Raw genomic sequence first — 114,494 nt, 5'->3', positions numbered from 1 at the left:
GCCGGCTCTCAGCGTCTCCCTCCCCAGAAGGGCTCAGCCGCCGAGGCCGGCCTCGATGCGTTCCCTGCGCTCACGGATGCGCCGCCGAGTCTCCTCGGTGTTGCGCTCAGCCTGGGGCGCGGGCTGACGCTGAGCGAGCGGAATGCAGTGCCCGAGCGTGGCGCCGTCCCGGTGGATGACGATCGGCTCCGTGCCGGCGAGATAATGGTCCATCCTCTGACGAAACTCTTCGAGCTCAACGCTCTTCACCATGGCAGGCTCTCCTTGGGGCCGAAGTGGACGGCGTGTGAGGACTGCCCTTCCCGGTGCAGTCCTCACACGCCGTGTCCTGATAGTTCCAGCTGTTCGGTATCTGATTCTTCACAGAGGCGGAGGCCGCCGGCAGATGCGCATCGGGCCCTTCCCCGGATCCTGACCGCTCAGCCGACGACCTCCTGTTCCCGTTCCCTCTGTTATGAGACCTCAGTGCGGCGGCGTGGGGATTTCGCCGCCCACCAGGTCCCTGCACCGGAGAGAAGCAGGGCAAGTGCACCCAGTGCTATTCCTCCGGTGCTCACTCCGGTCTGCGCCAGCTCATCCTCTTCGTCATCCGAGTGAGGCGGCTCGGATGGGGACTCGCTGGGCTGACCAGAAGTGGTCTCTTCGCCCCCGGCCGGTGACGGCTCGGGGGAATCCTCGTCAACGGGCGTGGGCTCGCCGGCAGCCGCAGGGGAGTCAGCCGCGTCCTCACGCTCCTCTTCCTCGAGCTCATCCTCAGGCTCGATGGGCTCCGGCTCCTCAGGAGGTTCCGAGCTCTCCGACTCCCTGGGCTCAGTGGGCTCCGGCTCCTCGGCAGGCTCCGGGCTCTCCGACTCCCCGGGCTCAGTGGGCTCGGGCTCCTCGGGCTCGGGAGCCCAAGGATTGTTGGCATCCCGAATCTGAACCTCCACGGAGTCCTGGTCGGAGGCGCAGGTCTCGCCATCCTCATCGCACCAGGTCAGCTCAGCGCTGTTGGTGAGATACCGGCCAGCCAGCTCAGGGTTGATGGTCACGTCCAGCTCCACCTCATCCAACTCGTCCTCCGAGCCGAAGGTTCCTGCCAGCTCGCAGGCAAGCAGGCCGCCGAATCCGTCCTCGTCCTGGCCAGTGACCTCGCAGACCTGCCACACGTCCTCCTCGCCGACGGTGACCTCGTCGACCCGGACCTGATGATGAATCTCATCCGTGAGCCGCACCTGGGAGGCAGCCCCGCCATCAAGGTGCGCCACCTGCAGGCCATAGGTGAAGGAGTCCCCGCGCCGAACCTCCTCCGCCGAAGCAGCTTTGCTGAGGGCCAGCGCTGCCGGCTCCACCGGCTCAGGGCTCTCTGTCTCCTCCGGCTCCTCCGGTTTCTCAGGCTTCTCAGGCTTCTCCGGCTCCTCCGGTTTCTCCGGCTTCTCAGGCTTCTCAGGCTTCTCCGGCTCCTCCGGTTTCTCAGGCTTCTCCGGCTTCTCCGGCTTCTCCGGCTTCTCCGGCTTCCCAGGATTTTCAGGCTTCTCGGGCTTTTCTGGCCTCTCAGGCTTCTCGGGCTTGTCCACGGGGACATTCTTGACGTGACAGATCACGTCGGCACCCTTCTTGACCTTGAAGCTGAAGGCGCCGTCCCCGTTCGGCCGGATCATGTCAGCCTTGCGGTTCTTCCTGTCGGTGCAGTGACCGTCGCGGAACTGCCATCCCGCCTGGGCCTCTTCGGTGATGGTCACCGTGCTGTAGCCCTTACGTCCGACTTCAATCTCGAAGTGTGCGCTGCCGTCCTCCCCGGTGGTCTCAGTCTTCTTCTCCAAGCCCTTGCCCTCGAGGCGGAAGGTCCAGCCCTCGGCGCGATTGGCATCCCAGTGCTGGCGAGGAAGAATCTTGTTCTTCACCACCTCGATGCTGGCCTCGGTGCTGATTCCCTTGCTCGGAAAGCTCGGCCACTTAGGCCCGTGCGCCATTGCCGGCGCGGCTGCTCCCGCGCTCACTGCGGTGATGGTCACCGCAGCTGCTGAGCTCAGCACTGCGCGACGCAGCCCGTTCCTGCGCCGCGCAGCCCCGTCCAGCTGACCCCCCTGCTTTACAACCATTCCAAGTTCCCCCAAATCAGAGTGCTTATGACGTTCCGGCGTGTGAAGTCCCGTTCATCCGCCAGGAACAACGCTAGACCCCGGACCGGCGCTCTGGAGCCGAAAATGGCAGTCTCAGGTGCTGATCACGGGGGGATGCACGTGCTTTACGGGGAGCATCCGAGGCGCCTCCACGGGGAATCCCCCGTGGACCACGGGGGACGGATCGTCCATCATCAGGGGTGACCCAGGGTTGGAGCGTCCATGGGGCGCCCCTGATGATGAACGCGGCGCGAAACGGCGGGCTGACGCCTCAGGTGGTCAGGCCGCGCGGCTGGAGCATGCGGCGCAGCTCGTGCCGGGAGCGCAGGTTCAGCTTCCCCAGGACGTTTGTCACGTGGAACTCCACGGTGCGCACCGACAGCACCAGGTTCCGCGCGATATCCTTATTCGTGAGCCCCTGACCCACCAGCAGCGCAACCTCACGCTCCCGGGCCGTGAGCGCAGACATCATCCGGACCGCCTCATCCGGCACTGAAGTGGGCAGATCATAGATCACCCTCTGCATGGGGCCGGTGAGCTGGGTGTCCGCCGCCGGCACGATCGGCATCGGCGCGGTGGGCACGTCGGCGCCGCTGTAGACGTGGATCGCCGGCCGATCGGCCTCGGCAGCCGCAGCATCCTCCGCAGCGCAGTCGGACAGGCGCGAGAGCAGCAGCTGAGCCTGGCTGATGAGCCCTGGTGCCGAGCAGCCCTGCCAGACTTGGACGGCCCAGGTGAGCAGCTCTGCCGCCCTGTCCCGCCGGTCCTCCAGGTGCGCGCGGTTCTCGACGACGGCGTGGCCCACATCCATGGCCAGCAGGGCCCGGAAGATGCGGAAGCCTCCGCCGTCTCCCTCCGGCATCGCCCGGCGAAGGGGCGGCTCGGCGCTGATCTCATCCACCGCGGCGAGCAGCGAGGTCAGGCCCTCCTCAGCGCGTCCCTCCGCCAGATTCTTCAGCCCCTGGAGGTACAGGGAGGCGAACCCCCGGATCCGGCCCATCGCTCCATAGTTCGCCTTGAGGTCCTTCAGCAGGATGCCGACCGCGCTGGCCTGGCCCGAGTAGTAGTACTCCCGGCCCAGCAGCACCCCGGAGGCGATGCCGCCCCTCCACCAGCGACCAGCGCCGTGCATCTTCAGCAGGCACCCCACAGCGCGCTCGTGGTCTCCCCCAGCGATGGCTTCCCACGCCAAGGAGTAGAACCGGGCCGCCTGAGCCATCGGCCCGGCGCTGTCGCCCATCGCCGCCACCACGTTCAGGGTGCGGTCCCAGCCGGCGAGCGCCGAGCGGCAGGCAGGCACCAGCGCGGCGACAGCGTAGGCGATGCTCGCAGCAGGATCCTCGGCGTCCAGGAGAACGGCGCTGGCGGCCTCAAGCGCGAGCCCGGAGGCCTCCTCCCACAGCCCGGCGTCGAACAGCACGTAGACCAGCTGAATTCTGGCGTAGGTGACCGCGCCGCCCTCGAGGTGCTGCCGATGCCGGCTGACCCATTCCAGGTCCTCCAGCGCTTCAGCGCGCCCGCCCATCTGGCGCAGTCCCGCGCCGCGGACGGTGCGCAGCTCCGCCTGAGCATATTCGGTGCCGGGCTGCAGCTCCAGGTCCATCAGCATCCGACCCACCGTGGAATAGGAGGCGCCCACGCTTGAGCTCTCGGCTGCGGCCAGGGCGGCCCACATCTTCAGGACAGCCCGAAAGTTGGTCGCATCCATACGTAGTCGGGCGTCCGAGCATGCATGCTCCGTCCCTTCGGACACGCGCCGGTCCGCAGCGTCCAGCTGCGTCAGGGTGCGTTGGAAGAGCCCATGGAGCGTGCTGAAGTCGCCGCGGGCGGCCTGGGCTCGGGCCAGCATGCAGACAGCCCCCGCGTAAAGCAGAAGCGTGTGCGGGGACGCGCGAGAGAAGTCTGTGACGCGGTTGAGCTCGAACTGAGCCTCGTCGAACTGTCCCCGGTCAAGGTGCAGCCGTGCCCGCAGCGCCGAGCGCAGCACACCGGGCGGCAGGCCGTGGACGGCGGGCTCCGCAGCCCGCAGGCTCCTGCTGCGCTTGGCCCGCAGGGCCGCCCGGGCGAAGCTCTCCAGGCTTTCGGGGGTCTGGGCGATGTCGCAGGTCGCCGCCGCCAGCTCCAGCGCCCCGCGGCGCTCCCCGGAGGCCGCGCTGTCCGCGGTGGCCTCCAGCATCTGCGGGACGAGACCCTCGGTGTCCTCGCCCTCCAGCTGGGCGGCACGAGCTTGGTGCATGATCTTGGCGGGGAAGCCCTCGACCTCCATGAGAGCGGCGTGGTGGGCAGCCAGCCGCTGCGGCGGCACCAGTTCGCGCATCGCACGACGCACGACCCCATACTGGATCTCGAAGCGGCCCCTGCTGTAGGTCACCAGCGACGAGCCCTGAAGCCGCTCTGTCTCCGGCGGGGCCCCGAGAGCCGAACGCATCTCTGAGATGCTCAGGCCCCGATCCGCCACCGCAAGCAGCTCCAGCAGAATCCGAGTCTGCCGGTCCATACGGATGAGATGGTGGGCGACGTCATCCTGCAGCTCCGCCGCGGGTCCGCCATCATGGCCGAAGGTCTCGAAGGCATCATCGATATGCCGGCTGCTGCCCGGCTCTGAGGCCATCAGCCATCCCGCCACATGGTCCACGAAAGCCGGGAAGCCGTCTGTGACCTGCCGAACCCGCTCAGCGACCGAGTGGCTGATCGGCAGGCCGCTGGCCGTCACGAGCCGCCGGCGGATCTCCGCCGCGCTGAAGGGGCCCAGCACGATGTGGAGGGCGGTGGACTGCGCCGCGGCCAGCCGCGAGAACCTCGCCATCGTCTCCCGGCTCTCAGGCTGAGCTGTGCCGATGACCAGGAGCTGAGTCTTCTTCGCCTCCCGGGCCACCTGGTAGAGAACGTCCCGGGTGCCGTCATCGGCCCAGTGCAGGTTCTCCACCACCGTGACGGAGGGCCCAGGCAGGCTGTCAGCCTGGTCCGCCAGCATCTTCACCAGGCCCCGCACATCCCGGGGCGCATCCGCGCGGGCCTCGCGGCGCAGGAACTGCACGACGGCGTCGAGCTCGCGGTCGGCGTCGGCGGGGTCGAAGTGCACCTCATCGCAGAACCAGTCGGGTGCGGCTGTCCGCAGCGCCTCGTGCACCAGCGCCGACTTGCCGATGCCCGGCGGGCCCTCGATGAGCAGGAACCGCGGGGTCTTCGTCTGGGCGCACTCGCGCGCCAGGTCGACGATGGCCGCCAGCTCGGCCTCGCGTCCGGTGAACGTGCGCAGAGAACTCACAGTCCGCTCCCCCTCAAGAATGCGTGGTGCTCACCATAGCCGTCCGTCACGTCGTCGGAGGCATCCCCTCAGCCTGTCTGCCCCGCCGAGACTGCCCGCAGCAGCTGGCGCAGCTCCTTCCGGGAGCCCAGGCTCAGCTTCTGGAGAATATTTCCGACGTGGTACTCCACCGTCCGGACTGAGATCACCAGCTCCTCGGCAACCTCCCGGTTGGTGTTGCCCTCTGCCACGGCGAAGGCGATCTCCTGCTCCCGAAAGGAAAGCTGGTCCATCACCTCCGTCAGCGGCGGGGCATCGCCGCGGATCTCGGGCGCAGGGGCTCCGAAGGGGGTGTCAGGCTTGGGCTTAGGCACCCGCTCCACCCGCTCCTCCACCGGGGAGGAAGTCTCCTCAAAAACTTTGGGCCGCACCTCGTTCATCAGGGCAGCAGCACGCGCGAAGAGCACCTCGCTGCCGCAGGATTGGAAGACGCTGGCCGCCCACACCACCATCTCCAGCACTACGGCCCGGTGACGGCGCAGCAGCTGCGGATGCTCCGCGAACAGGCACGCCATGTCCACCCCCAGCAGGGCGCGGAAGAGCCGGAACCCTCCGCCCTCGCCTGCAGCTTGGGAAGGGCGCAGCGGCGGCTGCCGGTCGAAGAAGCGCAGGGCCCGGATGAAGCAGTCCATAGCCTGCTCCGGCTCCTCCTGCGCCCAGGACTCGAAGCCGCGCAGATAGTCGATGACGCTCAGGTGAGAGCCGACCAGGCTCGGCACATCCTGGGCGGCCGAGCGCACGATCCCTGGCAGCATCTCTGACCAGTTCGAATAGTGCAGCTCCCGGGCCAGCAGCAGCAGAGGCTCAAGCCCCACCAGCCACCATCCGCTGGAGGCGTTGCGGGCGGCCAGCAGATGCTGCGCAGCCGCACCGTGATCCTCCTCAGCGACTGCGGCCCACGCTCTGACCGCATAGAGGGCGCTCTTCACCAGCGGCCCGGTCAGCGGGGCCTCCTCAAGCTGCTCGACCACCGGCTGAATCTTGCGGAACTCACCGCGGGCAGCCGGCACCAGGCAGGAGACTGCGTAGGCGAAGAGGGACGCGCCGTTCTCGTCCTCCAGCAGAGCCTCGCCGGCCGCCGCCTCAGCAACCTCCTGGGCGGCGTGCCACTTGCCGGCATTGAACAGGAGGATGGCTGTCTGCGAGCGCGCGTGGAGCGAGTAGGGGTCCGTCAGGCCGAGGCTGGTCAGGGGTGCCAGCTCCCCCAGAGCCTCATGGTGCTCCGAGCGCTGAGCCAGGCGGATGCCGCGCATACTGCGCAGCTGCGCCCTCTGCTGCTCGGTCCCCGGGTACTTCTCCAAATTTTCGATCAGCCCGGAAAAGTCCTGAAGGCCGCCCCCGGCCCCCTTGAGGTTCAGCCCCTCAGCAGCGCGCCACACCGTCAGCAGCGCATGGAGGCTGGTCGTATAGCCGAGGGTCCAGGCAGGCTGGATCTCCTCACCGGAGGAGAGCTGCTTGGCCCGCTGGCTGCGCAGACGCTCCCGGTGCTCCTCGATCGCCTCAATGGTGCGGTCCAGCATTCCGGAGACGTGGGCCTCCCCGCCGAGCCGGAGCAGGTCGGCACACACATCGGAGAGCGTCTGGGCATACAGGAGAAGCCCGTGCTCGTCCTCCCCCAGATCAGTCCGCTTCTCCAGCTCCTGGGCCGCCGCCTGGGGGTTGGCCTGGTGGACACGAATGATCGCCAGCAGCGCGGAGCGCGCCGCGCAGACAGGCAGATTCCGGACTGCTTCCTCGAACTCCGCCAGGTCCCTGCTCCGGCCGGCGGGGACTGCCATCAGCCCCAGCTTGGCCAGCGTGCTCCGGTCCGGGCGAAGCCGGGCCGCCAGCCGCACCAGATCGAATCCTTCCCCGATATCACCGGCACGGGCTGCCTCGTAGCCGGCGGCCATCAGCTTCTCGTGCAGCACCTCGACGTCTGCCGAGTCAGGGTCGAGCTGGGCGGCCGCGATCCGATGACCCAGTTCGTCGCGCTCCTCCAGCTCATCAGCGAGGGCCAGGTGGATGTCCCGCCGATGCTCGTAGCTGAGGCGGCTGAGCAGTCCGCGGCCCGCGGCCCGGTGCTCCAAGGCGTACCCGAAGGCCGCGTCGTCCCACCGCACCAGCCCTGTGCCGATGAGCTCGCCCGGACTGATCTCCTCACCGAGCACGCATTCCAGCTGGCGCTTGGTCACCGGCTTCTCCGCGACGGCGAGAGCCTCGAGCACCTTGCGCGTCTGTGCGCCGACCCCTTCGAGGCTGACCTCCAGCTGCGCCTGCACATGGATCAGGTCGTCCTTCGCCAGGGCGTAGCGAACCGCCTGGTCGATGCCGCGGCGTCCCACCGGGGTGCTCTGCAGCCAGGCCCCCACCGCCTGGACCAGGCGCGGGTAGCCGTCAGTGGCACAGTGAACCCTCTCTGCCACGTCCCTGCTGACGAAGAAGCCCGTGCAGGCCGTCAGGTACTCCTCGACGTCGTCGCGGGTCAGCGGGGGCAGCTGCAAGTAGGTGCCCTGCGGGCTGATCTGCGCCAGCTGGCTGATCCGCCGGATCTCAGGCCTGGGGCCGGGCGCCACGGACATGACGACCATGACAGGGGCCCGGAGCATCATGCTCAGGGACTGCCAGAGAGTCTCCGCAGAGAGCTCATCAGCGTGCTGCAGCTCACCGATCGTGATGACCATCGGCTGGTCGAGGTTTTTGGACCAGCGGAGAAACGCAGCCGCGATCTCGTCTGCGCTGTCCGTGCGGGCGGTCTCGTCCTTGATGCTCATCAGGCCCTTGTACAGGGCGCCCGGAATCTCACGATGATGGGGGCTGAGCACCATGCCGGCCTCCCCCCACCCCTGAAAGCTGTCCAGGGCCCGGGCGATGAGGCCGGTCTTGCCGACGCCGGAAAGACCCTCCACGACGACGAACTGGGCCTGGCCCCGCTGCGCACGTTCGGCCGCGGCCCGGATCCTGAGCATCTCATCGCGGCGGCCTACAAAAGGATAGTCACCAATGACCATCACTTATTCCGTCCTTGTCTGTGCGGTGTTTACCCTCAGATCATCCTGTTCAGAAGGTGGCCGCCGTCCCGTGAGATCAATCTGCGGCCGAAGATACCCTAGCCTCAGGGAGGAATCTCTGAGGGAAAATGACGGAATGTCCGCCGAATATGACATTCAGGGACGCAAAGGGCCTGCTGCCCGGCGATCTCACCCCTGGGATCGTCTTCGGACGGCATAGAAAAACCGGCGGCCGGGTCCAACCTTCCCCTGAAGAACCCAGCCGCCGGCTGTGACCATAAGTCTACCTGAAACCGAAGCGGGGCTGGACCACCGTTGCTGCCTGCCCCGCCGGCTCCTGCTCCTCGCGGCGCAGCTCATCGATCGCCTTCTCGAAGTCGTCGAGGTTCTCGAAGCCCCGGTAGACGCTCGCAAACCGCATGTAGGCGACCACGTCGAGCGTGCGGAGGGGCCCGAGGATGGCCAGGCCGACGTCGTTGGCGTCCACCTCGGCGTTGCCGGAGGCCCGGATGACCTCCTCCACCTCCTGAGCCAGGACGGCGAGGTCATCCGCCGAGACGGGCCGGCCCTGGCATGCTTTGCGGACGCCGTTGATGACCTTTGAGCGGTCGAACGGCTCAGCCGCCCCGGACCTCTTCACCACGGTCAGGCTGGTGGTCTCCACGGTGGTGAACCGTTTGGAGCACACGGGGCACTGGCGGCGGCGGCGAATGCCGGAGCCGTCCTCCAGTGTCCGCGAGTCCACCACGCGCGATGAATCGTGGCGGCAGAACGGGCAGTACATGTCCAGGGCCTCCTCTCCCTTATGCAGGAGAGCCTACGCGCCACATATTGTGTCGGCCACCGCAAGGTTCAACTACATCTTGTGCCCCAGCAGGAGCTCGACTCAGACCTCAAGGCAGGCAGGCCCCAGAAGGACCTTCAGGTCGCCGTAGAGCGCGGGCGAGGGGTTGACCTTGTAGTCCTCCCCCAGCCGCATGATCTCGATCCGGTCCCCGGTGAGCAGCCGAATGTGCACATCCGAGGTGCCCCGGTGGGCCTTCAGCACATCGCCCAGCTCTGTGACGGTCTTCTCAGTAGCCTTCTGCACCGGCAGGGCGAGGATCACCGGGCCGCTGCCGCCCTCCTCAGTGATCTCCGGGACGGTGACATCCTGCGCCTTGATCACCACTGCCCCGTCCTCGCGACGGTCCACCTGCCCCCTGACCGCGACGATGAGGTCCTCGGCCAGCACCATGGAGACCGCCTGGTAGGTCTTGCCGAAGAACATCACCTCAATGGAGGCGCCCATGTCCTCGATCTCCGCACGGGCATACGGGTTGCCCGACTTCGCGACCTTCCGCTGCAGACCCGTGATCATCCCGCAGATGGTCACCCCGGCGCCGTCGGGCGGGCCGTCCTCACTCACCACCGACGCCACCGTGCGGTCCGCATACTGAGAGAGGGTGCGCTGCAGGCCCTGCAGCGGGTGATCGGAGACGTACAGCCCGAGCATCTCCCGCTCGAACCCCAGCTTGTCCTTCTTGTCCCACTCGGGAAGATCTGGCACCGGCACGGCGTCGAACCCGCTCAGACCGTCCTCCTCAGAGGCCATGGCGCCGAAGATGTCTGTCTCGTACTGCTGGGAGTCCTTCTTCTGCTTCACCGCCTGGTCGATGGCCTGCTCGTGCACCGTGACCAGCGCCCGGCGGGTATGGCCGAGCTCGTCGAAGGCGCCGGCCTTGATCATCGACTCCACGGTGCGCTTATTGCAGACCTGCATCGGCACCTTCTTGAAGAAGTCGCCCAGGCTCTCGAAGGCGCCCTCCTCCTGGCGTGCGCTGACCATGCCGGTCACCACGTTGGAGCCGACGTTGCGCACAGCTCCCATGCCGAAACGGATGGTCTCGTCCCCCACCGGGGTGAAGGTCAGCGCAGACTCGTTGATGCTCGGCGGAGTCACCGTGATGCCCATGCGGCGGCACTCAGCCAGATAGATCGCCAGCTTGTCACGGTTCTCACCCACGCTGGTCAGCAGGGCCGCCATGTACTCGGCCGGATAGTTGGCCTTCATGTACGCGGTCCAATATGCGATCAGGCCGTAGGCGGCCGAGTGAGCCTTGTTGAACGCATAGTCGGAGAAGGGCAGCAGAATGTCCCACAGCGTCTGGGCGGCCTTCTCCGAATACCCGTTGGCCGCCATGCCCTCGAAGAAGCCGACCCGCTGCTTGTCCAGCTCCGCCTTCTTCTTCTTGCCCATCGCACGGCGCAGAATGTCTGCCTGGCCCAGGCTGTACCCGGCCACCCGTTGAGCAATCGCCATCACCTGCTCCTGATAGATGATCAGGCCATAGGTGGTGTCCAGGATCTCCGAGAGCGGCTCCTCCAGCTCCGGGTGGATCGGGGTGACCTCCTGCACGCCGTTCTTACGCTTGGCGTAGTTGGTGTGCGAGTCCGCGCCCATCGGGCCCGGACGGTAGAGGGCGATGGTCGCGGAGATGTCCTCGAAGTTGTCGGGCTTCATCGCCTTCAGCAGCGCCTGCAGGCCAGAGCCGTCCAGCTGGAAGACGCCGAGGGTCTTGCCGCTGGCCAGCAGCTCATAGGAGGCAGGGTCGTCCACGCCCAGGGTCTCCAGGTCGAGATCGATGCCCCGGTTGTTCTTCACGTTCTCCAGGGCGTCGGAGAGGATCGTGAGGTTGCGCAGCCCCAGGAAGTCCATCTTGATCAGGCCGAGGGTCTCGCAGGTGGGGTAGTCGAACTGGGTGATGATCGCACCGTCCTGCTCGCGCTTCATCAGCGGGATGATGTCGATCAGCGGGTCCGAGGACATGATCACGCCAGCGGCGTGCACACCCCACTGACGCTTCAGCCCCTCCAGGCCCGAGGCGAGGTCGAAGATCTCCCGGTAGCGGGGGTCACCGCTGATGGTGTCCCGCATCTCCTGGGCCTCCTTGTACCGGGGAGACTTCTCATCCTCAATGTCCCCCAGCGGCACCGGCTTGCCCTGAGCATCCGGAGGCATCGCCTTTGTGAGCGTCTCACCGGTCTGGAAGGGCTCGCCCATCACACGGGCGGCGTCCTTCAGCGCCTGCTTCGACTTGATGGTGCCGTAGGTGACGATCATCGCCACCCGCTCATCCCCGTACTTGCGGATCACATAGTCGATGACCTCGGAACGACGCCGGTCATCGAAGTCGACGTCGAAGTCGGGCATGGAGACACGCTCAGGGTTGAGGAAGCGCTCAAAGATCAGCCCGTGCTGCAGCGGGTCCAGGTCAGTGATCCGCATGGCGTAGGCAACCATGGAGCCCGCGCCGGAGCCGCGGCCGGGCCCCACCCGGATGCCGTTCTCCTTGGCCCATCTGATGAAGTCCGCCACCACCAGAAAGTAGCCGGGGAAGCCCATCTGGGTGATGACGCCGATCTCATACTCGGCCTGCTTGCGCACCTCGTCCGGGACGCCGGCAGGGTACCGGTAGGCCAGACCGCGCTCCACCTCCCGGACGAACCAGGACTCCTCCGACTCCCCCTCCGGCACGGGGAAGCGCGGCATGTACTCGCCGTTGGACTCATGGAACTCCACCTGGCACCGCTCAGCGATCGCCAGGGTGTTGTCGCACGCCTCCGGGAAGTCCTTGAAGAGCTCCCGCATCTGGGCCGGGGACTTCAGGTAGAACTCGTCCGAGTCGAACTTGAAGCGCTTGGGGTCATCCAGGGTGTTGTTCGACTGCACGCACAGCAGCGCCCCGTGCGCCTTGGAGTCCTGCGCGTGGGTGTAGTGGAGGTCATTCGTGGCGACCAGCGGAAGGTTCATCTCCTTGGCCAGCTGGATGAGCTCCTTCTGCACCCGGCGCTCGATCTCGATGCCGTGATCCATGATCTCGCAGAAGAAGTTCTCCTTCCCCAAGATGTCCTGGAACTCTCCGGCAGCCTTCTTCGCCTGCTCGTACTGGCCCTGGCGCAGCCACGTCTGGATCTCCCCAGAGGCGCAGCCGGTGGTGGCGATCAGCCCCTTGCCGTAGGTCTGCAGGATCTCCCGGTCCATGCGCGGCTTGTAGAAGTACCCCTCGATGGAGGCCAGCGAGCTCGCGCGGAAGAGGTTGTGCATCCCGGCGGTGCTCTCCGCCCACATGGTCATGTGCGTGTAGGCGCCCGCGCCGGAGACATCGTCCACGCCGTCGCCGAACCGGACCCTGGAGCGGTCGGTGCGGTGCGTGCCCGGGGTCAGGTACGCCTCCAGCCCGATGATCGGCTTCACGTCATGCTGCTGGGCGGTCTTCCAGAACTCGTAGGCTCCGAAGATGAACCCGTGGTCGGTGGTCGCCACCGCGTTCATCCCCAGGCTCTTGGTCTGCTCGAACAGCTCGCCGATCTTGGCGGCGCCGTCGAGCATCGAGTACTCGGTGTGGTTGTGCAGGTGGACGAAGTCTTTGCTCACGGCCTTTACCTCCTAGCCCTCAAGAAGAGAGAGCGCCTCTGACAGGTCGTTCGGATACTCGCTGCGGAACGTGACGTGCTCGCCTCCGGCAGGGTGGGCGAAGCCGAGCTCAACGGCGTGCAGCCACTGGCGGGTCAGGCCGAGCTCCGAGGCCAGCGCCGGGTCAGCGCCGTAGGTGAGGTCCCCGGCACAGGGCCTGCCCATCGCGGAGAAGTGCACCCGTATCTGATGGGTCCGGCCCGTCTCCAGGCGGATGTCCAGCAGCGAGGCGCGGCCGTAGGCCTCGATGAGCTCATAGTGGGTCCGCGCCGGGCGTCCGTCCTCGACGACTGCGAAGCGCCACTCGTGCCCCGGGTGCCTGCCGATCGGCGCGTCGATGGTTCCCTCGGTCGGATCCGGCAGGCCCTGGACCAGCGCGTGGTACCGCTTAGTGGGAGTGCGTTCGCGGAACGCGTCCTTGAGCACGCTGTAGGCCCGCTCCGTCTTGGCGACCACCATCACCCCTGAGGTGCCGACATCGAGCCGGTGGACGATCCCGCGGCGCTCCGCCGCCCCCGAGGTGGCGATCTCGACCCCCTGGGCCAGCAGTCCGCCGATCACCGTGGTGCCCCGCCACCCGGGCGAGGGATGCGCGGCCACCCCCACCGGCTTGTCGACGACGACGATGTCGGCATCCTCGTGCAGCAGCTTGAGATCCTCCACGGCCTCCACCTTCAGCAGATCTTCGGGCTCCGGCTCGTCCACGCTGATCAGCGCGCCGGCGGGCAGCCTCTCCGACTTCTTCACCGCGGCCCCCGCAGCCCGGGAGTCCTGCGCCTTCGCCTGGGTGCGGTCCTGGGCCCAGATCACCCGGCCCCGGGCAATCCACTCCGCTGCCTCAGTGCGGGAGACCTCGTACAGGGCCGCTACGACGGCGTCAGCCCGCTTCCCGCCCAGCTGCGGCTTCACTTCATGCTCAGTCATGCTTCGTTCGCCTCCGACCCCTGGGGCTTGCTCTCGCGGGTGCCGTCGATGCCGACGCCGAAGATCATCAGGGCGCAGAGGCCGATGATCGAGCAGACGATGAAGCTGTCCGCCACGTTGAACACCGCAAAGTTCGGCACTCCGATGAAATCCACGACAGCGCCCAGGCCGATCACATGATCCCCGCCGTCAGCCGGGCTCATCGGCCGGGCCAGGCGGTCGGTCAGGTTGCCGGCCACTCCCCCGGCGAGGCCGCCGAGGCCCAGCGCCCACAGCCAGGAGCCGCCGAGACGCCTGAACCACCAGAGGGCCAGCACCAGGACAACCGCCTGAATGAGGGTGAAGATCCAGGTGTAGTCGGTGCCCATGGAGAAGGCCGCACCCGGATTGAGATGGTGCCGGAAGTACAGCACGGGCGGGAGCACCTCGATGTGCTCGCCGAGGGCGAGGGTCTGCTCCACCCAGTACTTGGTGGCCTGGTCAAGGGCAAAAGCGAGGGCCGCGATGCCTCCGGCAAGGAGGATCGCGGCCCGTCTGCTCGGTCTGCGCTGCTGCGGCGCGGCGGGGGTCTCGGACATCCCCGCCATTCTACGCGGCTGTCAGCTGGAGGCTTCCTTCTCGATGGAGCCCTTGGAGTTCAGCTCGTTGAGCTGGCCCTCGATGTAGTCCTTCAGGCGTGCCCGGTAGTCGCGCTCAAAGCCGGTGAGCTCGGTGACACGGCTCTCCAGGTCCGTCTTCTTCCGCTCAAGGGCATTGAGGGTCCGGGTGGAGGTCAGCTCTGCCTCTTCGATCATGTTCTCGGCGCGAGTCTCCGCATCAGTGAGGATCTCGGTGCGCCTGCTCTCACCCTCGGCGATCAGCTCGTCCCGCTTGGTGGTGCCTTCGCTGAGGAGCTGCTCCTTGGTGCTCTCACCCTCGCTGATCAGCTCCGCACGCTTGCTCTCGCCCTCGGCGATGAAGGACTCCCGCGTCTGCTCGCCCTCGGCGATGTAGGCGGCGCGGGTCTCCTCGCCCTCGGAGACGTACTGATCGTGAAGCTTCTGCGCCATGGCAAGCACCCCGGCGGCAGAGCTCGCCTGCTCCTCGGCAGGCGCCTGAGCCGCAGGACGCTCCTGGGCGGGACGGGTGCCCAGCTCGTACTCGGGGTAGGCGGTGACGTTCGGGTCCGCCCTGTGCTCCGGCTCCGGGGAAGGCTCATCCCCCTGTGCGGGGAGAGACCCGGTGAGCTCTGCTTCGGTGCCGGCGTAGCCGGAGAGCCCGGCGTCGTTGAGGCTGTCGGGCTCCACGTGACGGGGGTCGTTGTCGAGCTGCTCCTGCAGAGACTCATTCCGGGCCGCCAGGTCCTCGTTCTCCTGGATCAGGCGGCGCCACTCGACCACGATCTCGTCGAGGAAGTCATCCACCTCGTCCTTGTCGTAGCCGGGACGGAATTTCGTCTCCGGGAACTCCTTGTTCAGGAGATCTTCGGGAGTGAGAGCCATTCTCAAGTCACCTCATCATCAGTGGCCGGCAGAGCTTCAAAACGGGACTTCAAAGCACGTCAGACCAAAGAATACCCAGACCCGTCTGGGGCCTTCGACCCGAACCTTCAAGTCCGGGTTTCAAAGGGTGGAGCCCCGCGAAGCGAAAAACTCCCGGTCAGAGCCTGACCGGGAGCCTCTCTCAAGCGAACGACAGAAGGATTCCCTGCAGCACAATCACCGCGAAGAAAACGATGATGAACGCCATGTCCAGCGCGATTCCGCCGAGCTGCAGCGGCGGAATCTTGGAGCGGAGCCAGCGGATCGGCGGGTCAGTGACCGCGTAGGTGCCCACGGCCAGCAGCAGCCAGGGGCCCTTGGGCCGCCAGTAACGAGCGAACTGCTGGGTCATGTCGAAGATGATCCGGACAATCAGCGCCAACTGGTAGACGCCCAGCAGCAGCCACAGCGAAGCAAGAATGAGATCCATCGCTGGGAAGCCTACCGTCTCCGGCGCACTTCAGGCGTAAAGGCCGACGCATCCCACGAGGCAGGCACGGTGCGCATACTCCGCAGGGACCAGCTCAGCTCTGGTTGAAGAACTGGGCGTCCGGCTCTGCGAGGGCGGCCTGCTCCTCAGCGAGGATCTCCACGTTCTTGGGAGTGAGCAGGAAGACCTTGTTGGTGACGCGCTCAATGGAGCCCCCGAGGCCGAACACCAGGCCCGCTGCGAAGTCCACCAGACGCTTGGCCTCTGCCTCGCCCATCTCCGTGACGTTCATGATCACGGGGATGTCCTCGCGGAAGGACTCGCCGATGACCTTGGCGTCGTTGTAGGAGCGGGGGTGGACTGTCGTGATCTTTCGCATAGGTTCGCTCTCGTCCCGGGAGGAGGGGGCACGCTTGATGGGGGTCACCGGGGCGCGGTAGTCCGGGTCCACCGCCAGGTTGGTCGGATTGTAGGAGCCGGTGTGGTGCTCCATCTGGCCGACGGGCTGACGGTCGGAGAGGGAGACCACGTTGTCATGGGAGCCTTCGCCCGGGTTGGAGGCGCGCTCAGCCGCGGCGGGGGCCGGTGCTGGGGCGGCAGAGGACTGCCGAGATTCTGCGGGACGCTCCGCGGCTGAGGCCTGCCCGGAACGAGGTGCACGGTCCTCGCTGCCGAAGCTGTCCTCAGCGTAGTCGTCACCATCGGCTAGGCCGAGGTAGATCATGGTCTTCTTGAAAGCACCAGCCATGGGGTTCTCCTGGGGGAAGGTTGAGAGTGGCATCGGTCTTCAGGCGAAGTGTGTATTCACTTGTTGGTGGACAAGACCTTACCGGGGCGCCGGACGCTCGCCCAACACATCGCGGCCGACTCTCAGGTGTGTCGCACCGCACGCCACGGCGGCCTCAAGGTCCCGGCTCATCCCCGCGGAGACGGCGACGGCGGCCGGGTGGTCAGCACGCAGGCGTTCGGCGAGCGCAGCGAGGCGCTCGAAGGCCGGACGCGGGTCCTCGTCCAGGGGAGCTACGGCCATCAGCCCGCCGAGAGTGAGGCCGTCGGCCTCGGCGATCGCGTCGGCGAGGCCCGGCACGGCATCAGGGGAGGCGCCTCCCCTGCCATCATCAGGCACGGGGTCACGGAGGTCTGCCTGGATGAGGCACTCGAGGTGTGCGGCACGCTCACCGCTCTCCAAGGCGCTGAGGGCCCCGCGGCTGAGCGCGCCGACAAGTTTGGCCCGGTCCACGGAGTGAACCGCGTGGGCGTAGCGGACCACGGATTTGGCCTTGTTGGACTGCAGCTGGCCGATGAAATGCCATCGCGGCGCGCCCTCCCCCAGCTGCGCGGCGACCTCGGCGGCTTTCGGACCGGCCTCCTGGTCCTTGTTCTCCCCCAGCTCGACCGCACCGAGCTGCGCCAGCCGGACGGCGTCGGCTGCGGGGAAGTACTTGGTGACGACGATCAGCTCCGGGCGGTCGGCCCGCCCGGCTGCGGCGACGGCGCCGTCGATGCGCCGGCTCACCGTGTCAAGGTTTTCCTTCAGCTCCTGGGTTCGCGTATCCACGCGTCCACCCTATAGAGGACAGACAGGCCGCAGCCGCAGACCCTCATCGCAAGTTCCAGCGGCGGCTCCTGCCGCGTTCGGCAGCATCAGGCACGCCAGACCAGACCGGCGATGCGGCCGGCTGGGGCGCCCTGCTGCTGGGTGCGGCGGTGGGAGAAGAGCTGCGGATCCTCCATCGTGCAGCCGCCGACGTCGTGCACCTCCGCCCCGTGCGTCCTCAGGACAGCGGCGGCCTCGGCACGCAGGTTCAGCGCAGGAGTGCCCCAGCTGGTGGTGGACACGAGCGCAGGCCGCGCAGCAGCGACCTCGTCCACCATCGCCTGCGGCACCTCATAGCAGGCACCGCAGGCGGCCGGACCGATCCAGGCGTGGATCTCCTCTGCACCTCGAGCCTGCAGCGCCTCAACGGTCCTCTCCAGGACGCCGGAGAGCAGCCCCTCCCGGCCGGCATGGGCGGCCGCGGTGACCGGTCCCGCTGCGCCGGTGCCGACGAAGAGAACCGGAAGGCAGTCTGCGACGAGGACGCCGAGCGGCGCAGCACCTCCTGCTGACACCCACGCGTCTGCCGTGGGCACCTCATCGCGCACCTCACCGGCGTCGAGCACCTCCGTGGAGTGCACCTGATGGAGGAAGCGGAACCCACTGCTCTCACACTGTCCCTGCACTGCTGACTTATCCCATGCGCTGTCGGGAGCAGACTTCTCAGCAGGGCTGGGATTTGCGGGAGAGAGGAGCTGGGACGCGAGGCGGGCCCTGTTCTGCTCCGCCTCCGCAGCGTCGCCGACATGGGCGCCGAGATTCCCGGCCGCAGCGGAGGTGAATCCCAGCCGCACGCCGTCATGGTCACCCTTCCACCAGAGCACCTCAGTCATACCTGCACCCTACGGCTCAGAGCACATGTGCAGAGGGACCCCCCCAGACGATGGCGAGGGTCCCTCTGCACGCGCGGGGAGGCGTAGGCGGCTCTTACTTCAGGAAGTCGGGGACGTCGAGATCGTCGTCATTCTTGCCGGTGTAGTCCGACTCAAGGACCTCAGGCAGCTGCTCCTCCTCGTTCCCCTGCTTCTCCTGCTGGGGAGAGGCCTCAGGGCGCGGCGTGGGAGCAGTGTCCTGGGAGGCCGCGGAGGAGGCGTAGCCGGCAGAGGTCGCACCGGCCACGGGCGCCACCGGGGAGCCGAACTGAGGCGTCTGGCGCTGCGTCGTCTGCTGGGCGGGCTGGGGCGCTGCGGGCTTGGAGGTGACGTCGGCCTGGTCGAACCCTGCGGCGATGACGGTCACTCGGGCCTCATCGCCCAGGGCGTCGTCGATGACGGCGCCGAAGATGATGTTGGCCTCCGGGTGAGCGACCTCCTGGACGAGGCGGGCTGCCTCGTTGATCTCGAAGAGGCCCAGGTCGGAGCCGCCCTGAATGGACAGCAGGACGCCGTGGGCACCGTCGATGCTGGCTTCCAGCAGAGGGGAGGCGATGGCGAGCTCGGCGGCCTTCACGGCACGGTCCTCGCCGTTGGCGGAGCCGATGCCCATCAGCGCGGAGCCCGCCCCCTGCATCACGGACTTCACGTCCGCGAAGTCGAGGTTGATCAGGCCCGGGGTGGTGATCAGGTCGGTGATCCCCTGCACGCCGGAGAGCAGCACCTGGTCCGCGGAGCGGAAGGCGTCCAGGACCGAGACGTTCTTGTCGCTGATGGACAGGAGACGGTCGTTGGGGATGACGATGAGGGTGTCGACCTCGTCGCGCAGCCCCTCGATGCCGGACTCGGCGGAGGTGGCGCGACGGCGGCCCTCGAAGGTGAAGGGCCGGGTGACGACACCGATGGTCAGGGCGCCCAGGGAGCGGGCGATGCGGGCGACGACGGGTGCGCCGCCGGTGCCGGTTCCGCCGCCCTCCCCGGCGGTGACGAAGACCATGTCGGCGCCGCGCAGGACCTCTTCGATCTCTTCGGAGTGGTCCTCGGCGGCCTGCCGGCCGACCTCAGGGTTGGCGCCTGCTCCGAGCCCGCGGGTGAGCTCACGGCCGACGTCGAGCTTCACATCCGCGTCGGACATCAGCAGCGCCTGGGCGTCCGTGTTGATGGCGATGAACTCCACGCCGCGCAGGCCCACCTCGATCATGCGGTTGACGGCGTTGACTCCGCCGCCGCCGATGCCGACGACCTTGATCACGGCCAGGTAGTTGTTCGGTGCTGCCACGTTGTACGTCCTTAAATCTATCGGAGCCCAGACTGACTGACATTTTTCTTTGCCGCCAGGCTACGGGCAACCGTCACTTTGCACCGCAACATGAACGTTCGCGTGTCCTGGAACGGGGCCGCCCGGCGAGGAGGATGCTTCAGCGGGTCACCGGGGTGCTCGGCGTGGATATGTCGACGGTGTCGGCCTCGGTGATGGCCTCATCCTCACTGGCGAGGATGGCCTCGAGCACCTCAGCCTTGGCGGGGCCCTGGTCCTCGCCGCCCCAGAGGACGGTCCGCCCGTCGGCCAGCTCCAGGGTGACGGAGTCGATGGTGTCCGCGGAGGCGGATTCGAGCTGGGCGCGGGCGCCTTCGGGCAGCTCTCCGAGGACGGCGACGACGGCCGCGAAGACCTGCTCGTCGCCGAGCGCGGCCTCGGAGGATATCTCCGGGATCGCATAGTCCTCGGAGTCGAGGATCTCGGGGCCGTCGAAGCTGCGGATCACATCACCGTTCTCGCTGTAGAGCTCCACACCGTCCTCGCCGGTCACTTGGGCGACAGGCGGGTGCTCGGTGATCTCGACGTGGAGGGTGTCGGGCAGCTCGGCGCGAGTCTGGACCTGGTCCACCACGTTCTCCTGGCCGAGCCGTTGGGCGACGTCGCCGGTGCCGATCTGCGGCAGGGGCGTGCCGCGCAGATCGGAGAGCAGCTCATCGGCGCGAGCTTCGGGAAGCAGCTCGGCGCCCTGGAGCTCGACGCTGCGCAGGGCGAGCAGCGGAGAGAACCAGAGCACGGCGACGGCCGTCGCCAGCAGGCCCAGGGCAGCGGCGAGCGCGATGAGGCCCCGCCGGCGCTGCCGGCCGCGGGTGACGCTCTCCGGCTCGGGGAATGCGAGCGGGGAGTCGTCCTGGTCCCCCTCACGAACCATCGACCACGTTGCTTTCGTGCGGGCGGGCCCGCTGCAGCGCCTCCACGATGCGGTCCCCGAGCTCGGTGACGTCGCCGGCGCCCAGAGTGAGGATGATGTCGCCGGGCTCGGCGGCGTCGACGACAGCGTCCACCGCGCCCTGCCAGGTATGCACAGGGTGGCCGAGGAGCCCGGCGGTGACGCCTTCGATGGGCTCCTCGCGGGCAGGGTAGATCTCCAGCACTGCGGCGGTGTCGGCGGCGGAGAGCTCCTGGCCGAACTCCCGGGCGAAGGCCTGGGTGCGGCTGAACAGGTGCGGCTGGAAGACCGCGTGGACTGCGCCGCCGCCGACTGCGCTGCGGGCTGCCGAGAGCACCGCGGCCAGCTCGGTGGGGTGATGGGCGTAGTCATCGATCACGCGGATGCCGGCGACCTCTCCCCTGCGCTCGAAGCGGCGGGAGCTGCCGGCGAACTCGCCGACCGCCTCAGCGGCCTGTGCGAGGCTCAGGCCCGCCTGCAGGCCGGTCCCGACAGCCGCGGCGGCGTTGAGGGCGTTGTGCCGCCCCGGGGCGCGCAGCCGCACCTGGGCGGCGGCGTCTCCGCGGGTGAGGGTGAACTGCTGGCCGCTGAAGTCCTCGGTGTGCTCAGTGATCCGCAGGCCGGCGTCCTCGCTGAAGCCGTAGGTGGTCAGCGTGACCCGCCGGCGGGCGAGCTCTGCGGCCACCCTCTGCTCGAGCGCACGGGCGCCGTCGTCGTCGGCGCAGAGCACCAGCGCGCCCCCGGGCAGGATGTTGCCGCTGAAGGTGACGAAGACCTGCTCGAACTCCTCCGCGCTGGAGTAGTGGTCGAGGTGGTCCGGCTCCACGTTGGTGACGATGGCGATCTCAGGCGAGTAGTTGACCAGGGTGCCGTCGGACTCGTCCGCCTCGGCCACGAACCACTCCCCCGACCCGGGCTGGGCGTTGGTGCCGAACCCAGCGACGGTCGCGCCGATCGCGAAGCTGGGCTCCAGCCCGGCCGCGTGCAGCATGACCGCGGTCATCGAGGAGGTGGTGGTCTTGCCGTGGGTTCCGGCGACGGCGATGCCCCGCTTGGCGGACATGCAGGCGGCCAGCCCCTCAGAGCGGTGAAGCATGCGCTTTCCGGCGGCCGCGGCAGCGTCGTACTCGGCGTTCCTGCCGGCCTTGGCCACGGATGAAGCGACCACCGTGTCGACCGGCTCGCCGGCCTCAGCCTCCACAGAGGCGATGTTCTCCCCCGCGTAGCCGACCCTGACCGGCACGCCGGCGGCGCGGAACTCGTCGAGGACGGGAAGGTCCTTGCCGTCGGTGCCGGAGATCGGCACTCCCTCGGTGAGCATCAGCCGGGCGATTGCGGAGACGCCGACCCCAGCCATGCCGAGGAAGTGGACGCGGCCCAGCTCAGTCAGTGTGCTCATGCGGGCACCTCTGCCCCTGCGGCGGCGAGGGCCTCACGGGCCATCCGCTCGTCGGCGTCGGTGATGCCGCGGGCCGCGGACTGCCTGCGCATGGTCAGCAGCAGGCGCGGGTCAGCCAGCATCGGCTGAATGTTGCGGGCGATCCAGGGGCGTGTGAAGTGCTCATCCCTGACCAGCAGGGCGCCGCCTGCGTCCACCAGGCCGCGGGCGTTGAGCTCCTGCTCCCCGTTGCCGATCGGCAGGGGGACGAAGACGGCGGGGAGCCCGACGGCGGCGGCCTCGCACACGGTGGCGGCCCCGGCACGGGCGACGATGAGGTCTGCGGCGGCGTAGGCCTGGTGCATACCGTCGAGGTACTCCCGCTGGAAGTATCCCTCCGCCGTCAGCGGAGCCCCGACGCCGTTCATGACGGTTTTGTCCCTGCCGGTGAGGTGGAGGACTTGGGCGCCGGTCTCCAGCAGCTGCGGCAGCGCGGAGGCGATCGCCGTGTTCAGGCTCAGTGCCCCGGATGAGCCGCCGGTGACGATCAGGGTGGTCCTCTCCGGGTCCAGGCCGAGGCTCTCACGGGTCTGCGTGCGGGCCTTCGCGGCCTCATCGGAGGTGAGCCGGCCCAGCTGGGAGATCTCACGGCTCATCGGCATGCCGACCCACTGGCCGGACTTGATGGGAGTGTCCTCGAAGGCGGTTCCGACGAACCCGGCCTTCCGCGCCCCGAGCTTATTGGCCAGGCCGGGGCGGGCGTTCGCCTCATGGATGACCACCGGGATCCCCAGCCGCTGCGCGGCCACGTACACGGGGGTGCAGACGTACCCGCCCACTCCGACGACAGCCGTCGCCCTCTCCTCGGTGAGGATGCGCTTGGAGTCCTCCACGGCGCTGCGGAACCGGCCCGGGAATCGGAGGACGTCGCGGCCGGGGCGGCGGGGCATCGGCACCTTCTCTATGGTGCGCAGAGGGTAGCCGGCCTGCGGGACGAGGCGGGTCTCGAGCCCGTCCGGGGTCCCGATCATCGTCTGGCGGACTTCGGGGGCGAGGCGGCCGAGCGCTTCGGCGATGGCGAGCATGGGGCTGATGTGCCCAGCTGTGCCGCCGCCGGCGAGCACGATTGAGGGGTCACTCATGGTGTCTGCGGCTCCTGTGCGGTTCTTCAGCGGTCAGATTGGGCGGGTACGGGGATTCGAGGCCGCCTCAGGCCTTCGGCGATGACAGTGTAGTGCCCCGCAGCCTCTTCGCCTTCGCGCCGCGGGGCGCCTTGGGCCGCATCGCCTGGAGGCGCTGGCGGCGGGCGAAGTTGAGGATGACCCCGACGGCGAGCATCGCCATCGTCAGCGCCGAGCCTCCGTAGGAGATGAACGGCAGCGGCACGCCCACCACCGGGATGGCACCTGTGACCATGGCGATGTTGATGAAGGCCTGGCCCACCAGCCAGGCGGCGATGCCGATGCACACCAGCCGGACGAACTGGTCCTCGGAGGCCGAGGCGATCCGGAAGATCCCGATGACCAGCATCATGAACAGGCCCAGCACCAGCACGGTGCCCAGCAGACCCAGCTCCTCGCCGATGATGGTGAAGATGAAGTCGTTCTCCACCTCGGGGATGTAGGCCCACTTCTGCCGGGACTGGCCCAGGCCCACCCCCCAGAACCCGCCGGATGCCAGGGCGTAGAATCCCTGTTCGGTCTGGTGGCACGGCTCGCTGGGGTGGTCGCAGTTCATGCCCAGCCACGCGTAGACCCGCATCATCCGGTACGGGGTCATCCACATCAGCAGGCCGATCGCCGCGACCGCTCCCCCGGCTGCGATGAGGAAGTAGCGCATCTTCACCCCCGCTGCGAAGAGCAGGGTTCCCACAATCACCGTGATGACGATGCTGGTGCCGAGGTCGCCGCCGGCGAGCACCAGCACCAGCACGGTCAGGGCGCCGGGCGCCACGAACGGCATCATCCAGTGGGTGAACCGCTCCACGAGCCTGCCCTTGGTGGCCAGCACCGAGGATCCCCAGAGGATCAGGGCGAGCTTGGCGACCTCGGAGGGCTGACCGCGGACCGGGCCGATCTCCAGCCAGTTGGTGGAGCCGCCGGCGGTGGAGCCCAGCGGAGTGAACGCCACCAGGCACAGCATCACCGCGGAGATGAGCATCATCGCCCAGCCGATGCCGCCCAGCCAGCGGGTGGGCACCAGGGTCATCATGAACATGCCGACGACGCCGAGCCCCGCCCAGGAAGCCTGCCGGGTGAAGGTGGTGAAGACGTTGCCGGCGGCGTCCACCGAGGTGGAGGACAGCACCATCGTCAGGCCGATGGCGGCCAGGGCCACGGTGGCGCCGAGGACCAGCCAGTAGTTGGTGTAGGGGTTCCCGCCCTCGAAGAACTGCCAGAGGCTGCGGATCCGCTGGCGGCGGCGCTCGTGGCGCTCGGCCCGCCAGGCCCGGCCCGCGGAGCCGTCGGAGATCTCCGGCTCCTGGTCCTCGACGGCTGTCAGGCTGGGGCGGGCGGTGGTGGTCAACTCAGCCCCCTCCTGGGGTTACTCGTCGTCGTGATCGATCATAGCCGCGACGGCCCGGATGAAGGCCTCGCCGCGGGCGGCGTAGGAGGCGAACTGGTCCATGGACGCCGCCGCCGGGCTCAGCAGCACGGTCTGCCCGGGCTGTGCCTCCCTGTGCGCAGCGGCCACGGCCTCAGCCATCGCCTGCTCACCATCTTCGCCGTCGAACCCTGCGGTCACCGGCACCTGGGGGGCGTGTCGTGCGAGGCTGGCCGCCAGCTGGGAAGAGTCTGTGCCCAGCAGAATGACGTGGCGCAGCCGGCCTCCGACCGATTCCACCAGCGCGTCGTAGTCCATGCCTTTGGGCAGGCCTCCGGCGATCCAGACGACCTCGCCGAAGGCGGCCAGGGACGCCCGGGCTGCGTGGGGGTTGGTCGCCTTGGAGTCGTTGACCCACAGGATGCCGTCCTGCTTGGCGACCGGTTGGATCCGGTGGTCGCCGGCCTCGTAGGCGCGGATGCCGGCGCGGACGCTCTCGGGGGCGACTCCGGCGGCGCGGGCAAGGGCTGCGGCGGCCAGCGCGTTCTCCACCAGGTGCTTCGGCGCCAGACCGTTGAAGTCCGCGAGGGTCGCAAGCTCAATCGCCTCGTGGCGCCGGTTGTCCAGGTAGGCCCGGTCGACGAGGATCCCCCCGCCGTCCTCGCCGGCGGCACCGTCCTCAGAGAGGACCAGGCCCAGCTGGGACATCTCGGGGGTGTCAGCGGCGAAGCTGATGGCCCTGCATCCTTCGACGACGTCGGCCCCGGCCACCATGTGGCCGGTGGCGGCATCGGCGGCGTTGTAGACGCAGGCGACCCGGGTGCGCTCATAGATCTTGGCCTTGTCGGCGGCGTAGCTCTGGCGGGTGCCGTGCCAGTCGACGTGATCCTCGGCGATGTTCAGCACCGCCGATGCCGTGGCGTCCAGCGGCTCGGTGTAGTGGAGCTGGAAGCTGGAGAGCTCCACGGCCAGAGCGTCGAAGCCTTCTGGGTCCCGGACAGCGTCCAGGATGGGCATGCCGATGTTGCCGCAGGCCGCCGCCCGGCGACCGTCGGCGATGAGCATCTGCTCCAGCAGGCTGACAGTGGTGGTCTTGCCGTTGGTGCCGGTCACGGTCAGCCAGACCGGCGCGCCGCGGGCCGCGAGCGCCTCAGGGCGGGGGCCCAGCCGGTGGGCCAGCTGAATGTCCGACCATACGGGGACGCCGGCCTCGGCTGCGGCAGAGATCAGGGCGGAGTCCGGCCGCCAGCCCGGAGAGGTGATCACAAGATCCGGCGCCGCGCCGTCGGCGAAGTGGCGGATCGAGGAGGTCGCCTCCTCGCCGAAGCGGATGCCCTTCACCCCGACAATGCGCAGCGTCTCGGCGTCGTTCTGCTTCTTCTCACTGGACTTCGCGTCGACGACGATCACCTCGGCGCCCAGCTCGGCCAGGGTGTCCGCGGCGGAGAACCCGGTGACGCCCAGGCCTGTCACCAGAGCCCGCAGGCCGTTCCAGCCCGGAGCCTTCCAGCCCCGAAGCTCGTCGAGAGCGTTCACTGGGTGAACACCCACTCTCCGTAGAAGATGGCCATGCCGAGGCCGACGAAGAGGGCGGCGATGATCCAGAAGCGGACCACGACGGTCTCCTCGGCCCAGCCCTTGAGCTCAAAGTGGTGCTGCAGCGGCGCCATCTTGAAGATGCGCTTGCCGCCGGAGAGCTTGAAGTAGCCGACCTGAAGGATCACCGAGCAGGTGATGATGACGAACAGCCCGCCCAGGATGACGAACAGCAGCTGGGTGTGAGTGAGGATCGCGAAGCCGGCGAGGGCGCCGCCGAGGGCGAGCGAGCCGGTGTCGCCCATGAAGATCTTGGCCGGCTTGGTGTTCCACCAGAGGAACCCGATCAGCGCGCCGGTGATCGTGGCGGCGAGCATCGCCAGGTCCATGGGGTCGCGGACTTCGTAGCAGACGGCCTCCACCGAGCCGCCCCGGCCGCAGGACTGGTTGTACTGCCAGATCGACATGATCGTATACGCGGCGGCGAGCATCCCGGCAGCGCCGGCGGCCAGGCCGTCCAGCCCGTCGGTGAGATTCACCGCGTTCGTGGCGGCAGTGTTGATGAGGTTCGCCCAGATGACGAACAGGATCGCGCCGATGATCGTCCCGAAGACGGCGAAGTCCAGCCAGGGGATCTCCCGGGCGAAGGACACCATCGTGGAGCCCGGGGTCCGGCCCTGCGAGTCGGGGAACAGCAGCGCCATCACGCCGAAGGCGGAGCCCACGCTCAGCTGGCCGATGATCTTCGACCACGGGCCGAGCCCCAGGGACTGCTTCTTGGTGATCTTGGCGGCGTCGTCGAAGAACCCGACCATCCCCATGCCGACCATCAGCAGCAGCAGGAGCAGACCGGAGACGGTGGGCCCGGCGTTGGGCTCGCCGAAGAGAAGCATGATGCCGTGGGAGATCCCGTAGGCCAGCAGCACCGCCAGGATGATCACCGCACCGCCCATCGTGGGGGTGCCCCGCTTGACGTGGTGGCTGGTGGGCCCGTCGTCACGGATGAATTGGCCGTACCCCCGGCCCTCCAGGAACCGGATGAAGAGGGGCGTGCCGAACAGGGTCAGCAGCAGCCCCAGGATGGCACCGATGACGACGGCGATCACTCGGCATCCTTCCTTCCGGCCACACGGTCGCCCAGCAGTCTAAGGCCTGCGCCGTTGGAGGACTTGAACAGCACGATGTCCCCGGGGCGCAGGTTCTCCCGCAGCCAGGCCTCCGCCTCCTCGGCGGTGGGCACCCAGTGGGCCTCCTCGTTCCAGGAGCCCTCCGCCACGGCGCCGCGGTAGAGCGGGTAGGCGTCGTCGCCGACCACCAGGGTCTGGTCGATGTTCAGCCGGACCACGGTCTCCCCGGTGCGGATGTGGGCGATGTTGTGCTCCGCGCCGAGCTCCAGCATGGCACCGAGGACTGCGACGGCTCGCCGGTCCTGACCCTCCTCGGGCCGGGCCAGGCGCGCGAGCGTCTTCAGGGCCTCGCGCATGGACTCCGGGTTGGCGTTGTAGGCGTCGTTGATGATGGTGACGCCGTCGGCCCGCTCGGTGCGCTCCATGCGCCAGCGGCTTGCAGGGCCGAGCCCGTCGAGGGCGGCGGCGATGCTCTGCAGGTCCGCGCCGGCCCGGTGGGCGGCGGCAGCGGCGGCGAGCAGATTGGTGACGTGGTGGGCGCCGGTCAGCCCGCTGGTGATCCGCCATCCCTCGGAGGAGGCGGAGTCGGAGTCGTGGTGGGCCAGCGTGAAGATCGGATGGCCGGCCGCGTCGGTGATGACGTCCTGCGCCTGGATCTCCGCATCGGGCGACTCCCCGAACCATGTGACGGGGGCCGCGGCGCGCTCAGCCATCGCGGCGACCTGCGTGTCGTCGGCGTTGAGGATGACGTGCGCGGAGGCGCATTCGGCGAGCTCACCCTTGGTCCGGGCGATCCTGTCCGCGCCTCCGAACTTGCCGGCATGGGCGGAGCCGACCATCAGCACCACGCCGATGTCTGGGCGGACCATCTCGCACAGCTGAGCAATATTGCCGGGCGCGTCCGCTCCCATCTCCACCACGAGGTACCGGGTGCCCAGCTCCGCGGTGAAGATCGTCAGCGGCACGCCGACCTCGCCGTTGTAGGAGCCCTGGGGCGCCGCAGTGGGCCCTTCGGCTTCGAGGAGCGTCTTCAGCAGGTCCTTGGCGGTGGTCTTCCCGGCCGAGCCGGTGATTCCGATGACGGTGGTCTCGGAGTGTGCGCGGATGCGGCGGACGATCTCCGAGGCCAGCGAGCCCATCGCGGTGACGACGTCATCGACGATGACAGCCGGGTGAGGGTCTCCGGCGCCGCTTTGGGTGTCACGCTCGGCGAGCACGAGGACGGCTCCGGCCTCGAGCGCCGAGTCGATGAACAGGTGGCCGTCGGTGGTCTCGCCGGGCTTGGCGATGAACAGGGAGTCTGCCCGCATGCTGCGGGAATCCGTGTCCGCGTGGGTGACGGTCAGCGACTCAGGGGCGGGGACGCCGCGGAGGCGGCCGCCGACTGCTGAGGCGATCTCTGCTGCGGTGAGCGCGATCATGAGCCGACACCCTGCCCTGAATCCGACCCCGGGGCAAACCCGCTGCATGGGAAGCCGCGCTCTGTCAGGGCACGCGCCAGCTCGACCCGGTCGTCGACGTCGACCCGCTCCCCGGCCACATCCTGGTGGTCCTCGTGGCCGCGGCCGGCCAGCAGGATCGTGTCCTCGGGCCCTGCGGCGTCCACGGCGGCCTGCACCGCGGCCGCGCGCGGAACGACCTCCTCCAGGTGAGTGCTGAGGTCACCGCCGCTGATGGCATCCCGGGCGCCGTCGAGCAGCCCGGCGCGGATCTCGGCGGGGTCCTCACCGTGGGGGTCATCGTCGCTGATGATCACATGGTCGGCCATGCGGGCGGCGATCGCACCCATGGTGGGGCGCTTGCTGACGTCCCGCTCCCCCGCGGCGCCGATCACCAGGATCAGCCTGCCGGTGCGCTCCGGACCGCGGACGGCCTGCAGTGCTCGGATCATCGCGTCCGGGTTGTGCGCGAAGTCCACGATGGCCGCCGGCTGCCGACAGACCACCTGCATCCGGCCGGGAACGGCGACGTCGAAGGGCCGCTGCTCCTGGAGCGCGCGGACCACCTCGCCCCGTGCGAACACCTGCGGCCGCTCAGGGTCCGCAGCCGCCTCCAGCACCATGACGGCGGCCAGGGCTGCGTTGGAGACATTGAAGTCTCCCGGCAGAGCGGTTGAGGTGCGGATGCGCTCCCCTGTGTGCGTGCTGCTCAGAGTGAACGCGCTGCCGAGGCCGGATGGCTCAACGTCAGTGACCGACCAGTGCGCGTCCGTCGGAGTGCCCGTGGTGGCCAGGGTGATGACCCGGCCGGTTGCTTCGGCTGCCATCCGATGGCCCCAGGAGTCATCCACGGTGATCACGCTGGTGCGGGTCCGGGACCGGGAGAACAGCTCTGCCTTGGCCGCGTAGTACTCCTCCATGCCGCCATGGAGGTCCAGGTGGTCCTGGGTGAGGTTGGTGAAGCCGGCCACGTCGAAGTGCAGCCCGGATATCCGCTTGTAGCTGATCGCGTGGCTGGAGACCTCCATCGCCGCGGCGGCCACGTTCTCCGCACGGAACCGGTGCATCAGGCCGTGCAGAGCCGGCGCCTCGGGGGTGGTCATATCGGAGGCGATCCGCTCCGAGGTCTCCGGGGCGGCGCCCGCGGCGATCTCGATGGTGCCGATCAGCCCGGTGCTGCGGCCTTGGGGGGCGAGCACCGCGGAGAGCAGGGAGCGCAGGAAGTAGGTGGTGGTGGTCTTCCCGTTGGTGCCGGTCACCCCGAACAGGGACGGATCCGAGGTGGCGGTGGTGCCGTAGATGACTGCGGCGGCCGGACCTGCGGCGTCGCGCACCCGGTCCACCTCGATCACCGGGATGCTGTAGCCCAGCGCGTCCCGGACTTTGGCCATCCCGGCGGCGTCGGTGAGGACGGCGGCCGCACCGGACCGGGCGGCGTCGTCGATGAAGTCGGCTCCGTGAGCGCGGGCGCCTCGGACGGCGATGAAGAGGTCGCCGGACTGGATCTGCTGCGGCCTCATCCCGGCGCCGGTCAGCCGGATCTGCTCCGCGGCCCCGGAGCTGGGGCTGAGGATGGGGTCGTGTCCCTCACTGGTGAGATGCTCCACCAGGTCGCTGACCGTGGCGGCCAGCGCGCCTTCTCTCACCACGGGTAGTCCTGTCGTTCGCCCACGAAACCATCATAGGCGCCGGACTCGTCGTCGGTGGGCGGGACCTCGTAGCTGGAGAGGGTGTGCTCCATGATCTCCTGGAAGGTGTCGGAGAGATCCCAGTCCCCGTACTGGCCGCTGGGACGGTGGATGGTGATGGAGGTGAGGAACTGCGGGTCCTCGACGGGGGCGACGCCGACGAAGCTGATGGTGTAGCCGTCGAACCCTCCGCCTTCTCCCGCGGCCTGGGCGGTGCCGGTCTTGCCGCCGACCCGGTACCCCTCGATCTGGGCGCCCTGCCCGGTGCCGTAGTCGACGACGCCCTCCATCAGCCGCAGCATGTCCTCGGAGGTCTCGGAGGAGAAGACCCGCTCAGCCTCGGTCTCCACGGGGTGCTCGGTGCCGTCCGGGTCCACGTAGGAGTCCACGATCCGCAGCGGGTGGTTCACCCCGTCCGTGGCGAGCATCGCGTGCATCTGCACGTTGTGCAGCACGGTGGTCTCATAGCCCTGGCCGAACTGGGTGGAGAGCGGCTGGCGGTTGTCCCACTCCTCCGGCGGCCGCAGGGTTCCCTGGCCCTCGATGCCGAGGCCGATGTCGATCGGCTGGCCGAGGCCCGCCTTCTGCATCCAGTCGTAGCGCTGCTGCTCGGAGAGCTCGTCGCCGATCATCACGGTGCCGGTGTTGTAGGACCGGGCGTAGATGCCGGCAGTGGTCATGTCGAACTGTTCGTGGCGGGTGGCGTTCTGGATGGTCTCGCCGTCGACGGTGTGGCGGTCCCCCACGCTGAAGCTGCTCTCAGGATCCACGACGCCCTCCTCCAGCGCGGCGGCGAAGGTGATGGTCTTGCCGACCGAGCCGGGCTCGAAGCTCTGGGCCAGGGCGAGCGGCGTCCGGAAGAGCTCGTCGGCCTCCCCCGGGGCGGAGGGGTCCACGAGGCCGGAGTCGGCCATGGCGAGGATCTCGCCCTCGCTGCCCTCTCGCAGGTCCACCACGGTGGCGTTGCCCCACTGGGCGTTGTACGTATTGGCCTTGGAGGCGATGGACTCCTGGGCGAACCACTGCAGGTCCTGGTCGATGGTCAGCCGGACGTCCTGACCGTCCTCGGCGGGGATGTCCTCGTAGGTGGCGGTGGGGATGCGGACGCCGTCGGCACCGACCTCGTAGATCCGCTCACCGTCCTCACCGGTGAGCTGCTCGTCGTGGACGGCCTCGACACCTTCCAGGGGCCCGTCGGAGCCGACGAACCCAACGATGGATCCTGCCACCGGCCCTGCCGGGTAGGTGCGGGCCGACTGCGGCTCGGCGGAGATGCCGGGCGCCTGAAGCTCCATCACCTGGGAACGCTGCTCGGGGGTGACCGAGCGGGCCAGCGGCACCCAGTGGTATTCCTCGGGGTCGCGGGTCATCCGCTCTTCGATGTCATCAGCGTCGGACTCGAGGATCCGGGCGAGCTCCTCAGCGGTCTCCCGCACGGTGATGGGCAGGCGCAGGCCGGAGTCCTCGTCGTAGACGGTGTAGTCCTCGGTCAGGCGGGGGTCGACGACGATGTCGTAGCGCTCCACCGAGGAGGCCATGACTCGCCCTTCGGTGTCGAGGATGTCGCCGCGCTCAGCGGGCAGCGGCACGGTGCGCAGCCGCTCGGAGACGGCTTCCTGGGCGTGCCCGTCCATGTCCAGGCCTTGAACCTGGAAGAGCCGTCCGCCCAGCAGCACCATCATCATCAGAGCCACGGCCAGGCCGATGCGCAGACGGAAGGAGAGCCGCTTGCTGCGGGCCTGCTGCTCGGTGCTTTTGGACTGCGCTGCCATGGGAGCGGGGGCGGCCTTTCAGTTCTGCTCGTCAGTCGGCGGTGGTGCGGCTGGCGTGAGGGTCAGTTGCTCAGCGAGGGGGCCGGGATGTGCCCCTCGTGGAGATCCTGCTCACCCTGATCATTGTCACTGGTGGGCCCGTGGCTGAGCGTGTTCAACGCGCCGGTGCCGAGGAGGCCGCTGGGGGCCTCTGCGGCGTACTCAGAGACATCTGTGCTGGCGGCGGGCTCTCCGCCGGGGGCGGCGGCGGCGTCCACGAAGCTGGTCGGCTGGTCGCCGCGCTCGGCGGCCTCGCCCTCGGAGACGACCTCGCCGGTGGCGGCGTCGATGGTGCCCGCGGCGGCGGGCATGACGAGCCCGAGGCCGACGGCGGAGTCCGCCAGGGTCTGCGGGGACTCGCGGTGCTGGACCTGCTGGGTGAGTGCCTGGTTCTGCTGGACCAGGGTGCGGTGCTCGTTCTGCATCTGGACCACCTGGTACTGACTGTTGGCCACGTGGATGTTCACCCCGAGGACGGCGGCAAGCGCTGCGGCGAGCAGGACGATCGCGCCTGCGATCATGCCGCGCTGGCGGCGTCTCACCTTCGGCAGCGCTTTGAGGCTGGGGCGCTTCCCTGCCCCGCTGTCCTGGGTGCTGTCGCTCTGGCGGAGGCCGCCGACCGGCTGGACGCTCATGCGGTGCTCCTTGCCGTGAGTCTGATCTTCTCTGCCGCCCGCAGCTTGGCGGAGGCGGCCCGGGGGTTGGTGGCGGTCTCCTCCGCCGCAGGGGTCTCGGCCCCGCGGGTGAGGCTGCGGAAGGTGGGCTTGTGCTCCTCGAGCTCCACGGGAAGCCCGAGGGGGGCGGATGAGGTGGTCCGCTGGGCGAAGGCCTGCTTGGTGAGTCGGTCCTCCAACGAGTGGTAGCTGAGCACCGCGACCCGGCCGCCGAGGGCGACGGCGTCGCAGGCCGCGGGCAGGGCTGCTTCAAGCACGTCAAGCTCCTGGTTCACGGCGATCCGGACGGCCTGGAAGGTCCGTTTGGCGGGGTGGCCGCCGGTTCGTTTGGCCGCGGCGGGCACGGCGGAGTCGACGACGTCGGCGAGCTGCTTGGTGGTAGTCAGCCCCTGGACGTTCCGCTGTTCGACGATGCGCCGGGCGATGCGCCCTGCGAATCTCTCCTCTCCGTAGGCTCTGAGGATGCGTCGCAGCTCGTCCTCGCTGATCTCGGCGAGGAGCTCAGCGGCGGTGGGGTCCTCGGAGTCTTCGGCGGCGTTCATCCGCATGTCGAGCGGAGCGTCGTAGGAGTAGGCGAAGCCGCGGTCTGCCTCGTCCAGCTGCAGCGAGGAGACTCCGAGGTCGAAGAGGATGCCCTTGATCTGCTGATTGGGGCTCAGCTCCTCGGCGATGCGCGGGAGGCTGTCGTAGACGGCACGGACCGGCTGGAACCGATCCCCGAAGCGGGCGAGGCGTCTGCCTGCGATGCGGTGTGCCTGGGGGTCGCGGTCGATGCCGATGACGGTGGCGGCGGGGTGGGCTTCGAGGAGCGCCTCAGTGTGGCCTCCCATGCCGAGGGTGGCATCGATGAGGACCGCATCAGCGTCATCGGAGGAGAGGTGCTCGGTGAGCAGCTCCATGCAGCGGCGGAGCATCACGGGGGTGTGACGGTCGCCGGCGGCGCGTGGTTCGGCGCTGACCATAGGACCTCCCGTGGCGTGAACTTTCTTGAGCCAGCTCCCCTTCCGCTCCGACTCCGCCTGACATCGGGGAAGAGAAGTCAGGTGGTGCCGGGCGGCAGGAGAGCTGGCCCAAAAACCGTGTGCTCTCATATTCATTCCTAGAAGAGTCCGGGGATCGCTTCCTCATCGGTGGATGAGAACTCGCTCTCCTTCTCCTCCAGGTAGGAGTTCCAGGCCGTGGTGTCCCAGATCTCAGCGCGGTCTCCCGCGCCGATGACTGTGACCTCGCGGTCCAGGCCGGCGTATTCCCGCAGACCGGGCGGGATGGTGATCCTGCCCTGCTTGTCCGGGGTCTCGTCTGAGGCCCCGGAGAGGAACACGCGGATGTAGTCGCGTGCCTGACGGGAGGTCAGAGGCGCCTTGCGCATCTGCTGATGCACGTTGGTGAACTCCTCCGTGCTGAACACGTAGATGCAGCGCTCCTGCCCCCGAGTCAGCACCAGCCCGTCCGCGAGCTGGTCCCGATACTTGGCGGGCAGGATGAGGCGCCCCTTCTCGTCGAGGCGAGGGCTGTGAGTGCCGAGGAACATGCACCCACCTCCACGCTTCGTCGATCAGGGGTCTCGTCTTCCCATCGCGCTCCACTTTACTCCACTTTCCCCCACCGTGCCACCATTCCCACCGGTTCCGCGTGATGCAGGGGCTCGCGGGAGCAGCTTCCGATCAGCGAAACATTGCGCCCTGCCCGTTTCTGACCAGCAGTTTTGCGCAGGAGCAGCCGGTTGGGGCGCGGCGGGGAGCAAAGTGGGGCAGCCGGTGGAGGGCGGAGGGGCGCACAGTGCCCTGCGGGCATGAAAAGAGCCCCTCCGCGCGGGAGGGGCTCTGAGGTGGTGGAGAGTGGAGGGGTCAGGACTGGTTGCGGCGCTGGTCCCACTTCTCCTCAAGCGAGGTCATGAAGCCCCCGGACGGAGTGGGGGTCGAGCTCCGAGGGCCGCCGCCTCCGCCGCCGCCCCCGTTTCCGCCATTGCCGCCCTGCTCGGGGGCCTCGCCCTGGGCAGAGCCGCCGGTGGTGGCGAAGTAGCCGCCCAGGCCCATCAGGATGAAGCCGAGGATGCCCACCGGGATCCACTGCTGGTAGATGCCCAGCAGCAGCACGCCGATGCCGCCCACTGCGAGCAGCAGGCCGAGCACCAGGTTGCGCACGTTGAACCGTCCGCCGGCCGGCTCCTGGAGCTGGCTGGCGAAGCTGGGGTCCTCGGTCTGGAGCTGCTCCTCCAGCTCCTGCAGCAAACGCTGCTCGCGCTCCGAGAGTGCCATCCTGTGCTCCTCAGTTCGACGGTCGTCAGGCTTAGGCCCATCAGTCTATAGGTTCAGGCCGTGCGTGACATAGCTGTAACGCATGACGACAGCAACTTGGGGGCAGACTCACAGCCGGCCCCCAGGATTCAGCCTGGCTGCCCGCGCGCATGGCGCCGCATCACTGAGGCAGGCTGGACCCTCGCTTTCGGGAACCGGTGGGCCACCGCATCGAGCGCCTGCTCGGCCTGCACCCACGCCCCGGCCTGCTCGGCAGAATGCTCGGCATCGGCGTCCAGGGCCAGGGCCAGCTGCAGCTCTGCGGCGTCGCGGCTGAGCCTCTCGGCGCGCAGCCCCACCAGGCGCACCGGCTGGGGCCGCTCCCCCAGCCCGGCCAGCAGGCGGCGGGCCTGATCATAGAGGACGGGGGCCGACTGAGTGGGGTGGTGGAGAGTGGATGAGCGGGTCAGGGTGGTGAAGTCCTTGTACCGCAGCTTCAGGGCGACCCCCTGGGCGGAAGCTTCTGCGGCGCGCAGCCGGGCGGCCACCCGGTGGGCCATGTCCAGCAGCTCCGCGTGGAGGTCGGCGTCCTCGCTGAGGTCTGCCTCGAAGGTCTCCTCCGCACCGATGCTCTTCTCCTCCCGGTGCGGGATGACCGGACGGGAGTCGTGCCCCCACGCGAGGTCATGCAGATGCTCGCCCGTGGCCCCGAACCGCTGCTTGAGGGCCTCGCGCGGAGTCTGGGCAACCTGCTCCACGGTGCGCAGGCCGATCTGCTCCAGGGCGGCGGCAGTCTTCGCCCCCACGCCCCACAGCGCGTTCACCGGAAGGGAATGCAGAAAACGCAGCCGTGCGGCGGGCGGGACCAGCAGCAGTCCGTCCGGCTTGGCCCGCTGGGAGGCGATCTTGGCGATGAACTTCCGGTCAGCGATCCCCACCGAGGCCGGCAGTCCGAACTGGGCGCGGATATCGGTGCGCAGCCGCTCCCCCATGCGCTGCGGAGAGCCCATCAGCCGCTGCGCGCCCGTGAGGTCCAGGAACGCCTCGTCCACGCTGAGCTGCTCCTTGGCGGCGGTGATCGTGTCGAAATAGGCCATGATTCCGGCCGAGAGCTCCCGGTAGAGCCCCATGTGCGGCTCCAGCACCAGCGACTGCGGACTGATCTGCTGGGCGCGGGACAGCGGCATCGCCGAGCGCACACCGTCCGCCCTCGCCTCGTAGGAGGCGGACAGCACCACGGAGCGGCCCGCCGCCGCGACGATCAGCTTGCGGCCGCGAAGCTCCGGCCTGCCCAGCAGCTCGGCCTCCACGTAGAAGGCATCCATGTCTACATGCGCGATGACCGGCGAGCGCACGCCGTCCCCGGCACGTCCGACGTCGGGACACCGCTCAGAAGCCATAGGATCAGGGTATGCCCACCTCCGGACATGCCGCCCGACCTGAAGCCGCCGCCCCTGCAGACCCTGCCGACACGTCCGCGCCCGAGCCGAGCCTGCCCCCGGAGACGGAGGCCGCCGAGAAGGCCAGCCCCGCCCAGGAGGAGTATGTGGCGGCGGTGAACGCCCGGCTGGAGCAGGTGCTGCACCAGAAGCGTTCCGAGATGGTGAAGATCTCCGCGGAGGCGGGGCCGCTGGCGGAGTCGCTGCTGGCGCTGACCTCCGGCGGCAAGAAGCTGCGTCCGGTGCTGGCCTGGATCGGCTGGCGGGCCGCCTCCGGTGATGCGGCGCACCCGCCTCAGCCGCTCATCGAGCTTGGTGTGGCGCTGGAGCTGTTCCAAGCGGCAGCGCTCGTCCACGACGATGTCATCGACCGGTCCTCCACCCGGAGGGGCCAGCCCAGCGCGCACGTCCGGTTCGCGCAGCTGCACACCAACCGCGGCTACGCGGGCTCGGCACCGCATTTCGGCACCAGCGGGGCGATCCTCACCGGCGACCTCTCACTGTCCTGGGCTTCGGAGGCATTCGACGGCGCACACGAGTCCGCCGGCTCCCCGACCGCCGCCGCGCGCGGCGCCTTTCGCCGGATGCACACTGAGGTGATCACCGGCCAGTACCTGGATGTCCTCTCCGAAGTGGCCTCCGCGCCGGAGAACGAGGAGCAGGCCGTCAAGCAGGCACGGAACGTGCTGCGGCACAAGGCCGCGAAGTACTCCACGGAATACCCGATCGCGCTGGGCTGCGCACTCGCCGGCGGCAGCGACGAGCTGCTGCGTACCCTCTCCGAGGCGGCTCTTCCCCTCGGGGAGGCGTTTCAGCTGCGGGATGACCTCCTGGGGGTCTTCGGGGACCCTAAGGTCACCGGCAAGCCGGTGGGGGACGACCTGCGGGAGGGCAAGCGGACCGAGCTGATTGCCTACGGGCTGCACCGCTCCTCCGCTGCTGAGGCTCAGCGGCTTGAGGCGATGCTGGGAGACCCGGAGCTGACCGAGCACGACGTCGCGGAGGCCCGTGACATCCTCGCCGCCTCGGGTGCGATGACGCTCGTGGAGGATGAGATCACCCGGCTCACCGACCAGTCTGCCGGGGTGGCGCGCCGCCTGCCGGACCTGGGGGTCTCCCCCACGGTGGCGGCGGACTTCGACCGGGTCGCGCGGCGGCTCACAGCCCGCACGTCGTAGGGTCTGACTGACTGCGTCCTGACGGCACGTTACTCTGAATCCCGTGAGTGAAGAGAGCAGCTGGATCGGTTCGACCATCGACGGCCGGTACCGGATCCAGGACCGGATCGCCCGTGGCGGAATGTCCACCGTGTACCGGGCGCGCGACGAGCGGCTGAACCGCGACGTCGCGGTCAAGGTGCTGTTCCCCCACATGGCGGAGGACCGCAAAGTGGTCACCCGCTTCGAGAACGAGGCCCGCAACTCGGCCCGGCTGGCCCACCCGAACGTGGTGCAGGTCCTCGACCAGGGCCAGACCCGCGAGACCGCGTACATGGTCATGGAGTACGTGCCGGGGGTGACCCTGCGGACGCTGCTGAAGAAGGGACCGATGACGCCGAGGCTGGCGCTGGCCTACACGGAGGCTGTCCTCGGCGGGCTGTCCGCTGCGCACCGAGCTGGGCTGGTGCACCGGGACATCAAGCCGGAGAACGTACTGGTCTCCACCGAGGGGCGCATCAAGCTCGCCGACTTCGGGCTGGCCCGCGCTGCCACGCACCACTCCGGCACCTCGACGCTGATGGGGACGGTTGCCTACATCGCTCCCGAGCTGCTCTCGGGCGAGGGGGCTGATGAGCGTGCGGACATCTACGCGTTGGGGATACTGCTCTACGAGATGCTGACCGGCGGGCAGCCGTACACCGGCGATTCCCCGGTGCGGGTGGCGTTCCAGCACGTGAACTCCACGGTTCCGGCCCCGTCCTCCTCTGTGCCGGGTCTGGCCGCGCAGCTGGATGAGCTGGTGCGGGCCGCCACCCAGGCGGACCCCGGCGAGCGGCCCAAGCATGCCGACGAGATGCTGGAGATGGTGGAGGCCGCGAAGGACTCGCTCTCCGAGGAGCAGCTGGACTTCCGGGGTGCGCAGCAGGGGCACGCACGCCGCCGTCCGGAGGCTGAGGAGGCCGCACCGGCGACGGCTACGATGCCCTCTATGGAGGAGCCTGGGGACGACGCGCCGGATGAGGACGACGACGCCGGCCCCCCGCCCCCCGGTGACGATGACCGCACTCAGCTGATGAGTTCGGTGGAGGACTTCCCCACCACCGTGGAGCCGAGCAGCTGGGATGAGGACGTGACGACGGCGCTGGGAACGGCGAAGTCCGCTCCCCCGCGCCCCAGGGCCTCCTCGACGTTGGGCGAGGAGGAGCGCCAGACGGTGGCCGAGGTTCCGCTGCCGGGGCGTCTGGGCATCAGTGATGACGACACGGGGGTGCACAGCGCGGCACGGTCCCGCCCAGGGAGCGGGACGCAGGGGCGGGTCCAGGTGGGCTCCACCAAGAAGGACCGTCAGCGGCCTGCGGCGCAGCTGGCGGCCCCCACCCCTGCCCGGCAGGGCATTGCGGTGGCGGTCCTGATGATTGTGCTCGCCGTGGTGATGCTGATCGCCTACCAGCTGGGCATCAGCCCCTCCATCATCCCCTCCCTCGGCGGAGGCGGGGAGTAGCCCCTCCCCCTACTTCACGCCTTTGAGGGACTCGGCGAGGAGGAAGGCCAGCTCGAGGGACTGCTTGTGGTTCAGGCGGGGGTCCACCAGGGACTCGTAGCGGTCGTCGAACGCGGACTCGTCGATCGGGTCCGAGCCGCCGATGCACTCAGCGACGTCGTCGCCGGTCATCTCCACGTGCACGCCGCCCGGGTAGGTGCCGGCGGCCTTGTGGACCTCGAAGAACCCGCGCACCTCGTCCATGATGTCGTCGAAGCGGCGGGTCTTGTACCCGTTGGCGGAGTTGATGTTGTTGCCGTGCATGGGGTCGGTCACCCACACCGGCTGATGGCCGGCGTCGCGCACCGCCTCAACCACCGGGGGCAGGCCGTCGCGGATCTTGGACGCCCCGAACCGGGTGATGAAGGTCAGCCGGCCGGGCTCCCGCTCCGGGTCGATCTTGTCGATCAGCTGCAGGGCGGTCTCCGGGGTGGTGGAGGGCCCCAGTTTGATGCCGATGGGGTTGCGGACCCGGCTCAGGTAGTCCACGTGGGCGCCGTCGAGCTCGCGGGTGCGCTCCCCGATCCAGATGAAGTGCCCGGAGGTCACGTAGGGCGCGCCGGTGCGTGAGTCGATGCGGGTCAGGGCGCGTTCGTAGTCCAGCAGCAGGCCCTCGTGTCCTACGTAGAACTCGGTGCGCTTCAGAGAGTCGGAGGAGACCCCGGCCGCATGCATGAACTTCACGGCCCGCTCCACCTCACCGGCGAGCTGCTGGTACTGGGCGTGGGCGGGGTTGTCCATGAAGCCCTTGTTCCACTGCTGGACCGCCCGCAGGTCGGCGAAGCCGCCCTCGGTGAAGGCGCGGATCAGGTTCAGGGTGGCCGCGGACTTGTTGTACGCGGTGAGCATCCGCTTGGGGTCCGGGATGCGGGCCTCTTCGGTGAACTCGTACTGGTTGACGATGTCGCCGCGGAAGGACGGCAGGGTCACACCGTCGCGGGTCTCCTCATCGGAGGAGCGGGGCTTGGCGTACTGACCGGCCATGCGGCCCATCTTCACCACGGGCACGGAGGCGCCGTAGGTGAGGACCACGGCCATCTGCAGGATGGTTTTGATCTTCCCGGAGATGCGGTCGGCGGTGATCTCATCGAAGACCTCAGCACAGTCTCCGCCCTGAAGCAGGAACGCTTCTCCCTGGGCGACTGCGGCCAGGCGGCGCTTGAGCCGGTCGACCTCACCGGCGAAGACCAGGGGCGGGTTGTCGGAGAGCTGCTGGTAGGCGGCGTCGAAGTCCTCGTGGGAGCGCCAGTCGGGCTGCTGGGCGAGCGTCAGGGACCGCCAGGTGTCCAGACCGGGATACTCAGCCGCACCGGTGTGGAGGATCTCTCCGGGTGCGGTCAGCGGCTCTGCGCTGTGGAAATCCTGGCGGGGGCTCTGGCGGGTCTCTGCTTCAGTCACCCGAATAGGGTATGTGACCGGCGCGGCGACGCCGAATCACCCTCACCGCGTCCCACATCACGGACTAGCATCGCGGGCGGGGGTGCCCCTGCCCGGCAGCCCCCGCCCGCTCGTGGCGGCCCTCAGTCGTGGTGGCGCCTCTCCTGGAGGTTCGCGACGAACTTGTCGCGGGCCTTGGCGGCGCGCTCCCGGGCGTGGTGGGCAGCCTCTCGGGCGGCGGCCGCGCGGGCATAGAGGGACTCGACAACACCGTCGAAGTCCCGCATCACCTCAGGCCTCCTGATCTTCAGCGAAGGGGTGAGGTGGCCGGCGGAGATCGTGAAGTCCTCCTGCAGGATCGTGAAGCTGCGGACCGACTCGGCCTGGGAGACGGACTCGTTGGCCTTGTCAACCACGGTCTGCACATGCTCGAGCACCCTGGGGTGCTCGGTGAGCTCGGCCATGGGGGTTTCGGGGTCGATGCCGCTGCGCTCGCACCAGCCGGGCGCCATCTCCTCGTCGAGAGTGATGAGCGCTCCGATGAAGGGCTTGTCGTCGCCGACGACGACGGCCTGGGAGATCAGCACGTCGGCGCGCATGGCGTCCTCGAGCTGAGCCGGCGAGACGTTCTTGCCGCCCTGAGTGACGAGGATGTCCTTCTTGCGTCCGGTGATGATGAGCCGGCCGGCGTCGTCGAGCTCCCCCAGGTCCCCGGTGCGGAACCAACGCGTTCCGTCCTCGTCGGTGACGAAGGACTCGGCGTTGGCGTCGTCGTTGTTGTAGTACCCGCGGAACAGGGTGGTGCCGGAGCCGAGCACCTCGCCGTCTTCAGCGATGCGGATCGCGTTGCCCGGCAGCGGGATGCCGACCGTGCCGATCCGGTACACCGAGGGGATGTTCCCGGTGATGGGGGCGGTGGTCTCAGTGAGCCCGTAGCCTTCGATGATCTGGATGCCGATGCCGTTGAAGAAGTGGCTGGTGTGGGAGCCCAGCGGGGAGCCCCCGGAGAACGCGTGGGTGACATTGCCCCCCATGCGGCTGCGCAGCTTGGAGTAGACGAGCTTGCTGAACAGGGCATGCTGGGCGCGCAGCTTCCACGAGGCCTTGCCGCTGGTGGTGGCTTGGGAGTAGGCGGCGGCCACCTCGACTGATTTGAAGAAGATCTTGGCCTTGCCGTCGGCCTCGGCTTTGGCGTGGGCGGAGTTGTAGACCTTCTCAAAGACCCGCGGCACGCCCAGGAGGAACGTGGGCTTCACGGCGCCGAGGTCGTCCACGAGGTGCTTGACGTTGGAGGTGTGGGCGACCCGTCCTCCCATGGCGACGAACAGGACGGAGACCCAGCGGGCAAAGACGTGCGCCAGGGGGAGGAACAGCACGGTGGAGGAGTCTTTGTTGAGGATCCCGTCCATGGCGGCGATGGTCTGGGCGCAGTGGACGGTGAAGTTTCCGTGGGTCAGCTCGCAGCCTTTGGGGTTTCCGGTGGTCCCGGAGGTATAGATCAGGGTGGCGAGATCCTCGGCGGCAGCGGCGGTGCGGCGCTCGCGCAGGGTGATGCCGTCCACGGCGACGCCGGCCTCGCGAAGGGTCTCGAGGTCTCCTCCTTCAAAGGTGAGGGTGCCGGTGAGGTTCAGGTTCTCCTGCTGCGCGGCAGCTTCCACGGCGCTCTTGAGCTCACTGTTCTCGACGAGGGCAAGCTTGGCTCCGGAATCTTTGAGTATCCAGGCGATCTGGGAGGCCGCGGAGGTCTCATAGACGGGCACGGAGACGGCCCCTGCGTACCAGACGGCGAAGTCGGCGAGCACCCATTCGTATCGCGTGGTGGACATGATGGCGATCCGATCGCCGGGCTCGACGCCGGAGGCGATGAGGCCTTTGGCGATGCGGACGACGTCAGTCCGGAACTCGGAGGCGGTGACGTCCCGCCAGGCGCCGGCCTCGTCGTTGACGGAGTAGAGGACGTTGTGCGGGTCACTCTCGGCCTGCTGCTCGAGGAGATCAGTGATGTTGAGGTCCGGGGCCACGTCTACGAGCACGGGGGTTGAGTTCTCCTGCAAGTCCTGCTCCTCCTCTGGTGGGTTCAATACGTTCTTGGGCGCTCTAGAGCTGGGCGCCGTCGCTGCCGCTTCTCCTCTTGGAGGGCATCTGCAGGAACAGGATGACGAGCCCCAGGATGACCACGGCGATCAGCCCGGGCACCACCGCGGGGGCGAGCAGGCTGGGCCAGTCGATGGGAAGGAAGGGCACAGAGACCAGCGCAATGATGCCGAGGATGACGAGGCTCCAGCCGATGACGATGCCGGGCCTGGCCCTGGCGATCGGGTTCTTGGGGTTCGGCGGGACGAAGTCGTCCTCGTCCTCGGCGGACGCGTAGTCGCGGGGGCCTTTGGGCCGGCCGCTGGCTCCAAGATTCTTGGGGACCGGGCGTCCGGCCATGGGCCGCCGCCCCGGACGGCTGGAGTCTGGTCGCTGAGTCATGCCCACCAGCCTAGCGCCACCGGCCTGGGAGCAGCGTCATGATTGCGTGAGGAGATGCTCCGCCTGGGCTGGAAGCTCTCTGGCTGGTCACCGGGGTATGAATCGGGTCGAGGGGCCTTCGGGCAGGAGCAGGGCGGAGGCTTCCGGGCGGAACTGGGTCATGGTCAGCATCCGCCGTGCGGTGAGCCGCCGGTGCTGGAGCACTCCCATGGTGACTCCCACCGTGGTGAGGAGAAGGATCAGGGTGCTCGCGGAGTAGATCGTGAAGGTCGGGACCATGCTGGCCAGCCATGTCTGGTCCGGGTCGAACTCATATTCGGGGTCGGGAACCTCGGCATGCGGGATCTCCTCAGCGGGGACCATGCTTTCCTCCTGGAAGGCGAGGGGCTGGCCCGGGGGAGGCTTGATGCCGGTGGGCCCGTCGGCCCCTGCCTGGGGCATTTGGTCAGAGCGGCAGTCCACCCCGAACCGGTGAGTGTGGTAAACCCGCACATAGTCGGTGCCGGAGGCCGTGGCGAACCGGTGCACCACGGTGCCGGAACCATGGAATCCGTAGTGGGGACGCAGCAGGTTCGCCCGGTGGCCCGGGGAGCCCATGTACCCGGCGAAGAGCTCCTGGGCGACCCGTTCCGCGTCCAGGACTTGGAAGGTGCTGCTTCCGGAGCGGGAGGTGTAGGAGACGTTCTCTCCGCCGGAGAGGCATCCGGCGTTCTGCATGCCGGCGCTGATGTGGGCGTCGTCGTGCCAAATATGTTGGACGTTCATGGTCATGTATGACCATTCGGCGGCACCTGACCTGGAGGAGGCGAGCGGGTCCCATGTCTGGAGGGGCTTCACTCCGCGCTGGGCGCGGGCCTGATTGACGAGCTCGAGGAACTCCCGGTCGACCTCGGACCAGTAGTGGGCAGGTTCGGCGTTGTCAGGCTCCGGTTCGGTGAGCCAGAGCCCCGCTGCGGTGAGGGTGGCCAGGACCAGGGCGATCAGGAGCACACGAATACCTCCCATGTGCAGTCCCCTCACGCCCTGCCCCTATCTTTCCTGGTGATGCGAGTGCGGGCGTCCAGCCTGCGCCCGGTGCTTCGAAGAATCATGCTGAGGGCCGGCCCATCCGTACCGTGGGCCGGACCTCAGCATGAGGTCTGGGAGAGGAGAGCTCAGCGCCGTCAGGGTGAGACGTCGAAGCTCTCTTCAGAGTCTTCTTCGGCTTCTGCTCCCTCGTCGGCGGGAGCGGTGCTGTCGAGCTGCTCCTCAGCCGGGGAGGCGCTGCTCTCGCCGTCGGTTTGGCGGAGGATCCAGATGTACCCCTCGATGCGGGCGGTGGTCTCCCCAAAGAGGACGTCTGGTCCGGAGTCGATGGTGGCGCCGGATTCGCTCCCGCCGCCGGTGTCCTCCTCATCCTCATCGTTGCCCTCGGGCTCCTCCTCGTCCTCCTGAGCCGGGGGGTCGTCGCCTTCGTCGGGCTGTGCCGGCTGGTCCTCGGGCTCGCTGGGCTCCTCGGGGGCGGGCTGGTCGGGCTGCTGGGTCATCGGGATAAGGCGGAGGGGCAGGGGGGTGACGCTGAAGCTTGCGGGCTCAGCGTTCCCGCCGTCTTCGTCGCCGATGGACGGGGCCTCCTCATCCTCCTCGCCGTAGGCCTCGAACTGCAGGGAAGTCAGGGTGGTGTATCGGTCTCCGGTCTGGACCAGACGGACGAAGTGGCGGATTCCGGTGGCGCCGCCGGCGACTTCGATTGTTATGGGGACTGCTACGAGCTCACGGCCGCTGAATGGGTCGCCGGGTCCGGGGCCTATGCCGTCCTCGGGCATGGCGGGGTCGCCCTCGCCCTCCGGCGCAGCGGGGACGTCAGCTCCGGTGCCGGGTTCGGCGTCGTCGGCGAGGTCCCCGAACTCTCCGCTGCCTTCGCCCTGCCAGGGAGACATCTCGAGGTCGAAGACGAGCTTCTCCCCGGTCTCCATGGCCCGGTAGTCGACGTTCTGCTCCTCGGCGATGGCGTCGAGGGCGTCGATGTAGCTGGCGTACTGGTTCTCCTCCGGGAAGGCCTGCAGCTGGCGGGCGAACTGCTCGCGCCGTTCGGTCAGGGCTTCGGAGTCTTCGGCGAGCTGCTCAAGCTGGGACTGCAGCAGCGCGTTCTGCGCCTCGGCGGCCTCTGTCTGGGCCTGCGCGGCGGCGGCGTTCTCCCGCTGCGGCATGACTCCGAAGAACAGGCCCATGCTGACGACCAGCACGGTGATCAGCGCGGTCACCAGGAGGGTGACTCGAATCCTGGGGCTCATTCTGCGACCTCCGGAACGGTGAAGAGGGACTCTTGGAGCTGGACCTGCATGAGGACCTCGTAGCCCTCATCGTCATCGCCTTCCATCTGCACCACCGTGGCTTCGGTGAAGCCGGGCACGTCATCGAGGCCGCGTGTCCAGACGGCGAGGTCCGGCAGGTCGGCGGTGAGGGCTGCGAATTCGATGTATCCGGCCCGAGAGCCTTCGTCGTAGGGGCCTTGCCGCTGAACGTAGGGCTCCAGGGGGCTGGCGGAGTCAATCTGGAGTCCTTCGATGCGCACCTCGGAGGGGATGCTGCGGCGAAGGTCGGCCATGATGTCGAACCAGCTGATGTGGGTGAAGGTCGCCGCGTCGGCGGCGGCACCGAGGGCTTCCACGGTGTCGGCGAGCTCGCGGGCTTCCTGGAACTGCGCCTGGGCGGCGGTCAGGTCAGTGGAGAGCTGCTCGGCGGCCTGCTGCTCGGCCTGCGCGGTGCGGGCGTCCTGCCAGGCGATCAGGGTCAGGCCGACCATGACCACGAAGACTATGAGCACGAAGAGGGCGGCGGCACTCTGGACGGCACGGGTGCGTTTGGCGTCCTGCAGCTCCAGGGGCAGCAGGTCGACCTCGGGCGGCCGGCCCATGGAGAGGCTTCTGCTGCGGCCGAAGGCTGTGGCCGCGCGTTTCGTGAGCACGGGCTTCTCCGCCCCGTTCTCCCGTCCGACGTCGGCTGCGGAGAGGCTGTTCATCTGCTCCGCTGTGGATTTGGGGCGGCCCTTAGACGCCTTGTGGGGGTTGGGGTCCGCCTGCGGCGGGTCCTGGACGGCGCTGAAGCTGGAGGTGGCCTGCCCGTCGCGGTTGAGCGGGGGCAGCTTCTCTGAGGCGCTGGACCGGCGCGCGCGGCCCTGTTCGGATGCTTGGGCGGCTTCTTGGGTTTTCGCCTTCTTGCGAGCCTTAGGCTTCTTCTCTTTCTTGGCGGCTTTGGCGGCGGCCTTCTTGGCCTGTTCGGCGGCTTTGGCGTCCTCCTTGGCCTTTTTGGCCTGTGCTTTGGCCCGCTTCTTGCGTTCTCTGGGGGTCAGCGGCTTCTCGTCCTCCTGGGGCGGCCGCAGCTTGTCGGCCATGCTTTTGCCGCGGAGGGACTGCGGCCTGGGGGCGGGGCGCTTGGGCGCATCTGCCTGGTCCTCTTCGCCGCCGTCGGTGGGCGGGGGCGGGAATCCGACCTGCTGGCGTTGGGCGGCGCGGGCGGCCCGCACTTCTTCCTGCTGCTGGCGAACGCGGGCGCGAGCCTGCTTGTGGTCGAAGGGCTCGAGCTCTTTGGCCGGGACGGTGTGGGCCGGCTCCGGCTCGGGCACGGTGTATTCCTGTTGGGGCTCTGGGGCAGGCTCGGGCACGCGGGGCGGGGTCGTGGGGCGTTCGCTGGCGCGCCGGGCTTCTTCATGGGACATGGCCATGGCTCGTTCCCAGAGGTCGGAGCCGATGCTGCCTTCTTCGGCGGCGAGCCGGAGGGCGTCGGTCAGGTCTTGCGTGTTGGTGGAGTTGTCGTAGTAGTAGTCCTGGGAGGGCGGGGCGAGCGGCTCGTAGTCAGCGCGCACTTCGCTGTGCCGCGCCTCTTCGCTGAGTGCTTGTGCGGCGGCCCAGAGGTCGCGGCCGCGCTCGTCGAGGGGCTCGCTGATCTCGAAGGTCTCTTCGGGCTGGTCGGTGCTGTGGCTCATAGCCAGCTGTCTCCTCCCGTGGCGAGGCCGATGGCGGCGGAGGGTGCGGCGATGCGCATCTCTTCTGCGTTGATGCTCTCGTGGAGGCTGAAGCCGCCGGTGGGGTGGGCGAGTTTGGTGTCGTTGTCGAACAGGGATGAGAACCGTTCGAACACGGCGGGCGAGTGCATGTTGCGCCCTGAGAGCAGGACGGTGTCGATGCTTTGGCCGGTGCTGTTGGCCCAGTAGGCCACGGTTCCGTGGGCGGCTTTGGCGATCTGTTCGCTGGCTTCGCCCATGGCTTGCTTGAAGTGGCCGGGGTCTTGGTTCCGGGTGCGGGAGGAGAACTCGGTGGAGAGTTCTTCGAGGTCCTTGCCGAGCACCTGCTGCATGTGGGTTGAGACGTCTTCGTCGCCTGCGGGGATGATGCGGACGAACCGGGGGACCCTGTTGGTGGCGATGAGCACGGTGGTGGAGGAGGGTGCCTGGTAGATGAGTGCGATGGTGCCGTTGGAGTATTCGCCCCAGAGGTGGACTCGGGAGAGGGCGAAGGGGATGAGGTCTACCCGGTGGGTGCGGAGTTTGGCGATGCGGATGGCGCGCACGGCTTCGTCGATGGCGTGTTTGGCGGCTGCGACGACGAGGCCGTTGACTCGGCCGATGTCGCTGGGGTGGGGCTCGATGGGGTAGAAGTCGATGAGGGCGTCTTCGGCTCGGAAGGGAAGGATTTCTTCGACGAGTGCGGGGAGTGCTTCGCGGACGCGTGCTGGGGGCTGGTCGTCGACGGTGAAGGGGCGGACGAGGACCCGCTGGTTTCCGACGCCGAGTGCTACTTTGTTGGTGCTGAATCTTCCTTTTTCCCAGAGGCGTTTGAGGGCGTCGCCGACGGTGTTGGGCTCCATCACTTCTCCGTCCTCCACTGCGCCGGTGGGCAGGGCGATGCGCGCGAATCGGCGTACTTGGGGCCCTTTTTTGGGGTGTGTGGTGACTTCGACGCCGCGCACCGAGCTGGTGCCGAAGTCGATGCCGACTACGCGTTCGGGTGCTTTGAGTGGGCTCATGGGGTAGCTCCCGGGATGGTGACGGGGATGGATGGTGCGAGTGCTGCGAGGTTGAACATGCTCAGGTACCAGGTGGTGATGGTGTCTCCGATGAGGATGCCGAGGGCTGCGCCGGTGAGCATGGAGGGCCCGAAGGGGATGCTGGTCTTGCGTCCTTTTCCGCTTGTGGCGGCCCGGATGGTGCCGATGATGCTTCCGATGGCGAATGCTGCAATGGCTCCGACGGCAAGGGCGCCCCAGCTGTGCCAGGCGAGGAAGAGTCCGAGGGCGGGGGCGAGTTTGACGTCGCCTGCACCCATTCCTTGGGGTGCGATGAGCCAGATGGTGAGGTATGCGGCGAAGAGGATGGCTGCCCCGAGCGCGGCCCGTCCGAGCGAGCCCCATCCTCCCAGCAGCAGGGCTGCGAGGGTGAAGCACCCGATGCCGGTGGCGAGCAGCCCGAGGGTGAGGGCGTTGGGGAGTTTGTTGGTGTCAAGGTCGATGAGGGCGAGCGCCATGCCGAGGCCGATGAGGGCCAGGTGGGCGAGGAGCACGATGGTGTGCCCGGCCGCGTTGGCTGCGTTGCCGCTGAGGTCTGCCTGGGCAAGAGGGATGGTGAGTTGCCAGGCGAAAAACCCAAACAGGAGGGCGGTGATGAGCTCGACGACGAAGTATCGGAAGGGGATGGGGTGGTAACAGTCATGGCACCGGCCCATGAGCAGCAGCCAGGAGAAGATGGGGATGTTGTGCCGTGCCCGAATCCTGTGCCCACATTGGGGGCAGGCCGAGCGGGGGGTCACAACGGATTCCCCGTTGGGCACACGGTGGGCGACCACGTTCACAAATGAACCGATCGCGGCGCCGAAGACTGAGGCTGCTCCTATAGCAAGCGACATCACATGTAGTCCTCAGCCGACTCGTTGGAATCACGGATGTCGAGAACCTCCCGCAGCCCATCAGCGGTGCCCCCGCCCCCAGAGCCGCCGCTGCCGCCGTCGTAGTCGGGAAGCCATTCGGGCAGGCTGGTTGAGGAGGCACGGACATATTCGTACGTCGCGCTGGCGTGGAATTGGATCGTTCCTGCCACCATCTGACCGCGCCAGTTGTCGTCGTTGCTCACCTGGAGCTGACAGGGGGTATAGATGAAGGCACTGGTTCCGGAACCGGCGTCAATGTCGACACCGTTGCTGAGGTGGGAGTTCCCTCCGCCGCAACTTGGACCTCCGCTGGACGAACCATCAGGGTGAATGAAGAGGATCTCATGGCTCCCGTTCACGGATTCCGCCCGCAGCCCTTCGAGGTTGAACCCGTTGGCCAGGAACACGACATTCGCCCCCAAGATGGCGCTGTGAGTGCCGGACCACGAAGTAGAAAAGTGCAGTCCAGAGCTGCCACAGGCTTCGAGGGCATCAAGGACCACAGGTTGACCGTCAGAACGGGTCTGCTCGAGCTGCTCCATCAGAAAACCGTGGTTGTCCGAGTTGTTGTCGATGTTGCATGACCCCTCCCATTGCTGCACCCGATGAGTGCTGGGGAAGTCGTCGGCGGCAACTTTGAGGCTCATCCAGCCGGACACCTGAGGGCCGGACACCGATTCGTCTTCGACGCGGTAGCCGCCAAGCAGCAGGCCATCTTCCTGCATCTGGCACGCATACTGCGCAGATGTCGGAGAGTTCCATCCGGCCTCACATCCGGGGTTTCCGTCGTAACGGATAGGACCGCGGGTTCTCAGGTCGCCGCCGATCTCGTTGGTAGCCCACGGGTGAATGAGAGTTGTTCCAGTGCCCTCGGAGATCACGTTGCCACCGACGTTGCCTGCAAGATCGATTACGCCGCCGGCAAAGAGGTCGCCGCCGATGTGGCATTGGGAGGTGGTGATGCTTCCTCCGGGTGCGTAGAGATTGCCTGCAATATCGGCATTCGAGCAGGTGACGTTTCCTTCGAGGATCTTGAAGTTTCCTTCGTCCTTGTGGTCGCCGGTGATCTCAACCCCGTTGAAAGTTCCGGCGTTTCCGAACAGACCCGCAGCTGGAGGCGCACCAGCTTCACCCGCCTCTTGCTCAGGGAGAGGATCGAGCTCGACCTCCACGTGGTGGGTCTTGCCGCTGCGATTCTCGTAGCCCTGCTGCGTGCCGTAGCCGGTGGAGACGACCAACGCGTGCTGGCTGTCGCTCGGACACCCTGGCTCGTAGCCGCTGTCAGGATCCCCGGCCATCACGACTGCGCGATAGAACGGGTCTTCTCCCGAGCTGAACTGGTTGTCGTCGCCCACGCAGGTTCCGTTGTCGACCGCGGCATGAGCCGCGGCGGCGCCAGCCTCGGCCGATGCGCTGGCACGCACTGACGACTGAGTGGTACCGGTCGCGGAGAAAGCAGACATGGTGGCACCGACCACCAGGAGGGTCAGTACGCTCACCATCATGACGATGCCGATAGTCGAGACAAGAGAGATGCCGGACTCCGCATTGAAGACTCGGGCAGCTCGGCGGCGTAATGTCAGCATGTTTCTTCCTCATCCTCATTCAGGTAGCGAGGAACAGCAGTGGTGTTGATGTCCGTGCGGTGGGTCGTAGCGGTTTCGATCTCCATACTGATCGAGACTCCGCTTGAGTCCCCGCCGAAGATGTCAGCTCCGCCGGGGTGGACGCCGCGGCCTATGAATATGCCCGTTCCGCCGGTGCTGACGGGCTGGTCATCGATGCGCCCGTAGACGATGTAGCCATCTCCGTCCGCCTCCGCCCAGAACCCGACGTACCGCTCGTCGCCCTCGTAGGAGCGCCGGGGAGCGTGATGCTTCATAGTCACAGAGTTGTGTCCCACGTTGACGCAGGACGCGTTGCGAATGTTGGAGGCAATGCTTCGGGCAATCACCTGGCCGTCAGTGGCCGCCTGGGCGCTCCCCTGGATCAGGGTGGTGCTGCGGGTGGAGTTGATCAGCATTGTGGTGCCTGCGACCATCACGAAACTGAGAACCAGCACGGCAACCACGAGTTCCACCAGAGACAGGCCCTGTTCGTCATGGAGTTTTCTCATAAGGGACCTGCTCGAACGACGGTGCTGGCTTCTGCGAGGGAACCGGTTCCGCTGCTGTTGAGGACCTGCACGGTCAGCTTGACCGGGATCACACCCTCACCGCAGGGCCCGTCCGGGTACTCGGCGCTCCAGCGCACGGTACGCTGCTGACCGCCTATTTCCTCGGACAGCTCACGACCACTTTCGGGCCAATCGTTCGCGATCGTGTCGCAGTCGTGAAGCTCACCGCCGGCAGTTGCAGTATCCATCTCCCGGTTCACTACCTGGGTAGCCACTGTGGCTTCTGTGTTGACCGTTGAGGCTCGGAGACCATGCAGCATCACGGGCAGCATGGCGACCGCGAGCAGAGCGATGAGCATCATAGAAATGATGACCTCGACCATGCCGAAGCCCTCATCATCCCGGTCCAGGCCGCGCAGTGCTGTCAGTCCCATCCTGCTCCTTGGCAGTCTCCGTGCCACGTCTGCCCTTCCACGGAGTCCACGGTCACCATGCAGAAGTGGCCCCACTGCTCGGCTTCAAACTGCGCCCCGGACCAACCAGCCCCGTCCTCACTTGAGAGACGGACGTCCACATCGTGACGGGCGCTGACTTCAAGGGCGATCTCATTGGCACGATTCACGTGCAGGTCCCACCCGTGGGCAGCAGCTTCCTCGAACATGAAGGCCACATAGGAGGACTGTGCGTCTTCTAAAGCTTGCTCGACAGTGGCGAGGCGCGACTGTGACACATGGCTGAGGTAGAAGGGAACGGCGACAGCGGCAAGCACTGCGATCATCAGCACCACCACTAGGATTTCCGTCAAGGAGAACCCGGAGTCGTCGTTCTTGCGCATCTCCGGCCGCCTCTCTGCTTCTCAGGGCCAACAGTCGAACAGGGTCAGTTTCGGGAGACGGAACTGTGCCGGTGTCCGGCGTCCGGCAAGGACGCGGACACCGGCACAAGTAAGCTCACGGAAGCGAGACTCAGATCAGAAGATCAGTTTTCGCTGCTGCTGCCGCCGGTGGTAACACCGGAGCAGGTAGCGAGCGTCTCGTCTCCGTCGAGAACGTCGAAGCCGGTGGAGTCATCCGAGCCCGTGGCCCTAACCTCCCAGTCGTCATCAAAGTCGGACTGTGCCTGAATAGCCTCAGCCACTGCGTCGGCAGAAGCACCTTCGTGACCACCATTCTCGAAGACCTCAGCGGTGTACATGGAAAGAGCGTTGGAGCAGGTCGCTTCAGCAGCCGCCTCCTCTGCGCTGTCCACGGAGGAGAGGTACAGCGGCACGGCGATCGCTGCGAGCACAGCGATAATGAGAACGACGACAAGGAGCTCGACAAGGGAGAAGCCCGCCTCGGACTCCTTCAGCTCTGCACGCTTCTTGTTCAGTGCGTTCAGAACGCGGTCAAGAGTAGACATAATTGTGCTTCCTTCTGATGATGATGGGAATCGGGATACACGGTGAGCGTAGAGATCCCCGCATACTGCGGGGATCCCCTCTCATGCCCTTCACGTGCGTCTCAGCCGCCCTACCACAGGTGCTGAGCTGTTTATAAAACTAGCACGAATATCCAGTTGAATTTCAGCTTCAGCAAGCATTCTGAACAAAACCCGTATTACACCCCGTATTTATTACGGGGAACACTGGTGTCACGAAGGAACATCTAGGAGACCATCGGGTCACCAGGTGATTCGGTCAATGCTGTCCAGCGCCTCGGTCCGCAGCTCCTCAGGCAGCGGGGAGGCACCAGCTGCGTTCGCGGCAGTTTCCTGGGCATCCTCAGACACCAGGTAGGTGGCGAAGGCCGCGGCCAGCTGCGCCTCCTTCTCAGAATCGTATTGGTTGCACCACACGGTGTAAGCGATCTGCACCAGCGGATACGTTCCGATCTCCTCCGTGTCACGGGAGAGAACAAAGCTCATGTCGTTCCCGGGGCCGCCCTCAAGACGGTCCGAGGCAGAGACTGCCTGGGAAGCAGCCTCTGCGGACAGCTCGGTGTACTCTCCGCCCACATACAGGGACGCCTTGACGAACTCCTCGGGAACCTGTCCCGCATCCGCGTAGGTGATACCGCCCTCCTGGTGCTCCAGCTCCTCCAGAACTCCTCTCGTGCCGGAGCCGAACTCAGCAGTGAGCTCCTCGGGCCAGTCACCCCCAGCGGAGTGCTCCCAGTTATAAGCCGCAGCCTCTAAGTACTCGGTCAGGTTTTCCGTAGTACCAGAGTTGTCCGAACGATGGATCACCGTGATGCCGGTGGAAGGCAGAGCCTCGTCATTGTGCTCGGCGATCCGCGGGTCGTCCCAATGGGTAATTTCGCCGGCAAGGATATCGGCCAGCGTCTCAGCGCTCAGATTCACCTCATCCACGCCATCCAGGTTCACCGCCACCGCAATGGGCGAGACATAGGTGGGCAGGTGGAAAGCGCCCTGCGGACCGCAGCGGTCCTGCGCCTCCTGCCTCTCCTCGGGATTCAGCACGGCATCGGAACCAGCAAAAGCGTACTCGCCTGTCACCAGACCGGCACGGCCGTCCCCAGATCCCACGGAGGTGTAGTTCACCGTGGCGCTCGAGATCTGCGCGAAGATCTCCACCCAGCGCTTCATTGCCGGCTCATGGGAAGAGGCTCCCCCGCCGTTCAGCGTGCCGGCAACCTCACCGAAGTCCAGGACGCCGCCTTCCCGCTCAAAGTTCCACCCCTCATGGGCGGAGGCCTCAGATGCCTGTGCGGACTGTGACTCGAGGGCCTCCCCCTCGTTTCCAGACGTCCCGCACGAGGTCAGCGCCAGCGCTGAGACAGTCAGGACGACGGCACAACGGTGGTGGGCAAACGACTTCATCGTGATTCCTTCGGTTTCATTATTGCGAGCCAATAACGCTGGGGCAGCTCTCTGTGCGGCCCTGATGCTAGAAATCCTCAGCACCGCTTCTTCAGCCATTGAGCAGCTTTCTGGTGAGCGGTGCGCTCATATTAGTCAACCCACACCCGGCGCCTTTCGAACGGCTCACATCATCTCTCCGAACACGGAGAACATCGGCAGGTACAGTGCCACAACCATGCCGCCGATAATCGCACCGACAAAGACGATCATCAGCGGCTCCACCATCGCGGTGAGCCGTTCGGCAGTCAGCTGAACTTCCCTGTCCATGAATATCGCCACCTGGTTGAGCATGCTGTCCAGGGCGCCGGTGTCCTCACCCACTGCGGCCAGCTGAGAGACCATAGGTGGGAACACCTCCTCCTTCTCCAACATCACAGCCATGGACCGGCCGTTGCCGACTCCCACCGCCACACGATCCACGGCAGCCTGCACCAGAGGCGAGCCCGCCGTCTGCTTCACAATGGTCAGTGACTGCATGATGGGAACGCCTGCCTTCAGCGTGGTAGCCAAGGTTTTGGTGAAACGAGCAATCGCCACTTGTCGGAAAAACTTCCCGAAGACCGGCAGCTTGTGCTTGAACTCGTCCACACGCAGCGCCACCCTTGGGTCCTGCCCGTACTTGCGCCAAAAGAACCAGCCAGCGCCTGCAATCAAAAGGACGATTGGCATGATCCACAACATGTTGTTCGAGATCGTCACCAACAACTGTGTGAAGGCGGGCAGCTCACCGCCCAATCCTTCAAACATCTCCTCGAAGATCGGGACGATAAAGATCAGCATGCCTATGACCGCCAGGACTGCAATACACATCACGATGACGGGGTAGGCCATCGCTGACTTCACGGTGTCCTTGATCTTCAACTCCGCATCAAAGGCGTCCGCAGCTGATTCCAGAGCCTCCGACAGGAACCCGCCGGTCTCACCGGACTCCACCAGGTGGACCAGCAGCGGCGGGAACATGCCTGTCTGCTTCTTCATCGCGACACTCAGGGAGCTGCCGCGCTCCAGGTCCCGCCGAACCGCGGTGAACACCTCGGAGAGTTTGGGGTTCTCCGTCTGCTCCTCGAGGATTCTCAGCGAACGCACCAGCGTCAGACCCGCATCCAACATCGTGGCGAGCTGACGAACTGCCATCGAGATGTCCCGCAGGCTTGGGGCCTGGAAGAACGAGAACTCAATGTCACGGGTCAGCAGTGAGCCGGAGGACTGCTTGACCTCCACCACGGTAAGTCCCTGATCCTGCAGACGACTGATCGCGTTGGAGCGCGAGCCCGCGTCCATCGTGCCACGGCGCTTCTTCCCCTGAGCGTCCCGGGCTGTGTAGGAAAAGGTCTGGATCTCGGCCATGGATCAGCCCTGCCCGTTCCAGCCCTTGTACTGGCCGTAGCCCTGCTCAACACCAGGCATACCCATCCCGGCGTCCTCTCGCCGGCCGCGGAAGACCGACTGGACCCGCTGACGGAACGACTCCTTGTCCGTCACCTTCTCCTCGGCGTCGCGCACCGTGATCTCCCCCGCCTCCACCAGTTTGATGAAGTGCTGGTCATAGGTGTGCATACCGTGGGCTGCGCCCGACTGGAGCACGCCCGGCAGCTGGTGCATCTGGCCCTCTCGGACCAGGTTCGCCACCGCGGTCGTCATCACCAGGATCTCCGTAGCGGCCACACGGCCGCCGCCTACGCGGGGCACCAGAGTCTGGCACACCACGCCCTTCAGCGTTGAGGCCAGCTGGGCACGGATCTGGTTCTGCTGGTGCGGCGGGAAGACGTCGATAATACGGTCGATGGTCTGGGGAGCCGACTGGGTGTGGAGCGTGCCGAACACCAGGTGGCCTGTCTCCGCAGCGGTCAGAGCAACCTGGATGGTCTCCAGGTCACGCATCTCTCCGATGAGTATCACGTCCGGGTCCTGACGCAGCACCTGACGCAGCGCCCGTTGGAAAGATTCCGTATCATCTCCCACCTGCCGCTGGTTCACGATCGACTTCTTGTGCGGGTGGAGATACTCAATCGGGTCCTCGACAGTCATGATGTGCTCCGCGCGCGTCCGGTTGATCTTGTCGATCAGTGCGGCCAGCGTGGTCGACTTGCCCGACCCGGTGGGCCCCGTGACCAGCACCAGGCCCTTGGAGAGCTTCGAGAACTCCCCCACTGCCGGCGGCATGTTGAGGTCATCCAGATTGCGAATGTTGGTGGTCACGTGGCGCATCACCGTGCCCACCGCGCCGCGCTGCCGGTACACGTTCATACGGAAACGGGCCTGCGGAGACAGCTCATAGGCGATGTCGAGCTCGCCCTCCTGCTTGAACTTCTCCAACTGTTCGTCCCGCAGCAGGCTGAGCACTTCACGCTCCACCATCTCCTGATCCCACACCGGGAAACCCGGGATCGGCTGCAGAGACCCATGCTGGCGCATCATCGGCGGCAGACCAGCAGTCACGTGGAGGTCAGAGCCCTCGGCGGCCACCATCATCGCCAACGCATCGCGCAGGGTGGTTGGTCCACGGCGGCTCGAAGCTGGCTGAGATGCCGCCTTCTGGGCCGCGAACTGGTCCGCCGTCGTCATCGGACGGGAAGGCTGAGCTCCCTGGGGGGCCTGGCCGGTACCCGCAGGAAGCTGGCGCGGAGGCTCTTTGCGTCCCGCCTGGCGTGCTGGGCGAGGCTGAGCAGCAGGAATGGCAGACTGTACTGCCGGATTCGGCTGGGCAGGAATCTGCTGGGTGGACTCCATGTGAGAGGGGCGCCCCTGCTGGGCCGGCAGATCCCGCTGCGTGTCCTCCAGATGCGAGGCGCGGGAGCCGGGCTGCGGCTGGGCCGGCACCGGATGGGAACGGCCCACCGGCTGAGTCTTTGTGAGTCGGGCAGCCTCCTCCAGCTCGCGCACCTCCCGACGGCTCAGCTGCTGGCCCGGACGGCCGTATGACGGACGACGCTCAGACGACAACGCGAAGCACCTCCTCCACAGTGGTCAGACCCTGCAGGACCTTGTCCATACCGTCCTGGCGCAGAGACCTCATCCCGTTCTTCCGGGCGACCTCCTCTATCTCCATGCTGGAGGCCTGCTGAACCGCCATACGAGAGATCTCCGGGGTCACATCCAGCACCTCGTGCACTGCTGCGCGGCCCCGGTAGCCGGTCTCCGCACAGGACGAGCAGCCCACCGCACGGAAGACCTGACCCTGCTCCGCCTGCTCACCGGGCAGTTCCAGTGACTCGAGCTCCTCGGCGGTCAGCTGGTGCGCCTCCTTGCACTGGCTGCACAGGCGGCGCACCAGACGCTGGGCCACCACCACATCCAGCGCAGTGCCCACCAGGAAGGGCTCCACCCCCATCTCGCCCAGACGAGTCACCGCCGAGGCGGAATCGTTGGTGTGCAGCGTGGAGAACACCATGTGGCCCGTGAGCGCGGCCTCGATGGCGATCATGGCGGTCTCAGCGTCACGGATCTCACCGATCAGGACGACGTCCGGGTCAGAACGCAGGATCGAGCGGAGCGCCTTCGCGAACGTCAGGCCCGCCTGGTTGTTCACCTGCACCTGGTTGATGCCCGCAAGCCTGTACTCGACCGGGTCCTCCACCGTAATGATGTTGACCCCAGGATCAGCCACATCCTGAATCGTGGAATACAGGGTGGTGGACTTGCCCGAACCGGTCGGCCCAGTGATCAGCGCCAGTCCGTACGGCTGGGTATACGCACGGTGGTATACCTCAAGGTTGCGCTCGGACATCCCCAGCGTCCTGATATCCAGTGCCGTGGAGGACTGGTCGAGAATACGCATCACGATCTTTTCGCCCCACACCGTGGGAAGCGTTGCCACGCGCAAGTCGATCTTGCGGCCCGATACGGACACCGCCATCCGGCCGTCCTGGGGGACGCGGCGCTCGGCGATATCGATGCTCGCCATGATCTTCAGACGGCTGATCAGGCCCGCCTGAATCTGCTTCGGCGCCGAGGGCATCTCCTGCAGGACACCATCGATGCGGTAGCGCACCCGCACCAGGTCCTCAGCGGGCTCGATGTGAATATCCGAGGCCCGGTCACGGATCGCCTGGCCCAGCACCAGGTTCACGAACCGGATGACCGGCGCGTCGTCAGACGCGTCGTCAGAGATCTTGATGGCCTCCTGCCCCCCGGCACCATCGCCGGAGTTCTCCGCGGCCATCGTGTCCGAGAGCGACGACAGCTCAGAGTCAGCGCGGTGGTGACGATCCACAAAGCTGTGCAGATCATCCGGGGAAGCCAGCACCGGGTAGACCGGCATGGAGAAGACCAGCGCGACGTCATCGAGCGCCACCACGTTCTCCGGGTCCACCATGGCGACCTTCACATGTGTGGTGCCGTAGTGGTCCACCAGCTCCAGCGCGGCGACCTCGTGCTCGTGCGACATGCGCACCGACAGCTTGTTGATCACCCGTGGGTCCGGGTCCTGCTCGCCCAGGCGGACGAATGGAACGCCGAGCTGCTGAGCACGGGCCTCGAAGACCGCATCCTCCGGCAGAGCCCCCTGCTTGGCCAGATCCTTAAGCCGAGCAAACTCGTCAGAAGAGCCGTTGAGCAGATGCTCTGCGTTCTCCTGGGTCCAGGCTCCCCGGTCGATAAGGATCTGGGAAAGCGTTTCCATAGCGCCTCTCTGATGCTGAGTGCAGAACTGCCGTACTGTCCGCCGAATGAGGAGAAGAAGCTCCGACGGACGTAAGTATTCACGGCTCAGCAGGCGTGGTAGGGCGCTGTGGCAAGAAGTCTAGCGCACAACAGCCGCAGTGCGCTCACCCATGAACAACCGCAGGAAAGCCCCGTGGCCAACCCCGTATAAACCCGTGGGGCGGCGCAGCTTCGGCAGGCCTAAAGTAAGGAAGAACCGTCCGATGCCTCTACTCGCACAAAGGTCCAGCACCACGATGACGACGACCGCCGAACCCAACATGGCCCTCGACAGCCCTCTTTCTTCGCACTACGACGCCGAGGCAGAAGCTGAAGCTGCCCGAGACGCTCGCTGGGCGCGCCGCGAGCAGGCGCGCTGCTCCTCGCGCAGCCAGCTGGCCGCCACCGGCCTCTACTGGCTCGGCGGAACCCCCGAACGGCTCCCCGGAGTCCCCGGGACCTGGTCCGTGGTCGGCACCGCTGCGCTCGTGCATCTCAGCCCCAGCGAGTACATCACCGTCAACGGCCAGCTCCTTCCTTCCCAGCACCTCTTCCCCGCCCTGGAGGAGGGCGAGAGCATCAGCATGGAGATTCCCCGCGGGCCCGGACAGCACCAGGTCATCACGTCGCTGGAGCTCATGCGCCGCGACGAGGAGTACATCCTCCGACCCCTCATGGCAGATCACCCCTTCCTGACCGAGTACGCCGGCACTGAGCTCTACCCGTACCACCCCGGCTGGAGGGTCTGGGCCGACTTCGAATGCTTCGCCGAGGACCGCCGCCGTCCCCTGACGTCCAAGGAAGCGGACCCTCAGCGCTACGGAGGCGTCGGCCTCGTCCGCTTCGAAGTCTTTGAGCACACGCAGAGTCTGCTCCTCTTCCCCACCGAGACCCCCGGCCTCCTGCGTGCCATCTTCACCGATCTTTCCAACGATCCCAACGACTGCCGGTCCGTGCGCGCCATGCACGTCGCAGAGCCCGGGCCCGAGGAGCCTGCGCTGCTCGACTTCAACGAGGCCCACAACCTCCCCTGCACCTACACCGAGCTCGCGAACTGCCCCCTGCCTCCTGAAGGCGGGCGTCTCACCGTGCCCATCGTGGCCGGGGAAACGCCCCCCGCTCAGCGAGTCCGGGCCCAGGTGGGACGTAACGGACTCACGTGGAATCCGAGGGCCAGCTACCATGTAGACGGCGTGTAGGGCCAGGAACGACCTTCACGCCTGCGGTCGCTGACCGCCTTCGCACTTTTTCAATTGGGGACGCTACATCGTGAACAACACTCTTTCTGCCTATCTGCCCAAGCGGACCCTCACGGCCGCCGGTGCAACTGTCGCAGCCCTCGCGCTGAGCTCCTGCGACCTCGTTCAGGCCACGCCTGCCGCTGAGGACGCCGCAGTCCCCGACACCGCCTCGGACGCTGAATACATCAGCCCGGACACCGCCGACGAGCTGCTGGCGACCATCCGCTCCGGCGGCCAGTCCGCCTCCCTCTCCTACGGCACTGCCTCCACCATGGGTGATCTGCGCCGCGCCAACCGTCTGCGCGTCGGCGTCAACTATGACCAGCCCCTCTTCGGCTACGTGGAGGATGGAGCCGAATCTCCCGAAGGCTTCGAGGTCGAACTGGCCAAGATCGTCGCCGAAGAGCTCGCCATCGAAGAGCAGCACATCGAATGGGTGGAGGTTACCGACCGCAACCGTCAGCAGATGCTGGAGAACGACGAGGTCGACATGGTCATGGCCGCCTACACCATCACGCACCAGCGCCGCGAGGCGCTCGGATTCGCCGGCCCCTACTTCACCGCCGGGCAGTCCATGCTCACCGGCTGGTACAACGAAAGCCTCATCCGCAACGAGTACGACCTCATCGACCAGCCCGTCTGCACCCTTGAGGGATCCGTCTCCGAGGAGGAGCTCATCTGGATGGGCGCCGATGTCACGTCCCAGAGCGAGATCGACGACTGCCTCGAGATGCTCGACGAGGATGAGGTCGTCGCATTCTCCGCCGACAACACACACCTCGCCGGCGTCGTGCAGGAGAACCCCGGCGAGTACAGGGTGATCGGCGAGCCCTTCACCTATGAGCCCTACGGCATCGCCATCGACATCGACGACGACAACTTCCGCATGTGGCTCAACGACCTCCTCGAGACCGCCTATGACGACGGCCGCTACGAGGAGGCTTGGATGAGCACCATCGGCGAGACCCTCGAGATGCCCGAAGACGGCCTTGAGATCGACCGCTACGTGCGCTGACGCATCACATCGCAGCAGACTCCAGATCCCTGCCGAAACCATCCGGCACCGGCCCTGTGCGTGCACTATGGTGATGCTGTGACATCGTCGTTCTACATCAACGCCAAGCGCTTCGCCGTCGAACCGCTGGTCAAAGCAGTGTGGCGACCCTGGGTCAAAGGTCTCGACAACATTCCAGAAGAGGGTGGGGCCATCCTCGCGGCCAACCATCTCAGCTTCTTCGACTCCGTACTGGTACCCGTGGTTGTGCCCCGCCCTGTGAGCTACCTGGCCAAGAAGGACTACTGGGAGATGGACGGCTCCGTGGGGAAGTTCAACAGGTGGTTCTTCACCGCCACCGGACAGATCCCCATGGACCGCTCCGGCGGTGCCGCCAGTGCCGACTCCCTCCGCTACGGCGAAGAAGCACTGAAGCAGGGCAGCCTGCTCGGCATCTACCCCGAAGGCACCCGCTCCCCTGACGGCAAGCTCTACCGGGGCAAGCTCGGCGTGGCCAAGCTCGCCCTGCGCGCCCAAGTGCCCGTCATTCCCATCGCCCTGATCGGCACCGACAAGGTTCAGCCCATTGAGGACAGCATCCCCAAAGTGCGACGGGTGGGGATGATCATCGGCGAACCCATGAGCTTCGAGTCCTACTACCCCATGGCCCTGGACCGGTTCGCGCAGCGTTCAGTGACCGACAAGATCATGTACCAGATCATGCGGCTCTCCGGGCAGGAGTACGTCGACGTCTACGGCTCCGAGGTCAAAGCTCGCCTCGAAGCCCAGGAGAAGAAGTGATCATCCGGCCAGCTGGCTGACGTCATTCTGGTTCTGATCCGCTGCCAGCGGATCGTGCCTCAAATCCGAAAGATGACGCGGATCTGAGGCACGATCACGATGGAGTTCACGACACTGACGAAGATCAGACGTCGTAGTCCTCCAGAAGGCCGCGGCACTCATCGAAGGTGCCCTCGCCCTCCCAGAACTCCTCACCCTCGGCCTCGACCACCAGGGTTCGCTGCAGGACGCAGTACTGAGGCTTGCGCTCCCACTCCCCGTCCTCCCCGAGGCGGTAGAGGGCGGCGTCGCCCTCACCCTCGAAGGTGCCAGGGATCCAGCTGTGCTCATCCAGGGTGCCCCAGATAGTGAAGGAGCTGCAGGATTCCAGATCCAGGCAGGCCTGCAGCACATGCTCGTACCGCTGCAGGGCGCCCTCGGTGTCCTCGTGGGACATGGTGCCGTCATCTTCGACCATGCCGCGGACGTCGATCTCGGTTACCGCGGTCTCCAGGCCGAGGTCCTCGAACCGCTGCAGGTTCTCCTGGTAGGAATCATCGAATCCGTACTCCATGGACAGATGAGTCTGGGCGCCGAAGCCATGGACCGGCACATCGCGCTCCAGCTGCTCCTGGATCAGCTCGTAGTAGGCGTCAGACTTCGCGTTCTCACCATCGACCGAGTAGTCGTTGTAGAACAGAAGGGCGTCCGGGTCCTCCTCATGCGCCCATTGAAAGACATCGTCCAGGATCTCCGGGCCGAGCTCGCGGATCCACAGGTTGCCGGAGTCCTCGTAGGAGCCGTCACGCAGCTGAGGCTCCTCTTCGTCGTCGAAGATCTCATTGGCCACGTCCCACTGCTGGATGCAACCGGCATAGCGGTCGACGACGGTGCGCACATGCTCCTCGAGGAGATCCCGCAGCTCGTCCTCGGCATACTCGCCGTTCTCCACGCCCTCCTCGAGCCATTCCGGGTTCTGGGAATGCCAGAACAAGGCATGGCCACGCACATCCATACCGTGCTCCTGCGCGAATTCGACGACCGCGTCAGCCTCCTCAAAGTGGAACTCGTCCCGCTCCTCCGGGTGGATGAACTCCCCCTTCAGGTAGTTCTCATGGGTGATGGAAGTGAACTCGGCAGCTAGCCGGTCCCGGTAGTCCGGGTCGTCCGGGAACGGGTCCGGATAGTCCTCATCCTCGTGGTGCCCACCACCAGCTGCCACGTTGCCGATCTGCAAGTCGGCATGCTGGGCCCAGTAGCCCAAGGAGTCCTCATCGTAGACATGCTCCGTCTGCTCCTCGGGAGCGAACTGGCACTGGGAAGCTTCAGCCTCGTCGTCCCCGGCCTGGCCATCCCCCGCGCCGGCGGCCTCCGCCGTCTCTGCCGGCTCAGCCTCCACGTCGTCGGGCTCACCGTTCTCGGCTTCGCCGCAAGCGGTGAGCAGCAGGGCGGTGACGCCCAGGGCTGCGGTCAGTCGGGTGCTCAGAGATGACATAAGGAACCTCCTCGTTCGACGGGTCATCTGAAGCGGACGCAGACGGCCCACGCCGACCGCACCAGCAGGTTCATGACTCAGACCACTTTGTCCTCCCGAAATACTATTTGCGACCCAAATGTGTGTCAAGGATCACATTTTCCGCAGGGCAAAGAAAAAGCCCCAGATCAGCCGGGGCCGAACTGGGGCTTTCTGCTGCTTCAGCGCTGTGCGCGAGGGGGGACTTGAACCCCCACGCCCGTGAAGGCACTGGCACCTGAAGCCAGCGCGTCTACCTATTCCGCCACTCGCGCGCTGTTCCCGAAGGAACTGCAAATCGCTGAAAACAGCGAGATCAAGCTTAACCCAGAACCTTTGCAACTGCCTAATCGGGAAGCGTCGCCACCCGTCCGATACCCTTTTGGAGCCATGGCTACGGACAGACGCGCGCGGGAGAGCTACCAGCTCAAGCAGCTCAACTACCCCGAGCACCTGCCCGTCACCGGCGAGCGCGACCACATCCTCTCTGCCCTGCAGGAGCATCAGGTGGTCATCGTCGCCGGAGAGACCGGCTCCGGCAAGACCACCCAGCTGCCCAAGATGCTGCTGGAGCTGGGCCTGCACCGGCAGGGGCTGATCGGGCACACCCAGCCGCGTCGTATCGCCGCTCGGTCGGTGGCTGAGCGCCTGGCCGAGGAGCTGGGCACCAGCATCGGCGAGAGCGTGGGCTACCAGGTCCGCTTCACATCTGAGGTCTCCGAGGGCACCGACGTGAAGCTGATGACCGACGGCATCCTCCTCGCCGAGATCCAGCGTGACCCGCAGCTGCGGAAATACTCCGCCATCATCATCGATGAGGCCCACGAACGTTCGCTGAACATCGACGTCATTCTCGGATACCTGCGCCGCATCCTCCCGGAGCGACCGGACCTGAAGGTGATCGTCACCTCGGCGACCATCGACCCGGAGCGCTTCGCCGAGCACTTCGGGAGCACCGACGACGCCGGAGAGCTCACCCCTGCGCCCATCATTGAAGTCTCCGGGCGCACCTACCCCGTGGAGATCCGCTACCGGCCGCTGAACGATCTCGACGCCGACGCTGAGAACGGCGGCTCCGCCTCAGCCTCCCGGGACCAGGACCGGGACCCCCTCGAGGCGCTGAGCGCCGCTGTCGTCGAACTCTCCGAGGAGGAGCACGGCGACATCCTGGTGTTCCTGCCCGGCGAGCGCGAGATCCGCGACGCCGCTGATGCGCTGGAATCCACAGTGAGCAGCCATCGGCGGCTCAGCGAGACCGAAGTCCTGCCGCTGTTCGGCCGCCTCTCCCTGGCCGAGCAGCGGCGGGTGTTCAACCCAGGCGGCAGGCGCCGCATTGTGCTCGCCACCAACGTCGCCGAGACCTCGCTGACCGTGCCCGGGATCAAATACGTGATCGACACCGGCACCGCCCGCATCTCCCGGTACTCCACCCGCTCCAAGGTGCAGCGGCTGCCGATTGAGCCGATCAGCCAGGCCAGTGCCAACCAGCGGGCCGGACGTGCCGGGCGCACCAGCCCCGGCATCTGCATCCGTCTCTACTCAGAGGAGGACTTCGAGTCCCGGCCGGAGTTCACCGACCCGGAGATCCTTCGGACCTCCCTGGCCTCAGTGCTGCTGCAGATGTCTTCCATGGGCATCACGCGCACCCCTGATGATCTGCTGGACTTCCCCTTCGTCGAGAAGCCCGATTCCAAGGCTGTCACCGACGCTGTCCGGCTCCTCACCGAACTGGGTGCGCTGGAGGCCCGCGCCCAGGGCAGCCGCAGCCAGGTCACCCGCGTCGGCCGGCAATTGGCGCAGCTGCCGGTGGATCCGCGGCTGGGACGGATGATGGTGGAGGCCTCTGGCCGCGGCTGCCTCACCGAGGTCACCGTGCTGGTGGCGGGGCTGTCCATCCAGGACGTGCGTGAGCGACCCGAGGCGGAGCGCGACCGGGCGGATGAGCTGCACCGCCGGTTCGCCGACGACAAGTCCGACTTCTCCGCGCTGCTGAACCTCTGGCGCTACATCCGCGAGCAGCAGCAGGAGCTCTCCTCCTCCGCGTTCCGACGGCTCTGCAGGCGCGAGCATCTGAACTGGCTGCGCATCCGCGAATGGCAGGACCTCGTCACCCAGCTGGGCGAGATCGCACAGCAGGCCAGACTCTCCAAGCAGCGAGTCCGAATCCGCGACGAGATCGACCACGTCTCCGCGCACGACGGCGTGCACCAGTCGCTGCTGGCCGGGCTGCTCTCCAACATCGGGCTCTACGCCCCGCGGACCCGCGACTACCAAGGCGCCCGGGGCACCCGGTTCGCCGTCTTCCCAGGGTCAGGGCTCTTTAAGAAGAACCACGACCTGATCATGGCCGCCGAGCTCGTGGAGACTTCCCGGCTCTGGGCGCGCACCGCCGCGAAGATCGATCCCGCCTGGGCGGAGGAGCTCGGCGCGCACCTGGTGAAACGCTCCTACTCGGACCCGGTGTGGTCCTCCAAGCGCGGCGCCGTCGTCGCCGCCGAACGGGCCACCCTCTTCGGGGTGCCGATCATCGCTGACCGCACCGTGCTGTACGCGAAGGTGGACCCGGAGCACGCCCGCGAGGAGTTCATCCGCAAGGCGCTCATCGACGGCGACTGGAATACCCGGCACCCCTTCGACAAGCGCAACCGGGCACGCTTCCAGGAGGTCGCAGAGCTTGAGGACCGCACCGGCCGGCGGGACCTGCGCGCCGCCGATCACGAGCTCCTCACCTTCTTCGACTCCCGCCTGCCGCGCTCCGTGACCGGGCAGCGCGCCTTCGACGCCTGGTGGAAGAAGGCGCGGCACGAGATCCCCGAGCTGCTCGACCTGCCGGAGACCGTGCTCTACAAGCCGGAGGCCGAGCAGGTCGACCTCGACGCCTTCCCCACCCACTTCGACCATGACGGCCTCGCCCTGGAGCTCATCTACGCCTACGAAGCCGGGATCACGGTGAAGGTGCCGGTGCTGTTCCTCAACCAGCTGGAGCCGCACCGGTTCCACTGGTTCATTCCCGGCCGACGCACCGAGATGATCACCGCGCTGATCCGTTCCATGCCCAAGCAGCTGCGGAGGAACTTCGTCCCCGCCCCCGACGTCGCCCGGCAGGCCCGCGAGCGCCTGGAGGCCGAGCACTCCGTCGCCGCCGATCCTTTTGCTCCCGCCCTGGCGCGGGTCCTGCGGCAGCTCAAGGGCGTCGTCGTCGACCCTGGAGACCTTGAGCTGGGCGCCCTGCCGGAGGAGCTGCGGTTCACCTTCGCCGTCGTCTCGGGCAAGGGCCGCACCCTGGACAGCTCCGCCGACCTGGAGGAGCTGCAGATCCGGTTCAGCGCAGAGAACCGCGAAGCGATCGGCGCCTCGGTGACCGGCAGCTCGGAGGCAGGTGAGCCTTCACCCGGCCGGCTGAGCAGGAAGCTGCCACCACAGTCAGGACTCAAAACCCCCGGAGACGCGACGAAGGACGCCCAGGCAGCGTCTGGCGGGGTCGACACCAAGGCGCGGAACCAGAAGTCCTGGACGTTCGGAACCATCCCCCGGACCGTCACCTCCACGGTCAACGGGCACCAGATCACCGGCTATCCGGCCCTGTCACGCGATGAGGACGGCGTGCGGCTGACCGTGCAGGACTCTGAGGCTGCGCAGGCGCGGACCCACCGGGCAGGGATCGTCGCCCTGCTGCGGCACGTGCTCCCCTCCCCGCAGCGCTACGTGGTGGATCATCTGTCCAACCGGGAGCGGCTGGCTTTCGGACAGTTCGGCGAGATAGAGGATCTGGTCGCCGAGTGCACCGCAGCGGTTCTGGGCCACCTGGTGCCCGGCTCCGGCGACGCAGCCGATGAGCTGCCGTTCACTGCTGAGGAGTTCGAGAGGATCTCCCGCCACGCCCGCGCTGAGCTGATCGAGGCGGTGCTGAAGCTGACCGACGTCGTCGCCCAGGCGCTCACCCTCAACACCGAGATCCGGGCACGGCTGGGTTCGGTGAAGTCAAAGGCGCTGAAGCCGCAGGTCAGCGATATGCGCGCCCAGATCGACAACCTGGTGCACCGAGGATTCATCACGTCCACCGGCTATGCGCAGATGCAGCACATGCCCCGGTACCTCAAGGGCATTCAGGTCCGCCTGGACCGGCTTGAGCAGGGAGCCTCCGTGGCCAAGGACACCACGGACATGCAGGCGGTCCAGGAGCTCGAGGACGAGCACGACGACGCCGTGGAGGCGGTCCCAGCACAGCTTCCGGTCCCGGCGGGGCTGGCCGCAGTGAAATGGATGATCGAGGAGCTGCGGGTGAACCTCTTCGCCCAGCAGCTCGGCACCGCTCAGACCGTCAGCGCCAAACGCATCCGCAAAGCCATCAAGCAGAACCGCCGGTAGGCCGCGGCCGGATCAGTCCGGGACGCTCTCCCCGTGGCCTCGCTCGCGCAGGGCGGCGCGGAGAGTCTCAGCGGCCTCGTCCATCTTGGCCTCGTCAGGACTGTCGATGGCGTTGGCGAAGCTGTGGTCCGCCATGGAGTTCGAGGGCCACACGTGCAGGTGCAGGTGCGGAATCTCGAAGCCGACCACCGCCAGTCCCGCCCGCTCTGAGCCGAACGCCTCCACCTGGGCCGCGCCGATCCGGTGCGCCGTTCTGGTCAGGTGCGCGACCAGCTCCTCCTCGGCGTCGGTCCACCGGTCCACCTCCTGGCGGGGCACCACCAAGGTGTGCCCGTAGGCCAGCGGGCTGATGGACAGGAAGCCCACGCAGGTCTCGTCGGACCAGATGAACCGGCCCGGGATCTCACCGTCGATGATTCTGCTGAAAACAGTCGCCATGCCACCACCCTAATCGGGCGTCGTCGCAGGACGGCCAGCTGATGAGCACTGTTACTCTTTTGGCACCATGAGTGAGACCCCGCCTCCCCCCACCAAGGGCCGTTCCACCCGCCAGAAGCGGGCGGTCTGGGCTGCGCTGAACTCCCTGGAGGACTTCGTCTCCGCCCAGGACCTGCACCGCATCCTGACCGACCGGGGCGAGAAGGTCTCCCTTGCCACGGTCTACCGGGTCCTGCAGGCCCACCAGGACGAGGGGACCGTGGACGTGCTGCGGCCAGACGACGGCGAGGCGATCTTTCGTCTCTGCGAGCGGGAGGACCACCATCACCACCTGGTGTGCCGCCGCTGCGGCGTCACCGTGGAGTTCGAGGCCCCCGACGTCGAGTCCTGGGCCACTGAGCTCGCCGCCGAGCACGGCTTCAGCGACCTGCAGCACACTCTGGAGATTTTCGGCCTCTGCCAGAAGTGCTCAGGCAAGGAGCAGACCCCGAAGATGAAGCCGGAAGAGGCTTAGCAGGGGCCTACGGCCGTTCAGCCTTCTGACGGCGACCGATGAGCAGGCACACCACGTAGATCAGGAAGCTGATGGTGGTGATGTAGGGGCTGACCGGGATGGTTCCGGTGATCGCGATCATGATCCCGGCGACGGCGCTGACGACGCCGAACGTCATGGACAGCAGCACGACGGTGAGCGGGCGGCGGCTGACCTTCAGCGCGGCGGCAGCGGGAACCACCAGCAGGGAGAGCACCAGCAGCGCGCCGACCACCTGGACGCTCATCGCGACGGCGAGGCCCAGCAGCACCATGAAGACGATGGACATCGCTGAGATCCGCACCCCGCGCGCCGCGGCCAGCTCCGGGTCCACGGAGGCGAAGAGCAGCGGCCGCCAGATGAGGACCAGCGCGCAGGAGATCAGCACCGCACCGGTGACCAGGGTGCGGGTCTGGATGTCGTCGACGCCGACGATCTGTCCGGTCAGCAGGCCGAACTGGTTGGCGCTGCGCCCCTGGTAGAGGTGCAGGAAGAGGATCCCCAGACCCATGCCGAAAGGCATGATCACCGCGGTGACGGCACTGACGTCCCGCTCTTTGATGCTGAGGATGCCGATGAGCGTGGCTGCGGCCACCGCGCCCATCGCAGAGCCGGCGACGACGTCGATCCCGATCAGCAGGGCCAGAGCAGCACCTGCGAAGCTGATCTCTGCGATGCCGTGGACGACCAGTCCGGCACGCCGCAGAGAGATGAACAGGCCGATGATGCCGCCCATCAGGCCCAGCACCGCCGCGGTGATCACAGAGTTCTGAACCAGCTGGAGGAGCTCCCAGTAGCCCTCGAGGCTGTAGGCGCCCCGGAACCCGTCAATCAGCGCCAGGTGCGCCTGCGGTGCGGTCGTCGCGCTCATCGGACGGATCCTTCTGCTGAGGAGTTCTCTGCGCTGGGGCGGCAGTGGTGGCCTTCGAGATGCTCAGCCATGACCACCAGACGGCCCTTGTGCTCGATGACGTCCACGGGGGCGTCGTAGAGATCGGAGAGCACCTCGGAACGCATGACGTCCTCCACGGCGCCGATGCGGTGCTGCCCGCGAGCGAAGTACAGCACCCGGTCCACGTGCTCGATGACCGGGTTGATCTCGTGGGTCACGAAGACCACGGATGAGCCGCGGTCCACGGCCTGCTGGCGGATCAGCTCGGTGATGGCCTGCTGATGGTGCAGGTCCAGGGAGGCAAGAGGCTCATCGCAGAGCAGCGCAGCCGGGGACCCGGCAAGCGCCTGGGCGGCCCGCAGGCGCTGCTGCTCGCCGCCGGAGAGCAGCCCCACCGGCTGGTCCGCGTAGGCGTCGGCGCCCACCTGCATGATGAGGGAGTCGACGATGTCGCGGGTGCGGCGCCCCCGGAAGGGCAGCCCCCAGCGATGACCGTCGATGCCGAGCGCGACCAGGTCTCGGGCTCGCAGCGGGGTGTCCGGGGGCAGCGCCTGCTGCTGGGGAATGTAGCCGACCCGGGAGGAGCCGCGCCGGGCCGGGCTGCCGTGGATCTCGGCTGTGCCGGCGGTGAGCCGCTGAAGGCCCAGGAGGACTCTGAGGAACGTGGATTTTCCGGAGCCGTTGGGGCCCAGCACCGCGAGGAACTCACCGGGCCGGATCTCCAGGTTCAGCTCCTGCCACAGGGGCCGGGAGCCGAAGGTCACTCCTGCGTTCTGCAGGCGCACTACGGGGGTCTGCTCAGTCATCCATCTCCGCCAGTGCCTCTTCGATGGTGTCGATATTGGCGCTCATCCACTCCTGGAAGCTCGCAGCATCCTCAGGAAGGGTCTCGGTGAACTCGCGGGTCACCGCCCCGCTCTCCTCCGCCGTGCTTCGGATGCGGGTGGACTGCTGGGTCTCTGTCTGCGGGTTGTAGCTGAGAAGGCTGATCTCCTCGGTGAGCTCGAGGGCGTCCTGGTACAGCCGAGGCGAGACGTCCTCGCCGTGCTCGACAGCGGCGAGGAACTCCTCCGGGGTGCGGTTCTCGAACCCGGCGTCGTCGAGCAGGCGGCCGGAGACCGCCTCGGTCGCCAGGTAGCTGCGGCCCTCAGCGTCCAGGGCCTGGTTCCGCTCGTGGAGCTCGCCGATCTCTCCCGCGAGCGCCTCCGCGTTCTCAGCGTAGGCTTCGGCGTTCTCCGGGGCCGCCTCGCCGAGGTGCTCGGCGACGTCGAGGACGAACTCCTCCATGCGCTCCAGGTCATACCAGATGTGCTCGTTGAAATGCTCGCCGTCGTGCTCGTGGGAGTGATCGTGTGAGTGCTCGCTCTCGTCGTCGATGAGCTGGTAGACGGCGTCCTCCTTCTCGGCGGAGGAGGCGAGCAGGGTGATGAAGGAGTCGTACCCGCCGCTGTTGGCGACGATGACGTCAGCGTTCTCCACGGCGAGTCGGTCCTGCGGGGCGGCCTCATAGGAATGGGGGTCCACGGCGACGGAATCGACCACCGCCTGGGAGTCCACGCTGCCGCCGGCGACCTGGTCGATCAGGTCGGCGTAGACGTCGATGCTGGAGAGCACGGTCAGACCGGTCTCCTGCATGCCGGCGTCATGGGGGAGCTCCTCCTGCTCCGGCACGTCATCAGCGCAGGCCGTCAGCGTCAGCACCGCAATGCTCAGCACGGCAGCGGCGGGGACTGTGCGCATAGGAGGACCTCCTGCAGTTGAGAACCAGTATCGGCAATTCGGAGAGCCTACGCCTAGTGCAATTCGTTCTCAACTCTGTTCAGACGCGGTGCTGGCGGCGGGAGTCCCTGGCCTGAGTGGCATCGTTGATCTCGCCGACCAGGGTCTCCAAGATGTCCTCCAGGAAGAGGATGCCGATGGTCTCCCCCGCCTCATCCAGCACACGGCCCAGGTGGGAGCCGGACCGCTGCATGGAGGCCAGGCAGTCGCCCAGCTCGTCCGCAGCGTCGAAGTTCACCAGGGAGCGCACAGCCGTCACCGGAATCGGGCTCCGCAGGGCCGAGGCCGGCAGGGACATGACGTCCTTGAGGTGCACGTAGCCGGCGTGCGCGCCGTCGTCGTTGACCACCACAAACCGCGAGAACCCGGTGCGGCCCACCGCCTTCTCCACCTGCTGCGGGGTGACCTCCACCGGGACCGTGATGACCTCCTCGACCGGCACCATCACCGCAGCGGCCTGGTGGCCGCCGAAGTCCAGGGCACCGGCGATGATCCCGGCGTCGTCGGTGACCGTGCCGCCGCGCTTGGACTCGTTGAGGATCGACTCCATCTCCTCCAGGGTGAAGGTGGAGACCACCTCATCCCGGGGAGTCACCCTCATCGCCCGCAGGGACAGGTTCGCGAAGGTGTTCAGCAGCCAGATCACCGGCATCGTCAGCCGGTAGAGAAGCACCAGCGGCGGAGCCAGCATCAGCACCGCCCGGTCCGCCACGGAGACCGCGAAGTTCTTCGGCACCATCTCGCCGAAGGTCACGTGCAGGAAGCTGACCACCAGCAGCGCCACCACCAGCGACACCACGTAGGAGGCCTCATCCGGCAGCCCGGCCGCCTCGAACGGGACTGCCAGCATGTGGTGGATCGCCGGCTCTGCGACGATCAGCAGCAGCAGGGAGCAGACGGTGATGCCCAGCTGGGCCACCGCCAGCATCTGGGAGACGTGCTGCATCGCGTAGAGAGCAGTGCGCGCCCGGGCGGAGCCGGCCTCAGCCTTGGGCTCGATCTGGCTGCGGCGGGCCGAGAGCACAGCGAACTCGCCGGCGACGAAGAACGCATTGCCGGCGAGCAGCACCACCAGCCACACCAGGCCCATCAGATCCCCGGTCACCGCATCTCACCCGCCTTCTCACGCTCGCGCTCGGCGCGCTCCTGCGCCAGACGGGCTGCACGCTGCGCGGCTGCCTCCTGGGCGGCACGGCGAGCCTCCGGGTCCGGAACAAAGCGCAGCCGGTCGATCCGCCGGCCCTCCATCCCGGTGACGGTCAGGGTGCCGCCGACGACGTCGGCCTCGTCCCCCACCGCCGCCACCCGGCCGAGCTGGAACAGCACACAGCCCGCGACGGTCTCATAGGCAGGGTCCTCGGGAATCTCCAGCTCGAGGATCTGCTTGTTGATCTCGTCCGGTCGCAGCAGCCCGGGGAAGAACCAGTCGCCGTTGGCGGCCTGCAGCACGCCCGGGGCCAGGCGGTCATGTTCGTCGGCGACCTCGCCGACGATCTCCTCGACCACGTCCTCAAGGGTGACGAAGCCGGAGGTGCCTCCGTACTCGTCCTCCACGATGGCTGCCTGAAGCGGGGCGTCGCGCAGCTCAGCCAGCAGGGCATCCAGGTGCAGAGTCTCCGGCACCCGAGCCGTCTTCTCGGTCATCACTGTGGCCGCCACCAGGCCCTCACGCTTGCTGCGGGGCACCGCCACCGCCTTCTTGACATGAGCGAGGCCGCGGACCTCGTCCGCCCCGCCCTCGCCGAGGACGGGGAAGCGGGAATAGCCGGTGCGGCGAGCCGTCTCGATGAGCTGCTCGAGGGGGGCCTCCGCATCGACCGTCACCATCCGCGGACGCGGAGTCATCGCATCGGCGGCGGTCTGCTCAGAGAAGTGCAGGGTCCGGTCCAGGAAGGTCGCCGTGTCCTCGTCCAGGGTTCCGAGCGAGGCGGAGCGGCGGACCATGGAGGACAGCTCCTCCGGGGTGCGGGCGCCGGAGAGCTCCTCCTTGACCTCCAGGCCGAACCGGTGGAGCACCTTGTTGGAGAAGCCGTTGAGCACAATGATCAGCGGCTTGAAGACGGCGGTGAACATCATCTGCGGCCGAGCCAGGAGACGCCCCACCCGGAAAGCCTCAGCGACGGCGAGGTTCTTGGGGATCAGCTCACCGATCAGCATGGTGATCAGGGTCGCGATCAGCATCGCCACGCCCAGCGAGACCGCGCCCGCGGCGGCGTCGGGCACACCCAGCGCCTCCATCGGGCCGGCCAGCAGGCTGCCCAGCGCGGGCTCGAACACATAGCCGATCAGCAGGGTGTTCAGGGTGATGCCCAGCTGGCAGGAGCTCAGCTGGGTGGACAGGGACCGCAGGCACTTCATGAGCGGCACGGCGCGCTTGTCGCCGCTGTCGATGGCGTGCTGGACCGTGGGCTGGTCGAGGGCGACCAGCGAGAATTCGACGGCCACGAAGAAGCCGTTGCCCAGAATCAGCAGAAGGCCGATGCCAAGGAGTATCCACTCCACTTAGCGGACGCACCCCCGGCTGCGTTGTCGATACTCCATAGGATCTCGGATTCTACCGCAGGGATCGGGCGGGAGGCTGGGCGCGCTCACCAGCTGCTGGGGACGGGCTTGCCCTCGTGGAAGCCCGCGGCGGACTGCACGCCAACGGTGGCGCGCTCACGGAACTCGGCCTGGGTCTTCGCCCCGGCGTAGGTGAACGCGGAGCGGACGCCCGCGGTGATCTGGTCGACCAGGTCCTCCACGCTGGGGCGGGCGGGGTCGATGTACATGCGGGAGTCGGAGATGCCCTCCTCGAACAGCCCCTTCCGCGCCCGGGTGAAGGCATCATCGTCTGCGGTGCGGGCCTGCACCGCCCGGGCCGAGGCCATTCCGAAGTTCACCTTGTACTGGCGGCCCTGCTCATCGGTGCGCAGCTCGCCGGGGGCCTCATAGGTGCCGGCGAACCACGAGCCGACCATGATCGCCGAGGCGCCGGCGGCCAGGGCCAGGGCGATGTCGCGCGGGTGCCGGACGCCGCCGTCGGCCCAGATCCGGGCACCGGCGGTGTGGGCGGCCTCGGCGCACTCCATCACAGCGGTCAGCTGGGGGCGTCCGACGGCGGTCATCATCCGGGTGGTGCACATCGCGCCCGGGCCCACGCCGACCTTGATGATGTCCGCGCCGGCCTCGACGAGGTCCGCAGCTCCTTCCCCGGTCACCACGTTGCCGGCGACGATCGGCACGCCCGGGTACGCGCCGATGACGGAGCGGACCGCGGCGATCGCCTCCAGCGTCTTCGCCTGATGGCCGTGGGCGGTGTCGACGACGAGCACGTCCGCGCCCGCGGCCAGCAGCGTCTCGGCCCGGGCGGCGACATCGCCGTTGATCCCGACCGCCGCGGCAGCCCTCAGCCGGCCCTCGGCGTCGAGGTTCGGGGTGTAGATCGTGGAGCGCAGGGCGCCCGAGGCGGTGAGGACCCCCTGCTGGGCGCCGCCCTCCCCGAGCATGACGCGGGCGCCGTCCGCCCCGGCGTCGTGCATCTGCTCGAAGGCGCGCCGAAGCCCAGCCTCGTCAGAAATGTCTGCCTCAGTCAGCGTGACGGAGGCGCCGGCCTCGCCGATCCTCTCCGGGTTCTCAAGGACGGGGTGCTGGGACTTCACCCAGCGGATCGCGTCGGCGGCGTCCGCCGCCGGGACGTCCTGCGGCAGGACCGCGAGCCCCCCGCGGCGGGCCATCGCCTCCATCATCCGAGGGCCTGTCACAGCCGTCATATTCGAAGCCACCAGCGGCGTCGCGCAGCCGGTGCCGTCGTCGGCAGTGAGGTCCACCTCGAAGCGCGACCCTGCGCGCGAGAAGGAGGGGACGAGGAACGCGTCGGAGTAGGTGAGCTCGTGAGTCGGGGTATTCAGCAGTCGCATCGGCTCACACGATACCGGCGCCGGTGGAATCCGGGTGGCGAAACTCACTATGCTGTACCACGCACCTCAGACGGGTGGGAAGAGCCTGCCCGCGTATATAAAGCACAGCGACGTGCCGGGAGCACCCCGAGCCGATAGGGAAGAGGCGTATCCACGTGCCAGAACTGACCTCCAGCCGACTTGCCGAAGAGTTTCCCGGAAACGAGTGGCTGGTCGCCGACATCTATGAGAAGTACCGGGAGAATCCCGAGTCGGTCGACCGCAAATGGGCCACCATCTTCGAACGGCTGGAGAACGAGGATCGCTCCGCCTCCGAGGCAGGGAGCAAGCAGGCCGGCGGAAGCAGCGCCGGCGAGGCCAAGAGCGGTGAGGGCGAGACCAAGGCCCAGGAGAAGGTCACCGAGTCCAAGTCCTCCTCAGCCGACACCAAGCCCGACGCCGGAAACCAGCGCTCATCCCAGGCCGAGACCACCCCGGACACCGCCAAGCCTGCAGAGCCGGAGTCCTCCCAGCGCTCCTCCAAGGAGTCCCAGCAGACCTCCAACCAGGCCAAGCCGACCGCCCCCACCCCCACCACACGGAAGGCTGAGACGGGCACTCAGATCCCCTCCGAGCCGGTCAAGCAGGGCGCGCCCGAGGACAGGACCAGCGACGCTGAGGACAAGAAGACCCCGCTGAAGGGCATCTCCAAGGCCATCGCCGCGAACATGGACGCCTCCCTCGAGGTGCCCACCGCCACCACCGTGCGCGCGGTGCCCGCCAAGCTGCTGATCGACAACCGCACCGTCATCAACAACCACCTCAAGCGCACCCGCGGCGGCAAGGTCTCCTTCACCCACCTCATCGGCTACGCGATGATCCGGGCCCTGCGGAAGCACCCCGAGATGAACGTCACCTATGACGTCCTCGACGGCAAGCCGACCATGATCACCCCCGCCCATGTGAACTTCGGGCTGGCCATCGACATGCCCCGCCCTGACGGCACCCGAGCGCTGGTGGTCCCCAACATCAAGAGCGCCGAGCAGATGAGCTTCGCCGAGTGGTGGGGAGCCTACGACGAGGTCGTCAAGCGCGCTCGTGACAACAAGCTGACCCCCGGCGACTACGCCGGCACCACCGTCTCCCTGACCAACCCCGGCGGCATCGGCACCGTCCACTCGGTGCCGCGGCTGTCCAAGGGACAGGCCGTGATCGTCGGCGTGGGCGCCCTGGAGTACCCGGCAGAGTTCCAGGGCGCCTCTGAGAAGACCCTGAACAGGCTCGCCGTCTCCAAGATCATCACTCTGACCTCCACCTATGACCACCGCGTCATCCAGGGTGCGGGCTCCGGCGAGTTCCTCAAGACCATCCACGAGCTGCTGCTCGGCCAGGACGGGTTCTACGAGGAGGTCTTCGAGGCCCTGCGCATCCCCTACAAGCCCATCCAGTGGTCCGCCGACGTCCAGGTCAACCCCGAGGACGAAGTCAACAAGGTCGCCCGGATCCAGCAGCTGATCCACGCCTACCGCGTCCGCGGCCACCTGATGGCCTCGGTGGACCCGCTCGAGTACAAGATGCGCACCCACCCGGACCTGGAGATCGAGACCCACGGCCTGACCCTCTGGGACCTCGACCGCGAGTGGCCCACCGGCGGATTCGGCGGCAAGGACTCTCTGCCGCTGCGCCGCATCCTCGGCGTGCTGCGGGACACCTACTGCCGCAACACCGGCATCGAGTACATGCACCTGCAGTCGCCTGAGGAGCGCGGGTGGTTCCAGGAGGAGATCGAGCACTCCTACTCCAAGCCCACGCGTGACGAGCAGTTCCGCATCCTGGGCCGGCTCAACGCCGCTGAGGCCTTCGAGACCTTCCTGCAGACCAAGTTCGTCGGCCAGAAGCGCTTCTCCCTGGAGGGCGGCGAGTCCCTCATCCCGCTGCTGGACACAGTCCTCTCCGAGGCCGCTGACGAGGGACTGGACGAGGTCGCCATCGGGATGGCCCACCGCGGCCGCCTCAACGTGCTGACCAACATCGCCGGCAAGACCTACGCCCAGGTCTTCCGCGAGTTCGAAGGCCGCGAGGCCGGCACCGGCTCCGGCGACGTGAAGTACCACCTCGGCACCCGCGGCGAGTTCACCTCCGACCGCGGCAACTCCACCCGTGTCTACCTCGCCGGCAATCCATCCCACCTCGAGGCCGTCAACCCGGTCCTCGAGGGCGTGGTGCGCGCCCAGCAGGACCGCCTGGACCAGGGCAGCGACAGCCTGAGCAGCTTCAGCGTGATGCCGCTGCTGATCCACGGCGACGCAGCGTTCGCCGGCCAGGGCGTGGTCGCTGAGACCCTGAACATGTCCCAGCTGCGGGGCTACCGCACCGGCGGCACCGTGCACGTGGTGGTCAACAACCAGATCGGCTTCACCACCGCCCCCTCGGCAGCCCGGTCCATGACCTACTCCACCGACATGGCCAAGTCCATCCAGGCGCCGGTGTTCCACGTCAACGCTGATGACCCTGAGTCCGTCGCCCGTGTCTCCCAGCTGGCCTTCCGTTACCGCCAACGGTTCAACAAGGATGTTGTCATCGACCTCATCTGCTACCGCCGCCGCGGCCACAACGAGGGTGACGACCCCTCGATGACCCAGCCGAAGATGTACAACCTCGTGGAGGCCAAGCGCACCACTCGCCGCCTCTACACCGAGGCGCTGGTGGGACGCGGCGACATCACCCAGGAGGAGGCCGACCAGGCGCTGCAGGACTACCGCCAGCGTCTGGAGCGGGTCTTCACCGAGACCCACGCCGCCCAGACCCAGCCGGTAGCCACCGTCGAAGCCGGCGGCGGGCCCTCCAGCACCGACCTCGCCCCCACCGCCTCCCAGGACGAGACGGAGACCCCGGAGCGCAGCCCCGAGGACACCGCGATCTCGGAGGACCAGCTGGCTCACATCGGGGAGGTGCACACCAACATCCCCGAAGGCTTCACCGCACACCAGAAGCTCAAAGCCCTGCTGGAGCGCCGGGCCAAGATGGCCCGCGAAGGCGGCATCGACTGGGGCTTCGCCGAGATCGCAGCCTTCGGATCCCTCCTCATGGAGGGCACCGAGGTCCGCATGTCCGGCCAGGACTCCCGCCGCGGCACCTTCGTGCAGCGCCACGCGGTCTTCCACGACCGTCATACCGGCGACGAGTGGTATCCCCTGAAGAACCTGACCGAGGACCAGGCCCGGTTCTTCATCTACGACTCGCTCCTCTCCGAGTACGCCGCCATCGGCTTCGAGTACGGCTACTCCGTGGAGAACCCCAACGCCCTGGTGCTGTGGGAGGCGCAGTTCGGCGACTTCGTCAACGGCGGCCAGATCATCATCGACGAGTTCATCTCCTCCGCGGAGCAGAAGTGGGGCCAGCGCTCATCCCTGGTGATGCTGCTCCCGCACGGCTACGAGGGGCAGGGTCCGGACCACTCCTCAGGACGTCCGGAGCGGTTCCTGCAGCTCTGCGCTGAGGACAACATGAACGTGGTCATGCCCTCCTCCGGCGCGAACTACTTCCACCTGCTGCGCCGCCAGGCCGCAGCCCGCCCGCGTCGTCCGCTGATCGTGTTCTCCCCCAAGCAGCTGCTGCGCCTGAAGGCGGCAGCCAACTCCGTGGAGGACTTCACCAGCGGCACCTTCCTCGAAGTCATCGGCGACAGCGCCGTGGAGGCTTCCAAGGTCAAGCGTGTGCTGATCGTCTCCGGCCGTCTGTACTACGACCTGCTGGCCACCCGCTCCAAGCGCGACGACGGCACCACCGCTATCGTCCGCCTGGAGCAGCTCTACCCGATGCCTGTGGAGAAGCTGCAGGAGGAGCTGGACAAGTACCCGGCTGACGCCGAGTTCATCTATGCCCAGGACGAGCCGGCCAACCAGGGACCGTGGCCGTTCTTCGGGATGAACTTCTCGCCCCAGCTCGATCAGGAGATCGGCCTCGTCTCCCGCCCCGCGGGTGCTGCCACCTCCGTGGGCCAGGCCAAACGCCACGCCAAGGAGCTCGAAGACCTCCTCGCCGAGGCCTTCAGCCACCTCGGCTGAGCCGGTTCCGCAGGCGGGACGGCCCGCCTGCGTTCCCGATGTGCGCTGGCCCTCGGGCATGAGGGCCAGCGCACATCGGGCTTCAATGTTCACTGCACAGTCCTCGTGCCCGTCGGGGCGGGAGGACTGTAGTGTTTCTGCCTATGGAGGATGTACAAGAGACCCGGCAGATCCGTCTGGTCGCCGTCGGCGATGAGCTGCTGACCGGCCCCGGGGACCCGCGGGGCCTCGGCTGGTTCGGACGCGTCATCTCAAAGACCCCGCTGACCGGCGTCAGCCTGCAGCACTTCGCCCTCGCCGTCCCGGGCGAAGGGGCCGAGGCCCTGTCGGCGCGCTGGCAGGAGGAAGCCGACCGACGGTTCGGCCAGGGCACCGAGAATCACCTGCTGATCGCCCTGAACGCCCGTGACCTGCAGTCCGCGACGACGTCAGCCCGCTCCCGCCTGAACCTGGCGAACGTCCTCGACCGGGCGTCCCAGGAGGGCATCCGCTGCCTGGTGCTGGGCCCTGTCCCCACTCTCGACGATGAGCTGAACCAGCAGATCAGCGAGCTCAACCGGGCCTGGCAGGACGTGGCCACCCGCCGCTCCCACACCTATGTGGACGCCTTCACGCCGCTCGTCAGCCACGGCCAGTGGCGCGAGGACCTGGCCGCAAACGAGGGCGAACCCGGACAGGCCGCCTACGGGCTCATGGCGTGGCTGGTGCTGCACCGCGGCTGGTACCGGTGGCTCGGCATCCGAGAGCCCGTCTGAGCCGGCCAGGCCAAACCTCATGGGGAAGGTCTGTGGATGTTTTGGGTGTAGGCCCGGAATGGCGGAGCCTCTCGTCGCTCCCCAAGGGGCGGACTTAGCTATTCGTCATCCTTCTCCCTCCCAAGCCGCACGTGCAGTCCCGCGATCAATGTGTCGAGGGCAGTGCCGAAGGCCCGGTCCGCAGCGGCCCGAGAGCTCCGGGGGCGAGCGGAGGCGAGCCGCGTGAATGTCGGAGCGATATCCGTCCTGTTACCCGGGTCGAAGATGTCAGTCGGAGTCGAGGCGTCATAGGCCGCTCCGAAGACAAGGGCCTCGACTCCGACGATAATGTCGACCACATCGGCGTCACCGACGCCTGCCTCGTGGAGTCCTTGGGCCACCTGCTCATACATTCTCAGCGTCTCAGGGGAGTCCGCAACCGGCAGAACCGCGACCGTGGGGATCAGCGCGGTGTGGCGGATGAAGCAGTCACGATAAGAGTGCGCCCAGGTTCGCAGGGCCCTGTCCCAAGGATGGATTCCGAACCCGGTGCAGTCGATCTGCGCATTCAGCCGTTCTTGAATCAGGATCAGCACTTCCCGCTTTGAAGAGACGTGGTTGTAAAGCGCCGACGTGGAGACCCCCAGCTCCTCTGCGAGGGCGGACATCGTCAGGTGCCGGTAATCGTGCCTGCTGACCAGGGCGATCGCTGAGTCGGTGATTCGATCACGGGTGAGGAGGGCGGAGGTTGGCCTTCCTCGGCCTCGAGAGCCACGGGCGGGGCTGGCCACGGAGAGCTCCTTCCTCATTCTGGCCTGCTTGACAACAGACTGTGATCGCGGTGATGCTACCTAGTGTTTAATGAATTTTATTCATTTTCAAGGGGAGAGCGATGACAGACACGCAGCACCGTTTCGATGCTGAGACGCTCGAGCGGGACGTCGTGGTGGTAGGCGCGGGGCCCGCCGGCCTTCGTGCTGCCCGGTCCTTGGAGGCCGCTGGACGGACAGTCGCCGTGCTGGAGGCTCGTGATCGTGTCGGGGGACGCACATGGTCCAAAGAGGTCGACGGAGCCTTCTTGGAGATCGGCGGGCAGTGGGTCTCCCCGGACCAGAAAGAGCTGCTGGGCCTTCTTGAGGAGCTCGGCAAGAAGACTTATCCCCGTCATCGTAAAGGGGAGGACATCTACATCGCCCCAGACGGCACAGCACGCCGGTACTCCGGGGAGATGTTCCCGGCCGGGGCTCATACTGAGGCCGAGATGACGCGCATCATTGCTCAGCTGGACGAGCTGGTGAAGGCCATCGGCGTCGAGGAGCCTTGGGCGCATCCGCTCGCCCGTGAGCTGGACACCGTCACCTTCGAGGCTTGGCTCCGCCGGCAGAGCGACGACGCTGCCGCGCGCGAGAACATCCAGATATTCATGGCCGGCGGCATGCTCACAAAACCTTCTCACGCCTTCTCCGCCCTGCAGGCCGTGCTGATGGCCGCCTCGGCCGGCTCCTTCGCGAACCTGGTCGATGAGAACTACATCCTGGACCGACGCGTGGTGGGCGGTATGCAGTCCGTCTCCGAGGCGATGGCCGACGAGCTGGTCGCAGGCACGGTCCTCCTGAGCACGCCGGTGCGCATCGTTCGCTGGGCCCCACAGACCGAGCCAGAGCGCGGTGTCACTGTGATTTCGGACCGCCTCACGGTTCACGCCGAGAGGGTGATCGTGGCAGTCCCGCCGAACCTGTACTCCCGAATCTCGTTCGAGCCGGCCCTGCCCTGGCTCCAGCAGCAGATGCATCAGCACCAGTCGATGGGACTGGTGATCAAGGTTCATGCGGTCTACGAAAGGCCTTTCTGGCGGGAGAAGGGCCTCTCCGGCACCGGCTTCGGCGCCGCCGAGCTATGCCAGGAGGTTTACGACAACACCAACTATGGCGACCCTCGCGGCACTCTTGTTGCCTTCGTCTCGGATGAATCGGCGGATCGCATGCTCAGACTGGAGCCTGACCAGCGACGCCAGCAGATCTTGGAATCGATCTCCCACTACGTCGGTGCCGAGGCCCTGAGCCCGAACGTCTACTACGAGTCTGACTTTGCCGCCGAGGAATGGACACGCGGAGCCTACGCCACCAGCTATGACCTGGGAGGCCTCCATCGCTATGGCCCCGACCAGCTCACCCCAGTCGGACCGATCCACTGGGCCTGCTCGGATCTGGCCGCCGAGGGATACCAGCACGTCGACGGCGCGCTTCGGCAGGGACGCAGGGTCGCCGAGGAGGTCACGGACCTTCTCAGCCTCGAGACCCACGGCTGAGCACTCCACTGACTTCGGCCCCAAGAGGGCAGTCGGCCCCGAAGCGCACGATTGACACTAGGACAGCCATGAAGCACCAGCAGCACCTCTCTCACAGCAGGGCACCCGCATCAGCCGCCGTACGGATGCCCCCTGAATGGGCACCGCACGAGCGCACATGGATGGCGTTCCCACCGGCCAACGGCACGTTCGGTCCGCCCGGGAGCGAGTCGCTGGACCGTGCACGCCGCTCCTGGGCTGTGGTGGCCCGTACCGTCGCCGCCCACGAGCCGGTGCTTATGGCAGTTTCCCCAGAGGACCTCGATGAGGCGCGTGCGCTGCTCGGCGATGCCGTTTCCTTGCTGCCCATGGAGCTTGATGACGCCTGGATCAGGGACTCGGGTCTGACATTCGTGCACGACGGCGAGGGTCAGGTCCACGGTGTCGACTGGACCTTCAACGGCTGGGGCGCTCAGGAATGGGCGGCGTGGGACGCAGACCGCCAGGTGGGGCGGCGGATGGCTGAGCACCTGGCACTGCCCCGTCGGGAGAGCCGGCTGGTCAATGAAGGCGGTGGTTTCCACATCGACGCCTCAGGCACGGTGCTGCTGACCGAGACTGTTCAGCTCGACGAGGGACGCAACCCGGGGACGGCGAAGGATGAGGTGGAGTCCGAGATCCACCTCCAGCTGGGCACCAGGGATGCGATCTGGCTGCCTTATGGCCTCACGCGGGACTACGAGGAGTTCGGCACTCGAGGCCATGTAGACATCGTGGCCAGCTTCACCGAGTCCGGCGCGTTGCTGCTGCACCGGCAGGACAACCCCGAGCATCCGGACTACATCGTGACCCGCAGGCTCCGTGAGGTTCTGGAGAGCACTTTCGATGCCGCGGGCGAAGCGCTGAGAATCATTGACGTTCCAGCTCCGCAGTCGATCCGCGATGAGAACAACGAGCTCAACGACTGGTCCTATATCAATCACTACATCGTCAACGGTGCCGTGATCCTCTGCGCCTTCGATGACCCTCACGATGACATCGCCTCAGAGATCCTTGCGGAGGCGTATCCGGGGCGCCGCATCGAACAGGTCGACGCACGGGATATTTTCAGCTTCGGCGGCGGCATCCACTGCATTACGCAGCAGCAGCCGCGAGCCGTCAGCAGCGGGCTACCTCCCTATAGGGATCCTCATGACGCACTCTCCGGGGCCGAAGGATGAACGGTCCCTTCAACGTCGTCGAGGCGACGATTCCGCAGCTGCGCCGTGCTCTTGAGACAGGGGCCGCCACAAGCGAGGAACTGGTGCTCAGCTACCTGGACCGCATCGATGCCTACGATCGGTCCGGCCCTATGCTCAATTCGGTGATCGTGATGAATCCGCATGCTGTGGATGAGGCCCGTGCGTCTGACGAGCGTCGCGCCTGCGGCGCCGCCCTGGGCCCGCTGGACGGGATACCGTACACGGCCAAGGACAGCTACCTGGCAAGGGGACTGACAGTCGCTGCGGGCTCGCCAGCATTCAAGCATCTTGTGGCCCAGCGCGACTCCTTCACCGTCGGGCGCCTGCGGGAGAGCGGCGCGGTGCTGCTCGGCCTCACAAACATGCCCCCTATGGCTGACGGAGGCATGCAGCGCGGCGTCTATGGTCGATCAGAGAGCCCGTACAGCGGTGACTACCTGACTTCGGCCTTCGGCTCCGGCTCCTCCAACGGTTCCGGAACCGCGACGGCGGCCAGTTTCGCCGCCTTTGGGCTGGCAGAGGAGACCTGGTCCTCGGGCAGGGCTCCGGCTTCGAACAATGCTCTGTGCGCCTATACGCCTTCCTGGGGATTGCTCTCCATCCGAGGTAACTGGCCGCTGGTGCCCACGATGGACGTGGTCGTGCCTCACACGCGCAGCATGATTGACATGCTTGAGCTGCTCGAAATCATCATGGTCGAGGACCCTGAGGCTCGGGGTGATTTTTGGCGCAGTCAGCCGTGGGTTGAGCTGCCCTCCATCAGCGAGGTTCGGCCGGAGTCGTTCCTCCGCCTTGAGGCAGGAACAGCGGAGGAGACCCGTCGGCGGCTCGGGGGCCTGAGGATCGGGGCACCAGCGATGTATCTCGGTGAGGATCCGGAGTCAGGTTCGGGTGAGGATCGGGGCATCGGGGGCTCGACGGGACAGCCGATCAGGCCACGCCCCAGCATTTTGGAACTCTGGGAGCGGGCACGCGAGTCCCTGGAATCCTATGGTGCTCATGTGCAGGTCACAGACCTGCCGGCGGTCACCAATTATGAGGGTGACCGCCCGAACGCCCCGACCGTGTTCACCCGCGGGCTGGTGAGTGCTGAATTCCTGGAGTATGAGGCGCGTGAGCTCAGCGCCTGGGCCTGGGACGACTTCCTCCGGGCAAACGCTGATCCTCAGCTGGATCGGCTGGAGGCGGTGGACGGCGCACTGATATTCCCCCACGAGACGGGAACACTGCCTGACCGCGCCGAGGGGTTCTCCGACATCTCCGCCTATCCGGAGGTCATGAGGGGCGCGAAGTTCACCTCTTTCACGGAGATTCCATGCATGGAAGAGGGACTCCGGGGGCTTGAGGCCACACGGAGGACGGACTTCGAGGACTGGTTGGACAGCTTGGAACTGGATGTCGTTGCCTTCCCCGCAGTGGCTGACGTGGCGCCCGCCGATGCAGATGTGAACGTGGAATCTGCGGATATCGCGTGGCAGAACGGCGTCTGGGTGGCCAACGGAAACCTGGTGTGGCGCCATCTGGGAGTTCCCACGGTGACAGTACCTATGGGCACTATGCCGGACACGGGGATGCCCGTAGGCCTTACCCTTGCAGGAAGGGCCTACGACGATGTGCGGCTGCTGGAGATCGCGGCAGCATTCGAAGCGACAGGACGACGTCGTCAGGCGCCTCCACGCACGCCGCCGCTATGGAGCTCCTCGCCGAGCACATAGGTGCTCCGCACCTGCGTCTCCAGCAGTTCCTGCGGTTCGGCTGTGAGGGGGTCGATGTCAAGCACGATGAAGTTGGCGTGCATTCCACTCCGGATGGCACCGCTGGTGCCCTCCATCTCGCCGGCATAAGCTCCGCCTGAGGTCAGCGCTGCCAGAGCTTCGGCGGGGCTGAAAGCACGTTCCGGGTGGTATGGGGGCAGAGACGGGACGAGGGAGGAACCTCCCGTCAGGGCGATATAGAGATTCGGAAGCGGCTCGTGAGGAGCCGTCGGCGCATCGCTGCCCAGGGTGATGGGTATCCCGGCTTCCCGGATCCTCCTCCAGGGAAAACCCTGCTCCTGACGTTCGTCGCCGAGCACCGATACCCAGTTGTCCAAGATCGCGGGATCGCAGTGAACCGGCTGCATCGAGGCCGTCGCACCGACCGCGGCAATGCGGCTGATGGTTTCGTCGGTGACTGATTCGAGGTGTTCTATCCGGTGGCGCCGAGGCCGTGGGGCGTTCACGCGGAGACAGTGCTCAAGTATCTCCAGAGCGATTTCACTGGTGCGATCGCCGATGGCATGCATGGCGATCTGCAAACCTGCTGCGTCGGCGGATTCGGCGACGGGTCGGATCCGGTCGGCGCTCCAGATCGGAGCGCAGTTCGTACCGTTGGCATAGGGGGCTCGCATCGTCGCCGTGCAGGCGTCGATCACCCCATCCATGATGAACTTGACCCCGGCGATGCGAAACCATCTGGAGCCCGATCCGGCGGCGGTGCGTTGACGAAGGTCGACGATGCTGTCAATCCCGGCCAGGTCGTCCTGGACGCTGTTTGTGGGTTCAAGCAGCATATGCCCAGTGATGGGGAAAGGCAGGCGTCCATCGCGGGCGATGAGCGTCTGAACAGCTGTCACATCGGCCTCAGTCAGCGCCATGTCCGTGGCACCGGTGACACCGGACTCAAGGTACGCCTGAAAAGCTCGCTCCAGAAAACGAACATGATCTTCCGGGGCAGCGGAATTCTCCAGAAAAGTGCGTGCGTACTGTCTTCCCGCCGTCTCGTAGAGCATGCCTGTGGCCTGGCCCTTGGCATCACGAGCGATCTTTCCTCCGAGCGGGTCCGGAGAATGCTCGTCGATGCCCATCTCGGCGAGCGCAGCAGAATTCACCCATACGGAATGCAGGTCGTTTGCGTCGAGGTAGACCGGAACGTCAGGCAGAACCGCATCAATCATGGAAGCCGTAGGATGCTGCTCACCTACAGCATCGAAGAGCCAGCCTGCGCCGAGGATTCGGGGAGCATCTGGGTTCTTCCGGCGGGCGTCCGCCAACCGCCGCAGAATCTCGTCCAGGTCACCGCAGTCACGCAATTGGACCTTGCCCAGCGCCTCACCAAAGGTGGTCAGATGAGTGTGGGAGTCGATGAACCCCGGTGATACGAATCGTCCGCCGAGATCGACCTCGATGGCTTCCGCTCCAGCGTGGGACCGGACTTCTTCGTACGGTCCGACAGCACCGAAGACGCCGTCGGTCACTGCGAATGCCTCAGCGGTACGTCTCTCAGGGTCAGCAGTGAAGACTTTGGCATGGTGGTAGATCGTTGTGGACATCGAGACGGCATCTCCTGCGGGAGTTCGTGATGATGAGTATGGGCGAATGCCTGAGCGAACGGTCATCGCGGCTGACGGACCGGCGCAGGGCGAGAGAGAAGGACATAGGTTCCTGAGGCGACGACCAATCCGGCCGGTATCGACAGGTCCAGGCCGGTGAGGTCTGAGACGGGGCCTATGTAGACCTCGGTGTTGATGCACACGGCCGATGCGGCTTCAGGGCTTGGAGAGGTGCATCAGCCGTTTGTTGGTGAACTCGTCAATGCCGAGCGGCCCGAGTTCACGGCCGTACCCGGAACGTTTGATGCCGCCGAAAGGCATGTCAGCGGCTTCTGGGGGCTGTGCATTCGCACCTACCATTCCCGCTTGGAGCTTCTCCGCAAACTGTGCTGCACGGCCTGGTTCGGTGGCGTACACCGCGGCACCGAGGCCATAGACAGTGTCGTTGGCCACCTGCAGCGCTTCTTCCTCGGACGAGACTCGGTAGACCACCGCGGCCGGGCCGAAGAGCTCCTCTCGGTATGCACGGGCGTCCTGTGTGACCCCAGTCAGCACAGCAGGTGAGACATAGAACCCTGAGGTATCCAGGCGGACACCGCCGGTGTGCAGCGTGGCGCCCGCGGCGACTGCGTCCTCAATCTGGGAGACGATCTTTTGGGCAGCAGCCTCCGATGAGAGCGGCCCATAGGTGCCGTCTTTCCCTTCTGCCGGGTCGCCGGGTGTCAGGGCCTCAGCCTGCTTGACGAGTTCTGCGACGAACTCGTCAAAAATGTCGTCCATGACGACCATCCGCTTATTGGAGTTGCAGGCCTGGCCCGTGTTCTCCAGACGGATATCCAGAGCCTGCTTCGCCTGGGCGGCGACATCGGATGCGGATAGGACCACGTAGGGATCCGAGCCGCCGAGTTCGAGCACGACTTTCTTCAGGTGGCGCCCGGCCTGCTCGGCGATGATTCCGCCGGCCCGTTCGGAGCCGGTCAGTGAGACGCCCTGGATGAAGGGGCTGGCGATCATGGTCGACACGTGCTCGTGGGTGGCGAAGATGGTCTGGAAGACCCCAGGCGGAACGCCGGCTTCGTCCATCAACGATTGGATCGCCAGTGCTGCCTCCGGGCAGATCTCGGCGTGCTTGAGAAGGACCGTGTTGCCGGCCACCAAGTTGGGGGCGGCAAAACGGGCCACCTGATAGTAGGGGTAGTTCCACGGCATGATTCCCAGGAGCGGGCCTATGGGGCGTCGCTGGAGCGTGGAGAGGGCTTCGTCGTCCTCGGAAAGTATCTGATCAGCCAGCTGCTCTGGTCCTGCAGAGGCGTAGTACCCAAAAATATCGCCGCAGAAATCAGCTTCTTCACGCATCTCGCCGATCGGCTTGCCCATTTCACGAGTGGCGATCTCGGCGAGCTCTGCTGCCTTGACGGTGAAGAGCTCGGAGACGCGCTGAACTATTCCCGCACGCTCCCCCACTGACCGTGCGCTCCATTCGGCGAATGCCTGCTGGGAGCGCTGCAGAACGTCCTCTGTCTCGGCATCGGTGGCGACCGGGTACTCGTTCATAAGTTCGCCTGTGGCGGGGTTCGTAGTGCGAAATGGCATATGCGTCATCTTGGAATCTCCTCTGCTCTGTGCCCGGCAGCCCAGCCGCTTCGCCTGGCCTGGTGGCAGATCATGCGAGCGTCGCCCCGGACAATGACGGGCGCAGCTGGAACGTGTGTGAGAGCGGGGTTCATCGCGTCCCCCAGTCGTATTCCTGTTTCCTCAGAGACAGATAGGTCAGCGTCTCGGTTTCTCGGACGCCTTCGGTCTGCCGGATCTTGGTCAGCACCTTCAGCAGATGGTCATCGTCCTCGCAGACCAGTTCGACGATGACGTCCCACCAGCCAGAGGTGACCACGCAGTAGTCCACCTCAGGAATCTCCGCCAGCCGGTCTGCTGTTCCGACGAGGTCGCTGCCGGTCCTGACATGCACCATGGCTTGGCGGGGAAAACCCACTTGCAAAGGATTCGTGACCGCGACAATTTGGACCACCTGGTCCTGGAGCAGGCGCGACATACGCTGCCGGACCGCAGCCTCGGAAAGACCGACCGCCCGTGCGATGGCCGAATAGGACCGGCGCCCATCCTGCTGCAGCTGCTCGATGATCCGCTTTGACTTCTCGTCCAACGAAGGAGTGGAGCCGAGGGCAGCTGGTGCGGTCTGCCCGGCCTCCGTCTCGCGCTGCGCCGGGGAATGATCGCCCATTCTTCTCCTCCGCCCTTCCAAGGTTCACGATGACTTCAGTCACATGATTGCGACATGGGTCACAAAAGACCCGATGCGGATACTGTGCGTGAGCATCTCGTGTCTGTCAAGATACAATAAGACGATTTCAGTCTTGTTAACGACTTATATATACGAATTAAGGTACCAAATTGGAAATTTTGTGCTGATTTCGCGATTTCCCCACGGCGCCTCGAATGAGGGGTTTTGGAGGTGCATGGATCCGCATCCGGCACTCGTCAGTCCTGAGCCGGCCAGGAGACGCCGCACCTCGGCATGAGAAGAGCCCCGCAGGAATGATTCCTGCGGGGCTCTCTCTTTGGCTTATCGCTCAGGTGTTCGGCCGCTTGCCGTTGTTGGCGTTCTTCTTGCGGCGGTCCCGGCGCTTACGTCCGCGCTTGCTCATAGCAGACCTCCTTCAGTAGACAACCGCACCATAGTATCTCAGTGGCCGCTGTCAGTCCTGATCGTGCTGATGCGCTCCAGGATAGTGACCTTCAGGGTCTCTGGGGCCTGTTCGGTGCAGCAGCGGCGCACAGTGTCCCGGATGACGCACTCGAGGTCGTAGTTGGAGGCGCACTGCGGGCAGTCCTCCAGGTGGGCGCGGACCTCGCGGATGTCATCGTAGGAGAGGGCGCCGTCGAGGTACTCGTAAATGCGCTGGAGTCGCTGCTGGGCCTCGTCGTCGTCGCAGTTGAGGCAGTCGGTGATGGCCTCCGCGGCGCGGGCTGCCTGCTCAGGGCTGATCTTCTCACTCATCACTTTCCCTCCCCACGGTTGAATCCGCGCTCACGGGCGTAGTCGGCCAGCAGGCTCCGCAGCAGCTTGCGCCCGCGGTGCAGCCGGGACATGACCGTGCCGATGGGGATATCCATGATCTGGGCAATCTCTTTGTAGGCGAAGCCCTCCACATCAGAGAAGTAGACCGCCAGACGGAACTCCTCGGGGATCTGCTGGAGGGCCTCCTTCACATCACTGTCCGGAAGATGGTCGAGGGCCTCGGCCTCGGCGGAGCGCAGCCCGGAGCTGGTGTGCTCGGCGGCCTGCGCCATCTGCCAGTCCTCGACAGTGTCCGTGTTGGCCTGGTGGGGCTGGCGCTGCCTCTTCCGGTAGATGTTGATGTACGTATTGGTCAGGATCCGGTACAGCCAGGCCTTCAGGTTGGTGCCGGGCTTGTACTGGTGGAACGCCGAATAGGCCTTGGTGTAGGCCTCCTGGACAAGATCCTCGGCGTCCTGGGGGTTGCGGGTCATCCGCATGGCCGCCGAGTAGAGCTGGTCCACGTACTGCATGGCGTCACGCTCGAACCTGGCCTGGCGTGCGAGGGCGGTCTCGGCGGATACGTCGAGCTCCGCCTCAGCGGGCGGCTCGGCGTCCGCGGGCGCGGTCCGGGTGTCGGCGGCGTCGGCGTTCGGCTCACTCATCATCAGCGAGTCTACTGGCCCCGGCACACCGCCAGGCTTCTCCAAGGTGGCCACTGTCATATGGAGGACAACGACACCGCCTCACATGTCATTCCTGTGCGGTTATGGGTAGATTGGGGGCGGAGTCGGACAGATCACATACTGTCGCCGCCGAATTCGAGGAGGATCCCGATGTCCCTGGTCCGCAAAGCTGCCCGCCCTCTGCTGGGCGCGGTCTTCATCGCCAACGGCGTCGACCGTCTGCGCAACGCGGAGGAGGCGGCCGAGCAGCTGCAGCCCACCGCTGACGAGATCGCCTCGATGGTCCCGCAGACTGGGGCTGTTGCGCAGAACCCGAAGCTGACCAATTACGTGCTCGCCGGTGTGGAGGTCACGGCCGGCGCTGCCCTGTCGATCGGCAAGCTGCCGCGGCTGTCCGCCCTGGTGCTGGCGGGTGTGCACACCCTGGAGTCCTGCGTCGAGTACCGGACCGCGCCTCTGGAGACTCCTGAGGATGTCACCGCGCAGCGGAAGTCCCTGCTGAAGAACCTGGGCATCCTGGGCGGCCTGGGCCTGGCCGCTGCGGACTTGGCCGGCAAGCCCTCCCTGACCTGGCGTGCTGAGCACATCGCCAAGACCGCCAAGAAGAAGGGGGCGAACTTCGGCGAGAGGACCATCCAGCGGGCCGAGGATCTGGGCGACGACGCCGCCAAGCAGCTGAAGTCCCTTGAGAAGGACGCCAAGAAGCAGTTCAAGGCTGCCGAGAAGAAGGCCTCCAAGACCGCCCAGTCGGTTGCCAAGGAGGCCGAGAAGGCGAAGAACAGGACCAAGAAGAAGGTCTCCTGAATTTGAGCTCACCCGTTTCTGCACCGGTGCCCTGGTCCGCCCCACGGACCGGGGCACCGGTGTGTGGGCAGGTCTCTGTCCCGGCGTCGAAGTCGCTGACCAACCGGTTTCTGCTGCTCGCCGGCCTGGGCACTGGACCGGCCACTGTGGTGAACCCGCTGCGCTCACGGGATTCGGAGCTGATGCTCTCGGCGCTGCAGGCACTGGGCGCCGAGGTCGAATGGCTACCGGATGCTGAGGGCGAGGAGGCCGTTCAGGTCTCTCCCATCATGGTGGGGGCAGACGACGCCGGGGCTCCGCTTGAGGTGCACTGCGGCCTGGCGGGCACGGTGATGCGTTTCGTTCCGGCCGCAGCGGCGCTGACGGGCCGATCAGTGCGGTTCGACGGGGATCCGGAGGCTCTCGTCCGCCCGATGGGCGCAGTGCTCGACGGCCTGCGCGCCCTCGGCGCGGAGATCGAGGAGCACGGTGAGCCGGGGTTCCTGCCGTTCACCGTGCGCTCCCCCGCTGGTGAGATCACCGGAGGGGAGGTGACGATTGACGCCTCTTCCTCCAGCCAGTTCGTCTCCGGCCTGCTGCTGGCGGCCCCTCGCTTCCGCGAGGGCCTGACTCTGCACCATTCCGGCACCCAGGTTCCCTCCCTGGAGCACGTGGAGATGACGCTGAAGGCTCTCGAGGAGCTGGGGGTCGTCGTATCCTCTCCCTCCCCATACGCCTGGCGGGTGGAGCCGGGGGCGATCCCGCCGTTCACCGCCCGGATGGAGCCGGACCTCTCGAACGCTGGCCCGTTCCTCTGCGCGGCGGCGGTGTCCGGCGGCGAGGTCTCGATGCCGGGCTGGCCGCTGGAGTCCACCCAGATCGGTCGCCGCTGGCCGCAGCTGCTGCGAGACTTCGGCTGCCGTGCCGAACTGACCCCCACCTCGGAGACAACCGGCACGCTGACCGTCCGCGGCCCTGAGACGCTGGTCTCCCCCGGCGTCGTCGACGGCACCGCGGAGCTGACTCCCACGGTGGCGGCGCTGGCAGCCGCCGCGGAGGGCGAGACGAAGTTCACCTCCGTCCAGCACCTTCGCGGCCATGAGACGGACCGGATCGCCGCTCTGGTCGCTGAGATCCGTCGGCTGGGCGGCGCGGCCCAGGAGACGGCCGACGGGTTCCGGGTCACCTCCCCGGTGCGGCATGGGGGCCTGGTGCACGCCTACGCAGACCACCGGATGGCGACCTTCGGAGCGGTGCTCGGCCTGGTGGTGGACGGCGTGCAGGTCGACGACATCGCCGCGACCTCCAAGACAATGCCTGACTTCCCCGACCGCTGGACCGCGCTGATCTCCTGAGTATGGGCAAATGGGACAGCTGGGACGAGTCGCGGGCGCGGGTCCGACCCAACAAGAAGGGGTCGCGGCCTCGCACCAAGGACGCCCCCGACCATAAGGACGCGGAGCCGGGCCGAGTGGTCCAGGTGGACCGCGGCCGGTACACCGTCTCCATGCTCGACGACGGCCGTCCGGTCACGGCGATGCGGGCCAAGGCGATGCGCCGCTCGCCCGATGGTCGCACGCCGGTGGTGGCCGGAGACGTCGTCGGGCTGGTGGGCGACACCTCCGGCGACGAGGGGACCCTGGCACGCCTGGTGCGGATCGAGGAGCGGTCCTCGCTGCTGCTCCGTTCCGCCGACGACACCGACGACGCTGAGCGGGTCATCGTCGCCAACGCCGACCAGCTGCTGATCGTGGTGGCCGCCGCGAACCCGCAGCCGCGCACGGGGTTCATCGACCGGGCACTGGTGGCGGCCTTCGACGCGGAGATCAGGCCGATCCTGCTCATCACCAAGGCGGATCTGGCCGAGGACGCAGAGGATCCCGCCCGGCTGGTGAGCCACTACGCCGAGCTGAATCTTGAGATCGTCATCTCCGCAAGGGCCGGGGGCGAGGACGGCGCCGCGGGGCTGGAGCCTGCCGCCGTCGCACGCCTGCGGGACCTGCTCACCGGACACCTGACCGCACTGATCGGCCACTCCGGGGTGGGCAAGTCCACGATGGTCAACGAGCTGACGGGGGCTGACCGCGCCACCGGCGGAGTGAACGCGGTGACCGGCCGCGGACGGCACACGTCCTCCTCGGCCGTGGCCCTGACCATGGAGCCCGCGGGCCTGGTCATCGACACTCCGGGGGTGCGCAGCTTCGGGCTGGCGCATGTGGACCCGGATGACGTGCTCGCCGCCTTCGAGGACCTCGTGGAGGGCTCGGCCGACTGCGAGCCCGGCTGCGCCCACGAATCCCCCTCCGGCGGCTGCGCCCTCGACGCCTACGTCGAGGCCGGGCATGCCGGAGAGCACGGTCTCGCCCGCCTCGACAGCCTCCGCAGTCTGCTCGCCTCGCTGGCCGGCGCCGAGGACGGGCCGGACGAGAAGCGCCTGGGCGCCTGACCGCCTGCCCTTTTCTCTCCTTTCGGCGGCCGTTGGTGCGCTCTGCGCCGCGAATCGCCTGCCGGAATCGCCAAATCTGACCACTCAACGGTGTGTGGACGTAGCCTGAACGCATGAGCATCGCCTCCAGCCCGTACACCGAGGATCTGCACCTGGCGCACCTGATCGCCGATTCCGTGGACTCCCAGAACATGTCTTACTTCAAATCCTTGGACTTCGAGGTGGAGACCAAGCCGGACCTCACCCCTGTCACGGTGGCCGACCGGCAGGCTGAGGAGCTGATCCGCGGGCAGCTCAGCCGGGTGCGCGGGCGTGACGCGATCTATGGGGAGGAGTACGGCGAATCCGGCTCCGGGCCCCGGCGCTGGATCCTCGACCCGATCGACGGCACCAAGAACTTCATCCGCGGGGTGCCCGTCTGGGCGACCCTGATCGCTCTGGTGGAGCACGGCGAGCCGGTCGTCGGCGTCGTCTCCGCCCCGGCCCTGGGCCGCCGCTGGTGGGCTGCCAAGGACGGGGGCGCCTACACCGGCAAGTCGCTGACCCAGGCCAAGCGGCTCAGCGTCTCCAAAGTCTCCGACGTCCAGGACGCCTCGTTCTCCTACTCGTCCTTGGACGGGTGGCGCGATCTGGGCCGTTCGCGGAACTTCCTGGAGTTCACCGAGACGGTGTGGCGGACCCGCGCCTATGGGGACTTCTGGTCCTACTGCCTCGTGGCTGAGGGGGCGGTGGACATCGCCGCTGAGCCCGAGCTGGAGCTCTACGACATGGCTGCCCTGGTGCCGATCGTCACCGAAGCCGGGGGACGCTTCACCTCCCTGGACGGCGAGCCGGGCTGCAGCGGCGCGAACGCCCTGGCCACCAACGGCCTGCTCCACGATGCCGCGCTCTCAGCCTTGGCCTCGGACGCCGCGAGTCCCATCGCCTGAGCGCTCGACTTTTAGGGGCACCTAAACTAAAGTTTTCGGCATGCCTAATACTCCCTGGTCAATGCGGGCTGCCTCTGCCGCTCTGATCGCGCCTGCCCTGACGCTCACCGCCTGCGCCGATGCCGACGATGACGCCGCCGATTCCGACATCCCGCTGGTGCTCACCACCTTCAGCGTGCTTCAGGACCTCACCGCCCAGGTCGGCGGAGATGCGGTGCAGGTCGACACCATCGCGCCGGTGGGCGCGGAGGTCCACGAGTACGACCCCACCCCGGCGGATGTCGCCGCCGCCACCGACGCGGAGCTGGTCATCGAGAACGGACTCGGGCTGGAGGAATGGTTCGAGCAGTTCATCGCCCAGGGCGACGCAGCCGTGGTCACCGCCTCTGAGGGCGTAGAGGCCCGCCCCATCACCCGGGTCCCCGGCCACCCGGATGACCAGGGCGACGCCGCGGAGATGCCCACCGATCCGCACGCCTGGCTCTCCCCGGAGAAGGCGCTGACCTACGTGGACAACATCGAGGCGGGGCTGGCGGAGCTCTCCCCGGAGGACGCGGAGCTGTTCGCCGAGAACGCGGACGCGCTGCGCGAGCAGCTTGAGCAGCTCTCCGCGGAGGGGCAGGAGCGGGCCGCCGCCGTGGACGGCGAGGTGTACGTGGTCTCGTGCGAGGGCGCCTTCAGCTACCTGGCCGCGGACCTGGGCCTCACTGAGCACTACCTCTGGCCGCTCAACGCAGAGGATGAGGGCTCCCCGCATCAGGTGGAGGCGCAGATCGAATTCGTCGAGGAGCATGAGGTCGAGACGATCTTCTGCGAGTCCACGGTCAACGAGGGCCCGCAGCAGCAGGTCGCGGAGGTCACCGGCGCGCAGCTCGGCGATACCCTCTACGTCGACTCCCTCTCCGAGCAGGACGGCCCGGTTCCTTCCTACGCAGACCTGCTGGAGCACAACATCGACACCCTTCTGGAGGCCGCTGAATGACGCACCCCCCTGCCGCGGAGCCGATGCCCGCCGCCGTGGATTCGCTGACGGCCGGGTACCCGGGCGTCACCGCGCTGGAGGAGGTCTCCTTCGAGCTCCTGCCAGGGCGGATCACCGCACTGCTGGGCGCGAACGGCTCCGGGAAGTCGACCCTCTTCGGAAGCCTGCTGGGGCTGGTGACGCCGAGCGACGGCGAGGTGCTCCTCTTCGGCGAGCGCCCGACGTCGGCCCGGAAGCACAACCGGGTCAGCTACGTGCCGCAGCAGGAAGCCATCGACACCACCTTTCCGATCACCGTGGAGGAGGTCGTGATGCAGGGGCGCTACAGCAGGCAGGGCGTGACCAGGCGGCCCTCGGCGGAGGACCGCGAAGCTGTGGCCCGCGCCCTGGAGGACGTGCAGCTGACTGACTTTCGGCAGCGCGGCGTGGGACAGCTCTCCGGGGGGCAGCGCAAGCGCGCTTTCGTCGCCCGGGCGTTGGCGCAGGCGGCTCCGCTGATGCTGCTGGACGAGCCCTTCGCGGGGGTGGATCGCAGCTCCGAAGAGCTGATCACCGCGGTGCTGCACGGCCTGCGCGACTCCGGATCCGCGGTGCTGATCTCCACCCATCACTTGGAGGGCGTCCACCAGCTCGCAGATGAGGTGCTGCTGCTGCACCGTCGCCTGCTTGCCTCCGGAACTCCCGCGCAGGTGCTCACCGAGGCGAACCTGGCCCGGGCCTTCGGCGCCGCGCTGGGCGGCAGCACGGAGAACGGCGACGACGCTGAGGAGGCAGCCGAATGATCGATGCTGTGCTCACACCATTGCAGTACCCGTTCATGCAGAACGCGCTGATGGTCGCGATCATCGCCTGCGCGGTGTGCGGGATGCTCTCGGCCTGGCTGGTGCTGATGGGCTGGTCACTGATGGGCGAGGCGGTGGCGAACTCGCTCCTGCCCGGGGTGGTGGTCGCGTTCATCCTCGGCATCCCTCTGGGCGTGGGGGCGTTCGTGTTCGGGCTGCTGGCGGTGGCGCTGATCGGCGGGCTGGGGCGCACCACCCGGCTGAAGCGGGACACCACCATCGGAGTCGTCTTCACCTCCCTGTTCGCCACGGGGCTGGTGCTGATCTCGACGGTGACGACGTCGACCCACCTGCAGCACATCCTGTTCGGCAACGTGCTGGGCACCTCCCGCGCAGACCTTTACCAGGTGGCGGCATTGGGCGCACTGTCTGCGCTGGTGCTGCTGGTCAAGCGCCGGGACTTCACCCTGGTGGCCTTCGACCCCACCTACGCCCGCACCATCGGCCTGCCGGTGAGCGTGCTGACCGGGACCCTGCTGGTGCTGCTGGCGCTCACGACGGTCACCGCACTGCAGACCCTGGGCGTGATCCTGGTGGTCGCGGTCCTGGTGATTCCGGGAGCCACCGGCTTCCTGGTGGCCAAGCGCTTCACCAGCATGCTGATGATCTCCACCGCGGTGGGCGCGATCGCCGCGGTGATTGGCGTCTACGTCAGCTACTGGCTCGATGTCTCCACTGGGGGGTCCATCGTGCTGGCCGCCAGTGCTCAGTTCGTGCTGGCCCTGGCGGTCAGCAGAGGACGTTCGCCTCTCGGCCGGCTGCTGAGCCGCCGGCCTGCACGCCTGGGGCACCCGCCGCAGGCTCAGGGCTCCGAGTAGAATCCCACACATGCCGCGCACCTCCGCCCAGGGCCAGTCCACGCACGCCCCCGCCGCCACCACCAGTGTGGAGGACTACGCGAAGACTATCTATGGGATCGCCGAGTGGGAGGGCGCGGATGTCACCGCGAGCGCGCTTGCGAAGAAGCTCGGGGTCTCGAACCCGTCGGTGACCCTGATGATCAAGAAGATGGCGGAGCTGGGCCTGGTGGACCATCAGCCCTACGCACCCATTCGTCTCACCCCTGAAGGGCGCCGGCTGGCGCTGGCGATGGTCCGCCGGCACCGGCTGATCGAGACGTGGCTGGTCAACGAGCTCGGCTACGGCTGGGACGAGGTGCACGATGAGGCTGAGCGTCTGGAGCACGCCGTCTCTGAGGTCTTTGTGGACCGGTTGGACAGGCGGCTGGGGCGCCCCGCCTCAGACCCGCACGGCGACCCGATCCCTGCCAAGGACCTGACCATGCACTACCCGGAGACCACCCGGCTCTGCCAGCTCCCCGGCCCTGCGGAGGCGGTGGTGGAGCAGGTCGACGATGCGGTCCCGGAGGCGCTGCGGGTCCTCGCCGAGCAGCAGGTCACCATCGGCTCCTCCGTGCGGGTGCTGGAGGCTCGCGACGGCGACGTCGTGCTTGCCGGCGCTGGGCGTGAGGATTTCGCGGTCCCCCACGATGTGGCGCATGCGGTGCGGGTGAGCACCGCCTCATGATGCGCGGGGCGGGACTGGTTGCTGCCGTGGCTGCGGCGGGGGCGGCGGGCGCCCTGCTGCGGCTGGCGGCCGGGCAGATCCTCGACGAGGAGAGCATGCGCTTCCCCTGGACTACTTTCGCGATCAACATTGCTGGCTCGGGCCTGCTCGGAATACTGGTGGGCACGGTGCGTGCGCGCCGGGCCGCTGACTGGGTGATGCCGGTGCTGGGCACGGGCCTGCTGGGCTCCTTCACCACACTGTCCGCGGTGATGCTGGCGGCGGCGCCGTCGCTGCTGGGCGACCCGTCCCTGGGAGCTGGACAGATCTCTCCCCCGGGCGCCCCGGAGATGCTCGCCTATCTTCTGATTTCGATCCTGTTCGGCACCGCCGCGGCTGGCTTCGGCATCACTTTGGGCGGGGCCGTCTTCGGCTGTACGGCGATGGACTGCGAGGATCAGCCAGAGGCTGCTGCGAGTGACCCCGCCTGGCCGGAGGCGCTGGACACCGGCTCCCTGCCGGAGGTGAAGGGATGAGCGGCGTCGTCGTGCTCGGGGTGGCTGCCGGCGGAGCTGTCGGCGCGGTGTCACGCTACCTGCTGGACCGGTTTCTGCCCGGCGGTCTGCTGGCAGCCAACGTGCTGGGCTGCTTCGGGCTGGGGCTGCTGTACGGACTGCTGGTCTCAGCGGCAGGACCTGGGCAGCCGACGACGACGATCCTCGCCGCGGGCCTGCTGGGTGCTCTGACCACGTTCGCGACGGTGTCGCTGCGCTCAGCCCAGCTCTGGTTGGACGGGAGCCGCTGGGCCGCCGCCGGCCTCTGGCTGGCCCACGCAGGAGCAGGGTTCGCAGCAGCAGCCGCCGGTTTGCTGCTCACCGCATAGCCAGCGTTGCCGGGGCCGGGAATGTTGCGGCACGGCAGGTGGTTGTTCTATGGTGATGGACCCCGCAGATGCGGGGACTGAGTTTGATAACTCCATAAGGGGACGATCGGTTTCGACGATCTGAGTTGAGCATGGGGAAGCGTGTCGTGGATGCCAGGTGACCACGTTAAAACCGCTTGTGCACCCCAATAAGTGCCGAATCTAAGCGCACTGACTTCGCCCTCGCTGCCTGATAGCAGCGACCGCGAGTCTGTCAGCCTGAGTTTGCTGTCGACTCAGTGTCTGGCATCAGCTAGATAGCCACTGGGATGAGGACCTGGCCGCAGGGTCCGATTCCGACAATTCATGCGGCTGGACCTGCTCAGGCGCTCGTCAGTGTGACGCCTGAGGTCGAGATGCGATGAGCTGACTACACACGTAGAAGCCCATGCAAATCCAGATCGGACGCGGGTTCGATTCCCGCCGTCTCCACCCCAAAGCCTCCAGGGCGCCGGAAAGGCCGAGCAGCTTATGATGCTGCTCGGCCTTTCTGCGTCTGCAGGTCACAAAAATGTGAGTGCCTGCCCCGACGTCGCAGCGGCGGAGCCTGCAGCCGAGAATCTAGGGCACGATCACCGCACGTCCGCGCAGTTCGCCGTCGTGCAGCTTGCGGTAGGCCTCGGGGCCCTCGTCGAGGCTGAACTGCTCAGTGTCCACGGTGAGCTGCCCGCTCCGGGCCAGTTCGATCACTTCCATCAGCTCCGGCCGGGACCCCCAGTAGGGGGCACGCACGGTGGAGCCGAAAGGCTGTCCGAGCAGGCCTACCGGCCGGGACACCGCGCCAGCGCCCACCAGCACTATGTCCGTGCGAGGACCGCTCATCGCATCGATGATCTTCATGACAGCATCGTTGGTCACAAAATCGAACACGGCCGTCACCGGCTCGGAGCTGGCCTCCCGGCGCAGCGCGTCAGCGGCGCCGACGTCGGACAGGTAGGCGTAGTGCGCACCCACCTCGCGAGCAAACTCCAGCTTGCTCTCACTGATGTCCAGCGCCACCACAGTGGCAGAGGTCAGGCGGCGCAGCAGCTGCACGGCGATGTGCCCTAGGCCGCCCACCCCGATGACCACCGCGACGCTTCCCGGAACCAGCAGGTCCAATGAGCCTTTGATGGCGTGATAAGGAGTGAGCCCAGCATCGGTCAGCGCCACGCTCTGGACGGGGTCCAGGTCCCCCAGCGGCAGCAGCAGCCGGGTGTCGGAGACAATCATGTACTCCGCCATCGCACCGTCGGCGCCCAGGCCCGGGGGCACAATGCCCATCTCCGCGGCATGCGGGCAGTAGTTCTCGAGGCCCTGGGAGCAGGAATGGCAGCGGCCGCAGCCATGCGGCCCATATACCGCCACGGCCTCACCGATCTCCACGCCGGTGGTGCCCTCGCCCAGAGCATCCACCACGCCCACTCCCTCATGGCCCAGAGTCATCGGCAGCGGGTACCCGAATGTCTCGTACTCCTTCTCGGAGAGGCTCATCACGAAGCTGTCCGAATGGCAGGCCCCGGCGGCAGTGACCCGCAGGCGCACCTCTCCGGGACCCGGCTCAGGCGTGGGCACCTCCCGGATTTCCGGGGCTCGGCCGACAGTGACGTACTGGAGTGCTTTCATGAACGTGTCTCCTCGAGCTAATGGCCTGCTGCGCCCATCACAGGCAGCACGCAGGCACGTCCGCATCAGAACTCTGTGCCTATTCCATTCTGCCACCGTCCCTCTTGAGGCCGAAGAGCTGGGACGGAAGACCCGGATCGCCGAGCTGGTCTCCTCTCATTCCTTCGTGATCTCAGCCAGACTCCCCGCACCCTCCGGCGCCCCTGTTCGGCGCTGGCCCCTCCTGCGCGTCAGCATCAGCGAGGCGACCACCGTCACCGCCAGGACGCCGAGGATCACCAGCAGCGACGTCGTCGTGCTCACCTGCGGCACGGGGACCGGCTGGCCTGCATTGATGAAGGGCAGGCTGTTCTCCCCCAAAGCGTGGAGAATCAGCTTCGCGCCGATGAAGCCCAGAATGACGGTCAGCCCGTAGGAGAGGAAGACCAGGCGCCGGACCAGGCCATCGATGAGGAAGTACAGCTGGCGCAGCCCCATCAGTGAGAACGCAGTGGCAGCGAAGACGATGAAGGGCTCCTGGGTCAGCCCGTAGATGGCGGGAATGGAGTCCAGGGCAAAGAGAAGGTCCGTTCCGCCGATGGCCAGCATGACGAGCAGCATCGGGGTCGCCACGCGCCTGCCGTTCGTCCACGTCGTCAGACGATGATCGTCATAGTGCTCCACCATGGGCACCAGGCGCCGCAGGACTCGCACCACCCCGCTCTCGCCCTGATCACCGCCCCGTGGCGCTCCGGCCAGCTCCCGGCGCAGCATATTGGCTGCCGTGAGCACCAAGAGGGCGCCGAAGACATAGAAGGCCCCGCTGAAAGCCTCGATCAGGCCTGCGCCCAGCAGGATGAACACAGTCCGGACCACCATGGCCAGCGCAATGCCGAAGAGCAGCACCCGCTGCTGGAGCCGCCGGGGAACGCCGAAGCTCGAAATGATCACCAAGAACACGAACAGGTTGTCCACGGACAAGGCCTTCTCCGTGATGTAGCCCGCATAGTAGGTGACGGTCGCCTCGGGTCCGAGAAAAGGGAGCAGAACCGCTCCGAAGGCGACTCCCAGACCGATGTACCCGCCGCTCCACAGCGCAGCCTCCCGCAGACTCGGCTCATGATCGTGACGAACATGGGCGAAGAAGTCGAAAAGCAGCAGCGCAGCAACTGCAGCGAAGGTGAGAAGCCATACCCATACGGGGATGTCCATGGCGGGGAGTCCTTTCGAGCTCACGACGAAACGATGATCGTCGCGAGTCTCTCCGCCGAGCAGGCCGCAGCCGTACCGGCCGCTGCGTCCGGCGGATGAATGGCATCCGCGTGCTGGCGTCCGCAGCGCTTCAGGGATACTCCCTCGCTGGCCTGAGTATACTCCCTCCCCCCGCCGAGACTTCTGTGACCGACGCTGGAGCTTCTTCCCAGGGTCCGGGTGTGGAGTGGTGGACTGACAGCGAAGGCACCGATGCGCACCAGGAGGAGCACATGACCGCCCTCGAACCCTTCTACCGCCCTCTCTCCCCCACGTGCGGGCTGCGTGTCAGCCCACTTGCCCTGGGCACCCTGACATTCGGCCGCGGCGAAGAGCTCACCCACATGGGCGACCTCGACGCCGACGGGGCAGCCCGGCAGCTGAACCGGGCCCGCGACGCCGGAATCAACCTCATCGACACGGCCAACCTCTACGGCGCCGGGGTGGCCGAGGAGGTGGTCGGAGGCGCCCTGCAGAAGCTGGAGAGCCCGGAGGACTTCCTCCTCACCACTAAGGGCCGCATGGTGATCGGCGACGAGCCCAACGGCGGAGGCGCCTCCCGCTGGCATCTCCGCCGCGAAGTCCAGCGATCCCTGCGGCGCCTGGGGCGGGACCACATCGACCTCTACTACCTGCACCACTGGGACGGTGAGACTCCGCTCGAAGAGACCCTCGAAACAATGGACGCCCTGGTCCGAGAAGGCACCATCCGGTACTACGGGGTCTCCAACTACACCGGCTGGCAGCTGCAGAAGGCCCTGCGGGTCTGCGAGGCCAACGGGTTCGTGAAGCCCGTCTCCCAGCAGATCCACTACTCCCCCTACGCCCGGGAGGCCGAGTACGAGATGATTCCCTCCGGGCTCGACTCCGGGATCTCCTCCCAGCCCTGGTCGCCGCTGGGCATGGGTCTGCTCACCGGCAAGTACCGCCGTGGTCAGCAGCCCGAGTCCCCTGCCCGCATGAAGGACGGGCCCGGCGTGGAGATGCGGATCAGCGACTGGGAGAGGCTCTACGACGTCGTGGACGTGCTCGACGCCGTCGCCCAGCGCCGCGGCGCCACGATCCCGCAGGTGATCCTCGCGTGGCTGCTCGGGCGGCCCGGTGTGCACAACGTGGCCGTCGCTGCCCGGAATACGGATCAGCTGGAGGACCTCCTCGGCTGCTCCGAGGTGGAGCTCACGGAGGAGGACGCCCGCGAGATCGACGACGCCGGGCGCCCAGGCCTGGCCTACCCGTTCTGGCACCAGGCCGACATGGCTTCCGAGCGGCTGGACACCGCGTCGGCCTCCATTGTGGAGACCCAGCAGCGCACCATCGACGAACTGTTCGGCCAGCCACGGTGAGATTCACACCCCGCGTGGAGGATCTGTCGACCTGACCTGGAGTTTCCTGCACTTACCCTGGGGCCACGCGAACTATGACGAAGAGGTGAGCCGAGCAATGAGCACGAACCCTCAGAACACGCCTGAGCACCAGCAGGGCACGGACCCCGCAGCCCCCGGCGGCCCCATCCCCGCGGACACGCAGGACGACGGCGGCCGCCGCACCGAGAACCCCGCACCTGCCCCGCAGGAGACCGCCGCTGAGGCTGGCCGGAGCGGCCCCAGCGGGGAGCGCTACGGCCGGAACGACACTGCCCGCAACCCCAACGCTGACCCGGATCCGGCCGCTGAGCCTGTCACGGAGACCAGCCCGGCTCCCGGCGAGACGCCCCCGGAGTCGAACTCCGCCACCGCAACTCCCCCGAACCAGGCGCCGTCTCAGCCGCCCAAGTCCAATACCGTCCTGGTCGGCGCGATCGTCGCGATCGTCGTGCTGGTGCTGTTCTTCTTCATCGCCTACATCGTCGGCCTGATCGGCTGACCGAGAGGCACGAGGCCCCGCGCCCCAAGACAGCAGAAGAGGGAGCACTCCATTGTGGGAGTGCTCCCTCTTCTTCGCTGAGAGGCGGCCTATGCCGCTGTGCGGTTCCGGATGCGCATCTCGCGCTGAGCCTCGCGGGCGTCCTGCTTCTCACGCAGCGTCTGGCGCTTGTCGAACTCGCGCTTGCCCCGGGCGACGCCGATCTCGACCTTCGCCCGGCCGTCCTTGAAGTACAGGCTCAGCGGAACGATCGTCAGACCGGGCGATTCGATCTGCCGGGAGATTTTGATGAGTTCCTTGCCGTGCAGCAGCAGCTTCCGCTTGCGGCGGGAGGAATGATTGGTCCACGTCCCGTTGAGGTACTCGGGGATGTGCACCTGCTCCAGCCACAGCTCGTTGCTGCGGTCGAAGGCCGCGAATCCGTCTGCCAGGGAGGCCTGCCCCTCACGGAGAGACTTCACCTCGGTGCCGGTCAGCACCAGGCCGGCCTCGTACTTGTCGAGAATCTCGTAGTCGTGCCGGGCTTTCCGGTTCTGGGCGACCATGTGGTTGTTGGGGTCGCGCTCATTGCGTTTCTTCTTCTTCACTGAGCTGCTGGATTTGCCCACAGGTCACCTCCTAGGACGCTCGGGCGCGGCAAAAGGACAGGAGACCACTATACCGACGTCGTCAATGCTCACACCCGCAGGTAGCGCCGGACTGTGATCCAGGATGAGAGGCCGGCGAGGCTCGCAGCTGCCAGCACCAGGCCGGGCATGATCACGAAGGAGTCCATCCCGGTGATGAAGAGGATCCCGGTGACCTGGGTGGGAAGCCATTGGCCGAGGAGGAACTCGGCGATCACCCAGGTCGCGGCGCAGGCCAGCAGGGAGCCGAAGACGGCGGCGATGATCCCTTCGAAGAGAAAGGGGGTGCGGATCATCGATTTGGAGGCCCCGACCATCCGCATGATGGAGGTCTCGCGGCGCCGGCTGAAGGCAGAGAGCCGGATGGTGGTGGAGACGAGCAGCACGGTGCACAGGATCATCACCGCGGCGATGATCACGACGACCAGGGTGAGGCCGTTGAGAATGCCGAAGATCTGGTCGAGGACCTCCTGCTGGTCAGCGACGTTCTCCACCCCGGGGACCCCGGCGAAGAGCTCGCTGAGGATCGGATGCTCCTCGGCGTCGACGAGGGTGATCCGGTAGGACTCGGGCATGTCCTCAGGGGTCAGGGAGGCGGCGCGCACGCTCTCCTCCCGCCCCTCGACGAAGTTCTCGAGCGCCTCCTCCTGGGATTCGTAGCGCCAGGACTCCACGTACTGGCTGGCGGCGCCGTCGTCGAGCATCTCTTCGATGGTCTCCTGCTGCTCGCCGGTGACCGCCCCGGTGGGACAGTTCGCCTCCGTGGAGGCGTCTGTGCAGAGGAAGACGCTGACCTCCAGCCGGTCATGGAAGTCTTCGGTCATCTGGTTGACCTGCAGCTGCATCAGCGCGGCGGCGCCGACGAAGCTCAGAGAGATGAAGGTGACCAGGACGACGGAGGCCACCATGGCGACGTTCTTTCGCAGGGAGCCGGCGGTCTCCCGGAGCATGTACGGGAGCTGGCTCATCGCTTTCCTCCCTTGTCGCTCTTGTCGCTGTCGTGCCGGAAGCTGAAGCGCTCACGGAGGTCCTGCTCGGCGGCCGCGCCGCCGAACTGTGATTCGCCGCTGCCCTCAGCGCCCTGGCTGAGCCAGCCGAGGCGGGGCGCGTGCGCGGGCTTGGGCTCCTGCGAGCCGGCCGCCGGGCTCCTCTCGGCGCGCTGCGTCTCAGCGGGGATCTGCGGGTTGGGCTGAGTGTCGGGCTCGCCCTCGTCCTGAGGCAGGACGCGCTCCTGGAAGCGGTCCTCCTCATGGACGGTGTCATCCCCTGGCCAGGTGACCCGGTAGATAGCTTCCGAGGAGTCCTCCTGTCCGTCGGCGGATTCCTGCTCGGCGGACCCCCCTTCGGCTGCTTTCCGCACATGGGCGGGATCATCCTTCTGCAGGGTGGGGATCGCTTCGGTGCGCATGGGGATGGGGTCCTGGGCGCGCAGCCCGGAGCCGGCTTCCTCGGCGACGAGCGCCTCCCAGGCGGGGGATCCTTCGGGCGGGTCGTAGGAGCCGGGCGCCTGGTCTCGGACAAGCTCGCCCCGGTGCAGCTGGACGACCCTGCGCGACATGCTGTCGACGATGGCCCGGTCGTGGGTCGCCATGATGACCGTGGTGCCGGAGTCGTTGATGCGTCGCAGGATGTTCATCACCTCGTCGGAGGCGCGCGGGTCCAGGTTTCCGGTGGGTTCGTCGGCCAGCAGGATGGAGGGCTTGTTGACGACGGCGCGGGCGATGGCGGCACGCTGCTGCTCTCCGCCGGAGATTTCATGAGGGTAGCGGCGCGCCAGGTGCTCCAGGCCGACCCGCTGCAGGGTCTTGGTGACGCGGGGCCGGATGTGGCTTCGCTTGGCGCCGGTGACTCGCATGGCGAAGGCGACGTTCTCGAAGACGGTCTTGTCGGGGAGCAGGCGGAAGTCCTGGAAGACCATGCCGATGGATCGCCGGTACTGGGGCACGCGGCGTTCGAGCATCATCGCGAGGTTCTGCCCGGCGACGGTGACTCGTCCGTTGCTGGGCAGTCCTTCGCGCAGGATCATGCGCAGGAGGGTGGATTTTCCGGAGCCGGAGGCTCCGATGAGGAACACGAAGTCCCCGCGCAGGAACTCCACGGAGATGTCCTGCAGCGCAGGCTTCTCCCCGGAGCCGTAGGTGCGGGTGACCTGGTCGAACCGGATCACCTGACTAGGAGTCCTCTCCGCCCTGTCCGCGCCAGCGGATGCCTGATTCGATGAAGCCTTCCAGCTCGCCGTTGAGGACCTTGTCGGCGTTGCCGGTCTCGTGGCCGGTGCGCAGGTCCTTGACCATCTGGTAGGGGTGCAGCACGTAGGAGCGGATCTGGTCGCCCCAGGAGGCCTTGATGTCGCCGGCGAGCTCCTTCTTCTCGGCGGCCTCCTCCTGCTTCTTCAGCAGCAGCAGCCTGGCCTCGAGCACCCGCATGGCAGCGGCACGGTTCTGGATCTGCGACTTCTCGTTCTGCATGGACACCACGGTGCCGGTGGGCAGGTGGGTGATGCGCACGGCGGAGTCGGTGGTGTTGACCGACTGGCCGCCGGGCCCGGAGGAGCGGTAGACGTCGATCTTCAGGTCGTTCTCGTCGATGTCGACGGATTCGGTGCCTTCGAGCAGGGGGATGACTTCAACGGCGGCGAAGCTGGTCTGTCGGCGGCCCTGGTTGTCGAAGGGGCTGATGCGCACGAGCCGGTGGGTGCCGGCTTCCACGGAGAGGGTCCCGAAGGCGTACGGGGCTTTGATCTCGAAGGTGGCGGACTTCAGTCCGGCCTCTTCGGCGTAGGAGGTGTCGAGGACTTTGACGGCCCACTCGCGGGTCTCGGCCCACCGGGTGTACATGCGCAGCAGCATCTCTGCGAAGTCTGCGGCGTCAACGCCTCCTGCACCGGCGCGGATGGTCACGACGGCGTCGCGCTCGTCGTACTCGCCGGACATCAGTGTGACGATCTCGAGGGACTCGAGGGCTTTGCGGATGCTTCTGAGCTCGTTGACGGCTTCAGCCCGGGTGTCTTCGTCGGATTCCTCGGCGGCCATCTCGGCCATGATCTCGACGTCTTCGAGGCGGCCTTCGAGCTTGTCGACCCGGTCAAGCTGGGCCTGCTTGTGGCTCAGCTGGGAGTTGACCCGCTGAGCGTTCTCCTGGTGGTCCCACAGGTTGGGATCTGCGGCCTGCTGCTCGAGGTCTGCGACTTCGGCGCGCAGCGCGTCAAGGTCTATGACCTCGGTGATGCGGCGCAGGGTGTCGCGCAGCTCGGCCAATTCGGCGGGAAAGTCTGTCTCTGCCATAACGTCACCACACTACCGGGCTGGCGGGGATTCCGAGGTGAGCCAGGCCGGGGCCAGTCATCGGTCCACCTCAAGACGGGTGTGGGACTCCTGGACGAGCTCCACCCGTGCCGGCAGGATGCGGTGCGCCAGCGGAAGCTCCGCGGTCGCGCCGAGCCGCAGGTGGGCGGTCTGTCCGTCTGCGCCCGTCCAGGCTGCCACCACCGTGAGATTGTCGTGCCGGCTGTGCGCCCCGGAGAGCTCTAGGTGCTCCTGGGCCCGATGCCTGATCTGAGCATCCGAGAGCTGCGGCGCCCGGCCCGGCGCCACGCTCTGATGCTCGACGGCGGCGGAGACCGCCCCGTCGGCCTCGGCCAGCAGCTGGCGCGCCTGCAGGTTCACCGCGGTCGCTCCGAGCACGACGGCGCACAGAAGGAGCAGCAGGGCGAAGAACCCGAGGGTGAGGATGCTGATCTGCCCGCTCTCCTCGTGCGGAAGTCGTCTCATTCCGGCTCCTTCCGCACGTGGGCGGCCGAGGAGGAGACCGTCAGAAGCTGGGGCTGAAAGCCGAGGAATTCGGGGACGGCGGGCATGGAGACGCCCACGTGGACGGTGTAGGTGACTACCGTGCCCGGCTCGTCGCAGGGACCTGCACAGGCACGGGTGACCTCTGCGGCCTCACGCCCGATGCCGAAGTCCGCCAGTGTGGTGGCCACTGAGCTCTCTGCCTGGACGGGGTCTCCGGCGGCGGCGTAGACCTTGGCGGCCTGGTCCGCCGCGCCGGTGGCGGCGTAGGCGGCTGACTGCACCGCCGCGGCGGCGGTGATGAGCCAGAGCACCGGAAGGATGAGCAGCAGGGTCAGCGCCAGGAATTCGATGATGGCTGAGCCCTCCTCCGGGCTCTCCGGGGCTCGATCAGCCCCTCTGGGGCTCGCTGATACGGGCATGGCCGGTCACCTCCCACTCGTCGAAGCCGGCCGCCCAGCTGATCACTGGGATCTCGACGGCCACCCGGACCTGCAGCATCTGTCCCTGGGGGGTGCTGACCTGCTGATGGCTGACCTCTCCGGCGAAGTGGGAGGCCACCGACGAGCTGATCAGCTCCCTCGTGCGTCGGCTCCCGTCCTCCGGCGTCCTGTCAGCGAGCGCCCCGAAGCGTGCACCGGTGCTGGCAGCGTCGATCATGGTGTTGCGCACATGCAGGGCCAGCCCCAGCTGCATGACAGCGAGGATGACGATGACGACCAGGCAGGCCACCATGGTGAACTCCACGGGGGCGGATCCCTCCTCATTCTGCACGGCGGCTGCCCGGACCATGGCGGCGTCAGGGCCGGACTTGGCTGATGGCGCTTTCGAAGAGCTCGCCCAGCAGGGGCTGTGCGAGGGCGAGCAGGCCGGCGACAAGCATCGCTGACATGGCTGCGATCATGACCCAGCCCGGGATGTCCCCCTGTTCATCCTGGTGGGCGCGGGCGGCGTGCTCTCTGAGCTTGGCGGTGATGCTCATCGGTGTTCTCCGTTCGGTGTGAGTGAGTGGTTCTTGGAAGATGCGGCACGAACGAGGCGGTCACGTGCCGGAGGACAGCAGGGCGGCCCCTGGGAAGACAGCAAAAAGAACGGTCAATGGCATGATCCCGAAGACCAGGGGTACGAGCATGCCGATCTCTTTGCGGCCGGCGGCTTCCATCAGCTCTCTCTTGGAGAGCTCTTGGACGTCGGCAGCCTGGGCGCGCATCACCTCCGCGAGCGGGGTGCCCCGTTCGACGGCGACGAGGACCCCGTCGAGGAACCGTCCGAGCGGCGGGAGGTCAAGCCGGCGGCTGAGCTCCCGGCAGGCCTCTGGGAAGCTGGCCCCGGAGCGGATGTGGTGCAGCATGCGGGTGAATTCGGCCGCGAGCTCGCCGCGGCTGAGCCGACCGATGCGTTCGAATGCGGCCGGAGCAGATTCGCCGGCGCCCACGGCGAGCGCCATCATCTCAGCGACTGCGGGGAACTCTTCGAGCATGCGTCGGCGACGCCGGCGGGTGCGGGCGTTGAGCAGGCAGTCTCGGGCGGCGATGCCGATCACGGCTGCGCCGCCCAGAAGAACGACGGCGAGCGGCGCGTTGAACCGCCCTGAGACCGCGGCGAAGGCGTTGACGAGCACTGTCAGCCCGACTGCGCCGGCGGCGGCCGCCAGCTGTTGGAGACGGTACTGGGCCACGGTCAACTGCAGGTCCGCCTGGTCCAGGCGGCGGGTCAGCTGGGCGGCGTCGATGCTGAAGCGGTCGAGCTGGGCGGCTGCGGACTCGATGAAGGGCTTGAATATGCCCGCCGCACCGGTCAGCACTGTGGGGACGTTCCCGTCCGACGCTCCCGGGGCGCTGCTGCGCACGTAGGGGGCGATGCGCTCCGCAAGCTGCGGCTGGTTCATGGCGGGCGCTCCTGCGGCTATGAGCAGCAGGCCGAGGCCCACGCCGAGGCCTGCCGCCCCTGCCCAGATGATTTCTGCTGTCATGCCAGCACCCGTCTCTCCTGGGGGAGGGCTCCGATGCGCAGCATCAGCCGGTAGCAGACGAGGGAGATCACCAGGCCGGCCCCGAGCACGAAAGTTCCCGTGGCCCCGGCGTAGGCCTGGGCGGCCGCCGGCTGGGTGGCAAGAAGAAGCACCACCGCCCAGGGAGCGGCGACGGCGAGCCGGGCCCCGTTCACGGTCCATGACTTTCTGGCTTCGAGCTCGCTGCGGGTCCTCGCCTGCTCCCGGAGGAACGCACTGAGAGTGCTCAGCAGCCGGCCCAGGTCCGTGCCGCCGACCTCCCGGGTGATCTGCAGCGCGGCGACGATCCGGTCTCCGACCGGGTCGGCGAGGCGGTCCTTGAGCCGAGTGAGCGCGGTTTGCAGAGTCTGACCCGACCGCCAGTCCCGGCCGAACTCATCGAAGGGCTCGCGCAGCGGCTCGGGGCCCTCCGACGCGAGCCGAATCAGCGACTCCGGCAGGCTGAGCCCGGAGCGGACCCCTGCCCTGAGGTGGTCGACGGCGTCGGGCCAGACGTCGAGCAGCTGAGTGCGCCGCCGTCGAGCCTGCCAGCGCAGCGTCGCCCAGGGCGCTGCTGCGGCGAAGAGGGCGAAGCACCCGGCGATCGGGGCCGCTGCAGTGAGCGCGAAGAGGGCCAGAAAGACGAGGAGGGCGCAGCCGGCCGCGGCCAGTGCCGGAGCAGCTGCGGGTGTCCCCGGGTGCCCGGCCTCATCCAGCAGGCGGCGAAGCAGCCCGGCGGGGCGGCTGGACCGCCGCGCGGTGGGCTGGCGGGGCCAGAAGGAGCAGAGAATCAGGACCAGCCCGCCGGCCAGGCAGAGTCCGAGCAGCACCGCGGCGGTCACCGCTGCGCTCCCTGCAGCAGCTGGCGGGCCGCCGCGGGCAGGCGCGGGTCGTCGAAGACCGCGGTTCCGCTGGGCCGCAGGGTCTCACCGTCGTGCCGGAAGAGGCTGGATGTCTCGATGGTCTCGCCCTCGACCCTCCCTGAGACCCCGAGGATCTCCTCGACATGCCGGTGCCCGGAGACGGTGCGCACGCAGTGGACCACCAAGTCGATGCAGGAGGCGACCGTCGGCACGATGAACCCGGCGGAGATGTTCTCCCCGGCGAGCATCGGCAGTGTGCAGATCTTGGTCAGGGCATCCTGGGCGGAGTTCGCGTGGACGCTGGCCGCTCCGGGCAGGCCGCTGTTGAGCGCGATGAGCATGTCGAGGCTCTCCGCCTCCCGCACCTCGCCGACGATGAGCCGGTCCGGCCGCATTCGCAGCGCCTCCTTGACCAGGCGGCGCAGGGGGATCTCCCCGGTGCCCTCGAGGCTGGGCTGGCGGCACTGCAGGCCCACCACGTCGCGCAGCGGGATCTGCAGCTCGAAGATCTCCTCCACGCTGACGATGCGTTCCCGCGGCCCCGACGCGGCCGAGACGCAGTTGAGCATCGTCGTCTTCCCCGCCTGGGTGGCACCCGATACGAGGATGTTCATGCCGGCGCCCACCGCCAGACTCAGGAATTCGGCGGCTTCCCAGGTCAGCGAGCCCCGGCGGACAAGGTCGTCCATGCTCGCGGCGCGGGAGATGAATTTGCGGATGTTCACCGCCCAGTGCCGACGTGTGATGTCCGGGATGGCCACGTGCAGACGGGAGCCGTCCGGCAGGGCCGCGTCCACAAACGGTGATGAGACGTCCAGACGGCGGCCGCTGCTCTTCAGCATCCGCTCCACCAGATCCCGCACCCGGGAGTCGGAGAGTGTGATCGAGGTCAGCTCGGAACGGCCGCCCCGGCTGCAGAAGACCTCACTGGGCCCGTTGATCCAGATCTCCTCCACATCCGGGTCGTCCAGCAGCGGCTGAAGCTCCCCGAAGCCTGCCACGCTGTCGTAGATCTCCGCGGCGGTCTCCTCGCCGGAGCGCAGAACCGGCAGGGCAGAGACCAGCGACCTCCGCTCGTACTCAGCGACAGTGGTCTCCACCAGCCGGCGAACCTCGGCCGGATTCTCTCCCGGGTCGATGCCGCGGGCTCGAATGAGCTCACGCACCTCATCCTCAACAATGCCGGCAGCGTCCATGCCTAGCTCCCTCACAGGGCACACCTCTGCCAAGGCAGGATGGTGCCCAGAATTCCGTTCCGTCCATTCCGTTCGGCACCGGGCCGCCCGTCACAGGGCCCAGTGCTTCTCACACATTAGCCCATTCGGCGCACCACCACGCCACCGGTGTGGAAAACATGACGAGCATGGTGCGGGGACCTACGAGATATCCACAAGCTCCGGGCACGGCCCAGCGCGGAGGGCGGCGACGCACCTAGCCTTCCTGCTCATGAGCTTCTCCCTGACCCTGGTCCACGCACCAGGAAGCCTGGGCCCCCAGCAGTGGGACTCCCTGCAGAGCTGGGCGCCCGGTCCCGAACCCCATGAGGCGCAGCTGCGTGTGGATGTCGGCGGCAGTCACGTCGAGGCCTCCGGCGCCCAGCTGGCTGAGGCGCTGCGGAGCCTGCCTGAGCTGGACGGCGCTGCGCTCATCTGCGCAGGGCGCCACCTGGAGCGGCTGGAGGCCGGCAGCGTCCACATCCACCCCGGCATGGTGGTGGTCGCCGGGGACGCTCCAGGTTCGGCACCGGGGGCGCACGGGCAGCTGGCCGTCAGCGTGGAGACCGGGCCCGACGCCGGGCAGCTGCGCCCGCTCACCCGCGGTGAGCACACGATCGGCCGCGGACACGCTGACCTGCGCATCGCAGACCTCGCCGTCTCACGCGAGGAGGGCACCCTGGATGTGGGCCGGACCGCGGTGCGCTTCGTGCACGACGGCGGCGAGCGCCGCCTCACCACCCAGGACACCTTGGAGCTGGGATCCAGCACCCTGCGTCTGGTGCGCAGCGCCCCGGACCAGCCCTCTGCCCTCGCCTGGCCGCCGGCGCCGGCGGTGATCGAGGAGAAGCCGCCGGAGGCCAAGCACCGGATGATGCTGGCGATGGCGTGCATTCCCCTGGTGATCGGCCTGGTGATGGTGGCGGTGACCGGCATGTGGTTCTTCCTGCTGTTCTCCGCGGCCAGCGCGCTGGTGGCCGCTGCCGTGGTGCTCGACGCCGGCAGGCGGGGCCGCCGGTACCGCCGTGCAGTGCGCGACGCTGCCGCGGAGTGGGCAGCCCGCACTGAGTCTCTGCCCTCGCCGGGGATTCTGGCTCAGCTGCTCGGTGAGGATCCGGCGCTGCAGCTGGTGCATGCAGGCGGGACGCACGTGCCTGGAGCGACCGCCGCTGACCAGGTGCCGCCCCTCTGCCCAGCGGTCCGGCTCGGCGTCGCGGTCACCCGAGCCTGTGCGGAGACGGCGTCGGTGAGCACCGACCTGCCCGCTGAGCTGCTGGAGACTCCCGCCGTCGCCGCCCTGCCCCTGCGCGCCGGTGAGGTCACGGTGCTGCGGGGTCCGGAGCGCGATGTCGAGCGTTGTCTGCGGTGGCTGCTGCTGCAGCTGCTGCTCGGCTCATCCCGAGTGCCCGTAGTCGTGACGGCGGAGGCGTTTCTGGCAGGCCTGCCCGCCTGTGCGGAGGACGCCGCTGGGCTGAAGATTCTGCGCCGCGCAGAGAGCTTAGGCGATGGGCTGGAGGGCGGGCCGGGAATTCTCCTCGCGGAGCGGCTGGACTCCGCCCAGGTGCGGGCGGTCCGCGAGTGCGGTTGGCATGTGGTGCTGCGCCACGCATCGCAGCTGGCCGGGCCAGTGGGGGAAGCCGATCTGGAGGCCGGGACGATCACCCGGCGCGAGGGGTCCCGCGGCGCAGCAGAGTTCTGGGGCCTGCGGTTCGACGGGCTCTCCGCTGAGACGTTCGAGGCCCTGCTGCGCCGTGGACTGCCGCACTCATGGGCGGGCAGCACCGCACAGGGTCACGTGCCGCCCCGGTGCGTGACCCGTCTGCCGCAGCCGCCGTTCCCTGACCGGGCCGCTGAGAGCCTCATCGCGGATCTGGGACGAGGGCGGGACGGCCCAGTGCTGCTGGACCTGGTGGCCGACGGGCCTCATCTGCTTCTCGGAGGAACCACCGGGTCCGGCAAGTCGGAGCTGCTCAAGACACTGACGCTGTCCCTAGCCGGCCGGTACGGGCCGGAGGAGCTGAACTTTGTCCTCTTCGACTTCAAGGGCGGGGCGACCTTCCACCAGCTCAACCAGCTGGAGCACTCCCTGGGACTGATCACTGACCTCTCCCAGGCGCAGGCAGAACGGACCCTGGAGTCCATCCGCAGCGAGCTGGTCCGTCGGGAGAAGCTGTTCCTGGAGGCCGACGCGGGCGACTACGGCGAATACAGACGCGCCCGCCCGGACAGTCCGCTGGCTCGGATACTGGTGGTGATCGACGAGTTCCGGATCTTCTCCCACGAGCTGCCGGGAACGATGGATGAGCTGATGCGCATCGCTACCCTGGGTCGGTCGCTGGGACTGCACCTGGTGCTGTCGACCCAGCGGCCCCAGGGCGTCGTGACCGCAGACATCCGGGCGAATATCGGTGCGACGATCGCCCTTCGGGTCCGCACCGAGGAGGAATCCACAGAGCTGATCGGCTCGCCGGAGGCAGGCAGCATCACCTCCTCGCTGCCGGGCCGGGCGCTGCTGCGCCGCGGAGGCGCACCGGCCGAAGAGTTCCAGACCGCCCAGACCAGCGGCCCGGAGCAGAAGCTCAGCGCAGTCCCGGCTGCCGCGCCCGCGGCGCATGCCCCTGCAGGAACACCGGTGCGCAGCATCGTGGCCCGCCTCAATGCTCAGCTCACCGCCGCCGGACGGCACCGCCGGCACACGCCGCTGACGCCGCCGCTGCCGGAGTCCCTGTCTGCGGAGTATGAGGAGGCAGCCGCCCAACTCGGACTGATCGACCTGCCCCTGGAGCAGCACCAGCGGCCC

General features: G+C 67.2%; 98 protein-coding genes, 1 tRNA gene and 1 other RNA gene (1 of these 100 only partly in view). 26 read left to right on the top strand and 74 right to left on the bottom strand.

Annotation, left to right across the window (positions count from 1 at the left end; genetic code table 11):
• Window positions 1-33: 33 nt before the first annotated feature.
• The 28 genes from FWJ47_RS06060 to dinB form a co-directional block, all read right to left on the bottom strand.
• Entirely contained in the window at window positions 34-252 is a 219-nt protein-coding gene (locus tag FWJ47_RS06060; protein ID WP_147105516.1) for a hypothetical protein, read from the bottom strand.
• A 200-nt stretch (window positions 253-452) separates the two neighbouring features.
• Window positions 453-2,081, bottom strand: coding sequence for a hypothetical protein (locus FWJ47_RS12255; RefSeq protein ID WP_246126181.1), 1,629 nt, complete (start codon window positions 2,079-2,081; stop codon window positions 453-455).
• 292 nt (window positions 2,082-2,373) lie between these two features.
• Window positions 2,374-5,370, bottom strand: a complete 2,997-nt coding sequence (locus FWJ47_RS06040) for a helix-turn-helix transcriptional regulator (protein ID WP_147105507.1) — start codon at window positions 5,368-5,370, stop codon at window positions 2,374-2,376.
• Between the two features lie 68 nt (window positions 5,371-5,438).
• Complete coding sequence (locus FWJ47_RS06035) at window positions 5,439-8,399, bottom strand: helix-turn-helix transcriptional regulator (RefSeq protein ID WP_246126322.1); 2,961 nt, start codon at window positions 8,397-8,399, stop codon at window positions 5,439-5,441.
• Between the two features lie 283 nt (window positions 8,400-8,682).
• Window positions 8,683-9,183, bottom strand: a complete 501-nt coding sequence (gene nrdR / locus FWJ47_RS06030) for a transcriptional regulator NrdR (RefSeq protein ID WP_147105501.1) — start codon at window positions 9,181-9,183, stop codon at window positions 8,683-8,685.
• Window positions 9,184-9,285: 102 nt separating this feature from the next.
• Window positions 9,286-12,771 (bottom strand): DNA polymerase III subunit alpha, encoded by a 3,486-nt coding sequence (dnaE, locus tag FWJ47_RS06025; protein WP_147109028.1) that lies wholly within the window; start codon window positions 12,769-12,771, stop codon window positions 9,286-9,288.
• Window positions 12,772-12,828: 57 nt separating this feature from the next.
• Window positions 12,829-13,779: an RluA family pseudouridine synthase gene (locus FWJ47_RS06020; RefSeq protein WP_147105498.1), complete on the bottom strand. Its 951-nt coding sequence runs from the start codon at window positions 13,777-13,779 to the stop codon at window positions 12,829-12,831.
• Window positions 13,776-14,357, bottom strand: a complete 582-nt coding sequence (locus FWJ47_RS06015) for a signal peptidase II (RefSeq protein WP_246126180.1) — start codon at window positions 14,355-14,357, stop codon at window positions 13,776-13,778. Before FWJ47_RS06015 ends, FWJ47_RS06020 begins: the two co-directional genes overlap by 4 nt.
• Window positions 14,358-14,378: 21 nt before the next feature.
• Window positions 14,379-15,260 (bottom strand): DivIVA domain-containing protein, encoded by an 882-nt coding sequence (locus FWJ47_RS06010; RefSeq protein ID WP_147105495.1) that lies wholly within the window; start codon window positions 15,258-15,260, stop codon window positions 14,379-14,381.
• Between the two features lie 181 nt (window positions 15,261-15,441).
• Window positions 15,442-15,729, bottom strand: coding sequence for a YggT family protein (locus FWJ47_RS06005; RefSeq protein ID WP_147105492.1), 288 nt, complete (start codon window positions 15,727-15,729; stop codon window positions 15,442-15,444).
• A 94-nt stretch (window positions 15,730-15,823) separates the two neighbouring features.
• Complete coding sequence (locus FWJ47_RS06000) at window positions 15,824-16,477, bottom strand: cell division protein SepF (protein ID WP_147109023.1); 654 nt, start codon at window positions 16,475-16,477, stop codon at window positions 15,824-15,826.
• A gap of 78 nt (window positions 16,478-16,555) precedes the next feature.
• Complete coding sequence (locus FWJ47_RS05995) at window positions 16,556-17,287, bottom strand: YggS family pyridoxal phosphate-dependent enzyme (RefSeq protein WP_147105489.1); 732 nt, start codon at window positions 17,285-17,287, stop codon at window positions 16,556-16,558.
• An 86-nt stretch (window positions 17,288-17,373) separates the two neighbouring features.
• Complete coding sequence (locus FWJ47_RS05990) at window positions 17,374-18,159, bottom strand: purine nucleoside phosphorylase YfiH/LACC1 family protein (RefSeq protein ID WP_147105486.1); 786 nt, start codon at window positions 18,157-18,159, stop codon at window positions 17,374-17,376.
• Window positions 18,160-18,253: 94 nt separating this feature from the next.
• Window positions 18,254-19,477, bottom strand: a complete 1,224-nt coding sequence (ftsZ, locus tag FWJ47_RS05985) for a cell division protein FtsZ (RefSeq protein ID WP_147105483.1) — start codon at window positions 19,475-19,477, stop codon at window positions 18,254-18,256.
• A 139-nt stretch (window positions 19,478-19,616) separates the two neighbouring features.
• The gene (locus FWJ47_RS05980) at window positions 19,617-20,387 is read right to left on the bottom strand and encodes a cell division protein FtsQ/DivIB (RefSeq protein WP_147105480.1); all 771 of its coding nucleotides are present in this window, start codon (window positions 20,385-20,387) and stop codon (window positions 19,617-19,619) included.
• Window positions 20,377-21,804, bottom strand: coding sequence for a UDP-N-acetylmuramate--L-alanine ligase (murC, locus tag FWJ47_RS05975; RefSeq protein ID WP_147105477.1), 1,428 nt, complete (start codon window positions 21,802-21,804; stop codon window positions 20,377-20,379). The genes FWJ47_RS05980 and murC overlap by 11 nt, the downstream gene beginning before the upstream one ends.
• Complete coding sequence (murG, locus tag FWJ47_RS05970; protein WP_147105475.1) at window positions 21,801-22,925, bottom strand: undecaprenyldiphospho-muramoylpentapeptide beta-N-acetylglucosaminyltransferase; 1,125 nt, start codon at window positions 22,923-22,925, stop codon at window positions 21,801-21,803. The genes murC and murG overlap by 4 nt, the downstream gene beginning before the upstream one ends.
• Before the next feature lie 67 nt (window positions 22,926-22,992).
• Entirely contained in the window at window positions 22,993-24,309 is a 1,317-nt protein-coding gene (gene ftsW / locus FWJ47_RS05965) for a putative lipid II flippase FtsW (protein ID WP_147105470.1), read from the bottom strand.
• 18 nt (window positions 24,310-24,327) lie between these two features.
• Window positions 24,328-25,878, bottom strand: a complete 1,551-nt coding sequence (gene murD / locus FWJ47_RS05960; RefSeq protein WP_147105467.1) for a UDP-N-acetylmuramoyl-L-alanine--D-glutamate ligase — start codon at window positions 25,876-25,878, stop codon at window positions 24,328-24,330.
• Window positions 25,860-26,969, bottom strand: coding sequence for a phospho-N-acetylmuramoyl-pentapeptide-transferase (gene mraY, locus FWJ47_RS05955; RefSeq protein WP_147105464.1), 1,110 nt, complete (start codon window positions 26,967-26,969; stop codon window positions 25,860-25,862). The genes murD and mraY overlap by 19 nt, the downstream gene beginning before the upstream one ends.
• Window positions 26,966-28,411, bottom strand: coding sequence for a UDP-N-acetylmuramoyl-tripeptide--D-alanyl-D-alanine ligase (locus tag FWJ47_RS05950; RefSeq protein ID WP_147105461.1), 1,446 nt, complete (start codon window positions 28,409-28,411; stop codon window positions 26,966-26,968). The genes mraY and FWJ47_RS05950 overlap by 4 nt, the downstream gene beginning before the upstream one ends.
• A complete protein-coding gene (locus tag FWJ47_RS05945) occupies window positions 28,408-30,075 on the bottom strand; it encodes a Mur ligase family protein (protein ID WP_246126179.1) in 1,668 nt (555 codons plus the stop codon). Before FWJ47_RS05945 ends, FWJ47_RS05950 begins: the two co-directional genes overlap by 4 nt.
• Complete coding sequence (locus FWJ47_RS05940; RefSeq protein ID WP_147105453.1) at window positions 30,072-31,889, bottom strand: peptidoglycan D,D-transpeptidase FtsI family protein; 1,818 nt, start codon at window positions 31,887-31,889, stop codon at window positions 30,072-30,074. The genes FWJ47_RS05945 and FWJ47_RS05940 overlap by 4 nt, the downstream gene beginning before the upstream one ends.
• 62 nt (window positions 31,890-31,951) lie before the next feature.
• Window positions 31,952-32,563, bottom strand: coding sequence for a cell division protein FtsL (gene ftsL / locus FWJ47_RS05935; RefSeq protein ID WP_147105450.1), 612 nt, complete (start codon window positions 32,561-32,563; stop codon window positions 31,952-31,954).
• Entirely contained in the window at window positions 32,560-33,564 is a 1,005-nt protein-coding gene (rsmH, locus tag FWJ47_RS05930) for a 16S rRNA (cytosine(1402)-N(4))-methyltransferase RsmH (protein WP_147105446.1), read from the bottom strand. The genes ftsL and rsmH overlap by 4 nt, the downstream gene beginning before the upstream one ends.
• A gap of 137 nt (window positions 33,565-33,701) precedes the next feature.
• Window positions 33,702-34,133 (bottom strand): division/cell wall cluster transcriptional repressor MraZ, encoded by a 432-nt coding sequence (gene mraZ / locus FWJ47_RS05925; protein WP_147105443.1) that lies wholly within the window; start codon window positions 34,131-34,133, stop codon window positions 33,702-33,704.
• A 316-nt stretch (window positions 34,134-34,449) separates the two neighbouring features.
• A complete protein-coding gene (locus tag FWJ47_RS05920; protein WP_147105440.1) occupies window positions 34,450-34,860 on the bottom strand; it encodes a DUF3040 domain-containing protein in 411 nt (136 codons plus the stop codon).
• 128 nt (window positions 34,861-34,988) lie between these two features.
• Window positions 34,989-36,239, bottom strand: coding sequence for a DNA polymerase IV (gene dinB / locus FWJ47_RS05915; protein ID WP_147105437.1), 1,251 nt, complete (start codon window positions 36,237-36,239; stop codon window positions 34,989-34,991).
• An 11-nt stretch (window positions 36,240-36,250) separates the two neighbouring features.
• Between dinB and FWJ47_RS05910 the strand changes: the two genes are divergently transcribed.
• Window positions 36,251-37,456 carry a polyprenyl synthetase family protein gene (locus FWJ47_RS05910; protein ID WP_147105434.1) on the top strand — a complete coding sequence of 402 codons (1,206 nt, stop codon included), beginning with the start codon at window positions 36,251-36,253 and terminating at the stop codon, window positions 37,454-37,456.
• 43 nt (window positions 37,457-37,499) lie between these two features.
• Window positions 37,500-38,939, top strand: a complete 1,440-nt coding sequence (locus FWJ47_RS05905) for a protein kinase domain-containing protein (protein WP_246126178.1) — start codon at window positions 37,500-37,502, stop codon at window positions 38,937-38,939.
• A 9-nt stretch (window positions 38,940-38,948) separates the two neighbouring features.
• Here FWJ47_RS05905 and FWJ47_RS05900 read toward each other — a convergent pair whose 3' ends face one another.
• From FWJ47_RS05900 to FWJ47_RS05820, 17 genes are all read right to left on the bottom strand, one after another.
• Complete coding sequence (locus tag FWJ47_RS05900; protein WP_425465995.1) at window positions 38,949-40,376, bottom strand: class II 3-deoxy-7-phosphoheptulonate synthase; 1,428 nt, start codon at window positions 40,374-40,376, stop codon at window positions 38,949-38,951.
• 122 nt (window positions 40,377-40,498) lie between these two features.
• Window positions 40,499-42,409 carry an AMP-dependent synthetase/ligase gene (locus FWJ47_RS05895; RefSeq protein WP_147105430.1) on the bottom strand — a complete coding sequence of 637 codons (1,911 nt, stop codon included), beginning with the start codon at window positions 42,407-42,409 and terminating at the stop codon, window positions 40,499-40,501.
• 43 nt (window positions 42,410-42,452) lie between these two features.
• Window positions 42,453-42,830, bottom strand: coding sequence for a DUF2207 domain-containing protein (locus FWJ47_RS05890; RefSeq protein ID WP_147105427.1), 378 nt, complete (start codon window positions 42,828-42,830; stop codon window positions 42,453-42,455).
• Between the two features lie 87 nt (window positions 42,831-42,917).
• Window positions 42,918-43,835, bottom strand: a complete 918-nt coding sequence (locus FWJ47_RS05885) for a CAP domain-containing protein (RefSeq protein WP_147105423.1) — start codon at window positions 43,833-43,835, stop codon at window positions 42,918-42,920.
• A gap of 158 nt (window positions 43,836-43,993) precedes the next feature.
• Complete coding sequence (locus FWJ47_RS05880) at window positions 43,994-45,103, bottom strand: hypothetical protein (RefSeq protein ID WP_147105419.1); 1,110 nt, start codon at window positions 45,101-45,103, stop codon at window positions 43,994-43,996.
• Window positions 45,100-46,794, bottom strand: a complete 1,695-nt coding sequence (locus FWJ47_RS05875) for a hypothetical protein (RefSeq protein ID WP_147105416.1) — start codon at window positions 46,792-46,794, stop codon at window positions 45,100-45,102. The genes FWJ47_RS05880 and FWJ47_RS05875 overlap by 4 nt, the downstream gene beginning before the upstream one ends.
• Window positions 46,791-47,834: a pilus assembly protein PilM gene (gene pilM, locus FWJ47_RS05870; protein WP_147105413.1), complete on the bottom strand. Its 1,044-nt coding sequence runs from the start codon at window positions 47,832-47,834 to the stop codon at window positions 46,791-46,793. The genes FWJ47_RS05875 and pilM overlap by 4 nt, the downstream gene beginning before the upstream one ends.
• The gene (locus FWJ47_RS05865; protein WP_147105410.1) at window positions 47,831-48,709 is read right to left on the bottom strand and encodes a prepilin peptidase; all 879 of its coding nucleotides are present in this window, start codon (window positions 48,707-48,709) and stop codon (window positions 47,831-47,833) included. Before FWJ47_RS05865 ends, pilM begins: the two co-directional genes overlap by 4 nt.
• Window positions 48,709-50,316 (bottom strand): hypothetical protein, encoded by a 1,608-nt coding sequence (locus tag FWJ47_RS05860; RefSeq protein ID WP_147105407.1) that lies wholly within the window; start codon window positions 50,314-50,316, stop codon window positions 48,709-48,711. Before FWJ47_RS05860 ends, FWJ47_RS05865 begins: the two co-directional genes overlap by 1 nt.
• Window positions 50,310-50,846 (bottom strand): prepilin-type N-terminal cleavage/methylation domain-containing protein, encoded by a 537-nt coding sequence (locus FWJ47_RS05855; RefSeq protein ID WP_147105404.1) that lies wholly within the window; start codon window positions 50,844-50,846, stop codon window positions 50,310-50,312. Before FWJ47_RS05855 ends, FWJ47_RS05860 begins: the two co-directional genes overlap by 7 nt.
• Window positions 50,843-51,280: a type IV pilus modification PilV family protein gene (locus FWJ47_RS05850; RefSeq protein ID WP_147105401.1), complete on the bottom strand. Its 438-nt coding sequence runs from the start codon at window positions 51,278-51,280 to the stop codon at window positions 50,843-50,845. Before FWJ47_RS05850 ends, FWJ47_RS05855 begins: the two co-directional genes overlap by 4 nt.
• Window positions 51,271-51,681 (bottom strand): type IV pilin protein, encoded by a 411-nt coding sequence (locus FWJ47_RS05845; RefSeq protein ID WP_147105398.1) that lies wholly within the window; start codon window positions 51,679-51,681, stop codon window positions 51,271-51,273. The genes FWJ47_RS05850 and FWJ47_RS05845 overlap by 10 nt, the downstream gene beginning before the upstream one ends.
• A gap of 143 nt (window positions 51,682-51,824) precedes the next feature.
• Entirely contained in the window at window positions 51,825-52,247 is a 423-nt protein-coding gene (locus tag FWJ47_RS05840) for a prepilin-type N-terminal cleavage/methylation domain-containing protein (protein ID WP_147105394.1), read from the bottom strand.
• Between the two features lie 261 nt (window positions 52,248-52,508).
• Window positions 52,509-53,666, bottom strand: a complete 1,158-nt coding sequence (locus FWJ47_RS05835) for a phosphate ABC transporter substrate-binding protein PstS (protein WP_147105391.1) — start codon at window positions 53,664-53,666, stop codon at window positions 52,509-52,511.
• A 165-nt stretch (window positions 53,667-53,831) separates the two neighbouring features.
• Window positions 53,832-55,055 (bottom strand): type II secretion system F family protein, encoded by a 1,224-nt coding sequence (locus FWJ47_RS05830; protein WP_147105389.1) that lies wholly within the window; start codon window positions 55,053-55,055, stop codon window positions 53,832-53,834.
• A gap of 3 nt (window positions 55,056-55,058) precedes the next feature.
• Window positions 55,059-56,651 carry a type IV pilus twitching motility protein PilT gene (locus FWJ47_RS05825; RefSeq protein ID WP_246126177.1) on the bottom strand — a complete coding sequence of 531 codons (1,593 nt, stop codon included), beginning with the start codon at window positions 56,649-56,651 and terminating at the stop codon, window positions 55,059-55,061.
• Window positions 56,641-58,329 carry a GspE/PulE family protein gene (locus tag FWJ47_RS05820; protein WP_147105387.1) on the bottom strand — a complete coding sequence of 563 codons (1,689 nt, stop codon included), beginning with the start codon at window positions 58,327-58,329 and terminating at the stop codon, window positions 56,641-56,643. The genes FWJ47_RS05825 and FWJ47_RS05820 overlap by 11 nt, the downstream gene beginning before the upstream one ends.
• Before the next feature lie 277 nt (window positions 58,330-58,606).
• Here FWJ47_RS05820 and FWJ47_RS05815 point away from each other — a divergent pair, with 277 nt between their 5' ends.
• The 3 genes from FWJ47_RS05815 (at window position 58,607) to FWJ47_RS05805 (ending at window position 61,385) form a co-directional block, all read left to right on the top strand.
• On the top strand, window positions 58,607-59,548 hold the full coding sequence (locus tag FWJ47_RS05815) for a DUF1684 domain-containing protein (protein WP_170228500.1): 942 nt from the start codon (window positions 58,607-58,609) through the stop codon (window positions 59,546-59,548).
• A gap of 70 nt (window positions 59,549-59,618) precedes the next feature.
• Complete coding sequence (locus FWJ47_RS05810; protein ID WP_147105381.1) at window positions 59,619-60,605, top strand: transporter substrate-binding domain-containing protein; 987 nt, start codon at window positions 59,619-59,621, stop codon at window positions 60,603-60,605.
• Window positions 60,606-60,683: 78 nt separating this feature from the next.
• Window positions 60,684-61,385 (top strand): lysophospholipid acyltransferase family protein, encoded by a 702-nt coding sequence (locus FWJ47_RS05805; RefSeq protein ID WP_147105378.1) that lies wholly within the window; start codon window positions 60,684-60,686, stop codon window positions 61,383-61,385.
• A 124-nt stretch (window positions 61,386-61,509) separates the two neighbouring features.
• Here the strand turns inward: FWJ47_RS05805 and FWJ47_RS05800 are convergent, their stop codons facing one another.
• Together FWJ47_RS05800 and FWJ47_RS05795 are read right to left on the bottom strand one after the other, a co-directional pair.
• On the bottom strand, window positions 61,510-62,859 hold the full coding sequence (locus FWJ47_RS05800) for an endo-1,4-beta-xylanase (RefSeq protein ID WP_246126176.1): 1,350 nt from the start codon (window positions 62,857-62,859) through the stop codon (window positions 61,510-61,512).
• Window positions 62,860-63,068: 209 nt separating this feature from the next.
• Window positions 63,069-63,152, bottom strand: a tRNA-Leu gene (locus FWJ47_RS05795).
• 115 nt (window positions 63,153-63,267) lie between these two features.
• Here FWJ47_RS05795 and hrpA point away from each other — a divergent pair.
• Window positions 63,268-67,245 (top strand): ATP-dependent RNA helicase HrpA, encoded by a 3,978-nt coding sequence (gene hrpA, locus FWJ47_RS05790; RefSeq protein ID WP_147105372.1) that lies wholly within the window; start codon window positions 63,268-63,270, stop codon window positions 67,243-67,245.
• Between the two features lie 12 nt (window positions 67,246-67,257).
• Here hrpA and FWJ47_RS05785 read toward each other — a convergent pair whose 3' ends face one another.
• On the bottom strand, window positions 67,258-67,683 hold the full coding sequence (locus FWJ47_RS05785) for an HIT family protein (RefSeq protein WP_147105371.1): 426 nt from the start codon (window positions 67,681-67,683) through the stop codon (window positions 67,258-67,260).
• 67 nt (window positions 67,684-67,750) lie between these two features.
• On the opposite strand from FWJ47_RS05785, the gene FWJ47_RS05780 reads away from it, so the two are divergent.
• Window positions 67,751-68,197: a Fur family transcriptional regulator gene (locus tag FWJ47_RS05780; protein WP_147105368.1), complete on the top strand. Its 447-nt coding sequence runs from the start codon at window positions 67,751-67,753 to the stop codon at window positions 68,195-68,197.
• 7 nt (window positions 68,198-68,204) lie between these two features.
• Here the strand turns inward: FWJ47_RS05780 and FWJ47_RS05775 are convergent, their stop codons facing one another.
• The 6 genes from FWJ47_RS05775 to FWJ47_RS05750 form a co-directional block, all read right to left on the bottom strand.
• Window positions 68,205-69,086, bottom strand: a complete 882-nt coding sequence (locus FWJ47_RS05775) for a metal ABC transporter permease (protein WP_170228499.1) — start codon at window positions 69,084-69,086, stop codon at window positions 68,205-68,207.
• The gene (locus FWJ47_RS05770) at window positions 69,083-69,913 is read right to left on the bottom strand and encodes a metal ABC transporter ATP-binding protein (protein WP_147105365.1); all 831 of its coding nucleotides are present in this window, start codon (window positions 69,911-69,913) and stop codon (window positions 69,083-69,085) included. The genes FWJ47_RS05775 and FWJ47_RS05770 overlap by 4 nt, the downstream gene beginning before the upstream one ends.
• Window positions 69,906-70,847, bottom strand: a complete 942-nt coding sequence (locus FWJ47_RS05765; RefSeq protein ID WP_147105362.1) for a metal ABC transporter solute-binding protein, Zn/Mn family — start codon at window positions 70,845-70,847, stop codon at window positions 69,906-69,908. The genes FWJ47_RS05770 and FWJ47_RS05765 overlap by 8 nt, the downstream gene beginning before the upstream one ends.
• A 79-nt stretch (window positions 70,848-70,926) precedes the next feature.
• Window positions 70,927-71,991, bottom strand: a complete 1,065-nt coding sequence (locus FWJ47_RS05760) for a hemolysin family protein (protein ID WP_147105359.1) — start codon at window positions 71,989-71,991, stop codon at window positions 70,927-70,929.
• Window positions 71,988-73,388: a hemolysin family protein gene (locus tag FWJ47_RS05755; RefSeq protein WP_147105356.1), complete on the bottom strand. Its 1,401-nt coding sequence runs from the start codon at window positions 73,386-73,388 to the stop codon at window positions 71,988-71,990. The genes FWJ47_RS05760 and FWJ47_RS05755 overlap by 4 nt, the downstream gene beginning before the upstream one ends.
• 86 nt (window positions 73,389-73,474) lie before the next feature.
• The gene (locus tag FWJ47_RS05750; RefSeq protein WP_147105353.1) at window positions 73,475-74,785 is read right to left on the bottom strand and encodes an IMP dehydrogenase; all 1,311 of its coding nucleotides are present in this window, start codon (window positions 74,783-74,785) and stop codon (window positions 73,475-73,477) included.
• A 155-nt stretch (window positions 74,786-74,940) separates the two neighbouring features.
• Between FWJ47_RS05750 and FWJ47_RS05745 the strand changes: the two genes are divergently transcribed.
• Both FWJ47_RS05745 and FWJ47_RS05740 read left to right on the top strand, forming a co-directional pair.
• Complete coding sequence (locus tag FWJ47_RS05745) at window positions 74,941-78,831, top strand: multifunctional oxoglutarate decarboxylase/oxoglutarate dehydrogenase thiamine pyrophosphate-binding subunit/dihydrolipoyllysine-residue succinyltransferase subunit (RefSeq protein ID WP_211358972.1); 3,891 nt, start codon at window positions 74,941-74,943, stop codon at window positions 78,829-78,831.
• Window positions 78,832-78,974: 143 nt separating this feature from the next.
• A complete protein-coding gene (locus tag FWJ47_RS05740) occupies window positions 78,975-79,586 on the top strand; it encodes a GDSL-type esterase/lipase family protein (RefSeq protein ID WP_147105350.1) in 612 nt (203 codons plus the stop codon).
• 98 nt (window positions 79,587-79,684) lie between these two features.
• On the opposite strand, the gene FWJ47_RS05735 is transcribed toward FWJ47_RS05740, so the two are convergent.
• Window positions 79,685-80,356 (bottom strand): TetR/AcrR family transcriptional regulator, encoded by a 672-nt coding sequence (locus FWJ47_RS05735; RefSeq protein ID WP_246126175.1) that lies wholly within the window; start codon window positions 80,354-80,356, stop codon window positions 79,685-79,687.
• 101 nt (window positions 80,357-80,457) lie between these two features.
• Between FWJ47_RS05735 and FWJ47_RS05730 the strand changes: the two genes are divergently transcribed.
• The 3 genes from FWJ47_RS05730 (at window position 80,458) to FWJ47_RS05720 (ending at window position 84,808) form a co-directional block, all read left to right on the top strand.
• Entirely contained in the window at window positions 80,458-81,873 is a 1,416-nt protein-coding gene (locus tag FWJ47_RS05730) for a flavin monoamine oxidase family protein (protein WP_147105344.1), read from the top strand.
• Between the two features lie 68 nt (window positions 81,874-81,941).
• Window positions 81,942-83,072: an agmatine deiminase family protein gene (locus FWJ47_RS05725; RefSeq protein WP_147105341.1), complete on the top strand. Its 1,131-nt coding sequence runs from the start codon at window positions 81,942-81,944 to the stop codon at window positions 83,070-83,072.
• Complete coding sequence (locus tag FWJ47_RS05720; protein ID WP_147105338.1) at window positions 83,069-84,808, top strand: amidase; 1,740 nt, start codon at window positions 83,069-83,071, stop codon at window positions 84,806-84,808. Before FWJ47_RS05725 ends, FWJ47_RS05720 begins: the two co-directional genes overlap by 4 nt.
• On the opposite strand, the gene FWJ47_RS05715 is transcribed toward FWJ47_RS05720, so the two are convergent.
• The 6 genes from FWJ47_RS05715 to FWJ47_RS05695 form a co-directional block, all read right to left on the bottom strand.
• Window positions 84,757-86,403: an amidohydrolase gene (locus FWJ47_RS05715; protein WP_147105335.1), complete on the bottom strand. Its 1,647-nt coding sequence runs from the start codon at window positions 86,401-86,403 to the stop codon at window positions 84,757-84,759. The two genes, FWJ47_RS05720 and FWJ47_RS05715, sit on opposite strands and share 52 nt — an antisense overlap.
• A 216-nt stretch (window positions 86,404-86,619) precedes the next feature.
• Complete coding sequence (locus FWJ47_RS05710; RefSeq protein WP_246126174.1) at window positions 86,620-87,957, bottom strand: NAD-dependent succinate-semialdehyde dehydrogenase; 1,338 nt, start codon at window positions 87,955-87,957, stop codon at window positions 86,620-86,622.
• 169 nt (window positions 87,958-88,126) lie between these two features.
• Window positions 88,127-88,642, bottom strand: a complete 516-nt coding sequence (locus FWJ47_RS05705; protein WP_147105329.1) for an Lrp/AsnC family transcriptional regulator — start codon at window positions 88,640-88,642, stop codon at window positions 88,127-88,129.
• Window positions 88,643-88,991: 349 nt separating this feature from the next.
• Entirely contained in the window at window positions 88,992-89,066 is a 75-nt protein-coding gene (locus FWJ47_RS12435; protein ID WP_371708771.1) for a 50S ribosomal protein bL37, read from the bottom strand.
• A gap of 38 nt (window positions 89,067-89,104) precedes the next feature.
• The gene (gene rsrA, locus FWJ47_RS05700; RefSeq protein WP_147105326.1) at window positions 89,105-89,419 is read right to left on the bottom strand and encodes a mycothiol system anti-sigma-R factor; all 315 of its coding nucleotides are present in this window, start codon (window positions 89,417-89,419) and stop codon (window positions 89,105-89,107) included.
• Entirely contained in the window at window positions 89,419-90,144 is a 726-nt protein-coding gene (locus FWJ47_RS05695) for a sigma-70 family RNA polymerase sigma factor (protein WP_425465994.1), read from the bottom strand. The genes rsrA and FWJ47_RS05695 overlap by 1 nt, the downstream gene beginning before the upstream one ends.
• Before the next feature lie 111 nt (window positions 90,145-90,255).
• Here FWJ47_RS05695 and FWJ47_RS05690 point away from each other — a divergent pair, with 111 nt between their 5' ends.
• The 11 genes from FWJ47_RS05690 (at window position 90,256) to ssrA (ending at window position 98,950) form a co-directional block, all read left to right on the top strand.
• Window positions 90,256-90,909 (top strand): DoxX family protein, encoded by a 654-nt coding sequence (locus tag FWJ47_RS05690; protein ID WP_170228498.1) that lies wholly within the window; start codon window positions 90,256-90,258, stop codon window positions 90,907-90,909.
• 2 nt (window positions 90,910-90,911) lie between these two features.
• Window positions 90,912-92,243 (top strand): 3-phosphoshikimate 1-carboxyvinyltransferase, encoded by a 1,332-nt coding sequence (gene aroA, locus FWJ47_RS05685; protein WP_211358971.1) that lies wholly within the window; start codon window positions 90,912-90,914, stop codon window positions 92,241-92,243.
• Between the two features lie 2 nt (window positions 92,244-92,245).
• Window positions 92,246-93,334 carry a ribosome small subunit-dependent GTPase A gene (gene rsgA, locus FWJ47_RS05680; protein ID WP_147105317.1) on the top strand — a complete coding sequence of 363 codons (1,089 nt, stop codon included), beginning with the start codon at window positions 92,246-92,248 and terminating at the stop codon, window positions 93,332-93,334.
• Window positions 93,335-93,447: 113 nt separating this feature from the next.
• On the top strand, window positions 93,448-94,263 hold the full coding sequence (hisN, locus tag FWJ47_RS05675) for a histidinol-phosphatase (protein ID WP_147105314.1): 816 nt from the start codon (window positions 93,448-93,450) through the stop codon (window positions 94,261-94,263).
• 40 nt (window positions 94,264-94,303) lie between these two features.
• Window positions 94,304-95,245: a metal ABC transporter solute-binding protein, Zn/Mn family gene (locus FWJ47_RS05670; RefSeq protein ID WP_147105312.1), complete on the top strand. Its 942-nt coding sequence runs from the start codon at window positions 94,304-94,306 to the stop codon at window positions 95,243-95,245.
• Complete coding sequence (locus FWJ47_RS05665) at window positions 95,242-96,027, top strand: metal ABC transporter ATP-binding protein (RefSeq protein WP_147105309.1); 786 nt, start codon at window positions 95,242-95,244, stop codon at window positions 96,025-96,027. The genes FWJ47_RS05670 and FWJ47_RS05665 overlap by 4 nt, the downstream gene beginning before the upstream one ends.
• Window positions 96,024-96,905 (top strand): metal ABC transporter permease, encoded by an 882-nt coding sequence (locus tag FWJ47_RS05660; protein WP_147105305.1) that lies wholly within the window; start codon window positions 96,024-96,026, stop codon window positions 96,903-96,905. Before FWJ47_RS05665 ends, FWJ47_RS05660 begins: the two co-directional genes overlap by 4 nt.
• Before the next feature lie 10 nt (window positions 96,906-96,915).
• Window positions 96,916-97,614, top strand: a complete 699-nt coding sequence (locus FWJ47_RS05655; protein ID WP_147105302.1) for a metal-dependent transcriptional regulator — start codon at window positions 96,916-96,918, stop codon at window positions 97,612-97,614.
• Complete coding sequence (locus FWJ47_RS05650; RefSeq protein WP_147105298.1) at window positions 97,611-98,129, top strand: fluoride efflux transporter FluC; 519 nt, start codon at window positions 97,611-97,613, stop codon at window positions 98,127-98,129. Before FWJ47_RS05655 ends, FWJ47_RS05650 begins: the two co-directional genes overlap by 4 nt.
• Entirely contained in the window at window positions 98,126-98,476 is a 351-nt protein-coding gene (locus FWJ47_RS05645) for a CrcB family protein (protein ID WP_147105295.1), read from the top strand. The genes FWJ47_RS05650 and FWJ47_RS05645 overlap by 4 nt, the downstream gene beginning before the upstream one ends.
• A gap of 98 nt (window positions 98,477-98,574) precedes the next feature.
• Window positions 98,575-98,950, top strand: a transfer-messenger RNA (tmRNA) gene (gene ssrA / locus FWJ47_RS05640).
• Window positions 98,951-99,076: 126 nt separating this feature from the next.
• Here ssrA and FWJ47_RS05635 read toward each other — a convergent pair.
• A complete protein-coding gene (locus FWJ47_RS05635; protein ID WP_147105291.1) occupies window positions 99,077-100,120 on the bottom strand; it encodes an NAD(P)-dependent alcohol dehydrogenase in 1,044 nt (347 codons plus the stop codon).
• Between the two features lie 156 nt (window positions 100,121-100,276).
• Complete coding sequence (locus tag FWJ47_RS05630; protein ID WP_147105286.1) at window positions 100,277-101,311, bottom strand: TerC/Alx family metal homeostasis membrane protein; 1,035 nt, start codon at window positions 101,309-101,311, stop codon at window positions 100,277-100,279.
• Window positions 101,312-101,532: 221 nt separating this feature from the next.
• On the opposite strand from FWJ47_RS05630, the gene FWJ47_RS05625 reads away from it, so the two are divergent.
• Together FWJ47_RS05625 and FWJ47_RS05620 are read left to right on the top strand one after the other, a co-directional pair.
• Window positions 101,533-102,693: an aldo/keto reductase gene (locus FWJ47_RS05625; RefSeq protein WP_246126172.1), complete on the top strand. Its 1,161-nt coding sequence runs from the start codon at window positions 101,533-101,535 to the stop codon at window positions 102,691-102,693.
• Between the two features lie 97 nt (window positions 102,694-102,790).
• Window positions 102,791-103,213 carry a DUF6480 family protein gene (locus FWJ47_RS05620; protein WP_147105282.1) on the top strand — a complete coding sequence of 141 codons (423 nt, stop codon included), beginning with the start codon at window positions 102,791-102,793 and terminating at the stop codon, window positions 103,211-103,213.
• Between the two features lie 89 nt (window positions 103,214-103,302).
• Here the strand turns inward: FWJ47_RS05620 and smpB are convergent, their stop codons facing one another.
• The 11 genes from smpB to FWJ47_RS05565 form a co-directional block, all read right to left on the bottom strand.
• Window positions 103,303-103,800, bottom strand: a complete 498-nt coding sequence (smpB, locus tag FWJ47_RS05615) for an SsrA-binding protein SmpB (protein ID WP_281289258.1) — start codon at window positions 103,798-103,800, stop codon at window positions 103,303-103,305.
• An 89-nt stretch (window positions 103,801-103,889) separates the two neighbouring features.
• Window positions 103,890-104,807 carry a permease-like cell division protein FtsX gene (gene ftsX, locus FWJ47_RS05610; protein WP_147105278.1) on the bottom strand — a complete coding sequence of 306 codons (918 nt, stop codon included), beginning with the start codon at window positions 104,805-104,807 and terminating at the stop codon, window positions 103,890-103,892.
• Complete coding sequence (gene ftsE / locus FWJ47_RS05605; RefSeq protein WP_147105275.1) at window positions 104,804-106,006, bottom strand: cell division ATP-binding protein FtsE; 1,203 nt, start codon at window positions 106,004-106,006, stop codon at window positions 104,804-104,806. The genes ftsX and ftsE overlap by 4 nt, the downstream gene beginning before the upstream one ends.
• A gap of 4 nt (window positions 106,007-106,010) precedes the next feature.
• Window positions 106,011-107,123, bottom strand: coding sequence for a peptide chain release factor 2 (gene prfB / locus FWJ47_RS05600; protein ID WP_147105272.1), 1,113 nt, complete (start codon window positions 107,121-107,123; stop codon window positions 106,011-106,013).
• Window positions 107,124-107,180: 57 nt separating this feature from the next.
• Window positions 107,181-107,609, bottom strand: a complete 429-nt coding sequence (locus FWJ47_RS05595) for a hypothetical protein (RefSeq protein ID WP_147105269.1) — start codon at window positions 107,607-107,609, stop codon at window positions 107,181-107,183.
• The gene (locus FWJ47_RS05590; protein ID WP_147105266.1) at window positions 107,606-108,049 is read right to left on the bottom strand and encodes a hypothetical protein; all 444 of its coding nucleotides are present in this window, start codon (window positions 108,047-108,049) and stop codon (window positions 107,606-107,608) included. Before FWJ47_RS05590 ends, FWJ47_RS05595 begins: the two co-directional genes overlap by 4 nt.
• Window positions 108,018-108,419, bottom strand: a complete 402-nt coding sequence (locus tag FWJ47_RS05585) for a TadE family protein (RefSeq protein ID WP_147105263.1) — start codon at window positions 108,417-108,419, stop codon at window positions 108,018-108,020. The genes FWJ47_RS05590 and FWJ47_RS05585 overlap by 32 nt, the downstream gene beginning before the upstream one ends.
• A 7-nt stretch (window positions 108,420-108,426) precedes the next feature.
• Window positions 108,427-108,609, bottom strand: coding sequence for a hypothetical protein (locus tag FWJ47_RS05580; RefSeq protein ID WP_147105260.1), 183 nt, complete (start codon window positions 108,607-108,609; stop codon window positions 108,427-108,429).
• Window positions 108,610-108,669: 60 nt separating this feature from the next.
• Window positions 108,670-109,599: a type II secretion system F family protein gene (locus FWJ47_RS05575; protein ID WP_147105257.1), complete on the bottom strand. Its 930-nt coding sequence runs from the start codon at window positions 109,597-109,599 to the stop codon at window positions 108,670-108,672.
• Window positions 109,596-110,459 carry a type II secretion system F family protein gene (locus FWJ47_RS05570; RefSeq protein ID WP_147105254.1) on the bottom strand — a complete coding sequence of 288 codons (864 nt, stop codon included), beginning with the start codon at window positions 110,457-110,459 and terminating at the stop codon, window positions 109,596-109,598. Before FWJ47_RS05570 ends, FWJ47_RS05575 begins: the two co-directional genes overlap by 4 nt.
• Window positions 110,456-111,676 carry a TadA family conjugal transfer-associated ATPase gene (locus tag FWJ47_RS05565; protein WP_147105251.1) on the bottom strand — a complete coding sequence of 407 codons (1,221 nt, stop codon included), beginning with the start codon at window positions 111,674-111,676 and terminating at the stop codon, window positions 110,456-110,458. Before FWJ47_RS05565 ends, FWJ47_RS05570 begins: the two co-directional genes overlap by 4 nt.
• Before the next feature lie 250 nt (window positions 111,677-111,926).
• Between FWJ47_RS05565 and FWJ47_RS05560 the strand changes: the two genes are divergently transcribed.
• On the top strand, window positions 111,927-114,494 hold the 5' portion of the coding sequence (locus FWJ47_RS05560; RefSeq protein WP_170228497.1) for a type VII secretion EssC family protein. 1,218 nt of this gene lie beyond the right edge of the window; 2,568 of the gene's 3,786 nt are visible here — the first part of the coding sequence; the start codon lies at window positions 111,927-111,929; its stop codon lies beyond the right edge, outside the window.

Origin of the sequence: Nesterenkonia populi, assembly GCF_007994735.1 — a bacterium.
Lineage (GTDB): Bacteria > Actinomycetota > Actinomycetes > Actinomycetales > Micrococcaceae > Nesterenkonia > Nesterenkonia populi.
The sequence above is the reverse complement of the archived record's forward strand: the minus strand, read 5'-3'. Positions and strand labels throughout refer to the sequence as shown.

What these genes read in the sequence shown, in the direction of transcription:
- dinB (WP_147105437.1), bottom strand. Translation starts at nt 36,239, where the DNA reads ATGGCTTCTGAGCGGTGTCCCGACGTCGGACGTGCCGGGGACGGCGTG.
- murC (WP_147105477.1), bottom strand. Translation starts at nt 21,804, where the DNA reads ATGAGCACACTGACTGAGCTGGGCCGCGTCCACTTCCTCGGCATGGCT.
- FWJ47_RS05920 (WP_147105440.1), bottom strand. Translation starts at nt 34,860, where the DNA reads ATGGCACTCTCGGAGCGCGAGCAGCGTTTGCTGCAGGAGCTGGAGGAG.
- FWJ47_RS05670 (WP_147105312.1), top strand. Translation starts at nt 94,304, where the DNA reads ATGCCTAATACTCCCTGGTCAATGCGGGCTGCCTCTGCCGCTCTGATC.
- FWJ47_RS05845 (WP_147105398.1), bottom strand. Translation starts at nt 51,681, where the DNA reads ATGCGCAAGAACGACGACTCCGGGTTCTCCTTGACGGAAATCCTAGTG.
- ftsX (WP_147105278.1), bottom strand. Translation starts at nt 104,807, where the DNA reads ATGAGCCAGCTCCCGTACATGCTCCGGGAGACCGCCGGCTCCCTGCGA.
- FWJ47_RS05620 (WP_147105282.1), top strand. Translation starts at nt 102,791, where the DNA reads ATGAGCACGAACCCTCAGAACACGCCTGAGCACCAGCAGGGCACGGAC.
- FWJ47_RS05695 (WP_425465994.1), bottom strand. Translation starts at nt 90,144, where the DNA reads ATGACAGTGGCCACCTTGGAGAAGCCTGGCGGTGTGCCGGGGCCAGTA.
- FWJ47_RS05565 (WP_147105251.1), bottom strand. Translation starts at nt 111,676, where the DNA reads ATGGACGCTGCCGGCATTGTTGAGGATGAGGTGCGTGAGCTCATTCGA.
- FWJ47_RS05990 (WP_147105486.1), bottom strand. Translation starts at nt 18,159, where the DNA reads ATGACTGAGGTGCTCTGGTGGAAGGGTGACCATGACGGCGTGCGGCTG.
- rsmH (WP_147105446.1), bottom strand. Translation starts at nt 33,564, where the DNA reads ATGGTCAGCGCCGAACCACGCGCCGCCGGCGACCGTCACACCCCCGTG.
- prfB (WP_147105272.1), bottom strand. Translation starts at nt 107,123, where the DNA reads ATGGCAGAGACAGACTTTCCCGCCGAATTGGCCGAGCTGCGCGACACC.
- FWJ47_RS05850 (WP_147105401.1), bottom strand. Translation starts at nt 51,280, where the DNA reads ATGGGACTGACAGCACTGCGCGGCCTGGACCGGGATGATGAGGGCTTC.
- FWJ47_RS05875 (WP_147105416.1), bottom strand. Translation starts at nt 46,794, where the DNA reads ATGAGCCACAGCACCGACCAGCCCGAAGAGACCTTCGAGATCAGCGAG.
- dnaE (WP_147109028.1), bottom strand. Translation starts at nt 12,771, where the DNA reads ATGCTCGACGGCGCCGCCAAGATCGGCGAGCTGTTCGAGCAGACCAAG.
- FWJ47_RS05830 (WP_147105389.1), bottom strand. Translation starts at nt 55,055, where the DNA reads ATGGCCGAGATCCAGACCTTTTCCTACACAGCCCGGGACGCTCAGGGG.
- pilM (WP_147105413.1), bottom strand. Translation starts at nt 47,834, where the DNA reads ATGAGCCCACTCAAAGCACCCGAACGCGTAGTCGGCATCGACTTCGGC.
- FWJ47_RS05575 (WP_147105257.1), bottom strand. Translation starts at nt 109,599, where the DNA reads ATGACAGCAGAAATCATCTGGGCAGGGGCGGCAGGCCTCGGCGTGGGC.
- FWJ47_RS05645 (WP_147105295.1), top strand. Translation starts at nt 98,126, where the DNA reads ATGAGCGGCGTCGTCGTGCTCGGGGTGGCTGCCGGCGGAGCTGTCGGC.
- FWJ47_RS05690 (WP_170228498.1), top strand. Translation starts at nt 90,256, where the DNA reads ATGTCCCTGGTCCGCAAAGCTGCCCGCCCTCTGCTGGGCGCGGTCTTC.
- FWJ47_RS05840 (WP_147105394.1), bottom strand. Translation starts at nt 52,247, where the DNA reads ATGTCTACTCTTGACCGCGTTCTGAACGCACTGAACAAGAAGCGTGCA.
- FWJ47_RS05940 (WP_147105453.1), bottom strand. Translation starts at nt 31,889, where the DNA reads ATGGCAGCGCAGTCCAAAAGCACCGAGCAGCAGGCCCGCAGCAAGCGG.
- FWJ47_RS05715 (WP_147105335.1), bottom strand. Translation starts at nt 86,403, where the DNA reads ATGTCCACAACGATCTACCACCATGCCAAAGTCTTCACTGCTGACCCT.
- FWJ47_RS05585 (WP_147105263.1), bottom strand. Translation starts at nt 108,419, where the DNA reads ATGGTCCGGGCAGCCGCCGTGCAGAATGAGGAGGGATCCGCCCCCGTG.
- FWJ47_RS05580 (WP_147105260.1), bottom strand. Translation starts at nt 108,609, where the DNA reads ATGAGCATCACCGCCAAGCTCAGAGAGCACGCCGCCCGCGCCCACCAG.
- FWJ47_RS06035 (WP_246126322.1), bottom strand. Translation starts at nt 8,399, where the DNA reads ATGGTCATTGGTGACTATCCTTTTGTAGGCCGCCGCGATGAGATGCTC.
- FWJ47_RS05750 (WP_147105353.1), bottom strand. Translation starts at nt 74,785, where the DNA reads ATGCGACTGCTGAATACCCCGACTCACGAGCTCACCTACTCCGACGCG.
- FWJ47_RS05655 (WP_147105302.1), top strand. Translation starts at nt 96,916, where the DNA reads ATGCCGCGCACCTCCGCCCAGGGCCAGTCCACGCACGCCCCCGCCGCC.
- FWJ47_RS05785 (WP_147105371.1), bottom strand. Translation starts at nt 67,683, where the DNA reads ATGGCGACTGTTTTCAGCAGAATCATCGACGGTGAGATCCCGGGCCGG.
- hisN (WP_147105314.1), top strand. Translation starts at nt 93,448, where the DNA reads ATGAGCATCGCCTCCAGCCCGTACACCGAGGATCTGCACCTGGCGCAC.
- FWJ47_RS05630 (WP_147105286.1), bottom strand. Translation starts at nt 101,311, where the DNA reads ATGGACATCCCCGTATGGGTATGGCTTCTCACCTTCGCTGCAGTTGCT.
- FWJ47_RS05660 (WP_147105305.1), top strand. Translation starts at nt 96,024, where the DNA reads ATGATCGATGCTGTGCTCACACCATTGCAGTACCCGTTCATGCAGAAC.
- FWJ47_RS05835 (WP_147105391.1), bottom strand. Translation starts at nt 53,666, where the DNA reads ATGAAGTCGTTTGCCCACCACCGTTGTGCCGTCGTCCTGACTGTCTCA.
- FWJ47_RS05710 (WP_246126174.1), bottom strand. Translation starts at nt 87,957, where the DNA reads ATGAACGAGTACCCGGTCGCCACCGATGCCGAGACAGAGGACGTTCTG.
- FWJ47_RS05720 (WP_147105338.1), top strand. Translation starts at nt 83,069, where the DNA reads ATGAACGGTCCCTTCAACGTCGTCGAGGCGACGATTCCGCAGCTGCGC.
- FWJ47_RS05770 (WP_147105365.1), bottom strand. Translation starts at nt 69,913, where the DNA reads ATGACTGAGCAGACCCCCGTAGTGCGCCTGCAGAACGCAGGAGTGACC.
- FWJ47_RS12255 (WP_246126181.1), bottom strand. Translation starts at nt 2,081, where the DNA reads ATGGTTGTAAAGCAGGGGGGTCAGCTGGACGGGGCTGCGCGGCGCAGG.
- FWJ47_RS06060 (WP_147105516.1), bottom strand. Translation starts at nt 252, where the DNA reads ATGGTGAAGAGCGTTGAGCTCGAAGAGTTTCGTCAGAGGATGGACCAT.
- murG (WP_147105475.1), bottom strand. Translation starts at nt 22,925, where the DNA reads ATGAGTGACCCCTCAATCGTGCTCGCCGGCGGCGGCACAGCTGGGCAC.
- mraZ (WP_147105443.1), bottom strand. Translation starts at nt 34,133, where the DNA reads ATGTTCCTCGGCACTCACAGCCCTCGCCTCGACGAGAAGGGGCGCCTC.
- FWJ47_RS05980 (WP_147105480.1), bottom strand. Translation starts at nt 20,387, where the DNA reads ATGGTTCGTGAGGGGGACCAGGACGACTCCCCGCTCGCATTCCCCGAG.
- ftsL (WP_147105450.1), bottom strand. Translation starts at nt 32,563, where the DNA reads ATGAGCGTCCAGCCGGTCGGCGGCCTCCGCCAGAGCGACAGCACCCAG.
- FWJ47_RS05885 (WP_147105423.1), bottom strand. Translation starts at nt 43,835, where the DNA reads ATGGGAGGTATTCGTGTGCTCCTGATCGCCCTGGTCCTGGCCACCCTC.
- FWJ47_RS05800 (WP_246126176.1), bottom strand. Translation starts at nt 62,859, where the DNA reads ATGTCATCTCTGAGCACCCGACTGACCGCAGCCCTGGGCGTCACCGCC.
- FWJ47_RS05590 (WP_147105266.1), bottom strand. Translation starts at nt 108,049, where the DNA reads ATGCCCGTATCAGCGAGCCCCAGAGGGGCTGATCGAGCCCCGGAGAGC.
- rsgA (WP_147105317.1), top strand. Translation starts at nt 92,246, where the DNA reads ATGGGCAAATGGGACAGCTGGGACGAGTCGCGGGCGCGGGTCCGACCC.
- FWJ47_RS05780 (WP_147105368.1), top strand. Translation starts at nt 67,751, where the DNA reads ATGAGTGAGACCCCGCCTCCCCCCACCAAGGGCCGTTCCACCCGCCAG.
- FWJ47_RS06000 (WP_147109023.1), bottom strand. Translation starts at nt 16,477, where the DNA reads ATGGCTGGTGCTTTCAAGAAGACCATGATCTACCTCGGCCTAGCCGAT.
- FWJ47_RS05665 (WP_147105309.1), top strand. Translation starts at nt 95,242, where the DNA reads ATGACGCACCCCCCTGCCGCGGAGCCGATGCCCGCCGCCGTGGATTCG.
- FWJ47_RS05740 (WP_147105350.1), top strand. Translation starts at nt 78,975, where the DNA reads ATGGAGGATGTACAAGAGACCCGGCAGATCCGTCTGGTCGCCGTCGGC.
- FWJ47_RS05730 (WP_147105344.1), top strand. Translation starts at nt 80,458, where the DNA reads ATGACAGACACGCAGCACCGTTTCGATGCTGAGACGCTCGAGCGGGAC.
- FWJ47_RS05865 (WP_147105410.1), bottom strand. Translation starts at nt 48,709, where the DNA reads ATGTCGCTTGCTATAGGAGCAGCCTCAGTCTTCGGCGCCGCGATCGGT.
- FWJ47_RS05910 (WP_147105434.1), top strand. Translation starts at nt 36,251, where the DNA reads ATGCCCACCTCCGGACATGCCGCCCGACCTGAAGCCGCCGCCCCTGCA.
- FWJ47_RS05765 (WP_147105362.1), bottom strand. Translation starts at nt 70,847, where the DNA reads ATGCGCACAGTCCCCGCCGCTGCCGTGCTGAGCATTGCGGTGCTGACG.
- FWJ47_RS05860 (WP_147105407.1), bottom strand. Translation starts at nt 50,316, where the DNA reads ATGCTGACATTACGCCGCCGAGCTGCCCGAGTCTTCAATGCGGAGTCC.
- FWJ47_RS06020 (WP_147105498.1), bottom strand. Translation starts at nt 13,779, where the DNA reads ATGACTGAGCATGAAGTGAAGCCGCAGCTGGGCGGGAAGCGGGCTGAC.
- FWJ47_RS05820 (WP_147105387.1), bottom strand. Translation starts at nt 58,329, where the DNA reads ATGGAAACGCTTTCCCAGATCCTTATCGACCGGGGAGCCTGGACCCAG.
- FWJ47_RS05950 (WP_147105461.1), bottom strand. Translation starts at nt 28,411, where the DNA reads ATGATCGCGCTCACCGCAGCAGAGATCGCCTCAGCAGTCGGCGGCCGC.
- nrdR (WP_147105501.1), bottom strand. Translation starts at nt 9,183, where the DNA reads ATGTACTGCCCGTTCTGCCGCCACGATTCATCGCGCGTGGTGGACTCG.
- FWJ47_RS05855 (WP_147105404.1), bottom strand. Translation starts at nt 50,846, where the DNA reads ATGAGAAAACTCCATGACGAACAGGGCCTGTCTCTGGTGGAACTCGTG.
- FWJ47_RS05815 (WP_170228500.1), top strand. Translation starts at nt 58,607, where the DNA reads ATGACGACGACCGCCGAACCCAACATGGCCCTCGACAGCCCTCTTTCT.
- FWJ47_RS05775 (WP_170228499.1), bottom strand. Translation starts at nt 69,086, where the DNA reads ATGAGCGCGACGACCGCACCGCAGGCGCACCTGGCGCTGATTGACGGG.
- FWJ47_RS05725 (WP_147105341.1), top strand. Translation starts at nt 81,942, where the DNA reads ATGAAGCACCAGCAGCACCTCTCTCACAGCAGGGCACCCGCATCAGCC.
- hrpA (WP_147105372.1), top strand. Translation starts at nt 63,268, where the DNA reads ATGGCTACGGACAGACGCGCGCGGGAGAGCTACCAGCTCAAGCAGCTC.
- rsrA (WP_147105326.1), bottom strand. Translation starts at nt 89,419, where the DNA reads ATGAGTGAGAAGATCAGCCCTGAGCAGGCAGCCCGCGCCGCGGAGGCC.
- FWJ47_RS05880 (WP_147105419.1), bottom strand. Translation starts at nt 45,103, where the DNA reads ATGAGCCCCAGGATTCGAGTCACCCTCCTGGTGACCGCGCTGATCACC.
- FWJ47_RS06010 (WP_147105495.1), bottom strand. Translation starts at nt 15,260, where the DNA reads ATGGCTCTCACTCCCGAAGATCTCCTGAACAAGGAGTTCCCGGAGACG.
- FWJ47_RS05650 (WP_147105298.1), top strand. Translation starts at nt 97,611, where the DNA reads ATGATGCGCGGGGCGGGACTGGTTGCTGCCGTGGCTGCGGCGGGGGCG.
- FWJ47_RS05595 (WP_147105269.1), bottom strand. Translation starts at nt 107,609, where the DNA reads ATGAGACGACTTCCGCACGAGGAGAGCGGGCAGATCAGCATCCTCACC.
- FWJ47_RS06005 (WP_147105492.1), bottom strand. Translation starts at nt 15,729, where the DNA reads ATGGATCTCATTCTTGCTTCGCTGTGGCTGCTGCTGGGCGTCTACCAG.
- FWJ47_RS05890 (WP_147105427.1), bottom strand. Translation starts at nt 42,830, where the DNA reads ATGACTCAGCGACCAGACTCCAGCCGTCCGGGGCGGCGGCCCATGGCC.
- FWJ47_RS05635 (WP_147105291.1), bottom strand. Translation starts at nt 100,120, where the DNA reads ATGAAAGCACTCCAGTACGTCACTGTCGGCCGAGCCCCGGAAATCCGG.
- FWJ47_RS06015 (WP_246126180.1), bottom strand. Translation starts at nt 14,357, where the DNA reads ATGTCCGAGACCCCCGCCGCGCCGCAGCAGCGCAGACCGAGCAGACGG.
- FWJ47_RS05705 (WP_147105329.1), bottom strand. Translation starts at nt 88,642, where the DNA reads ATGGGCGATCATTCCCCGGCGCAGCGCGAGACGGAGGCCGGGCAGACC.